Origin of the sequence: Gluconobacter sp. (genome assembly GCF_047723935.1) — a bacterium.
Lineage (GTDB): Bacteria > Pseudomonadota > Alphaproteobacteria > Acetobacterales > Acetobacteraceae > Gluconobacter.
The window spans coordinates 362,614-471,642 of record NZ_JBDOBO010000001.1; the positions used below are offsets into that span (position 1 = coordinate 362,614).

Here is a 109,029-nt window from a genome sequence, read left to right on the forward strand (position 1 = left end):
ATGACGAACGACGACCTCCCATCGAGAGGCCTGCGTGTAAAGCGCGACAATGGCATTCGCCATATCCTGCGGAAGATCCGCAACAGCCAACTCTCTCAACTGCGGCCCAAAGCCAAAACCTTCAGCCGCAACGGATGTCATGACACACGGCACGCCATGAGACAGGCTGGTCAGCACTTTTCCTTTCGTCCCTGCTCCATACCGAAGCGGGGCAACCGTCACCCTGAGTGTTTTCAACACGCCTGTCAGATCCGGCACATGCCCAAGCACAACCAGACGTGCATCGTTTTGCGCCTGTTCTATCAGCCAATCCGGTGAACCTGCTCCCACAATCAGGAACTTGCACTCAGGTACTTTGGCAGACAGATCCGGCCAGACATGATCCAAGAAATAGCGCACCGCATCTTCATTCGGCCGATGTCCAAAATTGCCGATAAAGCCGATATTCTTGCGGTCCTCCCAGCGCCCTCCTTCGGCGGATGGTCTGGGAAAGGCCAGATGCACCACATGCGCCTCTGGAAGTTCCTGCCTCAAAAGATCCTTCTCATAGCTGGACACCACAAGTGTCGCATCAGCCCGGCGGATAACCCCGAGTTCATTATCCCGCGTGACTCCAGCAGCTTTGAGCGCAGCAGCATCGCCTGACAGGCGGGCTGCCCGCTCCTCCCGCAAGAAATGCAGATCACACGTGTAGAAAATCGTGCGGGCAGCGGGGAACGCGGCGCGGAGCCGATCATATGCCGCACCTCCACAGCAAACCCGGCATGGGATGCAAGCATCAATATCCGGTCCGATCTGCCGCAGGGCGTCGTCAACCCCGTCCCACCCGGGGGACACTGCGTCATGTCCAGGTGTCAGGCACCTAACCCCCAGGGATCGATAGACCGCAGCAGCACTTGCATCCCGCTGCTCTGAAGACAGAAAATATTCTCCCAGCGCCAGAAAGCTGACCCTGCATCCCAGCCGAAGCAGAGAGTGGATCATCGCATCCAGATCCATCGAGCCAGAATCATGGAGAGGCCTTGGAAAATTGCAGTCCACAATCAGGACTGATCTTTCTGACGAATGCCCCACGCTACGGCGAAACACTCTGGAGATCGCTTTGGCCCAACGAAATTTCTCTAACACTTCTCAGGCCTTTTTCCGTTCCTGCCCGCGCGGGTCAGCACTTAAAAACGCAACTTTTTGACATGACAGGCTTTTAGCCCTGAACTGACACACAGAACAGAAGGACATGCCCGCATGACCAAGACCCGTAAATCCACATTCGCTCGCCTGATGCTGGTCTCTGCCCTGCTCACAGGGACGGCAGTGTCCCTGTCCGCCTGCAACACGACGCGCGGCGCAGGCCAGGATGTCAGTGCTGTTGGCCATGCAACGTCCCATGCGGCAACCAGCGCACAGCAGGGTATTGCCAATGCGACGGGTGCTTCCACCCACTGATCAGCCTTTTCTTCAGGCTCGATAAGAAAGACCCGCTCCCTCACAGGAGCGGGTCTTTTTCGTTTCAGACCAGTTCCATTGTCCGAACATCAATCATTCCAAGATCTGTGATCTTGAGATGCGGAATAACAGGAAGAGGCAGGAAAGCCAGTTGCAGAAACGGCTCTTCCAGAGAAACACCCATGTCCTTCGCGGCCTTCCGCAACACGATCAGTTCGTCACGAACCTGCTCGAACGGGGCATCACTCATCAGACCAGCCACAGGTAGCTTCAATTCTGCCAGCACCTTGCCATCCTGAACGGCAACAAATCCGCCGCCCGTCGCTTCCAGCCGGTTCACAGCAGTCGCCATATCCGCATCGTTGGTACCCACAACGCAGATGTTATGGCTGTCATGCCCGACAGATGACGCCAGTGCTCCGTGCTTCAGGCCAAACCCTTTCACAAAACCCCTGCCGATATTGTCGTTATGGCCATGTCGCGCCACGACACAGACCTTGCCCACATCATTCGGTACATCTGGCAGAACCTGCCCGTTCTCTTCCGGCAACGTGAGCCGCAGGTATTCTGTAATGATCTGCCCCGGAATGATCCCCATCACCGGGCGATCTGTTCCGCTGCCCCGTATCTCCATATCTGACGCGATAACCGCACCCGGAAGCTTCACGCTGCCCAGCCCCACTGGCGGAATAATCTCCCGTTCAGCAAACAGAGCCTCCGTGACCAAACGCCCGGCAGAAATAACATCCGACACCAGACAGGCCTCCAGATTATCCAGAAGCACAACATCCGCACGCTTGCCGGGAGCAATCTGACCGCGGTCCCGCAAACCAAAGGCATTGGCAGCCGAAAGTGAGGCTGCACGATATGCTGCCAGCGGCTCAACCCCCAGTTCGATCGCACGGCGGATTAGAAAGTCCAGATGTCCTTCATGAGCAATTTCAAGCGGATTACGGTCGTCTGTGCAGAAAGCAAAGAATGGCGACGTTGCAACATTCAGCAGCGGAACCAGAGCTTCCAAATCCTTGCAGACGGAGCCTTCCCGGATCAGCACGGTCATGCCCTTGCGGACTTTTTCCAGTGCTTCTTCCGCTGCGGTTGCTTCATGGTCCGTCGAAATGCCCGCGGCCAGATAGCCATTCAATGCCTTGCCGCGCATCAGCGGCGCATGACCATCAATATGTCCGTCGGCAAAGGCAGCCAGCTTGTCCAGACACCCCGGATCGCCGTTCAGAACACCCGGGATATTCATGAATTCTGCCAGCCCGATCACCTTGGGATGGTCCCGGTAGGCCACAAGATCAGCTGCATCCAGTGTGGCCCCGGATGTTTCCATAGGTGTTGCAGGAACGCAGCTCGACAGATTGACCCGCAGATCCATGACCGTCCGCTCAGCGGCCGCCAGGAAATAGTCGAAGGCTGATCGCCCAAGGACATTGGCCATCTCATGGGGATCACAGATGGCGGTCGTCACGCCATGCGGCAGCACGCAGCGATCGAACTCAAAAGGCGTGACCAAAGAGGACTCAACGTGAAGGTGCGTGTCGATGAAACCGGGGACAGCAATCCGCCCACGTCCATCAATCTCCTGCTTGCCTTCGTAGGTGCCGTAAGTCCCCACGATCCGGTCCCCGCAGATCGCAATATCCGTTGGGACCATTTCGCCGGTGACGAGGTCCAGAAGACGGACGTTGCGAACTACCAGATCCGCTGGTTCCCGTCCCTGCCCCTGAGCCACCCGGCGCTGGATTGCGTTCTGCATGCCTGAAACCTCCGAATGTCAGCAATGACCACTTATAGCGCGCAGAGGCCCCCGCACTCAAAAGAAGCTTTCACGCCACTTTTTGTTGCGGAAATATCACGATTATTTATGTCTTAATGTTTCACATCCCAAACTGTTGAAGAGTGTGACAAAGCGTGGTTTTTCCCTCCTCGCTTATTTCACTATCCGAGAAAGACCATCTTTCTGATGCGCCTTGCACGCCTTCTATCAACGTCCGCCCTCATGGCCCTGGGGGCCGCTCCTGCACTGGCGGCACCATCTTCCTCCAGTCCGGATCATAAGCCAGCCCGTCATCAGGCTGCGGCTCCATCCATGATGGGCAATACGGCACCGACAGATGAAGTGCATGAAGAGCACGTCTCCGTCAGCGGGCGTCGCAAGTACTTTGATGGTGTAACACGCCGTGACGTCGGTGGCGGTCTGATGCAGAAGCAGGACGCGGCGAAATCCGTCTCAAGTATCTCCCGCGACTTCATTGAAAAGCAGGCACCAGGTCAGGATCCGATGCAGCTCATTGCGCTGCTGCCCGGCGCCAACGTCTCTTCTTCAGATCCTGCCGGACTGACCGGAAGCCACATGAGCTCCCGTGGCCTCGACCAGACGCAGATGGGCTTTACGCTTGAAGGCTTCCCGATCAACGACGTCGGCTCCTTCCAGACGTACTCCCAGGAAATCGTGGATTCCGAAAACCTCCAGAAGGTGAATCTGGCGCAGGGTTCTGCCGATCTGGACAGCCCCCACCTCAGCGCCGCAGGCGGCGTGGTCGACATGTACATGATTGACCCGAAGATGAAGGCGGGCGGAGCGTTCGACGTTTCTTACGGCTCTTATGATTACACCCGCGGCTTCCTGCGCCTCGACACAGGCAAGATTGGCCACACGAACCTACGTGCGTATTTCTCCGGTTCCTATGCAACCGAAGACGCGATCCACAGTGAAGCAACGAACCGCAAGCTGCACGCGGAAGGCAAGATCGTGAACGACTGGGGCGACGGAAACCGCGTCTCTCTCGCGATCGTGGGTAACCGCCTCTACAACTACCTGAACCGCTCCGTGAACATGGCGTCGTGGGACGAATACGGACTGGGCGTGAAGGACAAGTACGTATCGTCCTGCTCGGCTGGTGCGACCTGTACCCGACCGAACGGCACGACATTCAAGAACACGTCCGGCGCGACGATCTCAAACACCGTCTATAACGGCGTGTACAAGGACCCGACGGGCAAGAGCACGAAGAGCGACGCGGACTACTACAAGTTCCACCAGAACCCGTTCACCAACATCTATGTCAGCGCGCCATCCACCTTCAAGCTGACGGATCACCTGACGCTAACGGAAACGCCTTACTTCTGGTACGGCAGCGGTAGCGGCGGCGGCGCATATGCAGTCCCCACCAGCTATGGTGCCACGTCCATGAGCGGGAGCCTTGAAGGCAAAACCGTTGCCAAGGGTACGCTGCTCTATGAACCGTCCATCACAACGACGTATCGTCCTGGCGCTGTCACCAAGCTGACGCTGACGACAGGCGTGAACCGTCTGATGGTTGGTTACTGGTTCGAATATTCCAAGCAGATCCAGAGCGGCCCTGCCACAGGTATTGGTGCCGACGGTACGCCGTGGAGCGTCTGGGGACAGGCTGCGAATTACGTCTTTGATAATGGCGCAACGTATCAGTATCGCTCAAACCTCACACAGACCCGCGTGCACACGATGTTCATCGGTGACAGCCTGTCCCTGCTGAACAACAAGCTCACGATCGAAGGCGGCCTGAAATACGCCATCGTCACCCGTGACGCACACAACATGCTGCCCAACACATCCACGGGCCCTTACATCAAGAAAACCTATTACGAGCCACTGCCAACGGCGTCGATCCGGTATCAGATCAACCCTGAGAACCAGATCTTCATCTCAGGCGCGACCAACTTCCGGATGCCTACGAACTTCTCCCTGTTCGACGCAGGCGCCTATTACAAGGGCAGCGGCTACGCGACACATGGCATCACCAACCTGAACCCGGAAATCTCGATTTCGGAAGAAGCAGGCTGGCGCTACACCGGATCGACCGTCATGGCCTCGATCACCTACTTCCACTACGACTTCACAAACCGCTTCTTCTCCCAGAGCCAGTGCATGGATGATGCCTGCTCCAACTATTTCAGCAACAACATCAATGCTGGTGGACAGACTTCAAATGGTGTGGATGCAGAAATCGGCACACGTCCGATCTTCTACCACCTGCGTCCTTATGTTTCGTTCGAGTATGTCGATGCGCGCACGACCAGCAACCTGAAGGGCGGCAGCAGCAGCTCTGTCGATTATCTCCCAACCAAGGGGAAGTTCGCGCCTGAAACACCCAAGTATCAGGTCGGCTTCAACCTGGATTACGATGACGGCAGCCTGTTCGGTGCTTACAACGTGAAATACGTTGCCAAGCAGTATTCCACATTCATGAACGACGAGGCTGTTCCGTCCTATGTCCGCATGAATTTGACGGTTGGATATCGCTTCCACAATGTCGGCTTCCTGCAGAGCCCGAACATCAAGCTCAACATCTCCAACATCGCCAACAAGCACTATCTGGGCTTCCCACTAGGCGTGCAGACGAACGCAACAGCAATGAAGGGTATCTTCGGCAACACGGTGAAGGGGACCGCCCCGACCTACGCCATTGCAGCACCCTTCGCAGCAACCGGCTCCATCAGCGCTGGTTTCTAAAACAGTATATTCTGAGGCTGATAACCCCGGCCTCAGACGCACGTAGAACCTGACAAACGACCCGGCTCATGGCAATCAGACAGCCATGAGCCCTTTCCCCACGCCGCCAGTCGTTGCCATCATTGGCGCAGGTCCCGCCGGACTGTTCGCCGCTGAGTATCTTTCCGCCCACGGATGTCATGTCGAAGTCTTTGAGCAGATGCCCAGCGTGGGACGGAAACTGCTCATGGCAGGCCGAAGTGGCCTCAACCTGACCCACTCTGAGCCACTCGACCTTTTCATAACACGCTATGGAACGGCCCAAGACTGGCTGACCCCAGCCTTGCTGAACTTCCCGCCAGACGCCCTGCGTCATTGGGCGGAAAACCTTGGACAGGAGTGCTTTAGTGGAAGTTCCGGGCGTGTTTTCCCCAAAAGTATGAAAGCCTCTCCTCTGCTTCGCGCGTGGCTCAGTCGACTTGCAGAACAAGGTGTTCAAATCAGGACACGCCATCGCTTCACAGGATGGGAGGGTTCACGACTGACCTTTGAAACCCCTGAAGGCCCCGTCACGTTTTCTGCGGATGCCACACTCATGGCCACAGGCGGGGCAAGCTGGTCCCGCCTCGGGTCAGACGGGCGCTGGGCCAGTCTGTTTCCTGCGGAAACATCCCCTTTCAAACCGTCAAACTGCGGCTTTATCCCCAACTGGCCCGATGACGTCCTGCAACGCCATGACGGACAGATACTCCATTCCGTCGGACTGTCGTTTCAGGGGACGGAAACCCGTGGGGACGTCACCATTACGCCGCGCGGACTGGAAGGCTCTGCCCTTTATGCCCTCTCGGCCTCTCTCCGTGATGCCATTACCTCTACAGGCACCGCCACCCTGTCACTGGATCTCCGTCCCACTCTCTCCGAAGACGCCATTCTCAAACGCCTTCAGGCCCAGCGTCCCAGAGAGAGCCAGTCCAACCGGCTCCGCAAAGCTCTTTCTCTCGACAGCGCCTCCAGAGAACTCCTGCGACAGACAACACCAAAACAGGCGACACCTCTCCAGCTTGCTCAAGCCATGAAAGCCCTCCCCATCGCCCTGACCGGGACCGACACGCTCGACCGCGCCATCTCGACAGCAGGAGGATTACGCCAGGACGCGCTGGACGAAAATTTCATGCTAAAGACTCATCCCGGTGTTTTTGCAGCGGGCGAAATGCTGGATTGGGAAGCCCCGACGGGCGGTTATCTTCTGCAGGGATGTTTTTCCACCGGTCTTGCCGCCGCAAAGGGCGTCCTTGGGTGGCTAGAATCGTCAGTTTCGGGTATCCGCTGACCCCATGACATCCATCGTTCTCGGACAGGGCCGCGACGGCTCAGACACCTGCATTGATTTGCCGGAACTGCTGGCCACGCGCCTGCTGGTTCAGGGTAACTCCGGCTCAGGCAAATCCCACCTTCTGCGCCGACTGCTGGAACAGACCGCAACCCTCGTTCAACAGGTCATGATCGACCCGGAAGGCGACTTCGTCACCCTGGCAGACCGCTATGGCCATCTGGTCATTGACGTGGAAGACCAGTCCGAAGCCAGCCTGCGTGCAGCCGGTGAACGTGTCAGGGCGCATCGTGCATCTGTTGTGCTGAACCTTGAACAGGTGGAAGCCGAAATGCAGCTGCGTGCAGCCGGCGCATTCCTGAACGGTATGTTCGAAGCACCACGCGCCAACTGGTATCCGGCTCTGGTTGTGGTGGATGAAGCCCAGCTCTTCGCACCGGTTGCGGGCGGGGACACATCCGATGAAGCCCGCCGCCTCTCACTCGGTGCCATGACGAACCTCATGTGCCGTGGGCGTAAACGTGGTCTGGCCGGTGTCATCGCAACACAGCGTCTGGCCAAACTGGCCAAGAACGTCGCGGCAGAAGCCTCGAACTTCCTGATGGGCCGGACCTTCCTCGACATCGACATGGCCCGCGCCGCAGATCTTCTGGGCATGGAGCGTCGGGCCGCAGAATCTTTCCGTGATCTTGCCCGCGGGCAGTTCATGGCGCTCGGCCCAGCTCTGTCCCGTCGTCCGAAGCTGCTGACAATCGGCCCCGTTGAAACAGCCAGCCACAACACGGGACCAGTGCTCGTTCCTTTGCAGCCCATGGATGCCGAGGACCTGCGAGACATCATTCTCGAGCCCGTCCACGAATTTTCGCCCCGCCCCCGCCGCGAAACGCGTCCGCCGCCGCCGGATCTTCTCGCGCAGCTTGATGCCTATGGCGCAACGCGGGAAGCCGCCGAAGAACCTGCAGCAACGGCCGACATTACTGAAATTGATCCCGCGCAGATCTGGGACATGGTTGCTGGTGTCGCCTCTGAAGACGGCGCCGATTACAAGCCACTCGCCACCCTTTATCAGGACTTCCAGCTTCGAGCCCGTATTCAGGGTCTGTCACGGAACATCCTTGATCTGGGCCGCTTCCAGCGCATCCTCGCTACGATCCGCGCAGGTCTGGATCGGGAGCGTGCGGAGAGCGAGGACTGGCAGAAAGCCGAAGCTGTTGCAGCATCCCTGCCGGAAGACGTTCAGGGCGTTTTCCTGTTGCTGGCCCGTACAGCGCTCGATTCGGAAACCTGCCCGGATGACAGTGCTCTGGCTCGCGCCTATGGCACCCATTCCCTGGGACGCGCCCGCCGCCAACTGACATATCTCGAAGAAAGAGAAGTCATAGTGTTGCAGGAAACACCGTTCGGCCGCCGCGTTGCGATCGTCGGCTTAGGCTGGCAAACGGCGTCATAAATCTGTCACCCCAGCTTCACACTAGGTTCACACACCCCTCACGATATTGAGACTAGTTTCCGCCCGTTCCGATTCCGCTTCGTTACGGGAAAGCTATCCATGTCATCCAAATCCCAGCGCAACCGCGCGCTGCTCTTTCTTTTCTGTTCTCCGCTGGCAGTGAGCATGGCACTGCCTTCAGCCAAAGCGGCCACCGCGTCGACAAACAGCAAGAAACACACCGCAGCACACAAGGCCGCAGCCGTTTCCGGCGGATCGGAACAACTGGTCATCACCGCAAAGCGGACCCGTTCCGAGCAGACACTGGGCCGCGTTCAGATCCAGCGCATCATGCCGGGCATCAACCCCATCAAGGCGTTGCAGATCCTGCCAGGTGTCGTGTTCAACAACGCGGACCCCTGGGGCAACAACGAACAGAATTCATCGCTTTATGTGCATGGTTTTGCCAAGGAGCAACTCGGTTATACGCTTGATGGAATTCCCCTCGGCGATCAGGCCTACGGTAACTACAACGGCCTCTCCCCTCAGCGCGCATCCATCAGCGAAAACATCGGATCTGCCTCCATTGCCACCGGCGCAGGCGGTCTGGGCACGGCCTCCACGTCCAACCTCGGCGGTACACTTGAATTTACGACGCAGGATCCACTGCGCAAGCGCGGCGCCCAGATCGAGCAGGTCTTCGGGAGCTGGTCCACATTCCGCACCTTCGCGCGTCTCGACACGGGTGAATTCGGAAATGGCAACTCGGCCTATGTCTCATTCGCTCGTCAGGATGCACGCGCGTGGGATTTCGCTGGCCATCAGGGCGGCTATCAGGTCAATGCCAAGTTCGTTCACCACAGCGCCCATGATCACTTCTCAGCTTTCTTCGACTGGTCTCAAAAGGTTGAACCGAACGAAGACAGCGTGACCCTGCCGCAGGGCTACGGCACATATGTCCGTCCCTTCACGTATCCCAACTTCAATTACGCGAAGTCCTATATCAACTCAGCCGAATACAGGAATGCGGGCCTGAATTACCGCAACTATTACTCTGCAGCCCAGCGGGAAGATTTCCTGGCCTATGCAAAGTGGACGCACGATTTCAATGCGGACCTGCACTGGGATAATTCGATCTACTACCATCATGACTTAGGTGAAGGCGTCGTTGCAGGGCCAATCACGGCTGCCGGCCTTCCCACGCTGTTCGCAGCCTACTTCCCCGGGCAGGATCTCAGCACAGTTTTCGGCGGCTCCGGCTATGCGACCCGTACAACCGAATACTGGGACAACCGCGGCGGCCTGATCTCCACGTTGCGGTATCACCTTGGCAAGCATTCCATCGAAGTCGGTGGCTGGTATGAGCGCAACAACAATACACAAGCTCGTCGCTGGTACCCGCTGGATGCCAACAACCCGACCACACCATACGAACGCCAGCAGAACGCGCTGATCGACCAGTATACGAACAACTTCTACACCAACACGTTCGTGACCCATCTGCAGGACAACTGGCAGATTTCCAAAAACTTCTCGCTGGCAGCCGGCTTCAAGTCTGAGTTGGTTTACACGAACGGCACGCTGCCTGTTGCTGCAAAGGCGGGCTCGCTCTCTCCGTCCTACGCTGTCACCGCTCCGGGTGGCACCATTGCTGCGGAACGTCCGTTCCTGCCGTCCTTCGGTGCCGTCTGGAACATCACGCCGAATGAACAGTGGTTCGCCACCATTCAGGAAAACATGCGCTCCTTCCAGGACGCAGGCTACGGCAACGCCACACCTTGGGGCGCAACCAGCCAGGCTGCGTTCGAAGACTTCAAGAAGAATGGAAAGCCGGAAACATCATGGACGTATGAAACCGGTCTGCGTGAGCACCGCCAGATCCACCTCGGCCCGCTCACATCCATCGAAGGCCAGCTCTCCTACTACCACGTTCACTTCTCGAACCGCCTGCTGGCTGTTGCCACCACACAGACGCTGTCGTCCATCATCGGCTCCGCAACCACGCTGGCAAACGTCGGCTCTGTGACGACCGATGGTATGGACTTCTCGTTCACATCCCATTTCGGCGAGCATTTCTCGCTCTACAACGGCCTGTCCTATAACAAATCCACCTACAACGATAACTACAGCACCGGCACGACAACCGTGCGGACTGCCGGAAAGAACGTTGTGGGTATGCCTGCCTGGTCTGAGAAGTTCGTCTTCAGCACCAATTGGGGCAATGCTTATGGCCAGTTCATCGGTGTTGTGACCGGCAAGCGTTATGCAACCTACACCAACGACATGTACGCGGCCCCGTTCGCGCAGTTCGACATGAACGCGGGCTACACATTCCATGGCATTCCGCACATTGCAGCCCTGCGTGCTCAGGGTAACATCACGAACCTGACCAACACCCGCGCCTGGTCCACCATCAACGCGACCCAAACGTCTGGTCAGTTCAGTGCCTTTCCGGTTGCCCCGCGCAGCTTCTTCCTGACACTGAACGCCACGCTGTAAGGACTGATCCATGCTGACGCGCCGTCGCACTCTGGGGCTGCTTTCCGCCGCTCTCCCTGCCCTTCACCTGAGCCGCTCCGCAAAGGCGGCTCCTTCCCTGGCTCCAAAGCCACTGGTGTTTGCCCACCGTGGCGCGTCGGCTCTCCGTCCTGAACACACACTCGCCGCCTATGCCAAAGCCATGCTGGACGGTGCTGATTTCATCGAGCCCGATCTCGTCATGACGAAAGACGGCCATCTGGTCGTCCGTCATGAAAGCAACATCGCCGATACAACAGATGTTTCCGATCACCCGGAATTTGCCAACCGGAAAAAGACCGTCACCATCGACGGCCAGAAACAGACCGGCTGGTTCACAACGGACTTCACGCTTGCGGAACTCAAAGCACTCCGTGCGCGTGAGCGTCTGGCGACCCTGCGCGTCCATAACACCCGCTACAACGACCGCTTCGAAATCCCGACCTTCGAAGAAGTCATTGAGGTTGTCGCCGCTCAGGCTGCCGCTACCGGCAAGACCTTTGGGCTGATCCCGGAACTCAAGCACTCCACACATTTTCACAGTCTTGGTCATGATCCGGAAGCGATCTTCCTCAAGACCATCGCGGCGCACGAATATACGCGTCAGGCCCCGCTCGAAATCCAGTCTTTCGAGACGTCTAACCTCGCCCGCATCCGGGAGCAGGCACTAGCCATCAACCCGCAGACACGGCTGATGCTTCTGATGGGTGAACGCAAACAAACCCCACCCGATCTCGCTGCAGCAGGAAAAACAACCACTTTCGGCGATCTGATGACGCTGGATGGTCTCAAAGACGTCCGCCGTTACGCAGACGTCATCGGTCCTTCTAACGCGGATCTCATTCCGCGCGATTCAAAGGGCGCATGGCTCGAGCCCAGTTCGCTCGTGGATGACGCTCACCGCGCAGGCCTTCTCGTTCATTCCTACACAGCGCGCCCGGAAAACTACTTTCTTCCCGCCCAGCTTCGAAATGACGCAGGGCCCGCAGCCCGGAACCCAGAAGGCATGATCGCAGAGGTTCGCCGCTATCTGGATATGGGGATCGATGGGTTCTTTACGGATGACCCTGCGCTTGGTCGACACCTTGTCGATACGGCCTTCTAAGTTTCCAGCCCTGACCAGTCTGTCAAAACGGTGCTCTGCCTCCAGATGTTTTCTCGAGCGCAAAGCACCGTTTTTTCATGAGCCAAGCCCCGAATGGCCCAGCCCTGTCTCTTTTCTGCGACCAGAACGGCTCAAAGGCGTTTCAGACAGATCAACATGATGAAGACAGGAGACGACATGTCCATTCGCTCCCTTCCCCTCTTTGTTCTGGTCTTTGCATATCCAGTGATGGCTTCTGCGGCGTGTACCAACGATGCGCTCCCTATCGCTTTACCCATCCAGAGAATGGACGAGCGGCTTCAGGATCTTGCGCATAAAACCGGGTGCTTCATGGAGGTTGACCCGTCACTCCTCCAGGATCTGAAAGCACCCGCGCTTTCGGGCAAGCTGACAGCACGGCAGGCCTTGACGAAGTCCCTGAAAGGGAGCCGACTCAGATACCGCTTCGTCAAGGATCATTGGCGGATCACATTGATGCGCGGAGCGGACGACCACCCAATCCATGACTCTTTCGTTCAACCTTGGTGACGCTATCAATCATCCCAGCTTGAAATGCTTGATAATCGCCTTGTTGAAGGCAGGGAGATCGTCGGGGCATCGTGAGAAAACGTAGGGACCGTCCGTCACAACGTCCACGTCCACCCAACTTGCGCCCGCATTCTCAAGATCGGTCTTGATCGCAGGCCATGATGTGATGGTGCGGCCTCGCAGTTCGTTGACTTCGATCAGGACCTGCGCTCCGTGACAGATCGCAGCGATCGGCTTGTTGGCCTTCACAAACTCCTTCACGAACGCCACGACATCGCGGTTCATCCGAAGGCTATCAGGGGATGCGAGCCCGCCCGGCAGCAGAAGAGCGTCAAAGTCGGAAGCTTTGGCATCCGCAATACCCAGATCAGCCTTGATCTTACGAGACGGGTAAATGTCCTTGTTAACCGCCTGAAACTCGCCAGCTTTCAACGAGATCACCGTAACGGTCGCGCCAGCTTTTTCCAGCGCTTCCTGTGGCGACGTCAGTTCGATTTCTTCCAGGCCATCCGTGGCGAGTGCTGCAACTTTAACCATGTTTCTGGTCCTTTCATGAAAAAAGGCAGCCCGATTGCGGACTGCCCTTCTGAACATCAGGCGTTGAGGTAAATCGTCTTGGTCTGCACATAGGCTTCCAACCCATGTTGACCGTCTTCTCCACCAAGGCCACTTTCCTTGTAACCATGGTGAAAGCCTTGCGGCGCTTCACCGCCCGGACGGTTCACGTAGACCTCCCCGAACTCCAGTTCGCGGGTCATACGCAGGATACGACCGAGATCCTTCGTAAAGAGGTAGGCTGATAGCCCATACCGGCAGTCATTGGCCCAGGCGAGCGCCTGATCGAAATCTGCCACCTTGATCAGAGACATGACAGGTCCAAACACCTCGTTATGAACAATGTCCATATCCTGTGAGACGTCCGTCAGCAGTGTAGGGGCGTAAAAATAGCCCTTATCATAGACACCGCCCGTTAAGCGTTTCCCGCCAGTTTCCAGCGTGGCGCCTTGGCGAACAGCCTTTTCGACAATTTCGTGAACCTTGTTGAGCTCGTCTTCGCTCACCTTGGGGCCCATGTGCGTTGAAGGGTCAGTCGGCAAACCCACTTTCAGAGCGTCGATCTTCTGACGAACCTTCTGCACAAAGTCGTCATAAACTGCTTCATGGATGTAGGTACGTTCATTGCAGGTGCAGACCTGCCCCGTGTTCATGAAGCGGGACTGCACAGCCGCTTCCGCAGCCTTCTCCAGATCAGCATCTTCCATCACCAGGAAAGGCGCCTTGCCACCAAGTTCCAGCCGAACTTCCTTCAGCGTCTCCGCTGCGGCGGCCATGATCTTTTTCCCGGCAGGCGTTGAGCCGGTCATGGTGATGAGCTTCACATCCGGATGCGCGACCAGCGGAACTCCGACTTCCGGCCCATCACCCGTGACGATATTAACGACACCTTTGGGAATGCCCACTTCCTCAACCAGCTTTGCCAGATGAAGCGACGCAAGCGGCGTCAGTTCGTGAGGCTTCACAACGATCGTATTGCCCGCCGCAATGGCCGGCCCAATCTTGCGAGCGCAAAGAGCCAAGGGGAAATTCCAGGCCGTAATGGCTCCAATCACGCCAAGAGGCACACGATCGATCAGAATTTTCTCATCCGGGGTACTCCCGGGAATGATTTCCCCCTGAAGACGCAGCGTGTTTTCAGCCGAAAACCGCAGCAGCCCGATTGCGAAATCAATTTCGACTTCAGCTTCCTTCAGGGGCTTACCCATTTCGGACGTAATAATCTGGGCCAGAACCTTCTTGTCCCGCTTCACCAGATCTTTCAGCGCATGGACATAATCAGCGCGCTCCGTCGCTGTCTTTCGGCTCCAGGCTGGAAATGCCGCCTTGGCTGCGGCTACTGCCTTATCCAGATCGGCTTCACCACCCCGAGCCGCCTGGCCGACCGTTTCTTTCGTGGCAGGATTTTCGACAGCAATCCATTCTCCCGTCTGCGGGGAAACCCATTCACCGTTAATGAAGAGATCGTATTTCTGAGCCATGAGTGCTCCTGTCTTTCAGGAAGCGCATCCTGCGCCGCTTTATTCCAGACGCATGAGACCGCTGCCGGTTCAATCGATGCCCCGACACTGGCAAGAGATACGGTTTATTAAAAGTGATGATAAATCAGCGTTTCATTCACTATTTATGAGTCTTCAGAGCCTGAACCTAGGCTATCCATGAACAGCCGGGCCAACACGCTCACTCGCGGCTCCCGCCAGACCGAATAGATATCACTGCCCTGAAGATCTGTGGGGTACTGCACAGCAATGCCTGTCTTTCGGACAGCCCCCAGAGTTGAAAGAACACTCTGCGGAATACACGAAATGCCCAGTCCCGCCTCTACGCAGGCCATAATGACATCATAAGACTCAACGGTATGGATAAGACCGCCGCCAAAGCCTTTTTGCTCCAGCCAAGCCTCAAAATACCGGCGATACAAACAGTCTGTATTGAACAGAAAGACTGTCTGGCCTGACTGAAGTGTCTGCTGTCCTTCGGACAAAATAAGTGCCAGACGCTCGCGAAAGGCAAATGCACTGCCCATCATGGGATGCTCGATTGGCCCATCCGTCAGAGCAAGATCAATCTCGCCATCAACCAGCATGCGCTCAAGCGTATCTGTCGGCCGGATCAGGATCCTGATTTCCACACCCGGTGCCGCCGCCAGAAACTGCGGGACTCGACTGGGTAAATATTCCTTCAGTGCGACGTCCAAGGCCCCGACAGTCAGTATCCCGCGAGGCACGCCTTCAGAAAAGAGATCTGTCAGGTGCCGTGCCTCTTCCACGACGGTTTTGGCCTGTTGGTGAAACAATCGTCCTTCCGGCGTCAGAAAGAGACGGTTCTTTTCCCGCGTAAACAGCTCCCGCCCCAGAAGCTGCTCCAGTTCCCGCAAGCGCGCCGTCACGTTGGACGCCACACAGTTCAGCTTCCGTGATGCTGCCACCACCGTTCCTGTCTCGACGACAGCACAGAACATTTCCAGCTGTGCAAGACGCAACGGATTCATGGACGATTTTTCCTCAGCAGCGGACTCTTATCCCCAGATTCATGGAACATCTCCGGGGACGTCCCTGTGGATGTTTTATGAAGAAGTGGGGATCACTCTGGAAAGGGCAGCTTTCCTGCGGAGTCGCACGATGAGCGTATCGAGAGCGGAAAGAAACCGGCTTCGATCCGCTTTTCCAAAGGATGGATTGTACGTATTCACCACCCCGGTTTCGCGCAGATCATGCATCAGATCCCGCATGGCCGAGACCATTCCTACGGACCGATCATCGATTTCTTCACCGTTGGGACGCAAAACGGCCGCCCCCTTTTCCAGACACCGCACGGCCAATGGTACGTCGTTCGTGACAACGATGTCTGCTGTGACAGCCTGCTCTGCAATCCAGTCATCCGCAACGTCTGGCCCTTCCGGCACGACCACGCGCTCAATCAGTGGCGACTGGGGGATATTGATCCACCGATTGGCAACAATCAGCGTCTGGAGGCCGTAACGGCCTGCCACACGGTAAATCTCGTCCTTTACAGGGCAGGCATCTGCATCAACCAACAGCCGCATGGAGTTCCTTCTGGTTTTCTTCATCACGAAACTGCTGGATCAGCTTCTCCAGCACAACATCGGGGTGATCTTCACCACAGACATGAATGACCGGCTCGTCGTCACCCGGCTCTTCAAATGTGGAAAGCTGGCTCGGCAGCAGACTTGGCGGCATGAAATGACCTTTCCGATGGGTCATACGATCAGCCAGAGTGTCACGAGCAACACGGATATGAATAAATTCAACGGGGAGATCGCGGCGTAGCTGTTCGCGATAAATGCGCTTCAAGGCGGAGCAGGTCAGGACAGCACCGTGACCCGCTTTTACTTCCCTGTTCAGCCAGTCATGGCAGAGTTCCAGCCACGGCTTGCGGTCTTCGTCCGTCAGCGGCTGACCTGAGCTCATCTTGTCAACGTTACTTTGGGGATGGAGGGCATCCCCTTCCTGAAAATGCCACCCCAGGCGGGTGGCAAGGCCGGTGGCGATCGTTGTCTTGCCTGTCCCGGAAACACCCATCACGACCAGAAAACGCGGCCGGACACCTATGGCCTTACTGACGTGCGCAGTCTCTATGGTTCCCATCGCTCCACTCCCTGTTCTGTCGCAACCAGAACTTCAGACGCCATGTTCAGGAACATGCCGTGTTCCACCACGCCCACGATCGCGTCTATTTGGCGCGCCAGATCTTCCGGGTCCTCGATCGGGCCGAACGTGCAGTCCAGGATCATGTTGCCATTGTCACTGACGAACAGGTTCCCATCACGGTCGGTCCGGGGCTTAACGCCCTTGGCACCGCAGGCTGACAACCGTTCTGCCGTGCATTCCCAACCAAAAGGAATCACTTCCACGGGAACAGGAGCACGCTCCCCAAGGTGATCAACTGGCTTGCTGCCATCAACAATCACCACAAATATCTTCGAAGCCTGAGCCACGATCTTTTCACGCAGAAGCGCCCCGCCAAGGCCCTTGATGAGGTGCAACGGCCCCCGCTGAACCTCATCTGCGCCATCAATGGCAATATCGAGCTGGCGATGAGCGGAAAAATCCGTTAGCGGAATACCCGCTTTTTTAGCCTTGCGGGCACTGTCTTCGGATGTCGGAATCCCGACAATGTGAAGGCCTTCTACCACGCGCTCACCGAGCCGCTCGATCATATAGGTGGCGGTGCTTCCCGTGCCGAGTCCAACCACCATGCCACTCTTGACCATATCGGCAGCACGACGAGCGGCAGTGCGCTTGTGCGCCTCCATATCCGAGCTCATGCGGCGTCTCCCGTTGCAGCACGATCTGCCAGAATGACGATCCGACCTTCACTGGTCACATTTGCAGACGGCAGAGTTTTGTCGCCCTCACGAAGACGCTGGAGCATTTCAACCTTGGATGCCCCCGTCACCAGAAAGACGACCAGCGCGCTGGAATGAATGGCAGGATACGTCAGCGTAATACGTTCATAGGGTGCGGTCTTCGGCGCTGCCGTTCCCACCCATGCCGTCTTTTCCTGAAGCACAGGCTCGCCCGGAAACAGGGAGGCCGTATGTCCATCCGTTCCCAGGCCAAGCATCACGAGATCAAACAGCGGGCGAGCCGGGTCCAGCTCGGTCGCGCCGTATGCAGTCTCAAGAGTTTTCTGATAGGCGCGCGCATCCGCCTCGACCGTCCCACCCGTCGGGATCGGATGAACATTCTCGGCAGGAACCGGAACACGACTAATCAGAACAGATTGACCAACTGTATGGTTGCTATCCGCATGACCTTCGGGAACATGGCGCTCATCCCCGTAGAAAATCTCAATACGATCCCACGGGATACGCTTGGCCAGTTCTGGCTCAGCCAACAGTTCGAACAATCGCTTTGGCGTCGAACCGCCAGACAAAGCCACACGGAACTTGCCGTCCGTCTTGGCCAAAACACCATCTACCAGAAGATCCGCCATTCGAAGGGCTACTGCTTCAGAACTCGGCAGTGTTTCCAATGTGGCGGTACGGATATCGGTCGTCATGTGTTTTTGACCCTTGGCAGAATGTAGCGCTCGACGGCTTTGGCCCAGCCATCACGCTCATTGGTGTCAGTGAGAACCTGGGCAGCGGCTCTCACGTCGTCCTCAGCCTGTCCCATGGCAATGCCCAACCCCGCGACGGCAAACATCGGCAGGTCGTTATGGGCATCACCCAGACAGGCCACTTCATCCGGCGCCACACCGTGAGCGAGGGCCAGCTCACGCACAGCTTCGCCCTTGTTGGCGAGCGCAGGCGTAATATCGAGCAGCATCTCGGAAGAACGGCGCACACTGGCTTCACCACGAAGCATAACAGCCAGTTCCGTCTCGACACGCTGAAGCAGATCGTAATTGTTGCTCACACCCATGACCTTACCGATCCCGTCAAATTCCTGACGCAGATCCGGCACTGTATGAGGTGTCAGCTCGGTGATGCGGCGCTCATGCTCAACAAACGGCGTCGCGGCGTCGCGCACCATCCAGTAGGACTGACGCAGCAGCCAGGTCTCGATCCCATGGACATGCAGCATGTCATGCACCACGGAGAGCACATCACGCGAAAGGACACGGCTTACTGTCGGTGTTCCATCTGGTGAAAAGATGATACCGCCGTTAAACCCCGCGTTCTGACCGCTCAAGCCGAGTTGTGAGATGTATTTTGTCATCGCAGCCGGAGGCCGCGCGCTTGCCAGACAGAGCGGAATACCGCGCTTCTGAAGCTCCTTTGCCATCGCCATCGTAGAGGGAGCAATTGTCTTTTCCGGTGTCAGGAGCGTTCCATCCATGTCGGACACAACCATCCGGATCGTCTCCGGAAGCGCTGGAAGTTCCGCGTGAATGGTATCTAGGTCAATGGACATACAAGCCCCTGTCGGTCGGCCATATTGAATGGGGGAGTGAGCATACTGTGCCCACTCCCCCTTGCCCATCCGTCAGAGGGGCTTATTTCTGCTCGACGTGACCGCCAAAGCCGAAACGCTGCGCCGAGAGAATCTTCTCGGCGAAGTTATTGCCCGACCGCGAACGGAAACGGGTAAACAGAGCCGCCGTCATCACTGGCGCCGGCACATTTTCTTCAATGGCGGCTTCGATCGTCCAGCGACCTTCACCAGAGTCAGCAACTTCACCCGAGAACTCGGACAGTTCGCCCGACTTCGCGAGCGCTTCCGCCGTCAGATCCAGCAGCCAGGACGACACGACACTGCCGCGACGCCAGACTTCGGCAATATCCGCCATGTTCAGGTCGAAGCGTTCACCTTCGGCCAGAACGGGCGAGTTCTTGCTCTTCATGATGTCAAAGCCTTCAGCGAAGGCCTGCATCATGCCGTACTCGATGCCGTTATGGATCATCTTCACAAAGTGGCCCGAACCGGACGGACCACAGTGCAGATAGCCCTGCTCGGCACGCGGATCCAGATTGGTCGCATCCCGATTCGGCGTGACGGGAACATCGCCCTTTCCAGGAGCCAGAGCCGCCAGAATTGGATCGATATAATCCGCAGCCTCTTTCGGCCCGCCATACATCATGCAGTAGCCACGTTCGAGGCCCCACACACCGCCGGACGTGCCAACGTCAACGTAGGAAATCCCCTTCGCTGCCAGTTCTTCCGCACGACGAACGTCATCCTTGTAGTAGCTGTTGCCACCATCAATAATGACATCTCCCTTGCCGAGAAGCGTGCCGAGCTGCTTCACGCAGGCTTCGGTAATCGCACCAGCCGGAAGCATGACCCAGACGACACGATGCGTGTCACCTTCAAGACCCTTTACAAGCGCCTCGACGCTGTCCACGCCTGTGGCGCGACCCTTCTCGGATCGCTCCACAGTCGCTGCCGTCACGGCAGCCGTGCGGTCATGCACAACAACATCATGTCCATGCCGGGTCAGACGGACGGCAATATTGCCGCCCATACGACCCAGACCAATGATACCGATCCGCATGTTTATGCTCCTGCCACCGCTTTATGGATTGCCGTGGCAAGGGTCTTCAGGCCCTCTTCCAACGGTCCATCGATATGCACCCGGAGGGCACGACGCCCACGGGCCGAGAGAACTTCGAAGTCACCACGTGCCTGTGCCGCCTTGACGACACCGAAGCTGAAACCATGTCCCGGAACCGGGACGTCAGCAGCATCAGCAGCAGTTACCTGAAGGAAAACACCACTGTCGGGGCCACCTTTGTATGCCTGGCCTGTCGAGTGAAGGAACCGCGGGCCGAACTCGGCTGCCGTGGCAACCTTCAGCACGTCGCGCAATTCCATCCGAACGTCCTGCGCCCAGTCCCGTGTTTCACGGTTGCGCTCGATATAGGCCAGAAGACCAACATAATCGCCCGCACCAACACGGCTGAAATGCTTCTTGAGAACGGAAACAGCGTCTCCTCCCCCAAGAACACCCGCATTCTTTTCATCTGCGTAGAAAGACAGCTTTCCGTCGATTGCGAACGGCTCTTCTGCTGGCAATGAACCAGTTTCAGCATAGGCGTTCGTCAGCTTGCGGGTTTCAACCTTGCTGAACTCGACATCCGGCTGATCAAACGGGTCAATGCCCAGAACCGCACCTGCAACAGCAGTTGCAAATTCAAAGACAAAGAAGGCCTGCCCGATCTCGTTTTTGTCTGCCAGACGCACCGTAATCACTGGAGCTCCAGCTTCACGCAGCGCCCCAAGACGACTGTCCGGAACGTCGTCGCCCAGCAGGATGTCCACGAAAACGCGGTCCTTGCCGTAGACTTCAGGCGTGCCGAGCACTTCCTCGTCAATCGGGATCAGACCTGTGCCCTTCTTCCCCGTGCTTTCCGCAATAAGCTGCTCAAGCCAGGCCCCGAAGGACGCAATGCCCTTGGACGCCAGAATCGTCACCTTGTCACGACCGAAGCACTTGGCAGAATGACCAAGGATCAGACCTAGCGTCACACCCGGGTTAACGTGTGCCGGTGCGCTTGGACCACAGCTCTCGACCATTAGATTGGTAATGGTCAGGAACTTGCGAACATCCAGACCGCTGACTGCGGCTGGCACCAGTCCAAAGTTTGACAGGACAGAGAACCGTCCACCAATTTTTGGATCACCGTAAAAAATGCGCCAGAAGCCGTTCTCTTCGGCGACCTTCTGCATGTGGGAGTCAGGGTCCGTGATGGCGATGAAATTATCGCCCGGAGCCTTGCCCAGAGCCTGACCGGCAACCGTCCAGAAATGCGCGAACAGAATGTTCGGCTCCAGCGTGCCGCCAGACTTGCTGGCCACGATGAAGAGGGTCTTCTTGAGATCAACGGCCTTCTCATAAGCCCGAACCTGCTGCGGGTCGGTGCTGTCGAGAACATGCAGCTTCGGCCAACCTTCCTGCTGACCGAAGGTTTCGGCCAGAACCTCTGGGCCAAGGCTCGAACCGCCCATACCCAGAAGCAGGATGTCAGAGAAACCACGACTGCGGACATCACGAGCCAGAAGCTCCAGCTCTTCAATGTGCCACAGACGATCCTGAACGATGGTCAGCCAGTTCAGCCAACCGGCTTCAGCACCATTCGTCCAGACAGAGGCGTCCTTCGCCCAAATGCGACGGACCAGACCTTCCTTGCTCCACGCCGTCTCGGATTCAGCAACATCGTCGCGGATATCCGAGGGAAGGTCAGCTGTGACGTGGAGCAACCGTTTTCCCAGCACAGACTCCCGCTTTTCAGCGACCGCACCGAGAAGAGTGTCGAAGGACTCAGAGAAGGAGGCACAGCCATCCTTCACCAGCTTCGCCGTGACACCAGCCAGATCCAGACCAAGGCGCTCGGCCTCAGCAAGAACGTGACGGGCTTCTTCAATGTTTTCCGTCAGGCTCTCACGGAGCTTGCCGTGATCGCGGAACGCATCGAACGTTGCTGGCGGAATGGTGTTGACCGTCTCAGGACCAATCAGCTCTTCGACGTACAGGACGTCAGAGTAAGCCTTGTCCTTCGTGCCGGTGCTGGCCCAGAGCAGACGCTGCGGGTTTGCACCCTTGGCAGCAAGTGCCTGCCAGCGCGGGCTCTTCTTGACGTCAAGGTAATACTGATAGGCGGCCTTGGCGTTTGCGATGGCAACCTTGCCACGCAGAGCCTTGAGCGCTTCTGCGTCCTTGTCACCAGCAGCGACGCGGCGGTCGATTTCGCCATCAATCTTTGCGTCAATACGGCTGACGAAGAAGGAAGCAACGCTGGAGATGTGGGAAATGTCTTCCCCACGGGCTGCGCGGGCTTCAAGACCGGAAATGTAAGCTTCCAGAACGGCCTTGTACGCATCCAGAGAGAACAGCAGCGTCACGTTGATGTTGATGCCGTCTGCAATCGCTTCGCGGATCGCACCCGTGCCTTCTTCCGTACCCGGAATCTTGACCATCAGGTTCTTGCGACCAACAGCCTTCCACAGGCGACGGGCTTCCGTGATGGTACCGTGCGCGTCGAAGGCCAGATACGGAGAGACTTCGAGGCTGACGTACCCGTCCAGACCCTTTGTCTTTTCGAACACCGGATAAAGGACACCGCAGGCAGCGCGGATGTCATCAATCGCGAGGTGCTCGTAAAGGTCTCCAGCAGAGAGACCTTCCCCTTCGAGAAGCTTGCGGATCTGGGGATCGTATTCCGTCCCCTTACCGATGGCCTTCTCGAAAATGGCCGGGTTGGAGGTCACCCCGCGAAGCCCGTCTTCCTCGACAAGCTTCTTGAGGCTGCCATCTTCCGTAAAACTGCGCTGAATAAAGTCTAGCCAGGGGGACTGGCCGTGCTTTTCCAGATCCCGCAGGACACTGCCCACTTTGTCTAGGCCGGTGTTAGAGATTGTGTCCGCCACAGGTTCTCTCCTTACTTGCTACGGGCAGCCTGACGCTTCGCGGCGCCATAAACTGCTTCCGGCGTAAAACCGAACTTGGTCAGAAGTGCAGAGGCAGGAGCCGATGCACCAAACGAATTCATGGCAATGATCGAGCCGCCAAGACCGACATAACGGTCCCAACCGAAGGCCGCAGCCTGCTCGACAGCCACGCGGCCGATCACGTCAGGCGGCAGAACGGAATCGCGGTATTCCTGGCTCTGCTCTTCAAACAGATCGAAACTCGGGATCGACACCACGCGGGCCTTCACACCTTCTGCCGTAAGCTTTTCATAAGCTTCGACAACCAGCGATACTTCAGAACCCGAAGCCATCAGAATCACATCCGGCTTACCTTCACAGGAGGCCAGAACGTACGCGCCCTTGGCCAGACCGGAAGCCGCTGCATACTTCGTGCGGTCAATGGTTGGCAGATTCTGGCGGCTTAGAGCCAGAACAGCAGGCTTGTGCGTCATCGGGATCAGCGTGCGCCATGCCTCTGCCACTTCGTTGGCGTCGGATGGGCGGATCGTCATGATGCCTGGGGTCGCGCGAAGTTGAGCAAGTTGCTCGATCGGCTGATGGGTCGGGCCATCTTCACCGACGCCGATGGAGTCATGCGTAAAGATATACGTGACCGGCAGTTCCATGATGGCCGACAGACGGATCGGAGCCTTCATGTAATCGGAGAAGATCAGGAAGCCAGAGCCATAGGCGCGGATGCCGGACAGCGCGATACCATTACAGATCGAACCCATCGCGTGTTCACGCACACCGAAGTGCAGGTTGCGGCCACCATAGGTGCCACCCCACTGCGGCGGCTGGAACGATCCACCACCCTTGATGTCTGTCTTCGTAGACGGCGTCAGGTCAGCAGACCCACCGATCATCCAGGGCAGGTTCTTAGCAACGGCATTCAGCACCTGGCCAGAGCTTGCACGGGATGCAACGCCCTTGGCATCAGCCTCGTAAACCGGGATGTCCTTGTCCCAGCCTTCTGGCAGACGGTGCTCGAAGATTGCTTCAAGCTCGGCGGCTTCCTTCGGATGCGCTTCCTTGTAAGCCGAGAACAGTTCGCGCCACTGAGCACTGGCCGCTGCACCACGCTTGCCGAGACCTTCGGCGAAATGTTCCTGGACACCATCCGGAACATAGAAATCACCGGCATTTTCCGGCCAGCCATAAGCTGCCTTCGCGCCCTTGATTTCATCTTTGCCCAGCGGTTCACCATGAGCAGAAGCTGTGCCGGCCTTCTTCGGCGCACCGTAACCAATGACCGTCTTCAGAACGATCATGCTCGGACGGTCCGTGACCTTCTTGGCTTCCTGAAGGGCCTTCAGGATTGCCTGAACGTCGTTACCGTCCGTCAGCGTCTGAACGTGCCACTTATAGGCCTCGAAGCGCTTGCCAACGTCTTCGGTCAGGGCAAGATCGGTCGAGCCTTCAATGGAGATCTGATTGGAATCGTAAACCCAGGTCAGGTTGCCGAGGCCCAGATGACCAGCCGTTGAAGCCGCTTCCGAAGCCACACCTTCCATCATGTCGCCATCGCCACAGAAAACCGTGACGTGATAGTCGAACAGCTTGAAGCCCGGGCGGTTGTACGTTTCAGCCAGCCACTTTTCAGCAATGGCCATACCCACGGAGTTGCCACAGCCCTGGCCCAGCGGGCCGGTCGTTGTTTCAACGCCTGACGTGAAACGATATTCCGGGTGGCCCGGCGTCCGGGAGCTCAGCTGGCGGAACTGCTTCAGGTCCTCGACAGTGAGAGCTGGCTGGTCCACGACCTTTCCATCCTGGATGTCCCGAACGCCTGTCAGGAACAGCGTCGAGTACAGGAGCATGGAGGCGTGTCCGACGGACAGGACGAACCGGTCACGGGCTGGCCATAGCGGATCGGCAGGATCGTAGTTCAGATCATGCTGCCAAAGCGCATACATGGCCGGGGCGAGAGCCATTGCGGTTCCGGGATGCCCGGAATTCGCACGCTCGACGGCGTCCATGGAAAGGGTGCGGATGGTATTGATACCGAGTTCAGGAAGCGTACTCATCGGTATGGGGTCTCCGGCTTGTGACGAGCGGGGGAAAGGTCAATGATGCCCCCGCACCTTCTGCAGCCACGGCATGACGCGATATCACGTCTGACGCAATGCTTGATGGGTAAACCATATTGTGAAACACGGTCTTGTGCTTGACGACAACCCGCCTCACTTCGATGGAACACGTTATTTCAACCCACCTTCGTGGCGCCCGGATAACGCTGTTTCAGGACGAACCCCTGCCCAGCGCTTCCGCAATATCCTGAAGTGGCAGCTCAGCCTGCGTCCCCGCTGGCCTGATGCCCTGCCCCCTCAGAAACCCCACACCCTGACTGCTCCCGCGCCCGGTGAATGTCTCGCAACGTTCATCGGCCATGCCACCGTTCTTCTTCAGTTCGGCCGACAGGGACGTGAACCATTACGCATCATCACGGACCCGGTGTTTTCAGAACGCTGCTCCCCGTTCCGGAGTTTCGGTCCACGACGCGTCCGGCCACCCGGCATCTGTTTTGAAGACCTGCCGCCGATCGATCTCATTCTGGTTTCACATTGCCATTACGACCACATGGACCTCCCGACCCTGCGCATTCTGGCGCGCAAGGGGGATCCGCTGTGCATTACGCTCCCTGGGAACCGCAAACATCTGGAAAAGGCTGGCCTACCCCGCATTGTCGAACTTGACTGGTGGGACAGCACGCAGGCGGAAGGTGCGCGCATTTCAGCAACCCCCGCCCTGCATGGCAGCGCACGCACTCCATTCGACCAGAACAAGGCACTCTGGGGTGGCTTCGTGATCGAAGCCCAGGACAAAACCGTGTTCTTCGCCGGAGATACAGCCTGGGGCCGTCATTTCGATGCGATCCACCGTCATTGGAAAATGATCGACCTCGCAATCCTGCCGATTGGTGCCTACGAGCCACGCAATTTTATGCGGCGGGTTCACATGAACCCCGAAGAGGCGGTTCTAGCGTTCGATACGCTCAAACCGGCGCAGGCGATCGCAATTCATTTTGGAACATTCCAGCTGACCGATGAGGCCATTCTGGAGCCAGCCGCACGCCTCAACCTGGCCTTTCAGGACCGCCCCCGTCTCTTTAAAGCGCTGGAAAACGGGGAAACCGTGCCTCTTTCGCCCCCTCCCGCAAGCCGCTAACCTAACGGCACTATAGTCCCCCTTGTGGAAACCGTCATGAACGCACAGACCGTCAACTTCACGCCTGAACAGATCACTGCCCTGTTCATTGACGCCGCCCGTGAGGGTGACACGGACCTCCTGACCCAGTTTCTGGATGCAGGAATGGTCATCGATACACCTGACAGTCGCGGCTATACGGCCCTCATCGTCTCGACCTACAACGGACATCTGGACGCCGCGCGCCTGCTACTCGCACGCGGGGCCAATACGGAATCCGTTGATCTGAAGGGCGCCACCGCCCTGTCTGGCGTCGCCTTCAAGGGCATGACAGACATTGCACAGGTCCTGATCGACAATGGGGCTCAGGTGGATCATGCCAACTTCTCCGGACGGACGCCGCTGATGTTCGCCATTATGTTCGGTCGCACGGACATGGCACGGCTTCTGCTTTCCGCAGGCGCCAATCCGGATCATCGGGACGTTGATGGCGTTTCTGCCCGTGACCTCGCAGAGCGACAGGGTGTGACTGGCTTTTTCGATCAGGAAACAGGCGCATGAGCCGCTTCTGGAACAAACGCGTCCACGCTCTGGACCCTTACGTCCCCGGCGAACAACCTAAACTAACCAACCTGCTGAAACTTAACACGAACGAGTCTCCCTACGGTCCCAGCCCACGGGTACTAGAGGCTATCCGAGAGACTGCAACGGACGACCTTCGCCTTTACCCGGACCCAACTGCAACGATCCTGTGTGAAACCATCGCGAAGCGCTTTGGTGTCACAACAGACCGGGTTTTCGTTGGAAATGGCTCTGATGAAGTCTTGGCTCACGCCTTCCGTGCCCTCTTTCACGATGACGCACCGCTCTACTTCTCGGACGTCACTTACGGCTTCTATCCGGTCTATTGCAGCCTGTTTGAACAGCCCTTCAAGCAGTTCCCGCTCAACGACGACTATGAGATCGACATCAACGCTTATGATGGCCCCTGCGGTGGCGTTGTCGTCGCGAACCCCAACGCCAATACGGGTCTGGCCCTCTCGCTTGAACAAATCGAGACGCTCGCTCTTCGTCACCCGGACCGGACGGTCATCATCGACGAAGCGTACGTGGATTTCGGTGCCGACTCGGCCATCGAACTGACGAAGCGTCATGACAACCTCCTGGTCGTTCAGACACTGTCAAAATCCTATGCTCTGGCTGGGCTGCGCGTCGGTTTCGCCATTGGCTCACCGGAACTGATTGAAGGACTGATCCGCGTCAAGGACAGCTTCAACTCCTATCCGCTTTCACGCCCGGCGCAGGCAGGGGCCATCGCTGCTATCAAGGATACGGACTGGCTGGAAGAGATTACAGCCCGAGTGATCGCCAGCCGGAAAACACTTGTCCCTGAACTGGAAAATCTCGGCTTCCAAGTCCTTCCATCCTGTGCCAACTTCATTCTCATGCGCCACCCGGCGCATCCGGCCGGATCGGTTGCGAGCGCCCTGCGCGAGCGTTCGATCCTGGTGCGGCATCTTTCAACCCCGCGTATCCAGAACTGGCTACGCGTCACGATCGGAACTGACGAGGCCTGCACACGCCTGATTGACGCCCTGCGGGCCATCATTCTCACAAACCGATCCTGAACCACAGTTGGGCGGACTAATCCGCCCTCACGATCATGACCTTTCAGAGGCTGCCCGGTGTGCATTCGCGCACCGTTCCGCATTCAGTGATGATGCGGAGGCCTCTGGCGTTTCGTGCTGAAAGACCAAGACCATGCGCGCATTCCACGGACAGATGTCCGACAATCAGCCTATCCGCCGTAACCAGGCAGAGAAGGAAAAGCAGCTTCGGGACCTCAAGGAAACACTTGCTTCCATGAAGTCTCACACATCCCCTGCTCTGAAAGAGAGCGTCCAGCGCCGTATCAAGGAACTGGAAACCGAACTCCGTGCCGCAGCCCGTGACAAGGCTACCCGCGCCGCCAACCCGAGCGCCCAACCGCAGGACCAGCAGCGTCAGCGCCGCGCGCCGCGCCGGAACACCATTCGCTCCATGTAAAATTGCGAACCGGGCAGCCTTACAGGCTTGCCCGGTTCCACGCCTCTCCCATGCATTGCAGACGAACCGGATGCATGCCGTCCGTTTCTGTCAGAACATAGAATGCTGAGTACTTTCCGGTAGGTTTGCCGGGCCTGCTTTTCAGCCAGTTAAAAACACTTCGATCTGCCGTCATCCCGCCCTGATCCTGCGGAAGAGGCTGGTTCCAGAGATCCAGAACCTCCGGAACTCTCGTCCGATCAATCATCAGACAATTCGGGTCTACAAACCCTCCAAAGGACTCGCGGAAGAGCCCCCCGCCCGGGCCCACAGATTCCCACTGATCTTCGCAGACCGGCTTTAACGTTTTGGGATGTACAAACCATCGACCTGACCAGGCCCAGTCCTTTTCCTCAATCGCTTCAAGAAGCGATGACAGATGATCCGGTGCCCACCAGTTGTCATCGTCCAGATAAGCCACCCGAGGCGCATTGGAGAGCTGGCTCAGGACACTCCGCAGCACGCCTCCATCACGTGCGCGGCCAAACCCTCCATGCCGCACAGACGTGGAATATCCCGGCCATAGCACGTCCACTGACCAGCCCTCCGGACGCGCCTGACAGGCACTCTCCAGCATCTCCCGCGCTCCATCTGGTGGCGTAGTATCCGCACCGATCATGATCTGCACGCGCAGGTCACCACTCTGGGCGAAGATCGACCGCAAAGCGTGAAATAATGAGGGCCTCAGCAAGCTGGGCATGACAACAGCGACATCAAAAGGCTGCTGGTCCGGCTGACCATCGTCAGCAAAAATATGAAGTCCAGGACGCATTCTGCAAGACTACGGCGTGCAGCACTCTCCGTCCATGCTGGTCAACCCGGCACTTAATCTCGTCCCTGCACAAAGAACCGCACTAGAGCGAAGGTCCACCCACTTCAGGCGCCACCAGGCATGCTCTTGCGCTTCGGTCGTGCAGCCCCCACGATGAAAACAGAATTCCACTGCGAAAGAGCAAGATGTGTCCGCTACTTCCCAATTTTCGCACGAGCAGCTTCTTGACCGCCTCGGCGAAGTCGCAGTTCGCGTCGGACTGAACATCAAGCCGGGGCAGCAGCTCCTCATTACGGCACCGCTGGATGCCGTTCCGCTGGTCCGGCGCGTTACCGAACACGCCTATAAGGCTGGAGCATCACTCGTCACAACGCTGTACGCCGACGATGAGACGACACTCGCCCGTTACGTCCATGCCTCTGATGCCGCCTTCGATACAGCCCCGACCTGGCTGGCTGACGGTATTGCCCGCGCCTTCCGTGAAGGGGCAGCGCGCATGGCCATTACTGGTGCCAACCCAACTCTTCTTGCAGGCCAGGATCCAGAGCGGATTTCACGCGCAAACCGCGCAAACTCAGCAGCCAACCGCCCGGCGATGGAAATCATTACCCAGTTCGCAGTGAACTGGAACATCATCGCCTGCGCCACCCCGGCATGGGCCGCACAGGTCTTCCCCGATCTGGCTCCGGAAGACGCACTGACAGCGCTGTGGAACGGCATTTTCAAAGCTTCGCGCGTGGATGTCCTAGACCCGGTAGCAGACTGGAAGGCCCACAACGCCCGCCTGCATGCCCGTGCAAAATTCATGAACGACACACGCTTTGACGCCCTGCACTTCACCGGTCCGGGCACTGATCTTACGGTTGGCCTTGCAGATGGCCATGCCTGGGCTGGCGGATCAGAAGAGGCACTGAACGGCATTGTCTGCAATCCAAACATCCCGACCGAAGAAATCTTCACAACACCGCACCGCTCCCGTGTGAACGGCACCGTCTGCAGTACCAAGCCGCTATTCCATCAGGGTACACTGATCGACGACATTTCCGTCCGTTTTGAAGATGGCCGCATTGTCGAAGCACACGCGAGCAAGGGTGAAAACGTTCTCCATCGTATTCTAGACACCGATGAAGGCGCATGCCGGATTGGCGAGGTGGCCCTTGTGCCCCACTCGTCGCCAATTTCCGCAAGCGAAATCCTCTATCGGAACACCTTGTTCGATGAAAACGCATCCAGCCACATTGCGCTGGGCCAAGCCTACACCAAGTGCATGGTCGACATTGAAGGTCTGACGCCGGAACAGCTTCTGGAGCGTGGCGTTAATGACTCCCTGATCCATATCGACTGGATGATTGGCTCGGATAAAATCGATCTCGATGGGATCAAAAACGGCAGCCGCACGCCTCTGATGCGTTCCGGCGAATGGGTAAACGCATGACTTTGAACATCAAAACGCTCACAGCGCTCGCTCTCTTCGCCAGCGCGGCTCTTCCTTTTTCTGCGCACGCACAGGGCTACCCAAGCCAGACCCAGGTTGATGGGCAGCAAGCCCAGCAGCCTGCGCAGGTTCCCCCGCAGTTCAAGGCCGACACAGAGCGCGCCATGCGCTACGCCCTGCCCGCAGACTTCATGCCACGTGCCACGAGCGCGATTGGGGAGCTTCAGGCCCGCAATATCCAGCCACCCAACTCTCAGGGGCTCGGCTTGCAGGCGATGATTAGCCAGGCAGGTCAGGTTCCCGGTTTTGCCGCTGTGCTCTCATCCCATGGCTTTACGCCGGAAAGCTTCATCACGGGCATGACGACCTTTGGCATGACGCTTGCCGTAAGCAACGGACAGGTTCCAGCAGGCATGCCGTCTCCCAACCCGAACAACGTTGCGCTGTTCAAAGCCCATCCGGATCAGGTCAACGCCCTGATGCAGGCCATGGGCAACCCTCCCCACTAATTTTTACGGGCGTGCCCTAACTTTGTGCAGGGCGCGCCTTCTTTTCCCAATCTCGCACTGATAAAAAACCGATATGTCTGTCGTGCTTGATCCTTCCACACTCCCTGCCGTCAACATTTTGGGGCTTGCCCAGTCTGGAGCGATTCTCCGTGCTGAACGAGAAACACCGCCCGATGGTGTTCCTGCATTCATCACAAGAGAAGGATGGGACGAACTTGTTGCCGCCCACGCCGCAGAAAATGAGACGCCGCACACTGTCGTGCTTCCGGCTCTCGAAAAAGCCGTAACGCGACTCTTGGCCCATGCCGCTCAGGCAGCGTCGGAAGAAGGCGGGACTGCTCCCGTCATCAGCCTTGAAAGCGATCTTTTCCCAAGCGACCGGACTTTGATTCTCGCCTTCGTCCGTGATGAAACGCACCCTGTTGCCTGCACACTTATTGGAACGGCAAACCAACTCGCAGGCGTTCTACGTTCAGCAACGTCAGTATAAGGCCCTCTGACGCAGCGCCAGTTCATCCAGAGCTGCCTGCTCCTTACGAAGAGTGAGATAATTCGTCTCGACACGCTGCTTTTCTTTAAGTTTCTCAACCGCTTTCAGGGCGGCCTGAGCCATCAGCAGAGCTGACCGAATACAATCCCGATCAAGTGCTGCCTCCCGACAAAGCTTCTGCGCGTCAGCGATCGCACGCTGGCCAACGGGCAACCAGCGGCTGAATGCTTCTACTGCATCGTCATCAGCCTGCGGATCTGACGCCAGCCCCTGCTCCTGAACCAGTTGTAGATGCGCCTTGCTCAACACGGCTTCAGCAGCAGTCTCGCGCGCTACTGCTTCGCCAAACGCCTTCTCAACAGCTTCCAGTTCATGGCGCCTCAGGCGCTTGAGCGTATCCAATGGCATCTGCTTCATTTTACCTGCTCTCCTAGTGTTCAGGCTGCGGCATTCATGATGCCAGAAAGCTGTTCAAACGCTTCCGCACAGTTAGACCGTTCGCTCTTGCCTTGAGAAAGAAACTCTTCAAGCCTGGGCATAAGCCGCACAGCCTCATCGACGTCCGGCTCTGTTCCAACCTTGTACGCCCCCAGACGAATCATATCAGCCATCCGTTCATAGGTTGCCATGGTTGCCCGCGTCTGCTTCGTGAGCCTGTTTTCCTCAGCTGAATTACATCCCGGTACGGCACGTGACAGAGACCGAAGAACGTCAATCGCGGGGTAACGCCCCTGCTCACCGATCCGCCGATCCAACACAATATGTCCGTCGAGAATTCCACGAACGGCGTCTGCAACCGGCTCGTTATGATCGTCACCCTCCACAAGCACAGTGAACAGAGCGGTAATCATGCCTTCTCCCGGATAACCAGGCCCCGCGCGTTCCAGCAATCGCGGCAGTTCAGCAAAAACAGATGGAGGATAGCCACGCGTAGCAGGAGGTTCCCCAGCTGATAGACCGATCTCACGCAGGGCCATGCAATAGCGGGTCACACTATCCATCAGCAAAAGTACGGATTTACCCTGATCCCGAAAGTGTTCCGCAATCGCCACCCCTGCCACGGCAGCATCCCGACGCATCAACGGCGGGGCATCTGATGTGGCAATGACAACCACACTCCGCGCCAGCCCCTCAGCCCCCAGATCGTCTTCAATGAATTCACGAACTTCACGGCCGCGCTCACCGACCAGTGCAATGACCGCCACATCGCAGTTCGCACCGCGCGCCAGCATGGACAGCAAAGTGGATTTTCCGACACCAGACCCGGCAAACAATCCCAGCCTCTGACCACGCCGACAGGTTGTAAACGCATCAAGCGCCCGCACTCCCAAGTCTATGCGCTCTCCAAGCCGTGCCCGCGTTGCAGCGTTTGGAGGTGCCGCACTGACAGACTGTTGCTGGAATGCCGGCGCTAACGGCCCCTTCCCGTCGATCGGCATCCCGAGGGGGTCCACCACTCTTCCAAGCCAGCTTTCATTCACATCCAGACTGGCTGACTGACGCCCACTCAAAGAAATACGCGCTTCACACCCAGGCCCAATCCCTTCAAGGCTACCAAACGCCATGACCCTCGCGTGTGCATTATGAAATCCCACAACCTCAGACTGTATTGATGACCCAGAACGTGCCTTCACGTTAATTCTGTCACCAATAGAAACGAGTCCCTCCAGGCCGTGAATGGTCATGCACAACCCCGTCACATCCCGAACAACTCCAGTTGCACTATCAACGTGCACGGATGAAAGCTTTTCGAGAAGACTCTTCAATCCGCTTTTTTCGGCAACTTTCTGAGAGTTTTGGCGGTGTGACGTCATCAAACAACCATAAGGAGCGCGACCTTAACAAACCCTGAACAAGCGCTCCTCAATGACGTAATAATGAAATTTTTACGCTTTTTGATTTGTATCTATCGACAAACACAACCTTGGGTAGTAACCATTGCTTCACCAATCCGGGAGTTGAGAAACATGCGTATCCTTCTTGTCGATAGCGATCTTCAGGCCGCAGCCCATCTGTCTCAGACCCTTCGTACGGCTGCCTTCACCGTCGATCATACGTCCTCTGGCGAGGAAGCAATCGAGATGCTCCGGCATTACGATTATGATCTGATGGTGCTGGAACTGATGCTGAACGATATCGAAGGTTACGATGTGATCCGCCGCGTCCGCGCAGCCCGGATTACAACGCCTGTTCTCGTTCTCTCTGCCCTGCTCCGCCCCCAGGCCAAAATCCGTGCCTTCTCGATGGGTGCCGATGATTACATGACAAAGCCTTATGACTCAGGCGAGCTTGTTGCCCGCCTTCAGGCCGTCATGCGCCGCTCTCGCGGCTTTTCCGAACCTTGCCTGCGCATTGGCAATCTGGAACTGGATCTGAACGGGAAAAACGTCACTGTTGAGGGGAATGCCCTGCACCTGACGGGCAAGGAATATGCCATTCTGGAGCTTCTGGTTATTCGGAAAGGCTCTGTCCTGACCAAGGATGCTTTCCTGAATCATCTTTATGGCGGCATTGATGAGCCTGAGATGAAGATCATCGATGTCTTCATCTGCAAACTTCGCCGTAAGCTTCAGAAAGCAGGGGCCAGCAACCTCATCTCTACAGTCTGGGGACGTGGCTATATTCTGCGTGAAGAAACAGCGGCCGAGCCCCTGCCCGCCTCTGTCAGCCCAATGACCAGAGCCACATCTGAACTGACCGTCGCCTAAAACGTGCTCTTCAGGATTGGTACCAGTCTGGCCGGATCGTCACACCATGATTGACCGGCCCGTGACCAGTTCCATATCCCGGCGCATCTGAGAGCGCGAGCCGTAGATAGGCGTTAGCTCGACGTACCGCTGCTTCAAGATCCATACCCTGTGCAATGCCCGTCGCAATGGCACTGGCAAGCGTACAGCCTGTTCCATGAGTATGACGCGTATGAATCCGCGTTGCGCGGTGTACGTATTCATCACCATTGGGGAAGACGAGGAGATCCTCGAGATCCTCTCCCGTCATATGTCCCCCTTTGAGCAGAACGGCCGTAGCTCCCCGCTCTTGCAGGGTGTGGGCTGCCCGACGCATTCCTGCCAGATCATGAATGGCCTCACCCGTCATGACTTCTGCTTCGGGAATATTGGGAGTCACGACCAAGGCCCGCGGCAAAAGACGGCTCATCACAGCGTCTACGGCGTCATCAGCCAGAAGAGCTGATCCGCTGGTGGACACCATGACCGGGTCAAGCACCAACTGGAGATGCGTGTGGCTTTCCAGTTCGTCAGCAACGGCATGAACAATGTCCGCTGTCGCCAGCATTCCGGTTTTGCAGCAATCTGCACCCAGATCATCAAGAACGACCTGCATCTGCTGTCGAACAAACGCCGGGGAGACAGCCTCCACCCCAAAGACACCCAGCGTATTCTGTGCCGTCAGAGCTGTAAGGGCGCTCATTCCAAAGCCGCCTAGAGCGGTAATGGTCTTCAGGTCGGCCTGAATCCCGGCCCCGCCACCCGAATCACTTCCCGCAACTGTCAGAACCCGGCCACGCATACGTCAGGTCTCCGTAATTGCTCTGATCGCCTCACAAACATGATCCACGACCTGAAGAACCAAAGCATCGTCTTCTGCTTCCGCCATCACGCGAATCAGAGGCTCAGTGCCGCTGGCTCTCAGAACCAGACGACCGCGCCCGGCGAGACGTTCTTCCGCCCAGGCTTTGGCAGCAGCCAGTTCGGGACTGCTCAACGGATTAGCCCCTGAGTAGCGAACGTTTTTGAGAAGCTGCGGGAAAGGCTGGAAGACCTGACAGATCTCGCTGGCAGGCTTCTTGGTCTCTACCGAAACCGCCAGAACCTGAAGGGCGGCAATCAGTCCATCTCCGGTCGTAGCGTAATCGGACAGGACCATGTGCCCGGACTGCTCCCCGCCCAGGTTCCCACCATTCTCACGCATGCGCTCAACGACGTAGCGATCCCCGACTGCCGTCCGCTGAAGCTCCAGCCCATCTTCCGCAAGAGCCTTCTCCAGCCCCATATTGGACATGACTGTGGCCACAACCGTGTTGGTCCGCAGACGTCCATGCTGCTTCCAGAAGCGGGCGATCAACCCAAGAATCTGATCACCATCAACCAGATTGCCGTTCTCATCGGCGATCAGAACACGGTCGGCGTCTCCGTCCAGCGCAATGCCGAAGTCCGCGCCATGTTCCTTCACGGCAGCACAAAGCGTCTCTGGGTGGGTAGAGCCAACACCATCATTGATGTTCAGGCCATCCGGTGAGCAACCAATCTTGATAACTTCCGCACCCAGCTCCCAGAGAGCAGTTGGTGCCACGCGATATGCAGACCCATTTGCGCAATCGAGAACAATCTTCAAACCATCCAGACGCAGCCCCCGCGGGAAGGAAGCTTTGGCATTCTCAATGTATCGGCCAGCGGCATCGTTCAAACGAGAGGCACGCCCGATTTCTGCCGGTGAAGCCAAACGCTGAGACAGGTCTTGTCCCATCATGGCTTCAATCTCCCCTTCCACTTCATCGGAGAGCTTGAAACCGTCTGGGCCAAACAGCTTGATGCCATTGTCGGTGAAGGGATTGTGAGAGGCCGAGATCATGACACCGAGGTCTGCCCGCAAAGACCGCGTCAGCATGGCAATCGCTGGCGTCGGAAGCGGACCGACAAGGATCACATCCATACCGGCAGACAGAAAGCCAGCCACAAGCGCACATTCAATCATATACCCAGACAGGCGCGTGTCCTTGCCCAGCACAACAGTATGTCGACGGCTCTGACTGCGCATGAAATACAGGCCTGCGGCCTGTCCAAGCTTCTGGGAAACTTCCACCGTCATCGGAGCGGTGTTTGCGGTTCCCCTGATGCCGTCCGTCCCGAACAGAGCCCTCTTGCTGGCCATGGTTATGAAATCCTGCCTGTCTCGATAGATAAGAAAAAGGCGCGGCACCGGAGAGGAAATTCCCCTCCAATGACGCGCCTTGCGGTGCGGTTAACGGTTTGATTAGCCTGCCTGAGGAGCCGGATCAAACGCACCCGGACGCGTCGTCGGCACAGAGGCGCGGCGATTATCGGGCAGTTGCTCGTCATCGGACGGACGCTCGATCGCCTCTCCCCGCATGATCCGACCAACATCATCCCCAGTCAGCGTCTCGTACTCGAGCAGAGCCGCTGTCAGACGGTGCAGATCATCAATCCGCGTCAGAAGCAGATGATGCGCCTGCTGGTAAGCCGTATCAATCAGAGCCTTGATCTCTACGTCGATATCGCGCGCCGTCTGCTCAGACAGATTCTTGTTCTGTGTGACAGAGTGCCCCAGGAAGACTTCCTGTCCGTTATCGCCATAGGAAATCATGCCGAGCTTGTCGCTCATGCCCCATTCCGTGACCATTCGGCGAGCCAGATCGGTAGCGCTCTTGATATCACCAGACGCACCGGCACTGACTTCTTCCGGGCCAAAGATGATTTCTTCAGCAACACGGCCACCCATGGCAATCACCAGACGCGCCAGGCACCATTTCCGGCTGTAGGAAATGTTGTCTTTCTCAGGCAGCGTCATCACCAGACCCAGAGCGCGCCCACGCGGCACAATCGTGGCCTTGTGAATGGGGTCACTACCTGGCGTAAAGATCGCGCAGATGGCGTGACCGGCCTCATGATAAGCCGTCGAGCGCTTTTCGTCTTCGGTCATGACCATGGAGCGACGTTCTGCGCCCATCATGACCTTGTCCTTGGCCTCTTCGAACTGAGCCATTCCGACCGTGCGGCGTCCCTGACGGGCAGCCATCAGAGCAGCTTCGTTCACAAGGTTGGCCAGATCAGCACCAGAGAAGCCTGGCGTACCACGAGCAATCACTTTCGGGTCCACATCTGAAGACAGCGGTACTTTCTTCATGTGAACGCGCAGGATCTTTTCGCGACCAGCAACATCAGGGTTTGGCACAACGACCTGACGATCAAAACGCCCCGGACGCAGCAGAGCCGGATCCAGAACATCCGGACGGTTGGTTGCTGCAATCAGGATAACGCCCTCATTGCTCTCAAAACCATCCATCTCGACGAGCATCTGGTTGAGGGTCTGCTCGCGCTCATCATTGCCGCCACCAAGGCCGGCGCCACGATGGCGGCCAACGGCGTCAATTTCATCGATGAAGATGATGCACGGAGCAGCCTTCTTGCCCTGCTCGAACATGTCGCGCACACGGGATGCACCAACACCAACGAACATCTCCACGAAGTCCGAACCGGAAATCGTAAAGAACGGCACATTGGCTTCACCAGCAATCGCACGGGCCAGAAGCGTCTTACCCGTACCCGGAGGACCGACCAGCAGGGCACCCTTGGGGATCTTGCCGCCCAGACGCGTGAACTTCTGCGGGTCTTTCAGGAATTCGACGATTTCCTCGAGTTCAGCCTTGGCTTCATCGATACCTGCCACATCGTCAAATGTGACGCGGCCCGTCTTTTCCGTCAGCAGACGAGCCTTGGACTTGCCAAAACCCATCGCACGGCCACCACCGGCCTGCATCTGGCGAAACACCATGAAGCACAGGCCAACAAGCAGAAGAACGGGAAGATAATTTCCCACATACCGCAGGATGGAGTTCTCACCGCTATCCATTGGCTTGGCTGTCACTTCAACACCCGCGCCGGTCAGACGAGCCGGAAGGCCCGGATCCATCGGAGCATAGGTTTCGAAGGAGGTGCCGTTCGTCAGTGTTCCAGAAATATTCTGTTCCTGGATAACCACCGAGCGCACCTGGTGCTCGTCCACATCATGGACAAAATCGGAATAGGCGATCTGCTGGGCAGCATGCTGGCTTCCACCGGGCTGGAAGGCGGTCAGCACTGCCATTCCGACCATGATGATGACCACCCAGATCGCAACGTTACGGCCTAAATTGTTCATCTCGTTCTCTGTCGTCCTTCAGACTGTCCGTCAGATGCAGCGGGGCTTCATCATCTCAACAGGCCGACGTCATAGTCTGCGTTGACTTTATAACATAGGCGGTCCTGCCCATGATCCTACCCCATCAAGGGCAGGAAAACGCATTTCCACGCATTTTGGTACGCTTTTCACCCGTTTACGCCGTTTTCGCCGGTAACTGGAACCCCTCCAGCCCAGACGAATGGAACCGTTCCGGCCCTTTCCAGAAGATCTGGCAACCCTATAACACAGCCGTCGCGCCAGAGAGCGGGGAGCGCCTGTAACGCTTCGACAGGAATTCCCAATCGTCTGGCATCAAGACCCTGCGCCCCAGTTCCAAGAGCTCCAATAAGAGTTCCTTCAGGCACATCTGCTTGCAGGCACCGCCAGCGCCCATCCCAGAGAGGCTGCCCGACAGCACAGACTGAAGCCTCTACGGACCGCATTTCTCTGACAAAGATAACGCCGTCCCCAAACCGCCCTGCTATTCGCATGATCACACCCCCAAGTGAGCCCTGTCCCTGTTTTATGAGTGACAGGACTTTCTCACGCGATGGGCGATAACGACTGCCAGAAACCAATCGCACCAGAGCAGACACGCTGTCCTCGCAAATGCCGTCTTCTCTGAGGAAAACCCAGCCTGCGGAATGCCATACGGCCGCATGCGCCAGTAATTTGGCCAAAGCAACATCTCGCGCATCACGCGTCCGTGTAGCGTCCCTTTGCCAACTGCGTGCTTGCGTCCGCTCGCTCTCCGTCAGGTCCTGTCGCCATCGAACGCGTTCAAACTGGCGATTCTGATTAGAGGGATCTTCGACCCAATTTGCGCCAGCAGCCCGTAAAGTCGCTCTCAGCCGTTCCGGATGACAGGCCAACAGCGGCCGAACAATCCTGATCCGCCCGCGAATAGCGGTTTCGGCAATCCCAGCCAGCCCGGCTTCGCCGCTTCCCGCACCATACCGCATGGAGACGGTCTCATCCTGATCGTGCAGATGATGTGCAACCAGAAGGTCCAGACATCCGGCAGAGACACAGGCCCGTTCCAGAGCATCAAATCTCGCATCCCGGGCTCGCTCCTGAAGCCGCCCCTTCGGGAATGGCGCCAAGGTTAACACCCGCGCCTCCACTCCCATTCTCGCAAGCCTGTCAGCTGTAAGATGTGCCTCTGCCGCAGAATTCGGCCGCAAGGCGTGATCAACAACGAATGCGAGAATATGCGTTCGCCAGCGTCGTGCCAACCATGCGAGCGCCAGGGAATCTGCCCCTCCGGAAACCGCCAGCCCGACGGGGGCAGATGGCACATCAGGCAGCCAAGGCCCCACGCGATCCATCCAGACAGAGAATTCCTCCGCCTGAATGGGATTGTTCAGATCAATGACAGGCTGCACGCCCACGGAACGTTGCTGCTGCGGATTTCACGCGAGGCGTCGGCGTTGGGAACTCAGTCTTCAGCTTATCAAGCGCCTGACAGGCTGAATTCTTATCCCCCATAGCCAGGAGAGAAGCTGCAACGCCTAACAGGGAGTCCTGTGCCTTCGGCGTTTTCGGCGCTTTGTTGTAGGCGTCGTAATAGGCAACAGCAGACTCGCGATACTGCTTCTGACCGGCCAGAGACTGAGCCAGAAGGAATTGGGAATCCATCTTGCCGGAAGCGCTCTTGGCAGTCTTTATTGCAAAGCGCGCATTCGTCTCAGCATCTTCATACTTACCTGACTTCAAGGCCGCGTTCCCCAGCTTTAATGCATCAATAGCTGTCTTGGGAGCATCGTCAGAAGACGGAGACGCCGTTTCTGCTGCTTTCGGAGGTGTTGTCGAACTGCTGGCAGCAGCCGGGGCAGACGCGGCGGCGCCATTTCCACCATTCTGCGACGCAAACTGCATGTCTGAAATCTGCTTCGACAGATTAGCCTGCGTTTCCTTCTGTGCATTGCTTAGCTGATCCAGCTCCCCGCGCATCTGACGGTTCTGCTCTTCAAGGGCAGAAACACGCTCCAGAAGCTGTGCCGTCATGTTGCCATCGACTCCCGAGGTGGAAGAACCGCGCGACGACGAAGAGCTTGGAGGAGGCAGAGGCCCACTGTTCTGAATCTGGGAAAGCTGCTGACGGAGCGACGCAATTTCGTCCTGAAGAGCAATCGCCTCTCGGGAGGAAATACCCCCACCATCTGACGCGTCCTGAGCCATGACTGGCAGGACAGGACAAAGCACAGAAAGCGCCGTTCCGAGCATGACGGCACGGAGGGGACGGGACAGGGCCATGCAAGATCTCCTGAAACATTGTCAGCGCCCGGCCTGGGCGCCCTCTCGCAATGACCGGCGAGTTCGGTTGATGAACAGTCTTAAAACAGAAACGGCCGGGGGATAAACTCCCCCGGCCGTTCAAACTGTCAGTCCGTCAGACGGATGACCTGGGTTCAGCGAACCGAGGTGATCGCGTTACGGTTCTGAGCCCATGAGGCTTCATCGTCACCGTCAGCCGTCGGACGATCCTTGCCGTAGGAGATCGTCGTGATGCGGGAAGCGCTCACGCCCTTGGCAACAAGATAGTCACGAGCAGCATTCGCACGACGCTGGCCGAGAGCAATGTTGTATTCTTCGGTGCCGCGATCATCGCAGTTACCAGCGATCTGAACGCTGACCTGCGGATACTTCGCGAGCCATGCAACCTGCTTGTCCAGCGTTGCACGAGCTTCTTCAGAAAGCTGGGATACATTCAGCTCGTAGAAGATACGGTCGCCAACATTGGCAACCAGGTCAGCTTCGCTGCCCGGCGTCGGGCCGGCTTCCTGCGTGGCTGCGCCAGCGCCGGTGCTGTTGCCCGTATCGGTTTTGCCGTTGGAGCAGGCTGCGAGAACAAGCGCCAGACCAAGCGCACCAAACACCTTGAACTTCATGTGTCTCAACCCTGAGAACGGTTCCGTATCAGAAACCGAAATGCGGCATATTGCCGCGTTGTTCCGGACCACACACCCTTCCACTCAGGAACGCTCAAGAATCCTTAACGAACTCTCTGCGAACCACTGGAAAAGCACTGGCCACTAGCGCCCATACCCATGACTTAAATCCGGGGTCAAGCATCCTGTGAGGTGCTCCCCCCAAGCCAGAGAACGATTCTGTTTCGAAACCAGAAGATGCAACATAAATGTCACAGCAGTTAGACAGGAATGTGGCGGAATTCTGCCAATTGCTTTGCTGAATATTCTTTAATCGCTTTATCATCATGCAAGACTTGCGCATCAGCCAAGCGTAGCTTGCGTGGCACATTGTGCCCGACAACTGGGGCGCTAAAGTCAGTTTATAGAAGATGCGATGGAAAGCTGGACTCTGGCGTCGGAGGAAAACACCTCAAATCGACTCCACACGAAGCTCTTGCATGCCCATTCCAAAAGCAGAATTGGTCTTTAATGCCCTTACGGCCGAGCAATCGCTCCAGACCTTCTCGGGGGAATACTCCCCGCTGACCATCGCCAGCGAGGAGATAGAAACCTGCTCAGCCGTTCAGCGGAGACCAGGCCGGGTCAGACGCACCCGTTGCCGTACGGATCGGGCGCTCATTAAAGCCCGTGATGTCGATTGTACCGATGCCAGACGCAAATCCGGCACCACCGGCGCCCGAAGCGCTCTGACGGCAGAACGCAAGGACCCGGCCATTCGGGCAGAACGTCGGAGATTCAACTGTGAATCCCTGCGTCAGAATACGTTCACCTGTACCATCCGGGTTCATAACGCCAAGAGAGAAGCCGCCATGCCCAATGCGGGTAAAGGCAATCAGATCGCCACGAGGTGACCAGACCGGAGATCCATACTGGCCAGAGCCATAGGAAATCCGGCGTGCACCACCGCCCGATGCGCCCATGATGTAAAGCTGCGGGCTACCGCCACGATCGGAGTTGAACACGATCTGGCTGCCATCGGGGCTGAAGCACGGGCTGGTATCAATCGCACCACCAGAGCTGGTGATCTGATGCTTGCTGCGAGAAGCCAGATCCACAACAAAGATGTCAGATCCACCACCACGCGTTGCAGACAGAACAACGCGGCTTCCATCCGGAGAAAAGCGCGGCGCGAAGGAGATGCCGTCAAACTCACCCAGCATCTGCTGGCGGCCAGAGCCCAGATCAAACAGATACACGCGCGGACGGTTGTTCGCATACGACATGAACGCAACCTGATCGCGCGCCGGGTTGAAGCGTGGCGTCAGGGTCAGCCACTGGCCGCCTGTCAGCATGCGGGAATTGAACCCGTCCTGATCCATCAGCGCCAAACGGGTGATCTGATGACGGCGCGGCCCCGTACGGGCAATATAAGCGATACGGGTATCGAAGTACCCCTTTTCGCCCAGCATCCGCTCATAGATCACATCAGCAATAATATGAGCAATCCGACGCCAGTTGGATTGCGAGGCCGTGTAGGCCGTGCCCTGAAGCTGCTCGCCGGCTACAACGTTCCACAGACGCATCTCAACACGAACACTGCCCGAACCAACTGCACGTCCGGCAACAGCAGCGCGCGCGCCCTGAGCCTTGAGCGCACTGAAATCCGGCGTGCCACTGGGCGACACATCGCCTGTCATCACTTTGAACAGGCCAGTCCCAGCCAGATCGGAAGAAATGACACTGGAGATCTGTTCACCCATTCCGGCACCAAAGCTCGGAATGACAATGGGAATAGGCGCCTGGCGGGCCTGATCTACGGTAATTTCAGCTTCCCCAGCCCCACCGGCCGCAGTTCCTTGCGCAAAAGCGGAAAGCGGGGTTGCAAGAAAACCACCAGCCGCGGCTGTGGCACCGAGGATGGAACGGCGCGACAGCAGCGCGCTCAGAGCATCAGCTTCGGAATCGGAAATGAAGGTCATGATGATTCCTCTAGGGTTTACGGCCTGAAGACAAAACGCAGCTGATGCGTCTGGCCTAGCAGGTTGGAAGGAATGGGGAGATGGGCACAGGTCGGGCTCAGAACCGCATCCCGCGCACGCTCCGCCAGCACACGATAGGATGGGTCTGACGCCATCTTCGCTGCCGTATCCGGAGCATACTTCACAAGACGCGCCTCACCCGTTGCATCCACCGTCACAATCAGATGCGCGACAAAGCTCGCATAGTTCCGCGCTTCCGTGTCTTCGGTGTAGCAACGCCGCACGGAGCCACCGATCGCCTTCTGATCCGCCATGGACAGAGACTTGGTGATATCGCCATTCGGCACACCGCCGCCGTCCGGGGCTCCACCCTGTGGTGGATTGGCCTTCGCCTTGGGTGCATGCGTCTGCTTCTGGTCAGACCGGAAACTATCCAGTGTGGCCAGCAGGGAGTGACTGTCCGCCTGCGTATTCTTGGACGCATTCGGCTGGGTCAGATGCGAGAACTTAGGTGTATCCGGCAGTTTGTCAGCCTTCTGTGTCTGCGGGCTCGGGGGAGCCACCATTGCAGACTTAGACGGCGGAGACGGCTTCGGCGGAGACGCAGGAACAGGCTCAGGCGACGGCTCCGTAATTTTTGGCGGAAGCTTCGTCGGCGGCAGAGGCTGAGGCTTGGTCTCAGGCGTAGGCGGAACAGGCTGCGGCGGCGGTGGTGGCGGAGGCGGTTCTTCCGTCGGCGCCTTCAAAGGAGGCGTCGGAGACGGAGGAGCCTCGTTCTTCACGGGCGCAGGCGCAGGAGCCGGCTTGGGAGCCGGATGATCAGCCTTGATGGGATGGGTGGGAGGCCCTGCCTCCTCAAATTCCATCTGCACCGCCGGAGGCTCCGGCGGTTCAGGTGGTTTCTCGAACGGGATCCGCACAACCAGGTACAGGATCAGTGCCGCATGGACACCGACTGAACCCAGAAGCGCGTTGCGAAAGCGACGCCTGTCCGAACGACGTGGACGCACCACTGCGGTGTCCTCTTACTGGCCGCTCTGAGGCTGCTGAGCCAGCAGTGCCACATGCGTAAAGCCGCCAGACGTAATCTGTCCCATGACCTGCATCACGCGACCATAGTCGATATGTGCATCAGCCCGGACAAAGATCCGATGGTTCGGATCGTTCTGGGACTGGACCTTGAGCTGGTCCACAAGCTGCTCGGGTGTGATCGGGTCTTCCCCCAGGTACAGCGAACCATCGTTGCGCAGGGAAACCGTGATCGGCTTGGTGTCAGCATTGACCGGGCTGGCATCCGTCTTGGGCAGATCGACATTGACGCCACTGGTCATCATCGGCGCCGTCACCATGAAAATGATGAGCAGCACCAGCATGACGTCCACAAGCGGCGTAACGTTAATCTCAGACGCGGGGCGCCGACGACGGCCACCCATACGCCCACCTCCTCCAGCGGACATCCCCATGGATCAGGCCTTCCCGCTGGACGTCTCGTCCGCACGTTCTTCCGACTGACGGGAGAGAATGGCGGCAAATTCGGTCCCGAACGCATCCATGCGGTCCGCGAACTTGTCCAGCGAGTTGCTGATGACGTTATAGGCCACATAGGCTGGGATAGCGGTCACAAGACCGATCGCCGTTGCGAACAGAGCTTCGGAAATACCCGGAGCCACAACGGAGAGATTGGTGTTGTGCATGGCAGCGATTGAGCCGAACGCATGCATGATACCCCAGACCGTTCCGAACAGTCCGACGAACGGCGCAACCGGGCCAATCGTAGCAAGAAAAATCACGCGGCGACCCAGACGGTCGTTTTCGCGCGAAACGGTGATGTTGATGGCACGGTCGATACGGTCCCGCACGCCACCGCGCGCCAGATCAATTCCGACAATACGTGCCGAGCGACGCCATTCGCCCATGGCAGCGCCGAACACGGCAGCCATCGGGTGAGTCGGGCGTGCGCCATCAGATTCGTAAAGGTCGTCCAGCGAACCACCGGACCAGAAACGGTCTTCAAATTCCGTTGCTTCGCGATTGACACGACGCATCAGAAGGATTTTTTCCGCAATGATCGCCCACACGCCTGCACTGCACAGGACGAGCCCGACCATGACCAGCTTAACGACGATGGACGCGTGCAGGAACAGGTCCAGAGGCGAAAGACCGGCCGCACCGACCGCCCCAAGCGCACTCGAACTTACCTCATGATCCACTGTTCTCTCCTGTCCAGATCCTGTCCCTTACGGGTCAGGACTCTCCATTGCACTTCGTGAGGAAACAGGAAAGTGGGTCAGACCTCTCCAGCCTCGAGTTTTCGAACAGCATCACACCACCGAGGCGGAATTTTGGCAGGTTTCATGGCTTCGGCAGAAAGACACGCCAGCTCTACGTCAATGACGACGGCGGTTTCGTTGCCATTCGTGCTGTTTCGAACAGTTTGTTCAAGTTTCAACCGCGTTGGCGTCATTGCAACCAGCGCTGTCTCGATTTCCATTTCATCATCGAGTCGCAACGGCGCGCGATAACGCACCCCAACCTGCCGCACGACAAACGCCAGACCAAAATCGCGCAGAAGCTCCGTCACCGAAGCCCCTGCATCGCGCATGGCTTCACTGCGCGCACGTTCTGCAAAGCCGAGATAGCGGGCATGATAGACGATGCCACCTGCATCCGTGTCTTCGTAATAAACCCGGAAACGGATCTTATGCGTTGCCATCAGTTTCTCCGCTCATTGGCAGTAGCTCTTCAGCCTGCCGTGTCGTCGTCGAGCCCGGACAGAAGATCAACCTGGCTCGCTGGCGGGTTCAGGCCCAGATGTCTCCACCCAGCCTCACCCAACATGCGCCCCCGCGCTGTCCGCAGGATGAGCCCTTCCTGAATCAGATAAGGCTCGATGACGTCTTCCAGTGTGTCACGCGCCTCTGCCAGACCGGCAGCCAGCGTCTCAACACCCACAGGGCCACCATGGTGATGCTCTGCGATACGCTGAAGATAGCGGCGGTCCATCGCATCCAGACCGCGCTCATCAACTTCAAGACGGGAAAGTGCGGCATCAGCCGTCGCGCGATCAATGATCGGCTTCTTCGCGACAAGCGCAAAATCCCGAACACGACGCAGAAGACGGCCCGCAATACGGGGCGTGCCGCGAGAACGACGGGCAATTTCCTCTGCTCCGTCATCATTCAGATGAACCCCGAGCTTCGTGGCGCCGCGTGATACGATCGCCCGCAGCTCTTCCGGCGTGTAAAACACCAGTCGCAGAGGAATACCAAAACGATCCCGAAGAGGCGTTGCCAACAGACCTGCACGGGTTGTGGCGGCAACAAGCGTGAATGGCGCCAGATCAATCCGCACCGAACGTGCTGCCGGCCCTTCCCCGATAATCAGGTCGAGCTGGAAATCTTCCATCGCTGGATAGAGAATTTCCTCGATCGCCGGCTGAAGACGATGAATTTCATCGATGAACAGCACATCACGAGGCTGAAGATTCGTCAGGATTGCCGCAAGGTCTCCAGCGCGCTGAATCACTGGCCCAGACGTCGCCCGAAATCCAACGCCCAGTTCACGCGCTACAATCTGCGCCAGCGTGGTCTTGCCCAGACCTGGCGGTCCATGCAGCAACACATGATCCAGAGCATCTCCACGGGCCTTTGTTGCCTCGATGAAGATAGCCAGATTTTCACGGCTTGCTTTTTGCCCTGTAAAATCCGCGAGCGTTTCAGGCCGCAAGCCACCTTCGGCAATATCATCCGGCAGGCGTGCGGCGTCCGTTTCACGAAATTCGCTCATCGGGCGAGATCCTTCAGGCAAAGGCGGATTGCCAGATCAAGCGAGGCATTTTCGTTTTCGGCCAGAACACGACTGAGAACAGGCCAGGCCTCTGCCCGCCGAAAGCCGAGACCAGCCAGAGCCAGAAGCGCATCATTCTCGACGCTTGGCCCGGTCACCACGCCTGGCATCGGGGCGGAGGCGCCACCACCGGGCATCTTGGCGACTTTGTTGCGAAGTTCGCTCAGAATTCGATCGGCAAGACGAGGGCCGACACCTGCCGCCCGCGTCAGAGAGCCACGATCGCCGGCATTGATTGCCAAGAGAAGCTCACCGGGAGAGTTAGCCGAAAGGATGGCCAGCGCGACTTTGGCACCCACACCTTGCACGGTCGTCAACAGGCGGAACCACTCGCGTTCGTCCGTTGTCACGAACCCATACAGAAGGATCGCGTCTTCCCGAACGACGGTTTCAATCAGAAGACGCACAACTTCTGGAGGCTGCGGAACAGATGAGAGTGTGCGTGTTGACGCTGACACCACATAACCAACGCCATTGACGTCAACGATGCAGCGCTCTCCTTCGATCTGCCCGACAAGCCCTGTAAGCTGTCCAATCACGCCATCCGCCTTCCAGCCGTTACATAGGCCGCACTTGCACGATAATGGGCATGGCAGATCGCTACAGCCAGCGCGTCCGAAGCGTCGGCCTTGTAGATGGCGACGCCAGGCAGCAGCCGCTTCACCATCATCGTAACCTGTTCCTTCGTGGCAGACCCAGTTCCCACAACAGATTTCTTGACTGTCATAGCGCCATATTCCGCTACCGGGAGGCCTTCGTAAGCGGGCGTCAGAAGCGCCACACCGCGGGCATAACCGAGCTTGAGCGTGGAGGAGCCATTGCGGTTCACGTAAGTTTCCTCAACCGCTGCTTCGGCGGGAGCATACTCACGGATCAGGTTCTGGAGTTTCCCGTGCAGCTCACAGAGCCGCAGGGGAACCGATTCATGACCATCTGTCGCAATCACACCAGAGGCCACATGCTTCAGGCGGTTGCCATCCACATCAATAATTCCCCAGCCCATGAAACGCAGGCCGGGGTCTATTCCCATCAGACGGATCAAGCGGCGAGCGCCTGCGCCACATCGTCTGGAAGATCAAAGTTGGCGTAAACAGCCTGAATATCGTCGTTATCTTCCAGAACGTCGATCAGCTTCAGAACTGTCCGGGCCTTCTCTTCATCCAGAGAAATGCTGTTTTCCGGACGCCAGTCGAGCTTGGCGGACTGTGGCTCGCCGAAACGACTTTCAAGAGCGTCACGCACTGCGAAGAAGTTCTCCATCTCGCAGGTGATCTCGTGCCCTTCCTCGGTCAGCACGGCATTATCCGCACCAGCTTCGATGGCGGCTTCCAGCATCTCGTCTTCAGAGGCGGCATCGACCGGATACGTCACAACACCCAGACGCTGGAACATGAAGGACACGGAGTTCGATTCACCCAGCGAGCCGCCATGCTTGGAGAACGCTGCACGAACTTCACCGGCCGTCCGGTTCCGATTGTCGGTCAGACCTTCGACGATGATCGCCACGCCAGCCGGGCCGTAGCCTTCGTAGCGCACTTCCACATAGTCTTCGCCACCAGCAGCGCCAGATGCCTTCTTGATGGCACGCTCGACGTTGTCTTTCGGCATATTCGCTTCACGCGCTGCGGTAACAGCAGCACGCAGACGCGGGTTGGATGCCGGGTCAGGCAGACCGGACCGCGCTGCAACCGTGATTTCACGCAGGATCTTGGCGAACTGCTTGGCGCGCTTGGCATCCTGCGCACCTTTACGGTGCATGATGTTCTTAAACTGTGAATGACCGGCCATCGGTCGCTCCTTCCTCTACGGGTGTCAGAGGCTCAGACGAGCCTGCCATGACAGTGTTTGAACTTCTGGCCCGAGCCACACGGGCAAAGCGCATTGCGCGGCGTTTCTTCATACCACTGCTGAAGCGTCGCTGCATCCGGCTCGTTAACTGAACCCGCGGCCGCAGACTGTGCCTGCGGCGCGGCAAAGCTCACAACAGGCTCTGGTTGCGTCAATGCGGGCGCTGCTGGCGGCGCTTCGAAGCTTTCGTGGTGTGCAGAGCTATCGACCACCGGATACGGCGGCGGTTCACTCACAGCCTGGATACGGCACATCGTCTGCGTCACACGCAGGCGCATGTCATCCAGCATCGCCGTGAACATCTGGAAGGCTTCCTGCTTGTATTCGTTCAGCGGATCCCGCTGACCATATGCACGCAGGCCGATACCCTGGCGAAGCTGATCCAGCCCATGCAAATGCTCTTTCCAGACGGCATCGAACGTGGTGAGAACAACCTGCTTCTCGATCATGCGCATGAGATCCGGGCCCATATTGGCCGTCCGGGCAGCCTGAGCCTTCTGGGCTTCAGCTTCCACGCGCTCGATCACGCTGTCAGCGTCCATGCCGTCTTCCTTCGCCCAGTCAGCGATCGGAAGCTCAAGATTCAGGACGCGGGAAATTTCAGCCGTAAGCCCGGCCGTATCCCAAGCCTCGGCAAAGGATTTCTCAGGAATGTGGGCGTGAACCAGATCTTCAATGGTGTGCAGGCGCAGTTCCGCAATCACACCCGACAGATCTTCGGACGACATATATTCCTTGCGCTGGGAATACACTTCCTTGCGCTGGTCATTCATAACGTCGTCGTATTTCAGCGTGTTCTTGCGCATGTCGAAGTTACGGGCTTCAACACGCTTCTGAGCCTTCTCGACGGCCTTGTTCAGCCAGGGGTGAACAATCGCCTCCCCTTCCTTCAGGCCCATCTTCTGCATCATCGCGCCCATACGGTCGCCAGAGAAAATGCGGATCAGATCGTCTTCGAGGGACAGGAAGAAGCGGGAATTCCCCGGATCGCCCTGACGTCCCGAACGGCCACGCAACTGGTTATCAACACGACGGCTCTCATGACGCTCCGTCCCAATGACGTATAGGCCGCCGGATTCATGAACCGCGCCATGATTGGCTTCAACGGCTGCACGGATTTCTTCGGTGATGCGCGCACGCTCTGCGTCATCCTCGATCCCATCCGTGTAAGCATGGGTCAGCATCTCGATGTTGCCGCCCAGTTTGATATCCGTTCCACGACCCGCCATGTTCGTGGCAATCGTAATGGCACCCGGCGCACCAGCCTGTGCGATGATGCTAGCTTCTTTCTCATGATGACGCGCATTGAGCACGCTATGCTTGATGCCGCGCTGATCCAGAATGCTGGAAAGGTACTCGCTTCTTTCGATGGACGTCGTACCCACCAGAATTGGCTGCCCCTTGGCGCTCACTTCCTGGATCAGATCTGCAACGGCGTTATATTTTTCGCCCGCAGTCAGATAGACTTCATCGTCCGTATCAATCCGCTTGACGGCACGGTTCGTCGGAATTTCAACAACCGTCAGGTTATAGATTTCGGCGAACTCATCCGCTTCCGTCATAGCCGTACCCGTCATGCCGGAGAGCTTCGGATACAGGCGGAAGTAGTTCTGGAATGTGATGGATGCGAGCGTCTGGTTTTCCTGCTGGATCTCGACGTGCTCTTTCGCTTCCAGCGCCTGATGCAGGCCATCGGAATAACGACGGCCATCCATCATACGTCCGGTGAATTCATCAATGATGATCACCTTGCCGTCACGGACGATGTAATCAACGTCCCGCGTGAAGAGCGTATAAGCGCGAAGCGACTGCTGGACGTGGTGAACGACAGCCACGTTATGAATATCGTACAGGCCACCTTCCTGCAGAACACCGTCCTGGTTCAGGAGCTCTTCGATACGGTGTGAGCCAGCTTCCGTCAGCGTAACACTGCGCAGCTTTTCATCCTTATCGTAAGCTTCCGGCTCCAGCACCAGCTTGGCCACAACAGCATCCACCGTCCGATAAAGGTCGGAGCTGTCATCTGCCGGGCCAGAAATGATCAGGGGCGTCCTGGCTTCGTCGATCAGGATGCTATCCACCTCATCCACGATTGCGTGGTTGAACGGACGCTGCACCATATCGCCGAGCGAATATTTCATATTGTCGCGCAGATAATCGAACCCGAACTCGTTATTCGTTCCGTAAGTAATATCTGCTGCGTAAGCTTCACGACGTTCCTCATCCCCCAGATTCGGGATGATCACGCCGGTTGTCAGACCAAGGAAGCTGTAAAGAACAGACATTTCCTCGGCATCACGACGGGCCAGATAATCGTTCACCGTCACAACATGCACGCCCTTGCCGGACAGCGCGTTCAGGTAAACAGCCAGCGTTGCAACAAGGGTCTTGCCCTCACCGGTCCGCATTTCCGCAATGCGACCGTCATGCAGAACCATCGCACCGATCAGCTGCACGTCAAAATGACGCTTGCCCAGAACACGGCGAGAGGCCTCACGGCAGACGGCAAAAGCTTCAGGCAGCAGTTTATCAAGGGTTTCGCCATGGGCGACACGCTCCTTGAACTCTATAGTCTTGTGCTGAAGCTGCTCGTCACTGAGCCCCTGAACCGTGGGCTCCAGAGCGTTGATCTCCGGCACACGGCGCTGATACGCCTTGAGCGAACGATCATTGGCGGAGCCGAAAAGGGCGCGTGCGAGGCGTGCGAACATGCTGAACCTTGAGATGCCGAGCACCCGGCCGGAAAAGCTCTTTCCACCATCGGAAAGACCTCCCAAACCGGGCAATGACGATTTTCACGTCAGGTGGAGATAGGACCCGTGTGCCCATGGGTCAATGGAGAGGGACCAGAGAAGGCCCTCAAAATACCCATTTCCGCTACGTGACGGAATGGTAAGGGTGCGCGCACTTGCAGGGTTGAGCGGCCTTTGTCATGGTGCATTCCATTCGGTTTTTCTTATTCTTTATGGTCCGAGGTATTTTCATGCGGCTTTCCCGCTCCACTCTCGCCTGTGCAGCTCTTCTGGCTGGCACGTCGGTTTCGGCTCCCCTCGCATTTGCTGCTCCGGCCGCACCTGCTGCAACCGCTCCGGCCCCGGCTGCTGCACCTGCTCCGAACCCGGATATGGTGATTGCAACCGTTAACGGCGAAAAAATTACCTTGGGTGACGTTCAGCAGGCTGCTGGTAACCTGCCGCCGCAGGCTCGTCAGCTTCAGCCGTCCATGCTGATCCCGCTGCTGGTCAACCAGCTCGTCGATCAGAAGGCAATCCAGATTGCCGCTGGCAAGGAAGGCCTGACCAACAAGCCTGAAGTCAAGGAAGCCATGCAGAACGCCGCCAACAGCGCGCTGCAGAATGCTTATCTTGAAACCAAGGTTGGCCCGCAGATCACGGACGCTGCCCTGCACGACTACTACCAGACACATTACGCCAACCAGAAGCCAGAGCAGGAAGTCCACGCTCGCCACATCCTCGTGGAGACGGAAGCTCAGGCCAAGGACATCATCGCCCAGCTTAATAAGGGTGCTGATTTCGCCAAGCTTGCTGGCCAGCTCTCCAAGGACAAGGGCTCCGCTGGTGCCAATGGTGGCGATCTGGGCTGGTTCAAGAAGGGCGACATGCTGCCGGCTTTCTCTGAAGCCGCTTTCTCCATGAAGCCGAACACAATCTCCCAGACGCCGGTTCACACGCAGTACGGTTACCACGTGATCCAGGTTCTGGGCTCCCGCACAGCTCCGATCCCGAGCTTTGACCAGATCCATGACCAGGTCCGTCAGGAACTGATCCGCGAGAAGGTTCGCCAGATCGTTCAGCAGGCTGAATCCCAGGTGAAGGTTGTTCACTTCGACGCACAGGGCAAGCCGGTCACGGCCGCTCCGGCACCGGCTCCAGTCAAGAAGTAAGACTAAGACCATGGCAAAGCCGATCCCTGTCTCTCCGCTGGCCCGTCCTCTTCCGGACCTTTCAACGGTTGCTGGTGTTCGGCTTTCCGCCGTCGCCGCGGGCGTCCGCTATCAGGGACGAACAGACCTGATGCTCGCGGAATTTGTCCCCGGCACGATTGTCGCAGGCGTTTACACCAAGAACGCCTGCCCTGGCGCACCCATCCTGTGGTGCCGTCAGGCTCAGACAACTCCCTATGCGCGCGCTCTTCTGGTCAATGCCGGAAACGCCAACGTCTTCACAGGACGGGCCGGCATTCAGGCCTGCGAGGACTGTGCAGACGCTGTGAGCAAACTGCTCGACTGCCCCCCGCAGGACGTTTTTCTCTCATCGACAGGCGTCATTGGAGAAAAACTTCCACAGGACAGAATTATTGCTGCCCTGCCCGCTGCCCAGGCTGGTCTCTCGGAAGATAACTGGGCACAGGCTGCCCGCGCCATCATGACGACGGATACCTTCCCCAAGGCCGCGCGTCGCGACGTGACGATTGGTGGCAAGCCGGTTCGCCTACAGGGTATTGCCAAGGGTTCTGGAATGGTCGCCCCTGACATGGCCACGATGCTGGCTTATGTCGCGACGGACGCGAAGCTTCCCCAGAATGTTCTCCAGTCCCTTCTGGCCTCCGGCTGCGCGCAGAGTTTCAACTCCATCACAGTCGATTCGGACACCTCCACGTCAGACACCCTGATGCTGTTCGCAACCGGCCTGGCCGATAATCCGGCCATTGATGACGTCAACGATCCCGCTCTCGCCGAATTTACCCTCGCCCTGAATGACCTGCTTCTGGAGCTTGCCCTGCTGGTTGTCCGGGACGGTGAAGGGGCGACGAAGCAGATCCGCGTTGAAGTCACCGGTGCAGATTCCAATCTTTCCGCACATCGCATTGCGCTCTCGATTGCCAACTCGCCACTGGTCAAAACGGCCATCGCTGGTGAGGACGCAAACTGGGGCCGCGTCGTGATGGCTGTAGGCAAGAGTGGTGAACCCGCAGACCGTGACCTTCTGTCCGTCGCCATCGGCGGAACCTGGATCGCGCGCGATGGCGGCGTTGTCGAGAACTACGATGAAGCCCCGGTCGTCGCACACATGAAGGGCCAGGACATCGAAATTACAGTCGATATGGGGCTTGATGATGGACAGGCCCGCGTGTGGACGTGTGACCTGACCCATGGCTACATCGACATCAATGGTTCTTACCGCAGCTAGAGCGATCAACACGAGAGCGGGAGCGGGGGTTGTGCAGCCCTCCGCCTCCCGTTAGCACAGGTATCGCTCCAATTGGCGGGCGCTTGGTATGAGGAAACTGTCCATGTCTGCTGCAACTCGTGTCGTTGTTCTCGGTGGCGGTGTCGGAGGTCTTGAGGCTGCTACGGCCCTTGGTCGCCGAAACAACATAGCCGTGACACTCGTTGACCGCAGTCCGGTCCATTACTGGAAGCCTTCCCTGCATGAATTTGCAGCAGGCACGATGCAGCACGACGGCAACTGTATTCCTTTCGCGGAAACGGCTGGAAAATTCGGTTTCAGCTTTGTCCAGAGCCTACCTACCGCTGTTAACCGTACCGCCCAGACGGTCACGCTCGAAAACGGCAGCACCCTCCCCTACGATTATCTGGTTGTCGCTCTGGGTTCCCGCGCCAATGACTTCGGCATTCCGGGTATCGTCGATCACTGTCGCTTCATTGATAACCTCAATGATGCCGACACGCTGTACTCCGAATTTCGCAAGGCCCTTCAGGCAGCCCGCGCAACTGGTCAGAAGCTGAGCCTCGGCATTGTTGGTGGTGGTGCCACAGGTGTTCAGCTCGCCGCCGAGCTTTGCAAAGCCATTGATGAAGCGCCCGGCCTTGGCCCATCAGTCCGCAAGACAGGCCTTGATGCTGTTCTGATCGAAACCGGGCCGCGCATTCTGCCAGCATTCCCGGAAGCCGTTTCCACAGCGGCAGCCAGCCAGCTCGAAAAGCTCGGCATCTCTGTTCGCACCGGCGCCATGGTTGTCGGCGCGGACGAGCATGGTTTCAATCTCAAGTCCGGCGAACAGATTCCTGCGACGCTCCGAATCTGGGCTGCTGGTGTCCGTGCCTCTGATGCCACCAGCCTGTTCGATGGCCTAGAACGTGGCCGCGCAGGCCAGCTTGGCGTGACGCAGACGCTTCAGACAACTGAAGACGCCAAGATCTTCGCGATTGGCGACTGCGCCCGCATCGACGCCGCGCCAGTGGCCCCCACTGCTCAGGCTGCCCGCCAGCAGGGCCAGTATGTTGGGCGTGTCCTGCCGCAGATCATTGCCGGCCAGACACCTGCACCATTCGTTTACAATGATCGCGGCGCTGTTGTGGCATTGGGTGATTATAACGGCTGGGGCATGCTGGATGCCAACCGCAGCTTTGGTGGGGGGCTGCTGTCTGGCCTGTTTGCACGCCTCATTCACGAAGGGCTGTACCGCCAGCATCAGGCTGGTATCGTGGGTCTGGTAAAGACGGCTTGCACGACGGCGAAAGAGCATCTTTCTCCCGTGAAGCCAGACCTCGGCGCCTGAAATCGCCCGACAGATGTGACCGTCGGGCCTTGTCATCACCAAGTGAGCAGACATGACCGACGCACTTCTGCCTTCCACGTTCGATCAGACCATGCAACGGGTCGAAACGATCCTGTCTGACAAGGGCTTCAAGTTCCTTCAGGCGGACACCATGCGTCCGCTTCTGGAGCATGAAGGCCTGACAGACTGGGACACTTTTGCCGCCAGTTGGAACAACCTCGGTCTTGATCTCTATATGGCCGATGGAGGCCGCTATCGGCGGCGGCGCTATGCGACGTTTGCGGTCAGTTCCTCAAACATCACGCGCAAACCGAATCAGCCCCATTATCAAAGCCGGGATCACAACCTGCTTAATGGTGGCATCGAACGCTGGTTCGGGCCCATTGAAGACACGATCGCCACTCATCCGGCCATGCTGGCAGCCATTCGGACAATTGGTCGATTCGCAGATGCCCTGACACCCTCCGAATCACGGCCCGAAACGTGGCATGCAGAGGTTCACCAGTTCCGCATTGAAGCGAACCCCAACAGTGAGGGGCGCCCTACCCCGGAAGGCATGCATCGCGATGGCGTAGACTGGGTGCTCGTTTTGATGATCGGCCGTCACAACGTCGAGCAGGGGGTAACGACAATCCACGATGACCAGAAAGATCTTCTGGGCTCATTCACCCTGACCAAGCCATTTGATGCTGCAATTGTGGACGATCATCGCGTTTATCATGGCGTGACAGCCGTCACACCACAGGCTGCAGACAAGCCTGCCTATCGTGATGTGCTGGTTATTACCCTTCGCCACGAATAAACCTGAAATCTCCAATGGATCGACAGGCTTAATTCCGTGTTAAGAATAACATCATGACGATCCAGCAGATTCTTTCCCGTATCCGGCTTCGCCATCTGGCGCTGCTTACAGTCTCAGCCCTCTCGGTCGCCGCAACGGTGAGCGCTGCGACAACGCATCACCGGACGCATCATACGCGTCGGGCTAACGCCGTGGGCACAGGGGCCGCACCGGTTATCCTGTCTGCCCATCCGGGCACGCAGCTTGATATTGATGCGCGCAAACTGAACACGGACGATCTGGAAGATGCCGCCAAGCATCACGATCACCCGGTCGTGCTCGTAGGCTCTGCCCCACTATCCGCAGGCAAGAATGATGAAGCCCTGTTCGTTCAGCTTCAGTCTGCCCGCCTCTGTGGGTCTGCTGGCTGCACCACATCCGTGTATCTGCGCCATAACGACAGCTGGAAGACGGTTCTGGATTCTGTGAACGGTGATATTTCCGTTCTCCCTACACGCCACAAAGGCATGCACGACCTTCTGGTCGGCAAGAATGACAAGTGGATCTGGGACGGCAACGAGTATCAAGACACCTTGAGCGCGCCACCAATGCCCAAGATGAACGGGCCGAACTGACAATTTTCAGGAAAGTCTGGAGCGGGTGAAGGGAATCGAACCCTCGTATGCAGCTTGGGAAGCTGCCGTTCTACCATTGAACTACACCCGCGACGTCGCTACTTATACCCCCCCCTTCGCGCCTCTGCAATCCATGCCGAAGGGGTGTTGACGCAAAACCACTCCTCGGCCCATAGTCCGCTCGTGAAATGGCCATAAAGACCGTTTCATCCTCGTGATTTGAGCGGCCGGCTTGCGGCGAGGATAAATAATTGCGCTAAAGAGGCCCTGCGGTTTTCCATCCAAGATTTCCCAGGACTTCCACGGCCCGCCACATGCTTTCCGCCTGTCTGGGTGGAAACCTTATGGAGGGACTGATTTATGTCTTCAGAAAACTGGCGTACTGCCACCCGTCTCCTGCACGACGCACCGAACCGCACTGAATTCGGTGAAACGTCCGAAGCCATTTTCCTGACATCCGGCTTTGTCTACGATAGCGCTGAACAGGCTGCGGCGACGTTTACGGGTGACGTTGAGCACTTCCAGTACTCCCGCTTCGGCAACCCCACTGTTGACACGCTTCAGGAGCGCCTAGCTCTGCTCGAAGGTGCGGAAGCCTGCATCGCGACTTCTACAGGCATGGGTGCCGTTTCTTCGGCTCTTCTGGCCCATGTAAAGACTGGGGAGCGCGTTGTCGCATCCCGCGCCATCTTTGGGTCCTGTTACTGGATCGTCACCAGTCTGCTGCCGCGCTACGGCATTGAGACGGAACTGGTCGATGGTGATGACTATGAGGCATGGGAGCGCGCGCTTTCCCGCCCGACAGCCGCGGTTCTGATTGAAAGCCCGTCCAACCCAATGCTGGACGTTCTCGATATCCAGCGCATTGCAGACCTTGCTCACAAGGCAGGCGCGCTGCTGCTGGTGGACAACGTGTTTGCTTCCCCCATTGGACAATCTCCCCTCAAGCTTGGTGCTGACGTCGTGCTGTATTCCTGCACGAAGCACATTGATGGTCAGGGCCGTGTTCTGGGTGGCGCTGTTCTGGGCAGCGACAAATGGATCAAGGAGACCCTCCAGCCCTTCACCCGCAACACGGGTAACGCGCTGTCTCCGTTCAATGCATGGGTGCTGCTGAAGGGGCTGGAAACTCTCAAGCTTCGGACCGAAGCCATGGCGCGCAATGCTGCAGATGTCGCAGATGCACTTGCTGGCCTGCCGGGCGTCGTGAATGTCCGCTATCCCGGCCGTAGCGATCATCCGCAGCATGAACTTGCTCAGAAGCAAATGAGCAACGGTGGATCTCTCGTCGCTTTCGAAGTCGAAAACGGTAAGGCCGGCGCTTTCGCATGCCTCAACGCCTTCGGCCTCATCGCAATTTCCAACAATTTGGGTGACGCCCGCAGCCTGGCCACGCATCCGGCAACCACGACGCATATGCGTGTTGGCGAAGATGAACGCGCACGTCTGGGCATCACCGACGGCGTGATTCGTCTTTCCGTTGGTCTGGAAGATGCAGCCGATCTGATTGCAGACGTCACCGCCGGTGCCGCTGCTGCTCACGCCGCAAAATAAGTTTTCCTGACAAAGGCGCGGGATGACATTAGAATGGCGTTATGCCTGACAAGTCATCCCAACCCCATCTCCTGGCTGATCCGGAAGCGGCAATGGCCGAAGCCATGGAAAACGCCCCCCGTTTTAGCCAGACTACGGACGACGTAACTGTTACCGTCCGCACGTTCTGGCTGGACGACCAGTCCCAGCCGGAAGACCACCGGTTTGCGTGGGCCTATCATATCTGCATCGAAAATGGCCGGGAGGACACCTTCCAACTGATTTCCCGCAGTTGGGAAATCGTGGATGGCCTCGGAAGAACCGAGCATGTCCACGGAGATGGCGTTGTCGGCGAACAGCCCATCATCGGTTCGAAAGATCAGTATGATTATACGTCGGGCGCCATGCTCACCACGCCAAGCGGTTTCATGCGCGGCACGTACCACATGCTCGAGCCCGTTTCAGGCCAGCGCTTTGACGTGCATATCCCCACGTTCAGCCTCGACAGCCCTCACGAAGCCGGGCTGCTGCACTAACTCCTGACGCCTACCCTTGACGTTGCGCGCCCGGCAGCCCATTCCTGCGCGCATGCGTATTGCTGCCCTTCTTCTCGCCGCCGGTCGTGGCCGGCGCTTTGCAACTGGCTCGCCCGAAGGTGAAAGCTCCAGCAAGCAATTCCGGATGCTCCGGGGGAAACCCGTCATCCGCCGTGCCGCCGAAGCTCTGCTTCCACACGTGGATATCCTGCTTCCCGTAGGAGATGATCCGCTGCTGGCTGACAGTCTGGCTGACCTGAATGTTCTGCCACCCGTATCAGGCGGTGCAGAGCGTCATGACAGTGTACGCAACGGACTGGAAACGCTCGCCAATCTGGCAGAGCCTCCGGATCTCGTGCTTGTCCATGACGGAGCACGCCCCTGCGTGCCGCCCGAGGTGGTTCAGAACGTCATTGAAGCACTGAAGGCCCATGCCGGTGTTATCCCTGCCGTTGCGGTCAGCGATACGATCAAGAAGGTGGAAAACGGTATCATTGTCGATACCGTCTCCCGTGAAGGCCTGTGGCGCGCACAGACCCCGCAGGGCTTTCACTTCCCGACCCTGCTCGAACTTCACCGAACCCAACGTGATGCCCGCACCGATGATGCCGCATTGCTAGAACATGCAGGCCATCCGGTCGCCATCGTTCAGGGCTCGGACAACAATATCAAACTGACAGTTGCGGAGGATCTGATGCGTCTTGAAGGTGTAATCGACGGTAACCTGCTGCCCCGCGTTGGGCTTGGCTATGACGTCCACGCATTCGAGGAAGGCCGCAAGCTGATCCTCTGCGGCATTGAAATTCCCCATACAAAGGGACTGGCCGGTCATTCAGACGCCGATGTCGGCATCCATACGCTCTGTGACGCCATTTATGGCGCGCTGGCTGAGGGCGACATTGGCCGTCATTTCCCGCCGACTGACAACGAGTGGAAGGATATGGATTCCGCCCGCTTCCTCATCCACGCTGGCGAACGTATCCGTGCCCGTGGCGGCTTCCTTGTCAACGCGGACATCACTCTGATCTGCGAACGCCCGAAAATCGGCCCTCATGCCAAGGCGATGCAGGACCGTCTGGCAGAGCTGCTACAGGTGAATGTCAGCCGTATCTCCGTGAAGGCCACCACGTCCGAGCGTCTCGGCTTCACAGGCCGCGAAGAAGGGATTGCAGCGACTGCTGCCGTCAGCATTATGGTGCCGGATAACGGAGACGCCTGAACGTCCAGGTTTACTTTTCAGGAAAATTCCAGAGCCCATTCCTCATAGCGGAGAGTGGGCTTTTTTTCTTGTCGCACTAACAAAAGCGACAGGCCTGACAGGTTCTCAGGCCCAATCAGCCGCGTCTCAACCGTGAATAGCGCAGACCACGACAATAATCGGCGTTGCAGCTAGCAGAAGCCATGCCCCCATGGAGCATTTTGCTACAAGACGTGTACCCATGTGACGCATGGGACGACTGACGGATACCGACATATCTTCCTCGACTCTGACATTGCAGGACAGAGCGGAAACTGCGCCATAACTCCCCTTGGAAGCCAGTCACTAATCATCTCGTTCTGTCACAGCGCCAGATGCGCCCCGATTATGGCAAGATCATGCCCTAAACCGGGAAATCAGGTGTTTCGGGACAACTTTAGAAACTGAACGGTTTCCGCCGTATCTTTTTCCCGAATTGCCATGATGCGAATTAGCTCATCGTCCTGTCCCCAGACCAGAAGCTGCTGCCGTTCATCAGCATTTGCGACAAAGGTCGCCTCTTCCATGCTGATGGCGCCATAAACCAGCGCCAGAGACAGCAGAAGACTTCCAAAACCCTGTGTCAGCACACCCAATGCCGCAAGTTCCGCTTCCCCTTGCTGAGACAGCAGACGCTCCAGCCCCGTCACGTAATCGCCAGACTGCGTTACAGGCATAAGTCCGTCTGTTACTTCCGGACGAATGCCCTGCGTCGCCAGCCAGGCAAAGACACGCTCAGCTGTCGAATCGGCTGGTCCTTTGCGATAGCAGAGCCCGTCATCCAGACCCAATCGCAAAAGCACTTCCCGCGCCTCAATCAGATCCGGGCGAATCCGCTCGATCATGGTTCCGGCAACGCGGGTCATGGAGAGCTGTTCAGGCGTAAAGGAGGCATCCTTTGGAATAGCCTCCCATTCTGCCGCAATCGCCTGCGCCAGAGACTGCGAGGCAACAGCCAGTACAGTTCCCTGAGGAAGCCGGATGGGCCGCCCGTCCAACTCAGGAGAGAATAACCCGTCGCGCTCCCCGACTGAAACGCTCTGCCAGAATCGTTTGCGGCTGCTCAATGGAGAACTCCCAGCGCGCGCAGAATGTCACCCGCTTTGTTATGATGATGAGACTGCTCGGACGGCGGCGGTCCAGCCTGCCCTTCGCGGGCAGCCGCAAGCGCGGCTGTGCATGGGTCAGCCGGGGCTTCGCCACCAATCGAAAGCTGGAATCGGCCACCGGCATCCCTGTCCTGCTTCGCCTGTGGCGCAGACAAGGTGCCCGTTACGATAACAGGGGTGGAAGCACCGGCACCTTCGAAGTCGATACTGGGCACGAGATGCAACTGGAGTTCCTGTGATCCCAGACGGACCTCACCATGCCCAGCCGTAGAGAACCGGCCGGACTGGAGGCCAATCGTGTCCAGCGTGGCTGTATCGTTAGCAAGCGCCATGTGCAGACCAATACAACGCAGCGGCCGCACTCCGCTTCCCAGAAGGGAATCCGCGCCTGACCCAGCAATGCGGCCTAGGATCTGGCTGTCGACTTTTCCGTCTACCATGGAGACGCCCAGATGCCCGTTCAAAGACTGCCGCAGATCCTCAGCCGTCTGGCCCTGACCTGACACTTCCCCCACAAGCTGGACTGGCCCCTGAAGCAGCAATGGCAGCCCCAGGCCCTCTTCCAGAAGACCGATCGGTAGTACCAAAGGCTGGAACGTCAAATGAGTTGTGACCGGCAGATGGGATGCATCCAGATCTGCCTGTCCCGATAGGGTCAGTCCCTGCCCTTGTCCGGAAATCGGCTCAAGGCGCAGATGACCGTCTGACAGGGTCAGGTGTGTGGCCAGGTTTGTGTAGTCATGTCCATAGAACACAACCCGGTCGAGCGTCAGATGAAGGTCAAGGTCCTGGGCTCGCAGACGCTTGACCCATGAAGGCACAGCCGCGTTTTCCACAACACCTGCGTCAGACACGGCGGGAACAGAAGACTGATCCTGCATCTGAACAGGCTGTGTCGCCGCTTTTTCTACGGTCCCCGTCGCTCCCGGAATGGTCGCAGGCGGAGCTTTCGCAGGCTGCTGAGCAGCTTTCGCATCCTTCAGCCAGACATCTCTCAGCGCATCGAGATCAAGCTGGGTTGCGTGCAGATGCCCGTTGAGGAGCGGCGTAGAGTTTTCATCAGTCAGAAGATGAAGGGCGCCATCAAAGTCTGCCTCGCGGCTCTTGAAAGCCATATCATCCAGCGTGGCTTCACTCAGCCCTTTGCTGCTGACCGTGCCCTGAAGCGAAACGTCATGCAAAAGAACGCGCGGCAGGTGAAGCGCTTTAGCCCCGCCCTGCACCACAAGATGACTCTTCTCGGCTCCTACAGTGCCGGACACCGTTACTCTGGCATCATCCTGAGCATTAATGGGCGGCGTCGCGCCTTCAACATTCAAGGCGGTGGACAGAGACAGCGGCATGGACCGCAGTTCAGCCTCGACAGGCACTTCCGTATGGAAATGATCACGTCTTGCGAGATCAACCTGTTCGAGGGTCCCGGCTTTACCAAGAATTCTCCAGCCCGTATCGCGCCACAGCACATCTGCCGCCACGGAAAGCGGCGCAGATGCTGCATCAGCATCAAGGTGGAGATTACTCACCGCTGTTCCACGAACCGTCAGACCCGCAACATGCAGATGAATGCGGCTGGGTGCCAGACTCGCCAGTAAGGCCCGCGCCTTCTCGGTCCAGGTCGCATTTGCCACCTGCCCGGCATCACCCTGCACCGTGATGTCTCCGCCAAGCCCACGCATGTCAGGCAAGCTGGCATGAGGAAACAGGCGATGAGCATCCTGCAGATTAGGCCATTCTCCCTGCGCAGTCAGAACGAGGCCGCGCAGATTCGATGCATCATGAATCTGACCGTCCACATTCAGCCAGTCACGCTTGGCATCCGTTCCAAGCGTCGAACCCAGGCTGAAAGTCCATGGCTTTGCGCCAGAGCGCAGAAGCGCCAGATCACCCACATGCCCCTGCACCGTGAAGGGGGTTCCGCCGTGGCTCCCCTGCAAATTGATCCAGGGGCTTTGGCTTCGCAGACCAGCCAGATCCATCGTGCCAATCTGGAAGCTACCGCTCATTTTCTGAGCCTGATCGCGCCAGTTCACTGTGCTGTTCGTCAGATGCAATGCATCCAGAGAAAGATCCCAGTGAGCCTGCACACGCTCACCAACATGCTGTCGAACCGGCAACGGGGCCTCTGCGCCACCTGCGTCTGAACGCGACGGCTGACTGAACGTCCAGTTGGCATTCCCGTCCGCATCGCGCTCCAGCGAGAGCGTGGCGCCATCCACTACGAAGTCCTGAAAGCGAACCTCGCGGTGAAGAAGCGCAAGAACAGAAAGACCCGCATGCACGGTCCTGGCCTGAAACACCGGAGCCTGGCCTGGGCGCTGCAACACCAGATTGCGCGCCTCAAAAGATGGCCATGGCAGGATCTGGATGGTGGAGCTTTTCACCACCATCGAAAGACCCGTCTCTTTTTTCAGAGCCTCGGCCACACGCTGGCGCAGCGCATCCTGATCAATCAGCTCATGTGCAGCAATGCTGACGCCCACGAAGGCAACGATGACCCCGATGAGCGCGCCAGTGAGTTTCCTCATTTTGCAGGCCCTCTGCTTCCCTTGATGCGCTTCGGCGCAGGTGTATCGCCCGGCACGAACCCAAGTGAACGGAACGTTTCACGCATATGCGGCGGCAGTGGTGCCGTCACGATCAGACGACCACCCGCCGGATGGGGAATATCCAGCTGACGGGCATGCAGATGCAGCTTGTCGATAAAGCCTTCCGGATGAGCCGTTTTCCCACCGTAGCGCGGATCACCCACAATCGGCGTGCCCAGAGACTCACAATGCACACGAAGCTGATGCGTCCGTCCCGTCAGCGGAGACAGGCCGAGCCAGGAGAACTTCTTTCCCGCAGCGTCGATCGTCTCGTATTCGCTCTTGGCAGAAACCGCATCTTCTTCACCGCGGGAAGCCGCCACGACAAGCGCAGCACCACCCGCACCGATTTTGGCCAGAGGCTGGTCAATAATGCCAGACGCCTGCGCCGGACGACCGACAACAATCGCCCAGTAGGTCTTGCCAACATCACGCCCACGGAATGCTGCTGCCAGCTTGGCAGCCACACCGGGCGTACGCGCGATCAGGAGAATACCGGACGTATCCCGGTCAATCCGGTGCACAAGGCGCGGACGGTCTTCGTCTTCCTTGCGCAGGCCGTCCAGCATCATGTCCACATGCTTGGTGATACCCGGGCCACCTTGCGTAGCCAGACCAGATGGCTTGTCCAGCACTAGAAGATGATCATCCTGATAGATCACCATCTTCTCGATTTCGCGCACCAGCATCGGATCTGGCGGCGGCAGCGGGGCCTGACGGGTCATGTCCGGCAGCGGCGGAATACGCACGCTCTGCCCAGGAGCAAGACGTGCGTTGCTCTGGACCCGGCCACCATCAACGCGGATCTGGCCTTTACGGCACAGCTTCTGGAGCGCGCCCTGAGTGAGATTAGGGTAGTGACGTCTGAACCAGCGGTCGAGGCGCAGATCGGCTTCGTCTTCGGTTACAATGCGGTTGGAAACTTTCATGGATCGCGGGATGCCCTTTTGGCGGCCCGTATGTCCAGAAGTTTTCTGATACGGCCCTCGTAACCCCGGTCTGTCGGCTGATAGAGCGAGACCCGCTCCATGCCCTCCGGGAAATAATTTTGTCCCGAAAATGCGTCTTCGGAATCATGGTCGTACTCGTAGCCCTTCCCGTAGCCAATGTCTTTCATCAACGTCGTCGGGGCATTGAGAATATGAGACGGCGGCATGCGGCTTCCGGTCTCACGGGCCAGCTTCCGTGCGGCCTTGTAAGCCATATATACGGCATTCGACTTGGGCGCCGTCGCCAGATGAACCACGACCTGCGCCAGCGCCAGTTCACCTTCCGGCGACCCCAGCCGCTCATAGGTCTGCCAGGCGGCTACGGCCATCGGTAGAGCGTTTGGGTCCGCCTGCCCGACGTCTTCCGCTGCAAACCGGGTCAGGCGACGGGCGATATACCGCGGATCTTCGCCACCTTCGAGCATCCGGGCGAACCAATACAGTCCTGCATCCGGATCGCTCCCCCGCAGGGATTTGTGCAGTGCAGAAATGAGATTGTAATGCTCTTCCCGGTCACGGTCATACAGAATGGCCCGTCGGGACAGGAGAGCCGCAAGATCTTTCGGGGTCAGTTCCCTGTCAGGGTCCAGAACAACCAGCTGCTCCACCATGTTCAACAGGTAGCGTCCGTCACCATCCGCCATTGCCCGAAGGCTGGCACGCGCTTCCCGATCCAGCGTCAGGCGATGGCCTACGTCTTTTTCCGCATGCGTCAGCAACGCTTCCAGACTGGCATCGTCCAACCGGTTCAGCACCAGAACCTGACACCGGGATAAAAGCGCGGCGTTCAGCGCAAAAGATGGATTCTCTGTCGTCGCCCCAACCAGCACAACCGTCCCGCGCTCGACATACGGCAGGAATCCATCCTGCTGCGCCCGGTTGAACCGATGGATTTCGTCCACGAAAAGCAACGTGCCACGACCTGTTACGTCCTGACGCCGATCTGCCTCTTCAAAGGCTTTGCGCAGTTCAGCAACACCAGAAAAAACAGCCGAAATCTGTGCATAATGAAGATTGGCTTTGCCTGCCAGCAGGCGCGCAATGGTCGTTTTGCCGCAGCCGGGACCGCCCCACAGGATGAGGCTGGACAACGTGCCCCGCGCAAGCATTCGCGTCAGAGTACCTTCTGGCCCCAGCAGATGATCCTGGCCGCGCACCTCTTCCAGTGTTTTCGGGCGCAGACGATCTGCAAGGGGCTGCGTCCGTGAAGGCGAACGAGCGGGTATTTTTGGCGCCTCAATAGGGCGGGGCGGTGAAGGCTGCCGAGCAGACTGCGTGTTCCCACGGGACGGCGGCTCGCGCCCCGCAGGTCCGGGATTTGTCCCGAACAGATCTGTCATGTCCGCCATGGCTGCCTCCTGATACGGGAACGATCATAGAACTCCCGTACATATTTCGGAACAGCTGTGACTTTAAGGAAGAGCGACTACTGGAGAATTTTCCGCAAAGCTCCAGGAAGAAGCATGGAAAGCGGATTGACGGTCAACTCAGGCTGACCAACAACACCCGTCACATCAAATGTCGCGGCCAATACACCGCCGCCCTTCTCTGGCGCCAGAATATGCCCGATCCCCGGCAGCTTCCCCGGCAGCGCGTTCAGGCCAAAGAGTGGCACAATAGTGCCATGCAGAGCCAACGCTGACGTATCCAGATCCACCGGCCCTTCTACAGTGGCGCCAAGAGCCTGATTACCAATTGTTCCATCGCGCAGGACGAGCTTTCGCCCTTCCAGAGCAATCTTTGTGGACACGTGGCTTACGCTAAAACGATCCGTGCGGCTTTGCGACCAGTGCAGCGGGGAAAGATCAGAAACGGCTGTCAGGGTAAAGGGCGGCTGAAGGAACTGGAACGGCCCGATTTCCAGTTGCCCCCGGAAAGGCGGAAGTCCCAGCCCAAGGCCCGACGTGCCAGCTTTCTCGCGCAGGAAATTCCCATCCAGATGTGCCGCGCCACCGCCGATCCGATCATATAAGCCCAGCCCTTTCAGCAGTGCTCCCAGATTGTCCACATCCAGAACGAAGGGCTGCCTCCGGCCTGTATCCGCCAGAACGGCTCTCACACGCGACGGGGCATCCAGTGCAAATCGTCCGGATGTCAGGCTGCCATTTCGCAGCTCGATATGCGACACGACGCCCCCAACCAGCCCTTTAGGACCAAAATAGACCCGCGGGGCGTGCAGATCGATGGACCACGCATCTCCGGCACTAGCGGTCTTGTCAGACGAGCTTCCAGCTTCACGCGTAGCAATCGCAGCCGCATCGCGAGATGCCTTGCGGGATTCCGGGTCAAAAAGCGGCGCAAGATCCAGCGGATCAGCATTCAGAATGATCTGAATGGGAGAAGATGGTTCCTTGGGCAAGGTGATCTGCGCATCACCCTCACTCCGGCCCAGACGAAAGCCTTCAATGATAATATCGTTGAGCCGCCCTCCCTGCGTCACACCACGGCCAGCGACAGAAAGTGTCTGGCCATGCGCCTGCAACCCATCCAGCGCCACCATGTCATGGCCCCGGAAGCCAATATGGGCAGACGCGACAGCTGCCTCACCTTCAGGCTTGGTCCAGACCGGAACAGTAATTCCGGCCTTCTCCATGTTCAGGGAAAGAGCAAGATCCGCAAGCGTATCGGCATGCTCTATGTAATGCGCTGAAAGCGTGGCATGGCCGGTAAACAAACCCGCTGGCACAAGATGCGACTTCACTGCAGACAGGGGATCCAGAAGCGCCGTTGCACGAATATCCTGCAACACACGTCCCGGCGCTCCCTGCTGGAAATTTTCATCCAGCGCGACATGGACAGGAATGCCCGACAACCGCCCATCCCCTGTCAGGTTCAGGCCGTTTTCCGTCGCTCCGAGTGTGCCGGACGCTCCATCAACAGGCCGCCCCATCAAGACATTGCCAAGATGCACGTTGGCAAACGAGGCTTTGGCCTGAACATGAATGTCACTGTTTTTGAGACGCGCCGTCAGCGGCAGCGTTAGCCGAGCCTGAGCATCAATAGTCCCGGAAGGCTCCGTGAACGGAAGCGGATGCCGTGACAGAAGATGCAGCCTGGGATGAGAGAGAATATCCCGAAAAGCCGCGACCGATCCCTGAAGATGGGTCTTGATATCCCCTGTCGTCGGGCCTTTCTCATACAGATTACCAATGCGCACCTGACCGTCAGGGATGCTGATGATTCCATCTGGCGTGGCCTGCTGACCATGCTCCAGATCAAGAACCAGCGTATCAAATCCATCAAACCCGAGACGTGCATCGATACCCGTCGCGGGCGGCACAGGCCGCAGCCAGTGCACGGTCAGGTCATGGCCCAGCAACTGGCCATCCATGCTGGTGGGGAGGATGTGCGACAGCCCATCGCTCGTATGAAGATGGGTTCGAACCATCAGGTCCCGGCCCTGCCCGCTGGTGATGTTAGCAGCGATCCATTTCCGCCCGCCCCTGATGATACCAGCAGGCCAAACGCTCCCGAGCGTCGCAAAATCAAACCCATCAAGACTGGCCGTCGCATCTCCATCCAGCACGTGAATATGCTGGAGATCATTGACGGTCAGATCAGCGGTCGCATGAAGGTGCGTCAGGGCATTATTGGTATCAGCAATCGTCAGCGAACAGTCAGGAACGGAAAGCCTTGCGGCCCCCTCTGTGCCAGGTTTTGCCATAACCAGATGAAGGGACGCCTTGCCGTCACGCAGATCAACGGGCAGCGCTTCTTTCTGCGCAACATGCCCGGCTCCAAGGGCAACCTGCATCTCAATGCTGGCTGGAAGCTCTCCCATGCCATGAGGCACGACATGAATATCCGCGCCAACGGTCAGCGGGACGTCCCATGCCGCCAGAGTTGGAGCGAACATATTCAACCCGGACGGTCTGAACGTCGTGGACGTCAGATGCCACTGGCCAGTGGTAGCGGAGGTCTGTCCGCCTTTTGCCGTCAGAAGCGTCTGGAATGATCCAACGCGCACGGAACTGCGCCACCAACCATTCCATAGGTAATCATGAGACGCAGCAGCGACTTTCAGCCGCTGCCCGTGTGCTTCAATCGGCCCCAATAGCAGTCGTTGTCCATTGGGAAGCCCCAGCAGCGTAATGCTGACGTTCTTAAGGTCCAGGGCCGCCAGTCTGTCCATCTGTGTCGGAACACCGCGGCCGCCGTGTTTCTGGGAGGGCAGATCCAGATCGACATCGCCATTCGGCTGACGACGCAGAACCAGCGTGACATCCTGCAGGCGCAATCTGCGCGGGGCGATGATGCCCTGCAGAAGCGGCGCAAGTGCCAGAACCGTATCGGCCTCACCGGCCTGTTCGGCAGGTGTACCATCCAGCCGGGCGACCGTCAGCCCGCGCGCTTCAAGCATCAGCCCCGCAGAAATACCGCCGGAGCTTGGTTGCCATTGAACACGCAGCCGGGACCACGAAAGGCGCCCGGCGGGATGCCCCGGCTTTTTGCCTGCGACGACAGACACCGGTTCAATGAGACGTGAAACTGCTGTGATATCGACTGGCCCATGTGCCAGCTTCCACAACAGGACAGCCGACAGCGCGCCGGCCACGGCGACGGGAGCGACAAAGGCAATGCAGGCCCACCGTGCAACATGCAGATGACGGGGCAAATGAAACGGGCCAGGTGTGTAAGGATCAGGCAGGGCCATGACTGGTTTGCCGGGAAGCCTCCGGCGTTCTCCCTGTCTGTGAAAGAGATGGCTGGAGAGGCTCTCAGGCCCCTGAGGTCAGGCTCCGGAACGCTTCTGCCACAAGGGCAGAGTGCTCAGCAGGCTTAACTTTGCGCCAGATGTGACGGATTACGCCGCTCCCATCCACCAGAAAGGAACTGCGCTCCATGCCCATGTAGGTGCGGCCATACATGGATTTCTCAACCCACGTACCATAGGCCTCAGCCACCACATGGTCTTCATCCGACGCCAACGGGAACGTCAGTGAGTACTTTGCAGCAAAGCGCTGGATTTTTGAGACGGCATCCGGGCTGACACCGATAATGGTGAGGCCTTCACTGTCAAAAGACGGCAGGTTCTCCTGAATGGAGCAGGCCTGCGTCGTACAGCCGGGCGTGTCAGCTTTCGGATAGAAATAAAGCAGATATGGCTTACCCTTCAGCGCATCGCTGCTGACGGTACCGCCGCCCGAGACGGGAAGCGAAAACGCAGGGGCCTGGTCGCCCACCTGAAGAGCATGATCTGTCATAGGCACCATGATTGCCTGACACCCTTCGCCCGATCAAGGCGGACGAAGGGTAAAAAGGGCTCAGTATTGCGGATAAACCACAACTGGCGGCGGCGGAGCATAAACGACCGGCGGCGGTGGCGCATAAACCACACGTGGCGGCGGGACATACACGACCGGCGGCGGTGGCGGACCATAAGAGTTGCTCAGCATGGCGCCACCAACGGCACCGATCGCCAGACCGCCTAGAATGCCACCAACGACGGCACCGGTATTTCCACGATGACCGCCACGATGCCAGCCCGGTCCCGGGCCATAATATCCACGCCCAGGGCCACCGTATCCGGGACCGCCATATCCGCCATGCCAATGAGCTTCAGCGGCGGGAACTACGGCATTCGGGGCAACTACTGCCGTGCCGATCAGCAGGGGCGCAGCCAGAAGGGCTGCACGGGTGATGCGACGCATGGCAAATCTCCTCATTACGTCAGACGGGGGATCAGAAGAGATCCTGCCCGCCCTGTGAGAAGAAATCTGCCACACGAAAATGGCAGGAAAAGGCAACAATCATGGCAAGATTTTCTCAAATTATGACTATTGCCCGCCGCTCTCAGTGCTTCGGGTCAATCCGGTGATAACCGGCTGGTGGATCAAAGAGTTCTGCTGACTGAGACACTCGATTTACCGAGGCAGCCTGTACCACAAGCCGCCCGCTCTGGGTCGCGCCGAGCAGCAGACCATCCGCCGTGTAACAGAAGTCTGTGGGCTTGTTGTCGGTGTCCGCAGCTTCCCAGATGACGCACGGCTCACCAGCAATTGTGGCCGGACCGACCTGTTTCCACGCCCCTGGCGCAGGTGTTCCCGGAGCGGAAAACGATTCGCCCGGGGCCTCGGTGACCGTGGCAGTTTTCAGAGCCGTATCCAGAACCATCAGACGATGAAGCCGGTAATCCGTCAGCATGACCGTTGAAGCCCCTTCCGGATCAACGCGCTGACGCCACATCTGCGAGTTCCAGCGCATCCGCTGGTGCAGATGCTGCCCTCCCGGCCCCACCATAACGTAATCGATATCCGCATCGTGCATCGGTGTGACAAAAGGGGCCGTCATGGTGTCAGCAGCGTTCGCTGCGCCGGCTACGAGAACAGCCAACGTAAAGGCGGCGGCCAGAGAAATACGCTTCATTCTTTCATGCCACCGTTTACTGGTCCGCTTGGCGGCTGATCAGGCGATGAGACCGTTCCGTCACCAGCCGAATCATTAGGAACAGATGGCTGGGTTGTATCCTGCGACGGCGCAATCTGCCCCGGAAAAAGCGCTGGCCCTGCGGGGCCTGACGTTTCCGCAGGGGTCCCTTCAGCCGCAATATGGCCCGGCGTCTGCACACTGGAATCGCCCGCAGCGCCACCTTCCGGCACAGGAGACGGCGTCTGAGTATTCGCCTGATTACTGACTCCCCCCTGACGGTGAGACGCTGTTCGGGGCGTGATTTCCTGGAAACCAGCCGGGGGCTGGAACGTCGCGGTAGGGAGATCCCCATAGGACAGGCTTACAGCGCGGATAGAGCCCGAGGCACCATCGGCATCCACACCATCCTCGGCGAGAATGACACCATCATCCGTCACGCAGGCCGAAGCTTTGCCATGGGCTGTCTGGATATCCCAATGATCACAGACGGCCCCGGCAATCGTCTCTTTACCGCCCTTGGTGTACTTCATGCCCAGATCCAGCATGAACGGATTATGCAGTCCGTGCTGGGGACGAATATGTGCGTACAGTTTGCGCGGCACCATCACGAGCGTCACGACCTGCCCCGGCCGGTCCAGAATCGTGATGCCTTGCCCATCTGCTGAGTCGATCCGCAGCAGATCACCCGACCCTGAGAAATAGACCTTCACATCGCCGCCCTGAGAGGCCGGAGCAGACAGGTGATATGTCACGGTCGCATCACGCGCGGGCGCCAGTCTCGGATGGTCATCAGCGAGAGCCGATCCGCCACTGCCTGCGAGAAGCAGGCCAATGAGAAGAGCAGACTGATGCCGCCGGAGGAATGAAATCATCAGGATTCTCCTGGATGTGGGCGCAGAGACGCGATGTCCTCGCGCAGGGCGTGCAGACTGAAATCATCCGGCCAGATGGTACGGACAGTCAAAGCCTGGTTCAGCAGCGCCAGATAATCTGCCGCCGGGATACCGATGCCCCCAAGCGTTGTCAGATGGGGAGTGGTATATTGCGTATCCAGAAGGCGATACCCTCCCTTTCGCAATCCTGCAACGAGATGGACCAATGCAATCTTGGAAACATCGCGCTGGCGGGAAAACATGCTCTCCCCGAAAAATGCTCCGCCGAGGGCAACGCCATACAGCCCCCCTACCAAGGCGCCTTCGTCCCAGACTTCGATCGAATGTGCAAAACCACGCTGATGCAGAGCGCCATAGAGGTCACAGATTTTCGGGCTGATCCACGTCTCCTCCCGGCCCGGCGCAGGGTCTGCACATGCGAGCATGACGTCCCCAAAAGCCCGATCTGACGTAACCTGAACCTTGCCAGACCGGATTGTGCGCATCAGCTTCCGGGGAACAATCATTGCGTCGAGCGGAAGTACTCCCCGCTCTTCCGGAAAATACCAGCTGAGCTCGTCACTGTCCCGATCAGGGGCCATCGGGAAAATCCCCGAGGCGTAAGCATCCAGCAGGATTTCAGGCGTAATGTCAGACATCCGGTTCCTGCTTCTCATCGCGCATAGGGGAATATTCACCTTTCTGTACCCGGATGTGGTACATGGTACTTCAATCTCAATGGAGTACCGCATTGCCTATAGCGTTTGTTTATCTGATTTGTCTGATTCCGCTGGGGCTTGCACGTTTCCTGCTCCCTGAAGCTGACGGCCTGCTGATGGCACTCGTCAAAATCTGTTTTGCAGGAATTGTGTTCTGGGGCCTGCTGGACTTCTGGCGCCTTCGCCCCAAGCGAAGCTGATCGTCAGATCAGTCCGCCCAGAACCAGAAACAGCCCGATCATCGACACACCCCAGATCAAACTGCGGATGCTCCCCAGACCCAGGGCATAAGCTGGAATATAAGCCAGTCGCCCTAGGAAGTAGAGGCCTGCTCCCCAGGTCACCAGACTTCCGTCCCGACCGGCCACATGGGCCACAAGGACTGCCCCGATAAAGATCGGGAGCGTCTCCTGAAAATTTGCCTGTGCCCGCCGCATTCTGGCGGCAACGCCTGTGTATCGCGGGGCTTCGCCATCCCGGTTACTCGTAGCCCACTGCACACCATCCTGCCTGCGGCAGGCCGCTGACGTCAGAAACAGCTGCACGACAGCCAGAACCAGTGTGAAACTCAGCCAGACAAGACTGCTCGGCATCATATTTCCAGCTTTCGTTCAACGTCCTGAAAAATCAGGAAAAGGTTTCCGATGCGGCACCTGAGCGGATGTCCATGGCAGCTTCGTGAACAGCGCGACCATGAGTACGCTCCAGACGACGGATCGTGAAATGCGCCCGCGCAAGTGCGCGATAATGGGCGAGGAAGGCAGCGTTAAGCGAGGCACCACACAGCGCACCCGCAACAGGAACCATCTGCAACGCGAACTTCCGCGACAGGCCAATTCCATAATGAGAGGCCACTTCGGAAATCAGCATCACAACCGGACGTCCACGCAGCAAGGCGCGCGCAGAGAAGAATCCGAGCTCCCCATCTTCCTCTTCCTGACGGGCAGGGAAAGTTTTGAGTGCAAACACTTCAAGGCACGCGCGACGTGTTCCCTCATCACGCAGGTCTTCACCCTCTTCACGGGCAATCCGCGCGATTTCCCGCATGATCGTCAGGGTTGTGAACCCGACGTCAGGGGCCAGTCCGAAAATTCCACCAAAGCCACCGACGGCGCCCGACACGGCAACAGCAGCCTGTCCGGCATTCTCACGCCACGGTTCACGAACGAGCGGGACGTCATTCTTGATGCCGACAATCGCGATATTGAAGGCACGTTCAATCGCGATTTCAGCCGTCTTCTGAATTTTCTGCTGCACTGTGGGCGCAAGGCCGAGGCCTTTCATCCCGAGTCGCGCTGCCTGCCCGACGGCTCCTCCCATCAGATCCGCCAGACGGACAAGGACACCGCGCCCCTGTTCGACGCGTTCCAGAACGGACTGAAGCTGGGCCAACGAGTCCCCGTCCAGCGCCAGTGATGCAAATTCGCTACTCGGAAGCTGCGAGCCATTCTCTACGGTCATGACGATCAAAACTCCTGTTCGTAAGACCTGAAACCGTTTACCCGATAGCAGGTTTCATATCGCATCACGAAAGCCCCCTGCTTGACGGGTGCCCCGGCCGGGTGTGGAGAAGGACATATTATGAAAACATTTTCCCGCTGGATCCTGTCTGCCCCGCTGGTAGCCAGCCTCCTTGTGACAGCAGCCGCACCGGCCCTGTCCGCTCCACATCATGCCCATCGTAGCCATAGTACGGCCGATCTGCCACAGATCCCGCCCTCAACAGCGCATCAGCTGAACAACCCGCCAGAGAAAAACCTGACGCCCGCCCAGCAGGTTGCACTGCCAGACGGTGGAGCTCCTCCGCCGCCGCACGGCTATGTTGCCGTGGAAGACTCCGAGGAAAGACTCGCAAATTTCAGCGGCGAAGTGCGAACGCATCTTCCTGTCGGAATGCCGGGCACCAATGCTGAGCAGAAAACCAATGGCACAAACAACCTGCCATCCCACTTCAGCATTTTCGGTATGCCAGTGAAGTTCAACGCCCCTGTTACGGCGCCCTATCACAGCGAAGATCTTCCCCTCACCTACGCTGGGCACCCGTCCAACGGGCAGACCAATGTTCTCGTCAACGGGGATGCGTCAGACATTCACTGACCGGGAGCGGGTCCGTCAGGCGCGGACCCACCCGCCGATTTTCGTCAAATGCCGGAACTCCTGTTCCGTCACCGGGGCGACAGAAAGACGGGACTGCCTGAGAAGAGCCATCTCTTCCAGAGCCGGATCTGCCTTGATCTGAGCCAGGGTTACCGGAGTCGTGAAAGCACCAATCGCCTTCACATCCACGCAAACCCAGCGCGGATCGTCCGCAGTCGGGTCCGGATAAGCTTCTTTCACGACCCTGACGACGCCAACGATCTGCTTTTCACTCACCGAATGATAGAAAAACGCCAGGTCATCCGTCTTCATGGCCGCAAGATTGTTCCGCGCCTGATAGTTGCGAACGCCGGTCCATGGTTCGATGTCATTACGAACCTGTTCATTCCACGAAAAGGCTTCAGGTTCGGATTTTATCAGCCAGTACGCCACGTCTTTCTCCTGCGGAAAGTTCCCATTTCGCGCTCATTTCCGTGAAACGTGATAACAGTCATAGGAACAATGGGACAATGCGCCCCTTCCGAATGCGTGGGGTTCGGACTATTTCAAGTAGAAATATTTCTCCGAGTTGAGAGTTCCCGTGCGCCCTACGCCCAACCTGCTCCATCGTTATGCCAATCCGGGGCAATTCCTGCGTCTGGCCCGTGCGCTTCAGCCGTGGCTATCCACAGGTGCGATCATCTTCCTGACCGTCGGCATTGTCTGGGGTCTCTTTTTCGCCCCCGCTGACTGGCAACAGGGCGAGACGGTCCGGATCATGTATGTGCATGTCCCAATGGCCTGGCTTGCCTCCTCCTGCTACCTCGGTCTCGCAGTCTGCGGGCTTCTCTCCCTCGTGTGGCGGCATCCGCTGGCGGATCTCGCCGCCATCGAAATTGGCCCGGTCGGGGCCTGCGCAGCCGCTCTTTGCCTCATTACAGGCTCCCTCTGGGGACAGCCGATGTGGGGCACCTGGTGGGTATGGGACGCGCGCCTGACCTCCGTTCTGGTGCTGTTTTTCCTGTACCTGGGGCACATCGCCCTGATCCGGGCCTTTGATGAACCCGCCCGGGGACAACGCGCTGCTGCCATTCTGGCACTGGCCGGCGCCATCGATCTGCCGATCATCAAGTTCAGCGTCCAATGGTGGAATACGCTGCATCAGCCGGACAGCATCACGCTGACTGGTGCACCGACCATGTCCATGACGATGCTCTGGCCGCTCCTCATCACGACCATCGGCTTCACTCTTGGTGTCGCCGCTGTCATTTTCGCCCGGCTGAGTGCCGCAATCCACGAGAGCCGCGCGCGTCAGCTGATGGCACGCTCCAGGCTCAACCGTCCGGACAGGTCCGCAGCATGATGCACCTTCCCAATCACTGGCCCTATATCGCCGCAGCTTATGGTCTCACCATCGGCTGCTCGCTGGTTCTCGGTATCGGCGCGGCTTTGCGTCTGCGCCGTGCCAAAGCCCGGCTGGCGGCTGTCGAAAGCCAGCTCCGCCACCGTGAAAGCTCTGCATCATGACCCGCAAGACACGTCGCCTGTGGATTGTCATCGCCTGCCTCGCCTGCATCAGTTCCGCGGCAGCCCTTACGCTGAGGGCCTTCTCGTCCAACATCGTGTTCTTTATGGCCCCGTCTCAGGTCAAGGCGCACCCCCCGGCGCCCGATCGCACGATCCGCTTGGGCGGAATGGTCGTTGCGGGCTCACTGCACCGCATCACGGAAAACGATGCCCCGGTAAACTCCTTCAACGTGACGGATGGTCAGGCTTCAGTCGAAGTTCACTATACCGGCATCCTTCCTGACCTTTTCCGCGAAGGCCAGAGCGTGGTGGCACTCGGTACGGTGCAGAAAGATGGTGGTTTCACGGCCAGTGAAGTGCTTGCCAAGCATGACGAAACTTACATGCCCAAGGAAGTGGCCGAAGAACTGAAGCGTACCGGCAAGTGGGATCCACGCTTTGGTAAAGCCCCTGACGCGGCAAGCTGGGACACCATGACAGCCAAGAAAACCGGAGGCTGAACGCCATAATGTTTGGACCAGAACAGGGCCATTTTGCCCTGGCCCTCGCCTGCGTTCTCGCACTCATTCAGTTTGTCGTTCCCCTCTGGGGGGCTCACAAGCGCAATGCCCGCCTTGTCGCCATGGCGCCATTTCTCGCGGTTTCACAGCTTTTCGCTCTGGCCATCTCTTTCTTCAGCCTGATCATGTGCGCCGTTCGGGATGATTTCTCTGTCCAGAATGTTGCGGCAAACTCCGCTGCCTCCAAACCGCTGCTGTATAAAATCACGGGTGTGTGGGGAAACCATGAAGGGTCGGTTCTGCTCTGGACCCTGATCCTCGGCGTCTGCGGCGCAGCCGTATCGACATTTGGACGCAATCTCCCGGACATTCTCCGTGGCCGCGTTCTGGCCATTCTTGGCGGTGTTTCAGCCGGGTTCCAGCTGTTCTGCCTCCTGACCTCCGACCCATTCGACCGTGTTTTTCCGGCTCCCATGGATGGTCAGGGCATGAACCCGCTACTTCAGGACCCCGGCCTCGCCTTCCATCCGCCCATTCTCTACACGGGCTATGTTGGCTTTGCCGTCCCATTTGCGTTTGCCGTTGCCGCTTTGCTTGAAGGCCGAGTGGATGCCGCCTGGGGCCGCTGGGTTCGCCCTTGGGCCGTAGCGGCCTGGTGCTTCCTGACCTGCGGCATCGCACTCGGGTCCTGGTGGTCTTATTATGTGCTGGGTTGGGGCGGCTACTGGTTCTGGGACCCGGTTGAGAACGCTTCGCTCATTCCGTGGCTGACCGGAACCGCGCTCGTTCATTCCGCCATCGTCGTAGAAAAGCGCGAGGGCCTGAAAATCTGGACGGTTCTGCTGGCTATTGCGACATTCTCATTCTCCTTGTCCGGCACATTCCTTGTCCGCTCAGGTATTCTGAATTCAGTCCATGCCTTCGCGAATGATCCGGCCCGTGGCGTGTTCATTCTGGCACTTCTGGCTTTGGTCATTGGCGGTTCGCTCGCTCTCTTTGCATGGCGCGCGCCGTCTTTGACATCTGGCGGCCTGTTCTCGCCCGTCTCGCGAGAAGGCTCGCTCGTTCTGAACAATATCCTGCTGTGCTCGATCTGTGCGGTCGTTGTGACAGGCACGATGTATCCGCCATTCATGCAGCTTCTGGCGGGGCGCACCATTTCAGTGGGCAAGCCATTCTTCGATGCGGCAACCATCCCACTCACAATTCCCCTCCTTTTGGCCATGGGCGTCGGAACAGCGCTGCCATGGAAGCGGGCGCAACTGGCACGGACATTCTCCCACCTATTTGTCGCGGCCATTTTCGCGGCCATCGGCCTGGTCCTGTGTTTCTGGAAGTTTTCTGGAGCATTGCCTATCGCCTGTGGCGCTCTGGCGATCTGGGTCATGGTGGCCTCCGTTACGGATGTTCTGCGCCGCATTGGCCTTGGTCATTCCAGCCGCAGTGACATGCTGGCGCGCGCCAAGAGCCTTCCCCGCTCAAGCTGGGGAGCAGCGCTGGCACATATCGGTGCTGGCATTACCGTGCTGGGTCTGTGTGGAATGTCTGGTGCCCAGCATGCGATCGTAGAGATCCACGTTGGCGAGACCCGCAGCCTTGCCGGTGACGACTGGACCCTTGTCAACGTTCATGACTATGCCGGGCCGAATTACCGCGCGATGCAGGCAGATATTGCCGTACGCCACAACGGCAAACTGATCACGATGCTGCATCCGGAAAAACGGGACTTCACCACACAGAACCAGACCACAACGGAAGTCGCGATCCATACGAACTTCATCACGGATCTTTATGGCGTCGTGGGAGACCGGCACGGAACGGGCGTCGATGCGACCTATGTGCTACGTCTGCACAAGAACCCGCTTGCCCCGTGGATGTGGCTGGGCGGGCTTGTTATGGCCATCGGCGGAGCGTTCTCGCTCTCGGATCGTCGTCTGCGCGTTGGCGCACCGAAGCGGTCTGCCGCACGGACCATGGCCAAAGCCTGAGGAGAGACACGCATGAATGCAACACGACGCGGCCTCCTGACGGCCCTTCCGATTGTTGGCGCTGGCGTTCTGGGCGTCGGGTTCTGGAAAATGCTGCAAGGAATGGAAAGCGGCGGCTTTGACCCGCGGGCCATCAAAAACCCGAATGTCGGCCGCCCTATTCCTGAATTCGCCATGCCAGGTCTGCCCGGGCTGGGTGACGGATTTACGGATAAGGAGCTGAAGGCTGAAACACGCCCGGTTCTGGTAAATTTCTTTGCGTCCTGGTGCATTCCCTGCGTTCAGGAAATGCCTGGCCTACGATCCATTTCCCGCAATATGCCCATCTGGGGCATCGCGTATGAAGACAAGCCGGAAAATGCGAGCGCCTTTGTTCAACGTGATGGCACGCCTTATGCCCGCGTGGCTTCTGACAGACATGGCCGCGTCGCGATCGACTGGGGTGTAACAGGCGTTCCCGAGAGCTTTCTTGTCGCCCCCGGCGGCCGGATTCTCTGGCATGGCAGTGCCGCTCTCGATCCGCAAATCTACGACGCGGAAATCCGGCCAAGGCTTGCAGGACTATGATGAAACGTCTGTCTGCCCTGCTGCTCGCTGTGACACTGGCTGGAGGCGGCATCGCTCTCGCTGTTGATGACCCGTCAGAAATGCTCCCCAACCCAGCGCAGGAAAAGCGTGCGGAAGCCATCGGTGCTCACCTCCGCTGCCTCGTCTGTCAGAATGAGAGCATCGAAGACAGCAGTGCACCGCTGGCCCGCGATTTACGCAAAGTTGTTCGCGAGCAGGTCGCGGCGGGGAAGTCTGACCAACAGATCATGGACTGGATGGGAGATCGCTATGGCGAATTCATCCGTCTGGCTCCCCAGTTTTCATGGTCCACAGCCCTGCTCTGGCTGATGCCTGCTCTGGCTCTGGTGGCCGGTCTTGTTATTGCGTGGCGTGCGACGAGGCGTCGCATCGTTACACCTGTGCCGCTCTCGGATGATGAGCGTGCACGCCTGGATGCCCTGTCGGGCCGGGAGTAAAGTCTTGTTCTGGTTGGGAATCCTGAGTGTTGCAGCTATCACGCTGCTACCGGCCCTTTATGGCCTCCGCCGCCTCCGCCGCCGCGTGGACGCGCGGGACTCTGCTTTGACGCTCTATCGCGGCCAGCTCGCTGAACTCGACCGGGACCGGGATCTGGGCCTCGTCAACGGAGACGAATACGGGGCAGCCCGCATCGAGATCCAGCGGAGGCTTCTGGCTGCCGACGAATCTTCCGTCACACCAGACCTGAAAGACGCAACGGCCCGTTCGAAACGCTTTCTCCCCGTTCTCGCCGTTGGTCTTGGCATCCCGGTTGCAGCATTTGCGCTGTATATCGTGAACGGGCACCCGTCCCTGCCGCCACAGCCTCTAAGCGCCCGTCAGGTCAAACCCGACGCCAAAGCCATGGTCATGATCCAGAAGCTTCAGGCGCAGGTCGCCACGATTCCAAAGGAAAATCCGACCTACGAGACAGGTCATGTCCTGCTGGGTCAGATCGAGGCGCGCGCTGGCCTGACCTCAGAAGCCATCGCTGACTGGAAGTCTGCTCTGGACATTCATTTCACTCCAGAGCTTGCAATCCAGCTCGCAGAACTCCAGACCCAGAAGGACGGGCACATTTCCGCGAGCAGTCTTGATCTGTATCGCCGTGCCCTGGCGGCCGCCCCGGCTGATGCGCAATGGCGCCTGGCTGTGGAAGCGCGGATCGCCGTCGGTGAACATGAGGAGAATCACGGCCAATGATGGAACCCCTTTCCACAGCCGTCACAATCTGTCCGGTCTGCCGGCAAAAAATCCGGTCGACCGCAGAGCACTGTCCGAACTGCGGTGCTGAACGTCATTTCGGGCCCCGGATGATCGAATCCGCCATCTGTGCCTTTGCAGGAATGGTTCTGCTTTCAGCCGTTTCGACCATGCTCCTCCCGATCTCCCTGTGGACGATCGTCTTTGCCGCCGCAGGTCTTTGCGCAGGTTTTCTGTTCTCCCACAATCGCTTCGGTGGGGATCGCTGGCTCGGCCGTTAAAGGCCGACATCTCAGTCAGCAGTTGTCTGTGCTTCAAGCGAAAGCGCCATCTGCTGATTGTCTGCGTCGACAATGCTGGGGAACGTTTTTCACGCGCCCAGCCTCATCTGCGTCCCTTCCCCTGTTTTCCCCCTGATCCTTCTGGGATAGTTTCCGCGCAGGCATGAACTCCGTCCTGCAGGAAAGCTCCAGACCGCATGAGCCGTATTGAAACCGATGGCATGGGCCAGATCGAAGTTGCTGATGATGTTCTGTGGGGCGCTCAGACACAGCGCTCCCTGAAATATTTCAGCATCGGCCGCGAACTGATGCCGCAGGAAATGATCGAGGCTTATGCGATCATGAAGCGTGCCTGCGCCTCGGCCAATGCAGCCAGTGGCCGCCTGTCCCAGGATCGCGCCGATCTGATTCATACCATCTGCGATGAGATCATGACCGGGCAGCATAACCGGATGTTCCCGCTCCATGTCTGGATGACGGGCTCTGGCACGCAGTTCAACATGAACGTCAATGAAGTCATCGCAAACCGGGCCAGCCAACTCACGGGTCAGCCGCTAGGTAGCAAAACACCGTTACACCCGAACGATCACGTCAACATGGCGCAGTCCACCAACTGCAACTTCCCCACGGCCATGCACATTGCGGCTGTTCTGGGTGTACATCGCCGCCTTATCCCTGCCCTCACCAGACTGCGGGATGCCATCGCTGCCAAGGCGGAAGAATGGAAGGATCTGGTCAAGGTCGGCCGCACGCATCTTCAGGATGCTGTCCCCATTACGCTTGGTCAGGAATGGCATGGCTACGCCGGGATGCTGACAGACAACATCGCACGCCTTGAAGCGGCCCGTGATGGCCTCCTCCCGTTGGCTCTCGGCGGAACGGCGCTCGGAACTGGTGTGAATACAGATCCCGGATTTGACACCCGTGCCTGTGGAGAAATCGCGCATCTGACGCAACTGGGCTTCACGGCTGGCGAAAACAAATTCGCCCTTCAGGGCGCACACGATGCGCTAGTTCACCTGTCGGGTTGCCTGCGGACTGCGGCGGGAAGCCTGTTCAAAATCGCCAATGACATCCGCCTGCTGGCCTGCGGCCCTCGTGCTGGTTTCGGCGAACTGCTGCTGCCAGAAAACGAGCCGGGCTCTTCCATCATGCCTGGCAAAATCAACCCGACACAGGCTGAAGCCCTGTCCATGCTCGCCCTTCAGGTCATGAGCAATGATGTGGCGGTTGGCTTGGGTGGCGCGTCCGGCATGATCGACATGAACGTGTACAAGCCGCTCATGATCCACAACATCATGCAGGGCATCACGCTTCTTCATGACGGGTCAGAGAACTTCCGTCAGCATCTTGTCGAAGGCATTCGCGCTAACGAAGACAAACTGAAGCAGGATCTGGACCGCTCTCTCGTGCTCGTTACGGCGCTTTCTCCCGCCATTGGATACGACAAGGCCGCACAGGTCGCCCATCATGCGATGGAAAAGAACCTGAGCCCGAAGGAAGCTGCTCTGGAACTGGGCTTCATGACAGCCCGTGACTATGATCGCGTTGCCGATCCGCGGCTGATGCTGTCTCCCAACATCAAGGCGCCTCAGGGCCAGTAACAAGACAATACCGGCCCCGCATGACGAAAACTTCATGCGGGGCAGGTGGCAGACGAGCATCCGTGCTGGTAGGGCAGAAACAACCCTGCAATTCTCATCGGAGATGACAGACAGATGATGTCCCGCCGCGCGCTGCTGCTTGCCCTGTCCCTTCTTTCACCCGTCTCTGCCTTTCCTGCCCTGGCGGCAGATGCCCCGAAGGACACGCCCAAAGCTGACGCAGCCAAGGCCTCAGACAGCTTTACCGGTGAAGCCGCTCTGCTTCCCACTGACTCGGTTACGAAGCATCATCTGAATGGCATCGCCTACACCGCGCATGCCGGCACCCTGACCCTCCGTGGCCCCGATGGGAAGCCGACGGCGCGCATGTTCTACGTGTCCTACACGAAGGACGGCGCAGCGGACGCCAAGCGTCCTGTCTCGTATTTCTTCAACGGTGGCCCCGGTGCCGCAACAGCCTATCTGAACCTTGGTGCCGCAGGCCCGGTCGCACTGACCATGCCTCCCAAGGACGCAACCGACGGCACTCACGCGAAGCTCGGTGACAATCCGGATAGCTGGCTTCCGTTCACGGACATGGTCTTCTTCGATGCCGTGGGCACGGGCTATTCCCGCCCGCTCGACACCGCCAAGGCTGGAGACCAGTTTTACGGTGTCAAGCAGGATGCCAGCACGTTTGCCAAGGCCATCCAGCTCTGGACAGCCAAGAACAGTCGCCAGTCCTCCCCGCATTATCTGGTGGGTGAAAGCTATGGTGGCATCCGCTCCATTCAGGTGGCAAATGCGCTTCAGATGGAACAGGGAATTCTGTTGAACGGCGTCGTGATGCTGTCGCCTGCCATCGAAATGCCGCTTCTGGACACGGACGAGAACCCTCTGTCTGCTGCCCTCATGATCCCCAGCCTGATTTCGGCTCATGAAAGCCCGAACGTCACCCAGGAATCGGCTGATGCAGCGTATGAATGGGCGATGGGCACTTATCTTCCCAAGGTTGCGGGCAAAATCCCCAGTGGCGAAGATGGAAGGACATTCTACGCCGAAGTCGCTCACCGTACGGGCCTTCCGGAAGATGTCGTAACGCGCCAGCATGGTGTTCCGGCGATCGGGTCGCATGACGTCATGTCCCAGAACGGTCGCCTTCACGGCCTGTATGACTTTACGCAGACGATTGCCGACCCTGCGGCAGATGGTCTGGACGAAAGCCCTGACCCAACGCTGTTCGGCTTTGGCCGGGCTTATGGCAACGCGTTCTCTGGTTACGCCGCCAACGACCTCGGTTTCCAGACTCCGCTGACCTATGACCTGCTTTCCTTCAAGGTCAATTCAAGCTGGAAATGGAGCGAAAACGGCCCCGCCCCTATCCATCAGATTCCGGTTCTGAACCGTCTTCTGGCGCTTGATCCCGGTCTGCGTGTGTTCGTTGCAAACGGGTACTACGATCTTGCCTGCCCGTTCGGCACAGCCCGCTGGATGAAGGACCATCTGACGGTCGGAGCAGACCGCGTTTCCCTGCATCTCTATCAGGGTGGCCACATGCTCTATACGCGCCCGGCCAGCCGTCATGCTCTATCTCTAGACGTCGCATCCTGGATGCAACAGGACGCAATCCAGCAGTAAGCCAAATTGACAACAGGGGGCCGAAAACCTTAAGGTTCACGATATATTCCTGTTGAATTGTCGTATTTTCACAGGGGTTTGCTTTTCGAGCAGCCCCTGCCTAGATGACAAGACCAAACACTTTCTGCATTTCCGCCAAGAGGGATTTTCAGACCTTGACCTTATCGTCGAAGATCTCTCTCCAGTCGGGGCAGCCCCTTTCAGATGCGCTGCTCACATCCTGTGATCGTGAGCAGATCCATCGCCCGGATGCGATCCAGCCCTACGGGCTTCTCCTGATTGCCAAGGCCGATACTCTTCAGATTATTGCCGGTGCAGGCGATCTGGAAGCGCGCCTCAATCCGAACTGGCTGGGCCAGAGCCTACCTGATCTTCTGAACATTCCAGCGGATGGACTGAAACAGTCAGGCGGCAAGGCCCTGAACAATACCCGGGTCTCCGGCCTGCAGGACGAGACATTCAATGCCCAGTTCCACGTCTCTGGCGAGCACCTTCTGGTAGAACTAGAGCCTCTGGACAGTCGTAATTTCCTGACGTGGGAAATCTTCAGCCAGATTGATGCCACGGCTGATCGTTTCGAGCGTTGCCCGGACATTGCTGCCGTGTGCCATCACGGCGCACAGGTCTTCGCGAAGCTGACCGAATTTGATCGCGTGCTTGTCTACCGCTTTCAGGAAGACGGCTCTGGCTGCGTGATGGGGGAAAAGCGCAATGAGGCTTTCCCATCCCTCATGAACCACCACTTTCCGGCCAGCGATATTCCCCGGCAGGCGCGTGCGCTTTATCTGCGCAACCGTATCTGTGTCATTCCAGACATTCATTACGAAGCTGCCCCTATTCGCCCTGTTGAGGCTGGCACCACAGGTATCGACCTGAGCGATGTGCAGCTTCGCAGCATCTCACCCGTCCATTTGCAGTATATGTCGAACATGGGGGTGGCGGCCTCAGCCTCGATCTCCCTGGTCGTGGACGGCATTTTGTGGGGCATGATCACCTGCCACAATGCGACACCGCGCATCCTTTCTGAGGACATCAGAGCCGCATGCCGGACGCTCGCTGGCGTCATGTCACGTCAGCTTCGAAACAAGGAAGAACTCATCACGTATCAGGAGCGTCTGCGCCTGAGAAATGCCATTGAGTTCGCGACATCCCATTTCGACCCTGCCGCGTCCGTAAAGGACAACCTGCAGCGATCCGTTACGGAGTTACGCAGTCTGTTTCCCTGCGATGGCTTTGCAGTCATTGATCAGAAGGAAATCAAAACGTCTGGCAAGGTTCCTGAACATTCGGATCTCCTGGCCATTCGTGACTGGCTCCGTCTGGGCAGCAACGGCGGGATTTTCTGTAGCTCGTGTCTGGGCAAAGACTACCCTCCCGCAGAAATGTGGCCCGAGGCTTCTGCCGGAATTCTGGCCATCACACTGCCTTTCCGAACCTCCCTGACGCTTGTCTGGAGCCGGGTCGAGATCGTTCAGGTCATCGAGTGGGCTGGCAATCCTCACAAGGGAGCGCCTGACCACGACGGGATTCTGCATCCTCGCAAATCTTTCGAGTCTTGGGAGCAGACCGTTCTGGGCCATTCCCATCGATGGACGACAGAACAGAAGCAGGCCGCCCGTCGTCTCCGCCGCAGCCTGATTGCCGATTATCAGACCCAGCAACTCCGCGAGTTGAATGCGACCCTGACGGCAACAGTTCAGGAACGTGAAAGCCTGATTCAACAGAAAGACTTCCTGATCCGTGAGGTAAACCATCGTGTGCAGAACTCACTGCAAATGGTGGCATCTTTCCTGAAGCTTCAGGCCCGGACGTCCACGAACGAAGAAACCACCGAAGCCCTGTCTGAAGCCCAGCACCGGATTGCGGCCATCGGGCTGGTTCATCGGCGTCTGTATCGTGGCGATCAGATGGGCATGGTTGATCTGAGCCGCTACCTTGAAGAGTTGATGGAAGAGCTCTGCTCTTCACTCGGCGAAGAATGGCAGGCGCAACTTCGCATGGTTCTGTCACCCGTCTCCATTTCGGCAGACCGCGCCATTAATGTCGGGCTGGTGCTGACGGAGCTGGTCATCAATGCCAGCAAATATGCCTACGGCGGCCAGGCCGGTCCGCTTTACCTCTCGCTTTCCGTCACTGGCGACCGTCTGACGCTGACTGTTTCCGATCAGGGCCGTCATGACATCAATCTGAACGGAAGCGGTTTCGGGACACGCATGATGAAGGCTGTCGTCGGCAGTCTTGGTGGCACCCTCACCTATACGCCGCTTTCCCCTGGCCTTGAGGCCATCATGGCTGTGCCGCTCGACATCAACGGACCTGCCTCAGCGCATGAAGACATTCCTGACGGTCTGTATTCCTGAAAGCATCTGTCTGAGCACAAAAAAAGCGCCTGCTCTCTCATGAGAGCAGGCGCTTTTTTTATGGTCGCAATAGAGCGAATATCACTCAGGAAACCAGATTGCCTTCTTTGTCCACGAGCGTGATCGGATAATCACCCGTGAAGCAGGCATCACAATAGCGACCGGCCCCATCTGCACGGCTTTCATGACCGAGCGCCCGATACAAGCCGTCAAAGCTGATGAACGCCAGACTATCGACCCCAATAACGGAAGCCATTTCTTCCATCGTATGCGTTGCTGCCATCAGCTTGCTCTCTTCGGGCGTATCAATGCCATAGAAGCAAGGGTGGCGCGTTGGCGGGGACGTAATGCGCATATGCACTTCCGTCGCACCGGCCGCGCGCACCATATCCACAATCTTGCGAGACGTCGTTCCACGTACAATCGAGTCATCAACCAGAACGACCCGACGTCCAGCTAGAACCGGACGATTGGCGGAGTGCTTCATCTTCACGCCAAGATTTCGGATCTGATCCGTTGGCTCAATGAATGTCCGGCCGACGTAATGATTGCGGATGATACCCAGCTCAAACGGGATACCGCTCTCAGCCGCATATCCGATAGCAGACGGAACGCCGGAGTCCGGCACTGGCACGACAACGTCTGCTTCGACTGCCGTCTCACGCGCCAGCTCCGCACCAATGCGCTTGCGGGCTTCGTAGACAGGCTGGCCTTCGAGCACTGAATCAGGCCGTGCAAAGTAGATGTATTCAAAAACGCAGAAGCGCCCACCCTGATCGCCAAACGGACGAAGGGATCGCAGCCCCTCAGAGTTTATCACCACGATTTCGCCGGGCTCGATATCCCGAACATATTCCGCTCCAATGATGTCGAGCGCACAGGTCTCACTGGAAAGAACCCAGCCACCATTCGAATCTTCGTAACCCGGCATCCGACCCAGAACCAGCGGACGAACGCCCAATGGATCACGCATGCCGATCAGGCCGTCATCGGGCGTCAGGGTAATGAGGGAATAAGCCCCCTTCACCTGCTTGACAGCATCAATGAACCGATCGAGCACTGTGGTGTACAGAGAGATGGCAATGAGGTGAATGAAGACTTCCGTATCCGTGGAAGAATGGAAGATACATCCGCGCTTTACCAACGCCTGCTTCAGGGTCGCGGAGTTGGTGAGGTTCCCGTTATGGGCGACTGCCAACCCACCGAACTCATAATCCGCATACAGCGGCTGCACATTCCGGACATGCGTTCCGCCTGTAGTGGCGTATCGGTTATGACCGATGGCGACACTTCCAGGCAGCGTTGCCATGACACGGCTGTCTCCGAAGACATCACCGACCAGCCCCAGACCTTTGTGCTGATGGAACCGTTCGTTATCGAAACTGACGATTCCGGCAGCTTCCTGACCACGATGCTGAAGTGCATGGAGTCCAAGAGCGGTCAGGGCAGACGCATCAGGCACGCCCCAGACGCCGAAAACGCCACATTCCTCGTAAGGACGGTTAAGAGTATCGGAGGCAGTCATGCAGTTCGGCCTTTCCGGACTGGGTTCACAACGACGCGTCATGACCGCTTGTGGGCGGCGATGCAAGATGTGGTTGCAATGAATGTGGCAGATAACCGGCAAGTCGGGATGCTCCGGCCTCAATATATGGCCCGGTGAAGCTTCCCTGCATCAGGTAGGAGGTCCAGGACCCGAAAAAAGACCCTGCCAGCAGATAAAGTGCGATCAGCATCACATATCCGCGCAGAATGCCGAAAATAGCGCCCAGTATGCGGTCTACGCCCCCAAAAAGAGTGCCCCTCACCGCTGCTCCTACACGCCCGGCGATCGTCGTCAGAGTTAGCAGAATGACGATGAACAGGACTGCCGCGCTTACGCTCTCCGCCAACCAGCTTTCATGCAGATACGGAGAAATCCACGGAACAAGGGCAGCGTGAAACCGATAGGTGAGAATGACGGCAGACGCCCAGGCAACAAGCCCAGATAGCTCGGTCGTAAAACCGCGCGTGAGTCCCCACAGAGCAGACAGACCAATAACGATCAGCACGCCGATATCCAGCCGGCTCAGATCATCCGGCGAAATATGAGACAGATCTGGAAGAGAGGGCATGGCTCAGGGCAGTTTGGTGGAACGGTAATGACCGCCTTTACGGGGACGGATGCCATTAGCACGAAGTTCTTCCGCCAGGCGGATTCTTTCGTTCAGTTCTACCCAGACCTGGTCAGCATCAACACCCCGCGCCTTCCACACCTTCTCAAGAAGGCCGACAAAAGCCGCACTTTCCCGAACCAGGCCCGCACGATCATTGACCATGACATGCAGCACGCAGCTTGAAGCCGAATTGCCCAGTCGGGTCGCCAGTTTCGTGACTTTGCGGGTTTTTCGGAATGGGCGAAGGTCTTCCTTAAGCGGCATCACTCTATGATGAGGGTGATGACCTATGGACGCAAGGCCATCACCCTCAATCATTCCGCGAAGGGCGTTATTCCGCGATCGTTTCTACTTCGTTTTCTGGAACGTAGAGTTTTGCCCCATGTTCCTGAAAGACCTCACTCATCTGCGCCATACCATCCTGACGTTCTGCCTCCCGGCGAATGTCATGGCTGATTTTCATGGAGCAGAACTTCGGACCACACATTGAGCAGAAATGAGCTGTCTTGTGCGCCTCTTTCGGAAGCGTTTCATCGTGGAAGCTGCGTGCCGTATCCGGATCCAGCGCCAGATTGAACTGATCTTCCCACCGGAACTCGAACCGTGCACGGGACAGCGCATCGTCTCGTAGCTGAGCCGCCGGATGTCCCTTCGCCAGATCTGCCGCATGGGCAGCAATCCGGTAGGTTATGACACCCGTTTTCACGTCTGAGCGGTCCGGCAGACCCAGATGTTCCTTCGGCGTCACGTAGCAGAGCATCGCCGTCCCGAACCAGCCAATCATGGCCGCCCCGATACCGGACGTAATGTGGTCATAACCCGGCGCAATGTCCGTCGTTAGCGGACCAAGCGTGTAGAACGGCGCTTCCCCACATTCCTTGAGCTGCTTGGTCATGTTGACCTTGATCTTGTGCATCGGCACATGACCCGGCCCTTCAATCATGACCTGACAGCCCTTTGCCCAGGCCACCTTCGTCAGTTCACCCAACGTCGTCAGTTCAGCAAACTGTGCCGCGTCATTCGCATCGGCAATCGACCCCGGACGCAGGCCATCCCCCAAGGAGAAGGTGATGTCATACCGGCGCATGATGTCGCAGATCTCTTCGAAGTGCTCGTAGAGGAAACTCTCGCGGTGATGCGCCAGACACCAGGACGCCATGATGGAGCCACCACGGGAGACAATGCCCGTCGTGCGCTTTGCAGTCAGCGGAATATGCTGAAGGCGGACACCAGCATGAATCGTGAAATAATCCACACCCTGCTCGGCCTGCTCGATCAGCGTGTCGCGGAAAATTTCCCACGTCAGCTTCTCAGGAACACCATTCACTTTTTCCAGCGCCTGATACAGCGGCACCGTGCCGATCGGCACTGGAGAGTTCCGCATAATCCAGTCACGGATGTTGTGGATATTCCGACCGGTGGAAAGATCCATCACCGTGTCCGCACCCCAGCGGATGGACCAGACCAGCTTCTCGACTTCTTCTGCGGCAGACGACGTCACCGCCGAATTGCCGATATTGGCGTTCACCTTCACAAGGAAGTTTCGGCCAATAATAACCGGCTCAAGTTCCGGATGGTTGATATTGGCGGGGATAACAGCCCGGCCCCGCGCAACTTCTTCCCGCACGAATTCAGGCGTAATGAAAGCTGGAATAGAGGCACCAAAATCCTCGCCATCGGCAAGGCGTTCTTCTGCTCCTTCAGCCATCTCAGCACGGCAGACGTTTTCGCGATGAGCAATATAGATCATCTCTTCCGTGATGATCCCTGCCCGCGCAAATTCATACTGGGTGACGAATTTCGCGCCCTCGCCGGAATAGACCTCATGCGCCGCAGGACAGGCCGGAACAGCCTGAGCTTCGCTGGCAAATCCATTGTCTTCCGGTTTGACCGCACGAGCGGGAACCTGCTGGAAGCCCCGCTTTGCAAGCCATTCCGCCCGCGGAGCAGACAAGCCCTTCTTCACGTCAATCGTGACAGACGTGTCTGTGTACGGACCAGACGTGTCATAAACTCTGACAGGCGCCTCATTGGCTGACGGATGCAGCGCAATTTCGCGATAGGGAACCAGGATATCCGGACGCCCCGGTGCTTCGGACCATTTCTTGCAGGACCCTTGGATCGGGCCTGTCGTCACGTGATCTACCGCTGGTTTCTGGTTCAGGTTTTGTGGAATATCACCCATGTTCGCCCCCTCTGAGGCAGAGGGAGTAACAACACGGAACACCGGCTATGCCAGTTTCGTTGTGTCTCAACACCATTCCCTCCGCCGGTTCTAACCGGATCAGGTTTCCCGGATGCAGAATGCACCCGGCAGGGTCGTCACACCGCAGACCTTGCAGTCTTTCAGTGACCTCTCAGCTTCTTCGGGCGAAGCTCCCCCTGGTAGGGGCCACACTCATCGCATCCGCTTCGCCCTGTCAATGCGTTTCACCGTGAAGTGAGGCCGATAAACAGCTATGACCCGCTTTATTTTACTCAGGAGGGCACGCCCTTGAACCTGTATGTTTTCTATCTCGGCGGGGCAGCGCCCGGCGCCAATATCGAAGTTCATGATGTTCAGTTTGCGATCGCGAACAAGCCGGAAGATGCCTATCCCTCTCTTGCGGAGCGCTGGTTTGGAGTACGAAACTCCCTGCACGTTGACGCCTATGGTGTCATTGCATGGGCTGATGGACATGCTGTTACACTCAGTCCTGAAAAGCCTGTAGGCGGCAAAACGCTCTATTTCATCAATATGGGTGGGTATGCGCCTGGCGAACTCAAGGAAGAGCACGCCTTCACGTTTCTTGTTGCTGCATCGCCAGAAGAGGCCAAGGCAAAAGCCAAAAAGACCTTATTACCGGGCTATGACCACCGCCACCGCGATAACTTCATGGAAGTAGATGATTGCCTGCCTCTGGAACAGATTGATGGGCTTTACATCCATCTGACCCCACAGAAAGACGGGCAACCTGTGACAGCGCTTTGGCAGGGCTACCGAAAGATCTGACGTCCTCCCACTTCATCTCACGGCAAGGGAGCCACTCATGCCAGACCCAATGTCGGTTTATCTGTTTTCTTACGGAACGCTCCAGCACCCCGAGGTTCAGCTCTCCTCATTTAGTCGCCTGCTACATGGCGAAGATGATGCGATAACGGGCTATCAGACGTCGATGATGGAAATCACGGACGCTGCTGTTATCAAGGCCAGCGGCAAACGCTTTCATCCTGTTATTCGCCCTAGTGACAATCCACAGGACGAAATCACGGGGCAAGTCTTCCGCATCACTGAAGCTGAGCTTCTCGCTGCGGACGCTTACGAAGTGTCCAGCTACAAAAGGGTGCAAGTTACACTGCGCTCAGGCAAGAATGCATGGGTCCACGTGCTCGCCTGACCAGTGCAGAATCAAAAAAGGCAGCCAGTGACCCGGCTGCCTTTTTCAGAATTCAGAGCGCTGTCCTACCTGACTTCAGGCCGCTTCAGAGCGCTTGAGCTGACGTTCACGCCAAAGCGTGGAGAGTGCTTCAACCAGTTCATCGATTGCTTCGTTCGTATGAAGCGGCGTCGGCGTCAGGCGCAGACGCTCCGTTCCGCGCGGGACGGTCGGGAAGTTGATTGGCTGGATGTAATGCCCGAAGCGGTTCAGCAATTCGTCGGACAGATCCCGGCAAAGTTCTGCCTCACCCACCATGACGGGGACGATATGGCTCGGATTGCCGACATGCGGAATGCCTGCCTTGTCCAGAGCGGCACGCAGATAGGCAACCGCACGCTGCTGCCCCTCACGCTCGACGCTGCTGCGCTTGAGATAACGGACGCTGGCCAGAGCACCCGCAGCAATCATCGGCGGCAGAGCCGTGGAGAAAATGAAACCTGAACCGAAAGAGCGCACGAAATCGCAAAGCGGTGCAGAGGCAGCAATGTAGCCCCCCACAACGCCGTATCCCTTGCCAAGCGTCCCTTCGATCACCGTCAGACGATGAGACAGGCCCAGCTTTTCAGCTACGCCTGCACCGTGATCGCCGTACATGCCCACGGCATGAACTTCATCAAGGTAAGTCATCGCGCCGTATTTGTCGGCCAGATCGCAGAAGGCTTCGATCGGCGCGATGTCGCCATCCATGGAATAGACGGACTCAAACGCAATGATCTTGGGAACGTCTGCTGGAAGTTCTTTCAGGCGACGCTCCAGATCTTCCACATCATTGTGACGGAAAATCTGCTTCTCAGCGCGGGAATGACGGATACCTTCAATCATGGACGCATGATTGAGTTCGTCAGACAGAACCACGCAATTGCGCAGACGGCCTGCAATCGTTCCCAGCGTCACCCAGTTGGACAGGTAACCTGAGTTGAAGAGCAGTGCACTTTCTTTGCCATGCAGGGACGCCAGTTCTTTTTCCAGTTCCACATGATAGTGGTTGGTGCCGGAAATGTTGCGTGTTCCGCCTGCACCAGCGCCCGTCTCATCAAGGGCGTTGTGCATCGCCTTGAGAACTTCCGGGTGCTGCCCCATGCCGAGATAATCGTTGGAACACCACACTGTGACGTCACGACCGAGCCCATGATGATAGGCTTTCGGGAAATTGCCGGACCGGCGCTCAAGTTCCGCAAAGTAACGGTAGCTGCCATCGGCGCGCAGACCGTCCAGGGCGGACTGGAACATCGCATCATAATTCATCGCGTTTTCTCCTGCGCGGCACTGTAATCCTGTGAAATCTTTCCGCCAAGTGCCTGCTCCAGATAGGCCAGCAGAACACGCAGCCGCGCAGGCATCTGCATCCGGGTGGCACCACACCCCACGACCATGAACCAGACCGACAGAACACTCCCCCGCCACTTCGGCAGAACCTCGACCACTCGCCCTGCATCCAGGTCCCTCCGCAGCATGAAATCTGGCAGAAGCGCTAGGCCTGAGCCATTTCGGAGCGCTGGCAAAAGCATGTCTCCACTATTGACCATCATCCGGTTTCGAAGTCGGACAGATGCCTGCTGGCCATTCTCATGTGTAAGGCGAAGAAGGTCCGGCAGATCGGAATTCGCGTAGAGCAACCCTGCATTGCCTGAAAGATCTTCCGGTTTTTCGATCGTCCCGAGTCTCTCCTTCATTTGTGGCGAACAGACCAGCCGCATCACGGACCGGCAAAGAAGATGAGCCCCTCCGTTGGTTACGGGAGCGAGATCTCCCGGCGTAATGCGGACGGCTGCTTCGAACCGGCCACTCAGTAGATCGACGGTCCGGTCATCCAGATCAATTTCCATGGAAATATCCGGATACCTGTCCATAAATTCCGGCAGAACAGGTCCAAGAATATCCAGCCCGAACCCCATGGGAGCCGCCAGGCGAATCGTTCCCCTTGGGCTGACCGAGCCTTCCCGCAGCTCTGCTTCCAATCCTTCACCATCGGCCAGCATCCGGCGTGCGCGTTCCAGACATGCCACTCCGGCGGATGTCAGGGAGAGGTGACGGGCACTTCGCTGGAAAAGGGTTGTTTTCAAGCGATGCTCCAGACGCGCAATCACCTTGGACACTGTAGGCGGAGACAGCCCAAGAGTTCGTGCTGCAGAGGCGAACGAGCCGCTTTCGGCGACACGGGCAAAAACAGCCCAGCCTTCCAGATCGGGGAGCATACAGCCTCTCTAAGATGCGCTTTATGGAAACTTTATATTTCCATCAATTCCGTTTTCTTTACGCCACATTGCGCCCATCTTGAAGGCTATAACCTTTACTGAGGAGCGACCAATGCTCGATATCAGACCCTTCTCCTCGCTTGGCCACGCCAACCATGGATGGCTGGACGCCCGGCATCATTTCTCTTTCGCTGGCTACACAGATCGGCACCGCATGCACTGGGGCCGTCTGCGCGTCTGGAACGATGATAAAATCGAAGGTGGGACAGGCTTCGGCGCTCATCCGCACAAGGACATGGAAATCATCACCTATGTTCGCACCGGAGCCATTTCTCACGAAGACAGCCTTGGCAACAAAGGCCGTACGGAAGCTGGCGATGTTCAGGTCATGTCTGCTGGCAGCGGTATCGTCCATGCCGAGTTCAACAAGGAGACGGAAGACACAACCCTGTTCCAGATCTGGATCATTCCCAATGAACCAGGCGGCACGCCAAGCTGGGGCACACGTCCATTCCCAAAAGATGCCCGCAATGGACGGTTCGTAACCCTTGCCTCCGGCTTTCCGGAAGATGATGCCCTGCCGATCCGGGCCAAGGGCCGCGTTCTGGGAGCAACCCTGAAAGCTGGCGAAACCCTGACCTTCGAAACCAGCCGGGAAAACTTCTCCTATCTCGTGCCGGCGACAGGAAGCCTGGAAATCGATGGGCGAACCGTTGCAACGCGGGACGGTGCAGCTCTGACCGATGTGGACAGTATCGTCATAACTGCGCTGGAAGATGCAGAAATCGTTCTGGTGGAAAGCGGCCCCCTCGACTGACTGGCCAAGGCGGGAACATCACGCAAAGGTGTTTCCGCCTCATGCTACACACGCTCGATTCAAACGTTGTTACTGTAGGGCCAAGTCCCCCCGGATGCGGCCAGTCTCTCTCTTGATGAGGAGTACGGGTCATGACAACCACGACCGAGACCAAAGGCCAAAAATCCACCTCCCTATTCGTCCGTTTTGGTGACTGGCTTAGCAATGCCAGCATGGACAGATCAGGGCTGACAGAAGTGACCATCCGACTGATGCGTGACGACTGTCATCTTGCGACCCGTGTGAGCGAAATTCACAATACGGAAAGCAACCCTCTCACCCCCAAGGAAGTCGAAACTCTCATGGGTGAGAAACACCTCAAATATATTGCGGATCAAACGGGGCAGTCCCTTGAGGCCATAGAGGATGCGCTGACAGGCGTTCTGCCCATGCTTGCCAATTTGCTTCGCGTAGATCCAGAACGCCTGTTCCAGTACCAGTGTAAGATATGAGAACCTGAACGGCAGCTATTGTCACCTATCGAAGATAGCTGCCGTTTTCTCATTAGAGGCCTTCAGCCGTACGGGTCATGCGCCGCCTCTTTGAACGACCCTCCACACTTGCAAAGCGCTCATTGATCTGAGCGGTCGTTTCAGCTCCAGCTAAAATGAGCCCGGACGCCTCGGAGCAACCGGTTTTCTGCACAAATTCCAGCTGCTTTGGCGTATCTACTCCTGTAGCACGAATGCACAAACCAAGCGCTTTGACGGCCTCAAGAGCGGCCCGATAGAACACAACTGCACCTTCATCGAGCTCTGGAACATCGCCCTGCGGATTCCAGGTTAAGCTGGACGCCGACAGAACAGCCAGATCAAACTGAACACCGTCTAATAGACCGCTAATGGCGCGCTCCCTCAGCAAAGTCAGGCTGGAGACTGAAGACCCAAAGCCGTTCGTGAAGATCTGAACGCCTCGATCACGAAGAGACGCCAGAGTGTAACAGACTTCGCGCTCCTCCTGAGCGATCCCGCTTTCCTGAAAAACCAGATCCAGACGCGAAATGGGAAACCCGCTCTGAGCCAGAACACAGTTCAAACGACTGTTGAACGCTGCATCCGGTGCCTGATCGTCTTCGAGTGAGACCATCAGACGCATACCATCCGGCCAGCCTGCCGCCTGCGTACAGGCAACCTGCAGAAGCTCCAGATCAAATTCTCTCCGCTGCTGCTCAAGCGGCTTGCGGCGACTTCGCCGGACGGTGCGGCGGGGGATAGCCAGCCAGAGCTGGCTCATGTCCACCTGCGCGCCAATCAGCTTTTCCATTCCCGCCCGGCTAGCCGCCATGCGAGGCAGCCATCGCAAAGGCGGCAGAGCACTTTTCTGGCGCGCTCGACGACTGCGCAGGGTCGTGGCAAACATCGTGGCGTTTGTCGGAGAAATGTTCGTGTCGGACCTCACAGGATCATCTCTTCGGTCTCTGGTCACAGTGCCAGTCACTTCGGGGCCAAAAGAGGCTGCATCCGCAAAACTGACATCCTGTCCTGCATCATCCAATTTCGAACATCTCCTGTTCCATCTGCGCGACAGAATGACGGGAGAAGGCTAATTTTCCCTTAACAACAGCCGTTTTTCGCTCACGTTCCCGTGGGGTTTCAACAAAATCGCCGAGGAACCAAGAGTCAAATTCTTCGTTCGCTCAATCAGGACAATTCTGCTACCGATTTTGCTCCAGCGGATTTTCCGTGCCACTTCCTTCAAGCGCGCAGGTTCAATCTGCCTGTCAGGACATTGTTGATGACGGATGCTCTCTCTCGCTCCGCCCCGAACACGTCTTCCCGCAACTCTCTCAAGGCTTTGCTACCTTTCTGGCAGGTGACGTTTGCGTCTTTCCTGGGATGGTTTCTGGACGCTTTTGACCAGACATCCCTGATGTTCACACTGCCGGACATCGCTCATGATTTCAGCTGCACCATCGGCACACTGGGGATGGTTCTGACAGCCCAATCCCTTGGACGCGCCATAGGCAATACAAGCTGGGGCTGGCTCGCGGACCGTTATGGCCGTCGTCTGGCCTTTATGCTCGGCGTAGTCTGGTTCGGTGTCTTTTCTGCCATGACGGGCCTGTCCCACAGTCTTCTGATGCTGGGCATTGTCCAGTTCCTGTTCGGCATCGGTTTTGGTGGCGAATGGACGGCCTCTGCAGCCCTGCTGATGGAAAGCGTTCCCGCCTGGACACGCCCGATGGCGTCTGCACTCATGATGTCAGGTTATGAAGTCGGATATTTTGCAGCAGCCGGAGCGCAGGCTCTGATCCTGCCGCATTATGGCTGGCGTGTGCTGTTCTTTATCGGACTGGCGCCTGCTCTCCTTGCGATTTTCATTCGCCTCGGGGTCAAGGAAAGCCCGGTCTGGCTGCGGAACCGGGCAGACCGCGCGGCCGGTCAGGCCAAAACGCCGACACAGCCTCTTCCCAAGGTAAAATTCCGCCTGAACGGAGCGGCCATACAGGCAATTGCCTTCATGGCGTTTCTGGAATTTCAGAAAGCGGCCATTTACACATTTTACCCCACGATCCTGCGTGGCAGCCATCACCTGACACCGCAGGATATCTTCATTCCCATTACCCTCTACTGCATCGGATCCTTCGCTGGAAAAATCCTGTGTGGCTGGCTGGCAGAACGATGGGGTGACCTGAAGGTCATGCTCGGGGCGATTGCGATTGTCGTTCTGACAATCTGGCCGTTCCTAAGCGCTCCGTCCTGGAGCATGCTGCTGACGGCAGCCTTCGTTATGGGTGCTGCTGCGTCTGGTATCTTCGCCCTCGTGCCGCATTATCTGGCGAAATGCTTTCCTTCCGAGACACGTAGCTTCGGAATGGGGCTGGGTTATGCTCTAGGGTCTATCGGGCAGGGTATTGCCGGATGGCTGATTCCGGGAATTGGCCGGACACCGATCACGCTCCCGCTCACTGCGGAAGCCTTCGTGGTCGGGTCCAGTGCTGTCACAGCCGGTATCGCCCTGCTTCAGCCGAAGCACCTTCCGGGCGAAACCATGGAAGGCGACGAAGAAGCAGCCTCTTAAAGAGAGGCTGCCAGCCACTCGGCGGTACGGATTCCATCTATGCCGGCGGACAGGATACCGCCGGCGTATCCTGCCCCTTCTCCCGCAGGGAAAAGCCCACGCAATGTTGGGCTCTGGCCATCACGGTCTCGCTGAAGCCGGATCGGGGAAGATGTACGCGTTTCCACTCCGGTCATGACAGCATCATCCATCGAGAAGCCCTTCAGCTTGCGTTCAAAACGCGGCAAGGCCTCACGAATGGCGTCCGAAACAAAATCCGGCAGACAGAGTGTCAGATCAGTTGGTGTCACACCCGGCTGGTAGGACGGCACGACGTCACCCAGCGTTGTGGAAGGGCGACCGGCCAGAAAATCCCCGACGCGCTGGGCAGGAGCACGGTAATCACCACCACCGGCCACAAATGCTGCCTTTTCCCATTTCCGCTGAAGTTCGACACCCGCCAGAACATCGTTCGGAAAGTCCTTTTCCGGCGTCACTTCAACGACAATTCCACTATTCGCATTCCGTTCGGCACGGGAATACTGGCTCATGCCATTGGTCACGACCTGCCCGATTTCAGACGTCGCCGCTACGACCTGTCCGCCCGGGCACATGCAGAACGAATACACAGCCCGGCCATTCGACGCGTGATGAACCAGCTTGTAATCAGCGGCCCCCAGCAGATCGTTCCCAGCGTATGAGCCGAAACGGGCTGTATCAATGACAGACTGGGGATGTTCGATCCGTACACCGATAGAGAACGGCTTGGCATCCATGGCGACATTCGCATCGCGGAGCATTTCGAACGTGTCGCGTGCAGAATGCCCAACGGCCAGGATAACGCGCTCGGCAGGCAGGGTCTCTCCCGTTGAGAGGCGCAGGCCTCGCAGACGGCGTTCTGTTCCCTCACCTTCCATGTCAAAGCCATCGACGCGCGTCTCAAACCGGTACTCGCCGCCGAGACGTTCGATTTCCTCACGGATGAACATCACCATCGTGACCAGTCGGAAGGTCCCGATATGAGGCTTGGAGACGTACAGGATCTCTTCCGGCGCACCGGCCCGAACAAACTCTTCAATGACACGTCGGCCCAGATTGCGGGGGTCGGACACGCCAGAGTAGAGCTTGCCGTCAGAGAACGTCCCGGCTCCGCCTTCGCCAAACTGGACATTGCTCTCGGGCGTCAGGACGGATTTCCGCCAAAGGGCAAACGTATCAACCGTTCGGGCGCGAACCTCTTTGCCACGCTCGATGATGATAGGCTTGAGACCGGCCTGCGCGAGCGTCAGCGCCGCCATGATCCCGCAAGGGCCTGCCCCGATAACCACGGGGCGCGGCATCCCTTCGGGCAAGGTGGCTTTGGGAATATGATAGGTTGTGTCAGGCGCAGAGCGAACATGCTGGTCCGCTTCGTGAGCCGCAAGGACAGACGCCTCGTCCGTCACGTCACAGTCGATGCTGTACACCAGAACGATGTGGCCGCGCTTTCGGGCATCGTATCCGCGTCGGGCGATCTTGAAACTTTTCAGGGCCTCAGACGGGATATTGAGGCGCGTCAGCACCGCCTCCCGGAGCGCCTCTTCAGAGTGCTCCAGCGGCAGGCGCAGTTCTGTCAGGCGAATCATGCGTCGTGCTTTTCTTTGTGCTGGGCGGCGTCAGGCTGCGGATCGGCGTGATGCGTATCCGGAGAACCTTCCATGATGCGATCCATGACGGCCATCAGAACACCGGACACAACGAAGGCCAGATGAATCCCGACGCTCCATTCCAGAGCGCGCGTGGAGGTGTCATCCACACGAATGAAATCAGCCAGAACATGGATGGCAGACATGGCGACGATGGACGCCATGAGCTTGATCTTGATATCCCCGAACGTCACGTGACCAATCCATGACGGATAGTCCTCGTGCTGACGGATATCGAGACGGGAAACAAAGTTCTCGTAGCCCGAGAACATGACGATCAGCAGCAGGTTCGCCAGCAGGACCAGATCGATCAGATCCAGCACACCAACGAAAACGTCATCGAAATCCAGGCCTGTTGCCTTGAGAACAAGACCCAGAAGCTGCTGGAAGAACTTGAAGGCCACCAGCAGCAGCCCGATGGTCAGGCCGAAATAAAGCGGTGCGGCAATCCAGCGGGTTGCGAAAAAGGCACGTTCCATGACGTGTTCTGCGCGTCGCGAGGACAAGGGATTGCTGCCAGGTTTCTGGCCCTGTGGGGAAGAAGGAGTCGTCATGGTCCTTCTGTACGATTTTGCGAGCCTTTCCGCCAATGCCTCTTTGCTGCGCCGTATCGATTATCCAACCCGACGCAAGGCAACAGTCTGACCAACGGCGGAACTGGAACCTGACGGCACGCGTCGTTCCCGGTCCAGATAGCGAAGGCAACTGACACGCAGAAACGACGCCATATTTGGCAGTTCACCACGCAGTTCGAGGATTTCGTCCGAAAGCTTGGTGATAAGTTGATTGACGGTCATGCCATCTGCCGCCGCGATTTCCGTCAGGATGTCCCAGAACATGTTTTCCAGCCGGATCGTCGTTACGACCCCATGAATCCGCAGCGACCGCGTGCGGCTTTCATAGAAGATCGGATCGGCACGGACATAGAGTTCACACATATGGGTTCTCCCGACGGAACAAAGGCTCAGGCTTCGATTTTGGTTCCCAGAACCTTCAAGAACTGACCAATCCATGCCGGATGTGCTGGCCAGGCCGGCGCTGTTACGAGCTTGCCGTCTGTCACAGCACCATCAATTGCAATGGTCTGATAGTCAGCCCCTGCAAGGATCATTTCAGCACGACAGGCCGGATAAGCGGAGACCTTGCGGCCTGAAATGACATTCGCTGCGGCAAGAAGCTGCGGGCCATGGCAGACAGCGGCAATCGGTTTGTCAGCCGTGACAAAAGCGCGGATCAGGTCCAGCACGCTCTCATCGGTGCTGAGCTGCTCCGGGGCACGGCCGCCGGGAATGACCAGTGCGTCATAGTCTTCCGCTTTTGCACCTGCATAAGTAGCGTTCAGCGTAAAGTTATGACCGCGCTTTTCAGTGTAAGTCTGATAGCCTTCGAAGTCGTGGATGGCCGTCGCCACCTGCTCTCCAGCCTTCTTGCCCGGTGACACCACATCAACCTTGTGTCCCACCATCAGCAGCATCTGAAATGGCACCATGATTTCGTAATCTTCAACGAAATCACCTGCGAGCATGAGAATACGTTTACTGGCCATTGGATCATCCTGACGATCAAGGTTCACAACACTGCTCCCTTCTTACCGTATCCGGGAAGCGCGTGGGTAATAGGTGGTGACGACATTCCGCTCTGTCACCATGGCCTCCCACTTGCCTGAATAGGAGAGCTCACGCAGAACTATTATTCCGTTCCGTCATGGCACCCTGGTGCCGTCAGAAGGCCCTGTTCCGTCATGAAGAATGCTGCCGCGATTGAGGTGCATGATCTCCGCAAGACATATCAGGTCCGTGATGGCGGCAGCTGGCGTGGCAAAACGCGCGAAATCACGGCTCTGGACGGCATTTCTTTCACCGTCCCCGCAGGCGAGATTGCCGGTTTCATCGGGCCGAACGGCGCTGGGAAATCTACTGCCATCAAAATACTGGCGGGTATTCTGCGCCCGACCTCCGGGACCGTCCGCGTTGGCAACCTGATCCCTTGGGAAAACCGGATCGCACATGTCGCGCGTATCGGCGTGGTGTTTGGCCAGCGCACGCAGCTCTGGTGGGATCTTTCCGTTGGAGAAGGACTGGCGCTTCTCCGGGATATTTACAGCGTGGAGCCAGCGAGGTTCCTTCGCAACCGGGAGCGTCTGGCAGATGCGCTGGATCTGCACGGCATCATGGATCAGTCCGTCCGGCAGTTGTCTCTCGGCCAACGCATGCGGGCAGAAATCGCCGCTGCCCTGATCCATGATCCGGATGTGATCATTCTGGATGAACCCACCATCGGGCTGGATGCCCCGTCCAAGCTGGCGGTACGTGCTTTTGTGAGGGATCTGCGACGCGAGCGCGGCACAACGGTGCTTCTGACCACGCATGACATGCATGATATCGAAGCCCTGGCAGACCGGGTCATCGTCATCGGTCACGGTCGCATTCTTGCGGATAGCCCGTTTGAAGCCCTTCAGGCGACCACCCTCTCGGAACGTATTCTGGAAGCAGATTTTACCGGGCCGCTGCCAGACCTGCTTCTGCCAGATGGCGCAACAGAAACAGCGCGTGGCTCTCGCAGTGTGACGATCACGTTTGATCCGCAACGCCTGCCCGCGCCTGTGCTTGTGGCGCATCTTTCGACACTGCCGGGCTTGGGTGATCTGCGGATCGGGCGCCCGGCGATTGAAGAAATTATTACACGCTTCTACGCGGACCACGCATCGTGACCATCAAACCCTATGTGACGTCTTTCGTCCTGCAATGGAAAATTGGTCTGCGATATCGTCTTGCAGTACTGGCGGGGCTTGTGGCGCAGATGTGGTTCGGCGCGATTTCCCTCATGGCCTATGCCGCGGTTTACCATCATGCCCCCGGCGTAGATGCCCCCATGACGCTGCGTCAGGCCATGACTTACACCTGGATCCAGCAATCCCTCTTCACCCTGCTTCCTCTTGGCTGCCTCCCCGCTATTGGTGAAGCGGCCAAGAGCGGAGCAATTGTCTATGACCTGTTGCGCCCCGTCGATCTGTGGAACTGGTGGCTCTCGGCTTCGCTTGCCCGTCTTCTTGGCAACGCCATCCCGCGCGCAGTTCTTCTTGCCGCTGTTGCAGGGCCGCTCGCTGCCCTCGTTGGGCTGAATGGCTGGAGCCTCGCCCCGCCCGCCTCATTATGGGCCGCAATGCTGGCTCTGTGCTCCTTCATCCTCGGTGCTTTCATCTCTGCAAGCATCGTGATGTGGTGGAATATCGTAACGGCCCGAACATTATCGCCTCTCGGAACGTATGCTGTCGGCACACCCTTGGCTGTTCTGCTCTCAGGAATGCTCCTGCCGCTGCCGCTTTATCCCGATTGGGCGCGTGAGTTGCTCCTGTTCCAGCCTTTTGCCGGAATTTCTGACATTCCCATTCGGCTCTACCTGGGCATGGCCATCCCGGGCGGCGTTCTGACCGCCTTGGGCATTCAATGTTTCTGGCTGGCCGCACTCACCCTTGTGGGGCGTTTCTGGATGCATCGCACCATCTCCCGGATGGAGGTTCAGGGCGCATGAATGCATTTTCCCTCTACCGACGGATGGCAGCAGCCTCGATCAAGGCACAACTGCGGTATCCCGGGACATTCGCACTTCAGCTCATTGGAAATTTCGTCACCACCCTGCTGAGCTTCTTCGGAATCTGGAGCCTGTTCCAGCGGTTTGGCAGCATCGCGGGCTGGGATATTGGCGCCGTGGCCGTTCTATACGGACTGGTAAACGTGTCTTTCGCGATTGCCGAAACCCTTGGCCGCGGCTTTGAAGTTTTTGGCGGCGAGTACGTCAAGACAGGCTCATTCGACCGGCTTCTTCTTCGTCCACGCTCGACACTGGTCCTGCTTCTTGGCCACGAACTGCGACTTCGCCCGATCGGCCGCTTTCTTCAGGGGGCATTCGTTATGGGAGCAGGTTTCTGGCTCTCGCCACATGTCTCATGGGCGACAGTTTGGCTTTTGCCCTGGGCAGTGACGGGTGGGGCCGCCATGTTTCTGGGCGTTCTGATCGGACAGGCCGCCCTGTGTTTCGTAACGGTCGAAGGGCTGGAGGTTGTAAACGTCCTGACCTATGGCGGCGTGGAAGCAGGACAATACCCGCTTACCATGTTCGCGCGCTGGCTCCGCCGCTTCCTGACATGGGCGCTCCCGCTATCAGCCGTCTGCTACTACCCTGCTCTCGCCATGCTGAACCATCCTGACCCTTTGGGTATGCCCATCTGGTTCGGCCTGCTCTCGCCGGGAATGGGCTTTACGTTCCTTGGCCTGATGGTTCTGTGCTGGCAGAGAGGCGTAGCCGGATATGTTTCAAGCGGAAGCTGAGGCTATTTGGCCGGATAGCCCCATTTGTTGATCCGGTAGTCCGTGTCGAAGCACATCATGATCAGCAACGGGATGGTTCCGATCACTGTAAAGTATAGTAGCACCCACCAGCCTGAGCGTCCGGTGTCGTGCAACCGTCGGACTGACACGCTGAGATCCACCACGAACAGATAGAGCCACGCAAAAAAAGCTGCGATACCCAGTAACGCGACAATGCCGCCGCCTCCATGCCTGAGGTCACTGGAAATCATGGAAATGACGATGGAACACAGGATCCCGAAAATCCTGAAATACCAGTATTCCTTCCGGCGGGAGCGGCCCTGAAAATCCGTTGCCCGGCGCAGGCAGGCCCTGACCGCATCCGTAAAAGACATGTCCGCAGCAGGCAAAGACGTAAACTGCCCGAACTGAATATCCAGAAACACATTGTTGGCCATTGTGCCCCAAGGCTCGAAATCCACCCGCTGCCCCTTCATGGGCGCCAGAGTGTCCCGCCAGTTCATTTTCGAAAATGCATACCGAACGTCCTGATCATTCAGGATCACGCCTTCGCCCGTCTGAACATCAAATCCGAGAACGGTGCCTTTCATGGACACTCTCCCTGCAAGTCCCCCTCTGCTGACATTGCAGGGTTAGGCCTCCTCTTTGTTACGGAATATAACCGGCGCGTCCAGCCACGGCATGGGAAAACCACCCCCCTACCCGCATCAACCCCGACAATTCTGCAAGAGCCAGATCATCGCTTGGGTTGATGGAACGAGATGCTGTATGAAGAAGGACATCAGCCACAGATTTGCCCGGACATGACATCAGATCACAACCCTACGTGCGCACACGGCCATGACCACACCGATCATGACCATTCTCATGCGGATGGGCACGACCATGCCTCTCATGATCACCAGGATCATGACCATGAGGGCTGTGACGGGCATGATCACGGGTTTGGTTTCGGGCGTCCACATACGCATGCACCGGCGAATTTCGGCCGTGCGTTCGCTATCGGGATCATCCTGAACACGGTTTATGTCGTTGCCGAAGCCCTCTGGGGCGTCTGGGCACACTCCCTGTCCCTTCTGGCAGACGCAGGACACAACCTGTCGGACATTCTGGGCCTTGGCGCAGCATGGCTGGCCGAAAGTCTGGCCCGTCGTGCCCCTACCACACGCTTCACCTATGGCCTGCGCCGTTCCACCATTCTTGCGGCCTTCGTGAATGCGACAGTCCTGCTCCTGGTGACAGGCGGGATCATCTGGGAATCCATCGTTCGGCTTTTCGCCAACGCGCCTGTTGAGGGAACAGTCGTCAGTTGGGTGGCGCTCGTCGGAATTGCGGTCAACGCATTTACCGCCCTCCTTTTCATGAAGGGGGCCTCGAACGACCTCAATATTCGCGGTGCGTTCATGCATATGGCGTCTGATGCCATGATGGCCTTTGCCGTTGTGATTGCAGGGCTCCTGATCACATGGACCGGATTTCAGATCATTGACCCGATCGTCAGCCTGATTGTCTCTGTGTCCATCATTGTCGCAACATGGTCCCTGCTTAAAGGGTCGGTGTCCCTATCCCTTGATGGCGTTCCTGCCGGGATTGTACCTGCTGACGTTCAGGCCGCCCTATTGGCCGTTCCCGGTGTGAGCGGGCTGCATCACCTGCACATCTGGCCCATGAGCACGACTGAAACCGCTCTGACTGTACATCTCATCCGGGATGAGGCCACATTGCAGAGCCCTGAGCAGATCATCACGCACGCCACAATCCTTCTGCGTGACAAGTTCAAAATTTCTCACCCCACCTTCCAGATCGAAAGTTCACCAGCATCCTGCGATCTGCAACAGGTCTGCTGCTGAAAGCTTCAATGATTTCAACGCGCATCAAGATTGCCTACGCTTCCATCGGGGTGAGCGTAGTGGTTCTGGCCATCAAGTACGCAGCATTCTGGGTGTCCGGCTCAGATGCCCTGCTGTCCGATGCGATTGAAACCATTCTGAATGTCATTGCGGCATTTGGTACCTTGTGGGCACTCTCCATTGCGGCTCTCCCCGCCGACGACAACCACCCTTATGGCCATGGCAAGGCAGAATACCTGTCCGCCGTCATTGAAGGCGTTCTGGTTGTTCTGACGGCACTCGGCATTCTGGTTGTTGCCGTGCATGACTGGATGCACCCCACGCCGGTCCATGCCCCGTTCCAGGGCGTTGCACTGAATGCGCTGGCCGGTGTCGTCAATCTGGTCTGGGCACGCGTCCTCATCGGGTTTGGCCGGAAGAATTCATCACAGGCTCTGCTGGCTGCGGGCGAGCATGTTCAGTCTGACGTCTGGGCGACTGTCGCCTTGGTCATTGGCGTTTCCCTGATTCCGGTCATCAAATGGGACCGTCTGGATGCAGTTCTGTCCGCGCTGGTCGCCCTGAACGTTCTGCGAGCCGGCTTCTCGATGATGAGCCTGTCCATGTCAGGCCTTATGGATGAAATTCCGGGCACAGAGGCGGTGGAAACCGTAAAGGCTGTCATTTCCTCAAGCGGAACAGGGGCTCTCGAAGCGCATGATCTGCGCCTGCGAAAGGTCGGGGTATTGCATTTCGTAGAATTCCACCTTGTGGTCCCGAGCGAAATGAGTGTGCATGACGCTCATGAAATCTGTGACCGGATCGAAGCGGGGCTGAGGGAAGAACTGGGCCGAGCTTCAATTCATATTCATGTCGAACCTGCTGACAAAGCCAAGCATTCCGGCATTCTGGTTCTCTCCTGAACGGTAAATTTTACTACCATTATCAGTTTCTTTGACCAGAAGTCTCCAATCTCAGACCACGCCTTACAGTAGAAACCAAACCATAAGGCTTTGACTGTAAAAGAGGCGGCCCTCCGAACATGCGTTTGCTGCGACAGTCTTTCCGGTTTCGGGTTGTACATGCCTCTGATTTTTCTACTTGATCGGTTCAGACTTCTTGACCCGGCGCGAAGAAGGCTGGCAGGACCGGACATGTAACGCGCGGAGTTTGTACCGGGCGTATCTTCCCTTGCCCGACACTCCTTCCTGGACGTCCTCCATTGGCCGATACTTTGCCCCCTTCTTCAGGCTCCGCTCCCAAGCCTCTTCCACCGGGGCATCTGTCCTCGCAGCACGCCCTGCGCCGTAAAGACCGTATTCATCATCTGAGACGTTCAGCCCGCGCCACCACAACCCAATGGCGACGCACTGTCATTTACTGGATTGGCGCCGTTCTGATTGGTGTTGTTGCCGTGCTTTTCGCACGCATGGGCGACGCAGCGGCTGACCTGAGAACACGAATTCTGGAATGGCACCCCTGGGCGATGCTGTTTGTCGCTCCAGCAGGGCTTGCCTTCATCACATGGATGACCCGAACCCTTTTCAAAGGCGCACAGGGGTCAGGCATTCCGCAAACAATCGCCACCCTGCACATCGAGAATTACACGATGGTGGACAGGGTTCTGGCGCTCAAGATTTCTGTTGGAAAGATTCTTCTGACCTGTCTGGGCCTGCTCTGCGGTGCTTCGATCGGGCGCGAAGGCCCGAGCGTTCAGGTCGGGGCATCCATCATGCATGCCTTTTCGCGTCTGCTGGGACAATCCAACATCGCTGCAAAGCGCAGCATGATCCTTGCTGGTGGCGCCGCTGGTATGGCCGCAGCATTCAATACGCCACTGGCCGGCATCGTCTTTGCGATCGAGGAACTCTCACATTCCTTCGAACAGCGTACATCCGGACGGACACTGACCGTCGTTGTCGTTTCCGGTGTGACGGCAATCGCGCTGTTGGGAAACTACACCTATTTCGGCCATGCAGACGTTGATATCCCTGTTGGCACAGCGTGGATCGCGGTGCTGACCTGCGGCATCCTCGGCGGACTGGCAGGCGGAACGTTTGCAGCACTGGTCATCAAGGCATCGCGGGGCCTTCCTGGCCCCGTCGGACGTTTTGCCGGAAAACGCCCCATCGCGTTTGCTGCCGCTTGTGGGCTCGTACTGGCTATCATTGGCCTGATCTCCAAAGGAACAACCTATGGAACGGGCTATGCACAGGCTCGCGCTATCTTTTCAGGAACAGAGCACTATCCAGCCTCTTTCTTTGTCCTGAAATATCTCGCGATGCTGGTGTCCTATTGCTCAGGCATTCCGGGCGGCATGTTTGCACCATCCCTGGCGATTGGTGCTGCTATTGGAGGCTGGGTTGAGCAGTTTCTGCCCCACACTACACCCGGCGCAGTCGTACTGCTGGGCACAGTCGCCTATTTCTGCGGCGTCGCGCAATCGCCCCTCACAGCGACCATCATCGTCATGGAGATGTGTGACAATCAGCAGGTCACGCTTGCGCTGCTGGCCACATCCTTTCTGGCGTTTGGCGTTTCTCGCATGGTGTGTCCTCGCCCACTGTACACCGCGCTGGCTGACAGATTCATGGAAGCCAACGAACATGCCCTGCGACCGCCCAGACCTGAGGCGCCAGAATCGAACACAGAAAGCACCGACAATAAAAAAGCGCTCTAAGGAGCGCTTTTTTATTAAGAAACGTCGCCTGAGATTCTTTTCGTTAATAAGTAATTAATCCAGATTCAAACTCTTCCAATATGCCTCGATATCTCTATCGAGAGATCACTTCATTTTACTGCGTGATAACGGCTAGATTACCC

Annotated in this window: 105 protein-coding genes, 1 tRNA gene and 2 riboswitches (1 of these 108 only partly in view); of the genes, 47 read left to right on the plus strand and 59 right to left on the minus strand. The window is 57.8% G+C overall.

Annotated features, from left to right (window positions below; genetic code table 11):
- Positions 1–984: the 5' portion of a glycosyltransferase gene (locus ABF979_RS01670; RefSeq protein ID WP_415557468.1), read on the minus strand. It extends 90 nt beyond the left edge of the window; the window shows 984 of its 1,074 coding nt (coding positions 1–984); the start codon lies at positions 982–984; the stop codon falls past the left edge of the window.
- Between the two features lie 258 nt (positions 985–1,242).
- Between ABF979_RS01670 and ABF979_RS01675 the strand changes: the two genes are divergently transcribed.
- On the plus strand, positions 1,243–1,443 hold the full coding sequence (locus ABF979_RS01675) for an entericidin A/B family lipoprotein (protein WP_046899903.1): 201 nt from the start codon (positions 1,243–1,245) through the stop codon (positions 1,441–1,443).
- A gap of 64 nt (positions 1,444–1,507) precedes the next feature.
- On the opposite strand, the gene ade is transcribed toward ABF979_RS01675, so the two are convergent.
- Positions 1,508–3,205, minus strand: coding sequence for an adenine deaminase (ade, locus tag ABF979_RS01680; protein WP_415557469.1), 1,698 nt, complete (start codon positions 3,203–3,205; stop codon positions 1,508–1,510).
- 207 nt (positions 3,206–3,412) lie between these two features.
- Here ade and ABF979_RS01685 point away from each other — a divergent pair, with 207 nt between their 5' ends.
- From ABF979_RS01685 to ABF979_RS01710, 6 genes are all read left to right on the plus strand, one after another.
- The gene (locus ABF979_RS01685) at positions 3,413–5,944 is read left to right on the plus strand and encodes a TonB-dependent receptor (protein WP_415557470.1); all 2,532 of its coding nucleotides are present in this window, start codon (positions 3,413–3,415) and stop codon (positions 5,942–5,944) included.
- An 85-nt stretch (positions 5,945–6,029) separates the two neighbouring features.
- On the plus strand, positions 6,030–7,253 hold the full coding sequence (locus ABF979_RS01690; protein ID WP_415557471.1) for a TIGR03862 family flavoprotein: 1,224 nt from the start codon (positions 6,030–6,032) through the stop codon (positions 7,251–7,253).
- A 4-nt stretch (positions 7,254–7,257) separates the two neighbouring features.
- Entirely contained in the window at positions 7,258–8,703 is a 1,446-nt protein-coding gene (locus tag ABF979_RS01695) for an ATP-binding protein (RefSeq protein WP_202206433.1), read from the plus strand.
- 99 nt (positions 8,704–8,802) lie between these two features.
- Entirely contained in the window at positions 8,803–11,181 is a 2,379-nt protein-coding gene (locus ABF979_RS01700; RefSeq protein WP_415557472.1) for a TonB-dependent receptor, read from the plus strand.
- Positions 11,182–11,191: 10 nt separating this feature from the next.
- On the plus strand, positions 11,192–12,304 hold the full coding sequence (locus ABF979_RS01705) for a glycerophosphodiester phosphodiesterase family protein (RefSeq protein ID WP_415557473.1): 1,113 nt from the start codon (positions 11,192–11,194) through the stop codon (positions 12,302–12,304).
- A 177-nt stretch (positions 12,305–12,481) separates the two neighbouring features.
- On the plus strand, positions 12,482–12,832 hold the full coding sequence (locus ABF979_RS01710) for an STN domain-containing protein (RefSeq protein ID WP_415557474.1): 351 nt from the start codon (positions 12,482–12,484) through the stop codon (positions 12,830–12,832).
- Positions 12,833–12,841: 9 nt separating this feature from the next.
- Here ABF979_RS01710 and ABF979_RS01715 read toward each other — a convergent pair whose 3' ends face one another.
- The 11 genes from ABF979_RS01715 to tkt form a co-directional block, all read right to left on the minus strand.
- Positions 12,842–13,369, minus strand: a complete 528-nt coding sequence (locus ABF979_RS01715; RefSeq protein ID WP_202206430.1) for a type 1 glutamine amidotransferase domain-containing protein — start codon at positions 13,367–13,369, stop codon at positions 12,842–12,844.
- Between the two features lie 56 nt (positions 13,370–13,425).
- Positions 13,426–14,868 (minus strand): aldehyde dehydrogenase, encoded by a 1,443-nt coding sequence (aldA, locus tag ABF979_RS01720; RefSeq protein WP_415557475.1) that lies wholly within the window; start codon positions 14,866–14,868, stop codon positions 13,426–13,428.
- Between the two features lie 143 nt (positions 14,869–15,011).
- A complete protein-coding gene (locus ABF979_RS01725; protein ID WP_415557476.1) occupies positions 15,012–15,878 on the minus strand; it encodes a LysR family transcriptional regulator in 867 nt (288 codons plus the stop codon).
- A 75-nt stretch (positions 15,879–15,953) separates the two neighbouring features.
- On the minus strand, positions 15,954–16,433 hold the full coding sequence (locus tag ABF979_RS01730) for a YaiI/YqxD family protein (RefSeq protein ID WP_415557477.1): 480 nt from the start codon (positions 16,431–16,433) through the stop codon (positions 15,954–15,956).
- The gene (locus ABF979_RS01735) at positions 16,417–16,995 is read right to left on the minus strand and encodes a gluconokinase (RefSeq protein WP_415557478.1); all 579 of its coding nucleotides are present in this window, start codon (positions 16,993–16,995) and stop codon (positions 16,417–16,419) included. Before ABF979_RS01735 ends, ABF979_RS01730 begins: the two co-directional genes overlap by 17 nt.
- On the minus strand, positions 16,983–17,675 hold the full coding sequence (rpiA, locus tag ABF979_RS01740; RefSeq protein WP_215768420.1) for a ribose-5-phosphate isomerase RpiA: 693 nt from the start codon (positions 17,673–17,675) through the stop codon (positions 16,983–16,985). Before rpiA ends, ABF979_RS01735 begins: the two co-directional genes overlap by 13 nt.
- On the minus strand, positions 17,672–18,412 hold the full coding sequence (gene pgl / locus ABF979_RS01745) for a 6-phosphogluconolactonase (protein WP_415557479.1): 741 nt from the start codon (positions 18,410–18,412) through the stop codon (positions 17,672–17,674). The genes rpiA and pgl overlap by 4 nt, the downstream gene beginning before the upstream one ends.
- Positions 18,409–19,269, minus strand: coding sequence for a Cof-type HAD-IIB family hydrolase (locus ABF979_RS01750; RefSeq protein ID WP_415557480.1), 861 nt, complete (start codon positions 19,267–19,269; stop codon positions 18,409–18,411). The genes pgl and ABF979_RS01750 overlap by 4 nt, the downstream gene beginning before the upstream one ends.
- Positions 19,270–19,351: 82 nt before the next feature.
- Positions 19,352–20,350, minus strand: coding sequence for a phosphogluconate dehydrogenase (NAD(+)-dependent, decarboxylating) (gene gnd, locus ABF979_RS01755; RefSeq protein WP_046899919.1), 999 nt, complete (start codon positions 20,348–20,350; stop codon positions 19,352–19,354).
- A gap of 2 nt (positions 20,351–20,352) precedes the next feature.
- Entirely contained in the window at positions 20,353–23,223 is a 2,871-nt protein-coding gene (locus ABF979_RS01760) for a bifunctional transaldolase/phosoglucose isomerase (RefSeq protein WP_415557481.1), read from the minus strand.
- 11 nt (positions 23,224–23,234) lie between these two features.
- The gene (gene tkt / locus ABF979_RS01765) at positions 23,235–25,292 is read right to left on the minus strand and encodes a transketolase (protein ID WP_086634411.1); all 2,058 of its coding nucleotides are present in this window, start codon (positions 25,290–25,292) and stop codon (positions 23,235–23,237) included.
- 121 nt (positions 25,293–25,413) lie between these two features.
- On the opposite strand from tkt, the gene ABF979_RS01770 reads away from it, so the two are divergent.
- From ABF979_RS01770 to ABF979_RS01785, 4 genes are all read left to right on the plus strand, one after another.
- The gene (locus tag ABF979_RS01770; protein WP_415557482.1) at positions 25,414–26,433 is read left to right on the plus strand and encodes an MBL fold metallo-hydrolase; all 1,020 of its coding nucleotides are present in this window, start codon (positions 25,414–25,416) and stop codon (positions 26,431–26,433) included.
- 36 nt (positions 26,434–26,469) lie between these two features.
- Entirely contained in the window at positions 26,470–26,973 is a 504-nt protein-coding gene (locus ABF979_RS01775) for an ankyrin repeat domain-containing protein (protein WP_415557483.1), read from the plus strand.
- Complete coding sequence (gene hisC / locus ABF979_RS01780) at positions 26,970–28,040, plus strand: histidinol-phosphate transaminase (protein WP_415557484.1); 1,071 nt, start codon at positions 26,970–26,972, stop codon at positions 28,038–28,040. The genes ABF979_RS01775 and hisC overlap by 4 nt, the downstream gene beginning before the upstream one ends.
- 133 nt (positions 28,041–28,173) lie before the next feature.
- Entirely contained in the window at positions 28,174–28,458 is a 285-nt protein-coding gene (locus tag ABF979_RS01785; protein WP_046899925.1) for a hypothetical protein, read from the plus strand.
- 19 nt (positions 28,459–28,477) lie between these two features.
- On the opposite strand, the gene ABF979_RS01790 is transcribed toward ABF979_RS01785, so the two are convergent.
- The gene (locus ABF979_RS01790; RefSeq protein ID WP_415557485.1) at positions 28,478–29,269 is read right to left on the minus strand and encodes a glycosyltransferase; all 792 of its coding nucleotides are present in this window, start codon (positions 29,267–29,269) and stop codon (positions 28,478–28,480) included.
- Positions 29,270–29,456: 187 nt separating this feature from the next.
- Between ABF979_RS01790 and ABF979_RS01795 the strand changes: the two genes are divergently transcribed.
- From ABF979_RS01795 to ABF979_RS01805, 3 genes are all read left to right on the plus strand, one after another.
- Complete coding sequence (locus ABF979_RS01795) at positions 29,457–30,704, plus strand: aminopeptidase (RefSeq protein ID WP_415557486.1); 1,248 nt, start codon at positions 29,457–29,459, stop codon at positions 30,702–30,704.
- A complete protein-coding gene (locus ABF979_RS01800) occupies positions 30,701–31,213 on the plus strand; it encodes a hypothetical protein (protein ID WP_052750021.1) in 513 nt (170 codons plus the stop codon). Before ABF979_RS01795 ends, ABF979_RS01800 begins: the two co-directional genes overlap by 4 nt.
- 73 nt (positions 31,214–31,286) lie before the next feature.
- On the plus strand, positions 31,287–31,703 hold the full coding sequence (locus tag ABF979_RS01805; RefSeq protein WP_415557487.1) for a hypothetical protein: 417 nt from the start codon (positions 31,287–31,289) through the stop codon (positions 31,701–31,703).
- Here the strand turns inward: ABF979_RS01805 and ABF979_RS01810 are convergent.
- Entirely contained in the window at positions 31,695–32,120 is a 426-nt protein-coding gene (locus ABF979_RS01810) for a flagellar FliJ family protein (RefSeq protein ID WP_215749037.1), read from the minus strand. The two genes, ABF979_RS01805 and ABF979_RS01810, sit on opposite strands and share 9 nt — an antisense overlap.
- 20 nt (positions 32,121–32,140) lie before the next feature.
- Entirely contained in the window at positions 32,141–33,517 is a 1,377-nt protein-coding gene (fliI, locus tag ABF979_RS01815; RefSeq protein WP_415557488.1) for a flagellar protein export ATPase FliI, read from the minus strand.
- Positions 33,518–33,670: 153 nt separating this feature from the next.
- Between fliI and ABF979_RS01820 the strand changes: the two genes are divergently transcribed.
- Positions 33,671–34,411 carry a response regulator transcription factor gene (locus tag ABF979_RS01820; protein ID WP_215749040.1) on the plus strand — a complete coding sequence of 247 codons (741 nt, stop codon included), beginning with the start codon at positions 33,671–33,673 and terminating at the stop codon, positions 34,409–34,411.
- 10 nt (positions 34,412–34,421) lie between these two features.
- Here the strand turns inward: ABF979_RS01820 and thiD are convergent, their stop codons facing one another.
- The 16 genes from thiD to secA all read right to left on the minus strand — a co-directional run bounded on the left by thiD (position 34,422) and on the right by secA (position 51,878).
- Complete coding sequence (thiD, locus tag ABF979_RS01825; protein ID WP_415557489.1) at positions 34,422–35,231, minus strand: bifunctional hydroxymethylpyrimidine kinase/phosphomethylpyrimidine kinase; 810 nt, start codon at positions 35,229–35,231, stop codon at positions 34,422–34,424.
- 3 nt (positions 35,232–35,234) lie between these two features.
- Positions 35,235–36,593: a phosphoglucosamine mutase gene (gene glmM, locus ABF979_RS01830; protein ID WP_215749043.1), complete on the minus strand. Its 1,359-nt coding sequence runs from the start codon at positions 36,591–36,593 to the stop codon at positions 35,235–35,237.
- Positions 36,594–36,695: 102 nt separating this feature from the next.
- On the minus strand, positions 36,696–38,600 hold the full coding sequence (gene ftsH / locus ABF979_RS01835; RefSeq protein WP_064273855.1) for an ATP-dependent zinc metalloprotease FtsH: 1,905 nt from the start codon (positions 38,598–38,600) through the stop codon (positions 36,696–36,698).
- Positions 38,601–38,767: 167 nt separating this feature from the next.
- Positions 38,768–40,012 (minus strand): tRNA lysidine(34) synthetase TilS, encoded by a 1,245-nt coding sequence (tilS, locus tag ABF979_RS01840; protein WP_415557490.1) that lies wholly within the window; start codon positions 40,010–40,012, stop codon positions 38,768–38,770.
- Complete coding sequence (locus ABF979_RS01845; protein WP_415557491.1) at positions 39,990–40,877, minus strand: tetratricopeptide repeat protein; 888 nt, start codon at positions 40,875–40,877, stop codon at positions 39,990–39,992. Before ABF979_RS01845 ends, tilS begins: the two co-directional genes overlap by 23 nt.
- A gap of 155 nt (positions 40,878–41,032) precedes the next feature.
- Entirely contained in the window at positions 41,033–41,512 is a 480-nt protein-coding gene (gene pal / locus ABF979_RS01850) for a peptidoglycan-associated lipoprotein Pal (protein WP_202206413.1), read from the minus strand.
- A gap of 596 nt (positions 41,513–42,108) precedes the next feature.
- Positions 42,109–43,473 carry a Tol-Pal system beta propeller repeat protein TolB gene (gene tolB, locus ABF979_RS01855; RefSeq protein WP_415557492.1) on the minus strand — a complete coding sequence of 455 codons (1,365 nt, stop codon included), beginning with the start codon at positions 43,471–43,473 and terminating at the stop codon, positions 42,109–42,111.
- 17 nt (positions 43,474–43,490) lie between these two features.
- Positions 43,491–44,486, minus strand: a complete 996-nt coding sequence (locus ABF979_RS01860; protein WP_046899936.1) for a hypothetical protein — start codon at positions 44,484–44,486, stop codon at positions 43,491–43,493.
- Between the two features lie 12 nt (positions 44,487–44,498).
- Entirely contained in the window at positions 44,499–44,936 is a 438-nt protein-coding gene (gene tolR, locus ABF979_RS01865) for a protein TolR (protein ID WP_046899937.1), read from the minus strand.
- A 3-nt stretch (positions 44,937–44,939) separates the two neighbouring features.
- Positions 44,940–45,683: a protein TolQ gene (gene tolQ / locus ABF979_RS01870; RefSeq protein WP_046899938.1), complete on the minus strand. Its 744-nt coding sequence runs from the start codon at positions 45,681–45,683 to the stop codon at positions 44,940–44,942.
- Between the two features lie 77 nt (positions 45,684–45,760).
- Positions 45,761–46,186, minus strand: a complete 426-nt coding sequence (gene ybgC, locus ABF979_RS01875; RefSeq protein ID WP_046899939.1) for a tol-pal system-associated acyl-CoA thioesterase — start codon at positions 46,184–46,186, stop codon at positions 45,761–45,763.
- A 29-nt stretch (positions 46,187–46,215) separates the two neighbouring features.
- On the minus strand, positions 46,216–47,259 hold the full coding sequence (gene ruvB / locus ABF979_RS01880; protein WP_046899940.1) for a Holliday junction branch migration DNA helicase RuvB: 1,044 nt from the start codon (positions 47,257–47,259) through the stop codon (positions 46,216–46,218).
- The gene (ruvA, locus tag ABF979_RS01885; protein ID WP_046899941.1) at positions 47,256–47,858 is read right to left on the minus strand and encodes a Holliday junction branch migration protein RuvA; all 603 of its coding nucleotides are present in this window, start codon (positions 47,856–47,858) and stop codon (positions 47,256–47,258) included. Before ruvA ends, ruvB begins: the two co-directional genes overlap by 4 nt.
- Positions 47,855–48,361 (minus strand): crossover junction endodeoxyribonuclease RuvC, encoded by a 507-nt coding sequence (gene ruvC / locus ABF979_RS01890; RefSeq protein ID WP_046899942.1) that lies wholly within the window; start codon positions 48,359–48,361, stop codon positions 47,855–47,857. The genes ruvA and ruvC overlap by 4 nt, the downstream gene beginning before the upstream one ends.
- Positions 48,358–49,107 (minus strand): YebC/PmpR family DNA-binding transcriptional regulator, encoded by a 750-nt coding sequence (locus tag ABF979_RS01895; protein WP_415557493.1) that lies wholly within the window; start codon positions 49,105–49,107, stop codon positions 48,358–48,360. Before ABF979_RS01895 ends, ruvC begins: the two co-directional genes overlap by 4 nt.
- 32 nt (positions 49,108–49,139) lie before the next feature.
- A complete protein-coding gene (gene secA / locus ABF979_RS01900; RefSeq protein WP_415557494.1) occupies positions 49,140–51,878 on the minus strand; it encodes a preprotein translocase subunit SecA in 2,739 nt (912 codons plus the stop codon).
- Between the two features lie 272 nt (positions 51,879–52,150).
- Between secA and ABF979_RS01905 the strand changes: the two genes are divergently transcribed.
- The 5 genes from ABF979_RS01905 to ABF979_RS01925 all read left to right on the plus strand — a co-directional run bounded on the left by ABF979_RS01905 (position 52,151) and on the right by ABF979_RS01925 (position 57,066).
- On the plus strand, positions 52,151–53,071 hold the full coding sequence (locus ABF979_RS01905) for a peptidylprolyl isomerase (RefSeq protein WP_099211107.1): 921 nt from the start codon (positions 52,151–52,153) through the stop codon (positions 53,069–53,071).
- A 10-nt stretch (positions 53,072–53,081) separates the two neighbouring features.
- The gene (gene argJ, locus ABF979_RS01910) at positions 53,082–54,317 is read left to right on the plus strand and encodes a bifunctional glutamate N-acetyltransferase/amino-acid acetyltransferase ArgJ (RefSeq protein ID WP_415557495.1); all 1,236 of its coding nucleotides are present in this window, start codon (positions 53,082–53,084) and stop codon (positions 54,315–54,317) included.
- A gap of 103 nt (positions 54,318–54,420) precedes the next feature.
- Positions 54,421–55,650, plus strand: a complete 1,230-nt coding sequence (locus tag ABF979_RS01915; RefSeq protein WP_415557496.1) for an NAD(P)/FAD-dependent oxidoreductase — start codon at positions 54,421–54,423, stop codon at positions 55,648–55,650.
- Between the two features lie 52 nt (positions 55,651–55,702).
- Positions 55,703–56,452: a 2OG-Fe dioxygenase family protein gene (locus ABF979_RS01920; protein ID WP_415557497.1), complete on the plus strand. Its 750-nt coding sequence runs from the start codon at positions 55,703–55,705 to the stop codon at positions 56,450–56,452.
- Positions 56,453–56,505: 53 nt separating this feature from the next.
- Entirely contained in the window at positions 56,506–57,066 is a 561-nt protein-coding gene (locus ABF979_RS01925) for a hypothetical protein (RefSeq protein WP_202206406.1), read from the plus strand.
- Between the two features lie 17 nt (positions 57,067–57,083).
- On the opposite strand, the gene ABF979_RS01930 is transcribed toward ABF979_RS01925, so the two are convergent.
- A tRNA-Gly gene (locus tag ABF979_RS01930) sits at positions 57,084–57,157 on the minus strand.
- Between the two features lie 110 nt (positions 57,158–57,267).
- A riboswitch (SAM riboswitch) is annotated at positions 57,268–57,347 on the plus strand.
- A 79-nt stretch (positions 57,348–57,426) separates the two neighbouring features.
- Here ABF979_RS01930 and metZ point away from each other — a divergent pair.
- Genes metZ through ABF979_RS01945 form a run of 3 tightly spaced genes read left to right on the plus strand, consistent with a single transcriptional unit; the run spans position 57,427 to position 60,354 of the window.
- Entirely contained in the window at positions 57,427–58,620 is a 1,194-nt protein-coding gene (gene metZ / locus ABF979_RS01935) for an O-succinylhomoserine sulfhydrylase (protein WP_415557498.1), read from the plus strand.
- A gap of 41 nt (positions 58,621–58,661) precedes the next feature.
- Positions 58,662–59,135, plus strand: coding sequence for a Co2+/Mg2+ efflux protein ApaG (apaG, locus tag ABF979_RS01940; protein WP_415557499.1), 474 nt, complete (start codon positions 58,662–58,664; stop codon positions 59,133–59,135).
- Between the two features lie 52 nt (positions 59,136–59,187).
- Positions 59,188–60,354 carry a bifunctional 2-C-methyl-D-erythritol 4-phosphate cytidylyltransferase/2-C-methyl-D-erythritol 2,4-cyclodiphosphate synthase gene (locus ABF979_RS01945; protein WP_415557544.1) on the plus strand — a complete coding sequence of 389 codons (1,167 nt, stop codon included), beginning with the start codon at positions 59,188–59,190 and terminating at the stop codon, positions 60,352–60,354.
- A 126-nt stretch (positions 60,355–60,480) separates the two neighbouring features.
- Here ABF979_RS01945 and ABF979_RS01950 read toward each other — a convergent pair whose 3' ends face one another.
- From ABF979_RS01950 to aat, 11 genes are all read right to left on the minus strand, one after another.
- Entirely contained in the window at positions 60,481–60,609 is a 129-nt protein-coding gene (locus ABF979_RS01950; protein WP_015072348.1) for a hypothetical protein, read from the minus strand.
- A gap of 140 nt (positions 60,610–60,749) precedes the next feature.
- Positions 60,750–61,439 carry an ATP12 family protein gene (locus ABF979_RS01955; RefSeq protein WP_415557500.1) on the minus strand — a complete coding sequence of 230 codons (690 nt, stop codon included), beginning with the start codon at positions 61,437–61,439 and terminating at the stop codon, positions 60,750–60,752.
- The gene (locus tag ABF979_RS01960) at positions 61,436–64,006 is read right to left on the minus strand and encodes an AsmA family protein (protein ID WP_415557501.1); all 2,571 of its coding nucleotides are present in this window, start codon (positions 64,004–64,006) and stop codon (positions 61,436–61,438) included. Before ABF979_RS01960 ends, ABF979_RS01955 begins: the two co-directional genes overlap by 4 nt.
- Positions 64,003–64,995, minus strand: a complete 993-nt coding sequence (locus ABF979_RS01965) for an RluA family pseudouridine synthase (protein ID WP_086634390.1) — start codon at positions 64,993–64,995, stop codon at positions 64,003–64,005. The genes ABF979_RS01960 and ABF979_RS01965 overlap by 4 nt, the downstream gene beginning before the upstream one ends.
- The gene (locus ABF979_RS01970) at positions 64,992–66,404 is read right to left on the minus strand and encodes a replication-associated recombination protein A (protein ID WP_415557502.1); all 1,413 of its coding nucleotides are present in this window, start codon (positions 66,402–66,404) and stop codon (positions 64,992–64,994) included. Before ABF979_RS01970 ends, ABF979_RS01965 begins: the two co-directional genes overlap by 4 nt.
- Before the next feature lie 77 nt (positions 66,405–66,481).
- The gene (locus tag ABF979_RS01975) at positions 66,482–69,709 is read right to left on the minus strand and encodes an AsmA-like C-terminal region-containing protein (RefSeq protein ID WP_415557503.1); all 3,228 of its coding nucleotides are present in this window, start codon (positions 69,707–69,709) and stop codon (positions 66,482–66,484) included.
- A 64-nt stretch (positions 69,710–69,773) separates the two neighbouring features.
- Positions 69,774–70,259: a thioredoxin-dependent thiol peroxidase gene (bcp, locus tag ABF979_RS01980; protein ID WP_215749436.1), complete on the minus strand. Its 486-nt coding sequence runs from the start codon at positions 70,257–70,259 to the stop codon at positions 69,774–69,776.
- Positions 70,260–70,319: 60 nt separating this feature from the next.
- Entirely contained in the window at positions 70,320–70,706 is a 387-nt protein-coding gene (locus tag ABF979_RS01985) for a hypothetical protein (protein WP_415557504.1), read from the minus strand.
- Between the two features lie 142 nt (positions 70,707–70,848).
- Positions 70,849–71,421 carry a hypothetical protein gene (locus ABF979_RS01990; protein WP_415557505.1) on the minus strand — a complete coding sequence of 191 codons (573 nt, stop codon included), beginning with the start codon at positions 71,419–71,421 and terminating at the stop codon, positions 70,849–70,851.
- Positions 71,418–72,296 carry a hypothetical protein gene (locus tag ABF979_RS01995; protein WP_415557506.1) on the minus strand — a complete coding sequence of 293 codons (879 nt, stop codon included), beginning with the start codon at positions 72,294–72,296 and terminating at the stop codon, positions 71,418–71,420. The genes ABF979_RS01990 and ABF979_RS01995 overlap by 4 nt, the downstream gene beginning before the upstream one ends.
- Entirely contained in the window at positions 72,296–72,955 is a 660-nt protein-coding gene (gene aat, locus ABF979_RS02000) for a leucyl/phenylalanyl-tRNA--protein transferase (protein ID WP_415557507.1), read from the minus strand. The genes ABF979_RS01995 and aat overlap by 1 nt, the downstream gene beginning before the upstream one ends.
- A gap of 62 nt (positions 72,956–73,017) precedes the next feature.
- Here aat and ABF979_RS02005 point away from each other — a divergent pair, with 62 nt between their 5' ends.
- A complete protein-coding gene (locus tag ABF979_RS02005; RefSeq protein WP_415557508.1) occupies positions 73,018–73,215 on the plus strand; it encodes a hypothetical protein in 198 nt (65 codons plus the stop codon).
- A gap of 3 nt (positions 73,216–73,218) precedes the next feature.
- Here the strand turns inward: ABF979_RS02005 and ABF979_RS02010 are convergent, their stop codons facing one another.
- Together ABF979_RS02010 and ABF979_RS02015 are read right to left on the minus strand one after the other, a co-directional pair.
- Positions 73,219–73,611 carry an MAPEG family protein gene (locus ABF979_RS02010; RefSeq protein WP_232309097.1) on the minus strand — a complete coding sequence of 131 codons (393 nt, stop codon included), beginning with the start codon at positions 73,609–73,611 and terminating at the stop codon, positions 73,219–73,221.
- Between the two features lie 31 nt (positions 73,612–73,642).
- Positions 73,643–74,476, minus strand: a complete 834-nt coding sequence (locus ABF979_RS02015; RefSeq protein ID WP_415557509.1) for an EcsC family protein — start codon at positions 74,474–74,476, stop codon at positions 73,643–73,645.
- Between the two features lie 120 nt (positions 74,477–74,596).
- Between ABF979_RS02015 and ABF979_RS02020 the strand changes: the two genes are divergently transcribed.
- A complete protein-coding gene (locus ABF979_RS02020) occupies positions 74,597–75,112 on the plus strand; it encodes a hypothetical protein (protein WP_202206396.1) in 516 nt (171 codons plus the stop codon).
- A gap of 15 nt (positions 75,113–75,127) precedes the next feature.
- On the opposite strand, the gene ABF979_RS02025 is transcribed toward ABF979_RS02020, so the two are convergent.
- A complete protein-coding gene (locus ABF979_RS02025; protein WP_415557510.1) occupies positions 75,128–75,544 on the minus strand; it encodes an EVE domain-containing protein in 417 nt (138 codons plus the stop codon).
- Positions 75,545–75,692: 148 nt separating this feature from the next.
- On the opposite strand from ABF979_RS02025, the gene ccmC reads away from it, so the two are divergent.
- From ccmC to ABF979_RS02080, 11 genes are all read left to right on the plus strand, one after another.
- A complete protein-coding gene (ccmC, locus tag ABF979_RS02030; protein WP_086634380.1) occupies positions 75,693–76,454 on the plus strand; it encodes a heme ABC transporter permease CcmC in 762 nt (253 codons plus the stop codon).
- A complete protein-coding gene (locus ABF979_RS02035; RefSeq protein WP_143412318.1) occupies positions 76,451–76,618 on the plus strand; it encodes a heme exporter protein CcmD in 168 nt (55 codons plus the stop codon). Before ccmC ends, ABF979_RS02035 begins: the two co-directional genes overlap by 4 nt.
- Positions 76,615–77,118, plus strand: a complete 504-nt coding sequence (gene ccmE / locus ABF979_RS02040) for a cytochrome c maturation protein CcmE (protein ID WP_415557511.1) — start codon at positions 76,615–76,617, stop codon at positions 77,116–77,118. The genes ABF979_RS02035 and ccmE overlap by 4 nt, the downstream gene beginning before the upstream one ends.
- Positions 77,119–77,126: 8 nt before the next feature.
- Positions 77,127–79,106 carry a heme lyase CcmF/NrfE family subunit gene (locus ABF979_RS02045; protein ID WP_415557512.1) on the plus strand — a complete coding sequence of 660 codons (1,980 nt, stop codon included), beginning with the start codon at positions 77,127–77,129 and terminating at the stop codon, positions 79,104–79,106.
- A gap of 12 nt (positions 79,107–79,118) precedes the next feature.
- Entirely contained in the window at positions 79,119–79,673 is a 555-nt protein-coding gene (locus ABF979_RS02050) for a DsbE family thiol:disulfide interchange protein (RefSeq protein WP_046899968.1), read from the plus strand.
- Positions 79,673–80,131 carry a cytochrome c-type biogenesis protein CcmH gene (locus ABF979_RS02055; protein ID WP_415557545.1) on the plus strand — a complete coding sequence of 153 codons (459 nt, stop codon included), beginning with the start codon at positions 79,673–79,675 and terminating at the stop codon, positions 80,129–80,131. The genes ABF979_RS02050 and ABF979_RS02055 overlap by 1 nt, the downstream gene beginning before the upstream one ends.
- Before the next feature lie 4 nt (positions 80,132–80,135).
- Positions 80,136–80,876: a c-type cytochrome biogenesis protein CcmI gene (ccmI, locus tag ABF979_RS02060; RefSeq protein WP_415557513.1), complete on the plus strand. Its 741-nt coding sequence runs from the start codon at positions 80,136–80,138 to the stop codon at positions 80,874–80,876.
- Complete coding sequence (locus ABF979_RS02065; RefSeq protein ID WP_046899971.1) at positions 80,873–81,157, plus strand: hypothetical protein; 285 nt, start codon at positions 80,873–80,875, stop codon at positions 81,155–81,157. The genes ccmI and ABF979_RS02065 overlap by 4 nt, the downstream gene beginning before the upstream one ends.
- 197 nt (positions 81,158–81,354) lie before the next feature.
- Positions 81,355–82,761: a class II fumarate hydratase gene (locus tag ABF979_RS02070; RefSeq protein ID WP_415557514.1), complete on the plus strand. Its 1,407-nt coding sequence runs from the start codon at positions 81,355–81,357 to the stop codon at positions 82,759–82,761.
- A 114-nt stretch (positions 82,762–82,875) separates the two neighbouring features.
- On the plus strand, positions 82,876–84,378 hold the full coding sequence (locus tag ABF979_RS02075) for a S10 family peptidase (protein WP_415557515.1): 1,503 nt from the start codon (positions 82,876–82,878) through the stop codon (positions 84,376–84,378).
- Between the two features lie 155 nt (positions 84,379–84,533).
- Entirely contained in the window at positions 84,534–86,738 is a 2,205-nt protein-coding gene (locus tag ABF979_RS02080) for a histidine kinase dimerization/phosphoacceptor domain -containing protein (protein WP_415557516.1), read from the plus strand.
- Between the two features lie 85 nt (positions 86,739–86,823).
- Here the strand turns inward: ABF979_RS02080 and purF are convergent, their stop codons facing one another.
- Genes purF through thiC form a run of 4 tightly spaced genes read right to left on the minus strand, consistent with a single transcriptional unit; the run spans position 86,824 to position 91,079 of the window.
- Positions 86,824–88,263, minus strand: coding sequence for an amidophosphoribosyltransferase (purF, locus tag ABF979_RS02085; protein WP_415557517.1), 1,440 nt, complete (start codon positions 88,261–88,263; stop codon positions 86,824–86,826).
- A gap of 25 nt (positions 88,264–88,288) precedes the next feature.
- Positions 88,289–88,852 (minus strand): CvpA family protein, encoded by a 564-nt coding sequence (locus tag ABF979_RS02090; RefSeq protein WP_202206388.1) that lies wholly within the window; start codon positions 88,850–88,852, stop codon positions 88,289–88,291.
- Positions 88,853–88,855: 3 nt separating this feature from the next.
- Positions 88,856–89,212 (minus strand): hypothetical protein, encoded by a 357-nt coding sequence (locus tag ABF979_RS02095; RefSeq protein ID WP_415557518.1) that lies wholly within the window; start codon positions 89,210–89,212, stop codon positions 88,856–88,858.
- Positions 89,213–89,225: 13 nt separating this feature from the next.
- Positions 89,226–91,079, minus strand: coding sequence for a phosphomethylpyrimidine synthase ThiC (thiC, locus tag ABF979_RS02100; RefSeq protein ID WP_237389820.1), 1,854 nt, complete (start codon positions 91,077–91,079; stop codon positions 89,226–89,228).
- A gap of 58 nt (positions 91,080–91,137) precedes the next feature.
- Positions 91,138–91,287: riboswitch (TPP riboswitch) on the minus strand.
- A 101-nt stretch (positions 91,288–91,388) separates the two neighbouring features.
- On the opposite strand from thiC, the gene ABF979_RS02105 reads away from it, so the two are divergent.
- Both ABF979_RS02105 and ABF979_RS02110 read left to right on the plus strand, forming a co-directional pair.
- A complete protein-coding gene (locus tag ABF979_RS02105) occupies positions 91,389–91,886 on the plus strand; it encodes a DUF1543 domain-containing protein (protein WP_415557519.1) in 498 nt (165 codons plus the stop codon).
- Between the two features lie 37 nt (positions 91,887–91,923).
- Positions 91,924–92,271, plus strand: a complete 348-nt coding sequence (locus ABF979_RS02110) for a gamma-glutamylcyclotransferase family protein (RefSeq protein WP_415557520.1) — start codon at positions 91,924–91,926, stop codon at positions 92,269–92,271.
- Between the two features lie 75 nt (positions 92,272–92,346).
- On the opposite strand, the gene hemA is transcribed toward ABF979_RS02110, so the two are convergent.
- Both hemA and ABF979_RS02120 read right to left on the minus strand, forming a co-directional pair.
- Positions 92,347–93,558, minus strand: a complete 1,212-nt coding sequence (gene hemA / locus ABF979_RS02115; RefSeq protein WP_415557521.1) for a 5-aminolevulinate synthase — start codon at positions 93,556–93,558, stop codon at positions 92,347–92,349.
- Positions 93,555–94,508: a LysR substrate-binding domain-containing protein gene (locus tag ABF979_RS02120; RefSeq protein ID WP_415557522.1), complete on the minus strand. Its 954-nt coding sequence runs from the start codon at positions 94,506–94,508 to the stop codon at positions 93,555–93,557. Before ABF979_RS02120 ends, hemA begins: the two co-directional genes overlap by 4 nt.
- Positions 94,509–94,620: 112 nt before the next feature.
- Here ABF979_RS02120 and ABF979_RS02125 point away from each other — a divergent pair, with 112 nt between their 5' ends.
- Together ABF979_RS02125 and ABF979_RS02130 are read left to right on the plus strand one after the other, a co-directional pair.
- Positions 94,621–95,325, plus strand: a complete 705-nt coding sequence (locus ABF979_RS02125) for a pirin family protein (protein WP_415557523.1) — start codon at positions 94,621–94,623, stop codon at positions 95,323–95,325.
- Between the two features lie 131 nt (positions 95,326–95,456).
- A complete protein-coding gene (locus tag ABF979_RS02130; protein WP_215749086.1) occupies positions 95,457–95,816 on the plus strand; it encodes a YidB family protein in 360 nt (119 codons plus the stop codon).
- Positions 95,817–95,868: 52 nt separating this feature from the next.
- Here the strand turns inward: ABF979_RS02130 and ABF979_RS02135 are convergent, their stop codons facing one another.
- Positions 95,869–96,858: an EAL domain-containing protein gene (locus ABF979_RS02135; protein WP_415557524.1), complete on the minus strand. Its 990-nt coding sequence runs from the start codon at positions 96,856–96,858 to the stop codon at positions 95,869–95,871.
- A 240-nt stretch (positions 96,859–97,098) separates the two neighbouring features.
- On the opposite strand from ABF979_RS02135, the gene ABF979_RS02140 reads away from it, so the two are divergent.
- Positions 97,099–98,385, plus strand: a complete 1,287-nt coding sequence (locus tag ABF979_RS02140) for an MFS transporter (RefSeq protein WP_415557525.1) — start codon at positions 97,099–97,101, stop codon at positions 98,383–98,385.
- On the opposite strand, the gene ABF979_RS02145 is transcribed toward ABF979_RS02140, so the two are convergent.
- From ABF979_RS02145 to ABF979_RS02160, 4 genes are read right to left on the minus strand one after another with little or no spacing between them, the layout of a single operon-like run.
- The gene (locus tag ABF979_RS02145) at positions 98,382–99,989 is read right to left on the minus strand and encodes an NAD(P)/FAD-dependent oxidoreductase (RefSeq protein ID WP_415557526.1); all 1,608 of its coding nucleotides are present in this window, start codon (positions 99,987–99,989) and stop codon (positions 98,382–98,384) included. The genes ABF979_RS02140 and ABF979_RS02145 overlap by 4 nt on opposite strands.
- The gene (locus tag ABF979_RS02150) at positions 99,986–100,603 is read right to left on the minus strand and encodes a TIGR00645 family protein (RefSeq protein ID WP_064273814.1); all 618 of its coding nucleotides are present in this window, start codon (positions 100,601–100,603) and stop codon (positions 99,986–99,988) included. The genes ABF979_RS02145 and ABF979_RS02150 overlap by 4 nt, the downstream gene beginning before the upstream one ends.
- 60 nt (positions 100,604–100,663) lie before the next feature.
- Positions 100,664–100,987, minus strand: coding sequence for a ribbon-helix-helix domain-containing protein (locus ABF979_RS02155; protein WP_211495949.1), 324 nt, complete (start codon positions 100,985–100,987; stop codon positions 100,664–100,666).
- Between the two features lie 26 nt (positions 100,988–101,013).
- On the minus strand, positions 101,014–101,595 hold the full coding sequence (locus ABF979_RS02160) for a DJ-1/PfpI family protein (RefSeq protein WP_415557546.1): 582 nt from the start codon (positions 101,593–101,595) through the stop codon (positions 101,014–101,016).
- A 195-nt stretch (positions 101,596–101,790) separates the two neighbouring features.
- Here ABF979_RS02160 and ABF979_RS02165 point away from each other — a divergent pair, with 195 nt between their 5' ends.
- Genes ABF979_RS02165 through ABF979_RS02175 form a run of 3 tightly spaced genes read left to right on the plus strand, consistent with a single transcriptional unit; the run spans position 101,791 to position 104,377 of the window.
- A complete protein-coding gene (locus ABF979_RS02165) occupies positions 101,791–102,759 on the plus strand; it encodes an ATP-binding cassette domain-containing protein (protein ID WP_211509352.1) in 969 nt (322 codons plus the stop codon).
- Complete coding sequence (locus ABF979_RS02170) at positions 102,756–103,580, plus strand: ABC transporter permease (protein ID WP_415557527.1); 825 nt, start codon at positions 102,756–102,758, stop codon at positions 103,578–103,580. Before ABF979_RS02165 ends, ABF979_RS02170 begins: the two co-directional genes overlap by 4 nt.
- On the plus strand, positions 103,577–104,377 hold the full coding sequence (locus ABF979_RS02175) for an ABC transporter permease (RefSeq protein ID WP_202206376.1): 801 nt from the start codon (positions 103,577–103,579) through the stop codon (positions 104,375–104,377). The genes ABF979_RS02170 and ABF979_RS02175 overlap by 4 nt, the downstream gene beginning before the upstream one ends.
- Before the next feature lie 2 nt (positions 104,378–104,379).
- Here ABF979_RS02175 and ABF979_RS02180 read toward each other — a convergent pair whose 3' ends face one another.
- Positions 104,380–104,967, minus strand: a complete 588-nt coding sequence (locus ABF979_RS02180; RefSeq protein WP_046899992.1) for a DUF805 domain-containing protein — start codon at positions 104,965–104,967, stop codon at positions 104,380–104,382.
- Between the two features lie 213 nt (positions 104,968–105,180).
- Between ABF979_RS02180 and ABF979_RS02185 the strand changes: the two genes are divergently transcribed.
- The 3 genes from ABF979_RS02185 to ABF979_RS02195 all read left to right on the plus strand — a co-directional run bounded on the left by ABF979_RS02185 (position 105,181) and on the right by ABF979_RS02195 (position 108,886).
- Complete coding sequence (locus ABF979_RS02185; RefSeq protein WP_415557528.1) at positions 105,181–106,227, plus strand: cation diffusion facilitator family transporter; 1,047 nt, start codon at positions 105,181–105,183, stop codon at positions 106,225–106,227.
- An 8-nt stretch (positions 106,228–106,235) separates the two neighbouring features.
- Positions 106,236–107,129 (plus strand): cation diffusion facilitator family transporter, encoded by an 894-nt coding sequence (locus ABF979_RS02190; RefSeq protein ID WP_415557529.1) that lies wholly within the window; start codon positions 106,236–106,238, stop codon positions 107,127–107,129.
- Between the two features lie 299 nt (positions 107,130–107,428).
- The gene (locus ABF979_RS02195) at positions 107,429–108,886 is read left to right on the plus strand and encodes a chloride channel protein (protein ID WP_415557530.1); all 1,458 of its coding nucleotides are present in this window, start codon (positions 107,429–107,431) and stop codon (positions 108,884–108,886) included.
- Positions 108,887–109,029: the final 143 nt, after the last annotated feature.

Excerpts from the sequence above, each read along its gene's own strand:
- ABF979_RS01675 (WP_046899903.1), top strand. The coding sequence starts at position 1,243 with ATGACCAAGACCCGTAAATCCACATTCGCTCGCCTGATGCTGGTCTCT.
- ade (WP_415557469.1), bottom strand. The coding sequence starts at position 3,205 with ATGCAGAACGCAATCCAGCGCCGGGTGGCTCAGGGGCAGGGACGGGAA.
- ABF979_RS01685 (WP_415557470.1), top strand. The coding sequence starts at position 3,413 with ATGCGCCTTGCACGCCTTCTATCAACGTCCGCCCTCATGGCCCTGGGG.
- ABF979_RS01690 (WP_415557471.1), top strand. The coding sequence starts at position 6,030 with ATGAGCCCTTTCCCCACGCCGCCAGTCGTTGCCATCATTGGCGCAGGT.
- ABF979_RS01695 (WP_202206433.1), top strand. The coding sequence starts at position 7,258 with ATGACATCCATCGTTCTCGGACAGGGCCGCGACGGCTCAGACACCTGC.
- ABF979_RS01700 (WP_415557472.1), top strand. The coding sequence starts at position 8,803 with ATGTCATCCAAATCCCAGCGCAACCGCGCGCTGCTCTTTCTTTTCTGT.
- ABF979_RS01705 (WP_415557473.1), top strand. The coding sequence starts at position 11,192 with ATGCTGACGCGCCGTCGCACTCTGGGGCTGCTTTCCGCCGCTCTCCCT.
- ABF979_RS01710 (WP_415557474.1), top strand. The coding sequence starts at position 12,482 with ATGTCCATTCGCTCCCTTCCCCTCTTTGTTCTGGTCTTTGCATATCCA.
- ABF979_RS01715 (WP_202206430.1), bottom strand. The coding sequence starts at position 13,369 with ATGGTTAAAGTTGCAGCACTCGCCACGGATGGCCTGGAAGAAATCGAA.
- aldA (WP_415557475.1), bottom strand. The coding sequence starts at position 14,868 with ATGGCTCAGAAATACGATCTCTTCATTAACGGTGAATGGGTTTCCCCG.
- ABF979_RS01725 (WP_415557476.1), bottom strand. The coding sequence starts at position 15,878 with ATGAATCCGTTGCGTCTTGCACAGCTGGAAATGTTCTGTGCTGTCGTC.
- ABF979_RS01730 (WP_415557477.1), bottom strand. The coding sequence starts at position 16,433 with ATGCGGCTGTTGGTTGATGCAGATGCCTGCCCTGTAAAGGACGAGATT.
- ABF979_RS01735 (WP_415557478.1), bottom strand. The coding sequence starts at position 16,995 with ATGGGAACCATAGAGACTGCGCACGTCAGTAAGGCCATAGGTGTCCGG.
- rpiA (WP_215768420.1), bottom strand. The coding sequence starts at position 17,675 with ATGAGCTCGGATATGGAGGCGCACAAGCGCACTGCCGCTCGTCGTGCT.
- pgl (WP_415557479.1), bottom strand. The coding sequence starts at position 18,412 with ATGACGACCGATATCCGTACCGCCACATTGGAAACACTGCCGAGTTCT.
- ABF979_RS01750 (WP_415557480.1), bottom strand. The coding sequence starts at position 19,269 with ATGTCCATTGACCTAGATACCATTCACGCGGAACTTCCAGCGCTTCCG.
- gnd (WP_046899919.1), bottom strand. The coding sequence starts at position 20,350 with ATGCGGATCGGTATCATTGGTCTGGGTCGTATGGGCGGCAATATTGCC.
- tkt (WP_086634411.1), bottom strand. The coding sequence starts at position 25,292 with ATGAGTACGCTTCCTGAACTCGGTATCAATACCATCCGCACCCTTTCC.
- ABF979_RS01775 (WP_415557483.1), top strand. The coding sequence starts at position 26,470 with ATGAACGCACAGACCGTCAACTTCACGCCTGAACAGATCACTGCCCTG.
- hisC (WP_415557484.1), top strand. The coding sequence starts at position 26,970 with ATGAGCCGCTTCTGGAACAAACGCGTCCACGCTCTGGACCCTTACGTC.
- ABF979_RS01785 (WP_046899925.1), top strand. The coding sequence starts at position 28,174 with ATGCGCGCATTCCACGGACAGATGTCCGACAATCAGCCTATCCGCCGT.
- ABF979_RS01790 (WP_415557485.1), bottom strand. The coding sequence starts at position 29,269 with ATGCGTCCTGGACTTCATATTTTTGCTGACGATGGTCAGCCGGACCAG.
- ABF979_RS01800 (WP_052750021.1), top strand. The coding sequence starts at position 30,701 with ATGACTTTGAACATCAAAACGCTCACAGCGCTCGCTCTCTTCGCCAGC.
- ABF979_RS01805 (WP_415557487.1), top strand. The coding sequence starts at position 31,287 with ATGTCTGTCGTGCTTGATCCTTCCACACTCCCTGCCGTCAACATTTTG.
- ABF979_RS01810 (WP_215749037.1), bottom strand. The coding sequence starts at position 32,120 with ATGAAGCAGATGCCATTGGATACGCTCAAGCGCCTGAGGCGCCATGAA.
- fliI (WP_415557488.1), bottom strand. The coding sequence starts at position 33,517 with ATGACGTCACACCGCCAAAACTCTCAGAAAGTTGCCGAAAAAAGCGGA.
- ABF979_RS01820 (WP_215749040.1), top strand. The coding sequence starts at position 33,671 with ATGCGTATCCTTCTTGTCGATAGCGATCTTCAGGCCGCAGCCCATCTG.
- thiD (WP_415557489.1), bottom strand. The coding sequence starts at position 35,231 with ATGCGTGGCCGGGTTCTGACAGTTGCGGGAAGTGATTCGGGTGGCGGG.
- glmM (WP_215749043.1), bottom strand. The coding sequence starts at position 36,593 with ATGGCCAGCAAGAGGGCTCTGTTCGGGACGGACGGCATCAGGGGAACC.
- ftsH (WP_064273855.1), bottom strand. The coding sequence starts at position 38,600 with ATGAACAATTTAGGCCGTAACGTTGCGATCTGGGTGGTCATCATCATG.
- ABF979_RS01845 (WP_415557491.1), bottom strand. The coding sequence starts at position 40,877 with ATGGCCCTGTCCCGTCCCCTCCGTGCCGTCATGCTCGGAACGGCGCTT.
- pal (WP_202206413.1), bottom strand. The coding sequence starts at position 41,512 with ATGAAGTTCAAGGTGTTTGGTGCGCTTGGTCTGGCGCTTGTTCTCGCA.
- tolB (WP_415557492.1), bottom strand. The coding sequence starts at position 43,473 with ATGACCTTCATTTCCGATTCCGAAGCTGATGCTCTGAGCGCGCTGCTG.
- tolR (WP_046899937.1), bottom strand. The coding sequence starts at position 44,936 with ATGGGGATGTCCGCTGGAGGAGGTGGGCGTATGGGTGGCCGTCGTCGG.
- ybgC (WP_046899939.1), bottom strand. The coding sequence starts at position 46,186 with ATGGCAACGCATAAGATCCGTTTCCGGGTTTATTACGAAGACACGGAT.
- ruvB (WP_046899940.1), bottom strand. The coding sequence starts at position 47,259 with ATGAGCGAATTTCGTGAAACGGACGCCGCACGCCTGCCGGATGATATT.
- ABF979_RS01895 (WP_415557493.1), bottom strand. The coding sequence starts at position 49,107 with ATGGCCGGTCATTCACAGTTTAAGAACATCATGCACCGTAAAGGTGCG.
- secA (WP_415557494.1), bottom strand. The coding sequence starts at position 51,878 with ATGTTCGCACGCCTCGCACGCGCCCTTTTCGGCTCCGCCAATGATCGT.
- ABF979_RS01905 (WP_099211107.1), top strand. The coding sequence starts at position 52,151 with ATGCGGCTTTCCCGCTCCACTCTCGCCTGTGCAGCTCTTCTGGCTGGC.
- argJ (WP_415557495.1), top strand. The coding sequence starts at position 53,082 with ATGGCAAAGCCGATCCCTGTCTCTCCGCTGGCCCGTCCTCTTCCGGAC.
- ABF979_RS01915 (WP_415557496.1), top strand. The coding sequence starts at position 54,421 with ATGTCTGCTGCAACTCGTGTCGTTGTTCTCGGTGGCGGTGTCGGAGGT.
- ABF979_RS01920 (WP_415557497.1), top strand. The coding sequence starts at position 55,703 with ATGACCGACGCACTTCTGCCTTCCACGTTCGATCAGACCATGCAACGG.
- ABF979_RS01925 (WP_202206406.1), top strand. The coding sequence starts at position 56,506 with ATGACGATCCAGCAGATTCTTTCCCGTATCCGGCTTCGCCATCTGGCG.
- metZ (WP_415557498.1), top strand. The coding sequence starts at position 57,427 with ATGTCTTCAGAAAACTGGCGTACTGCCACCCGTCTCCTGCACGACGCA.
- apaG (WP_415557499.1), top strand. The coding sequence starts at position 58,662 with ATGCCTGACAAGTCATCCCAACCCCATCTCCTGGCTGATCCGGAAGCG.
- ABF979_RS01945 (WP_415557544.1), top strand. The coding sequence starts at position 59,188 with ATGCGTATTGCTGCCCTTCTTCTCGCCGCCGGTCGTGGCCGGCGCTTT.
- ABF979_RS01950 (WP_015072348.1), bottom strand. The coding sequence starts at position 60,609 with ATGTCGGTATCCGTCAGTCGTCCCATGCGTCACATGGGTACACGTCTT.
- ABF979_RS01960 (WP_415557501.1), bottom strand. The coding sequence starts at position 64,006 with ATGAGGAAACTCACTGGCGCGCTCATCGGGGTCATCGTTGCCTTCGTG.
- ABF979_RS01965 (WP_086634390.1), bottom strand. The coding sequence starts at position 64,995 with ATGAAAGTTTCCAACCGCATTGTAACCGAAGACGAAGCCGATCTGCGC.
- ABF979_RS01970 (WP_415557502.1), bottom strand. The coding sequence starts at position 66,404 with ATGGCGGACATGACAGATCTGTTCGGGACAAATCCCGGACCTGCGGGG.
- ABF979_RS01975 (WP_415557503.1), bottom strand. The coding sequence starts at position 69,709 with ATGGCCCTGCCTGATCCTTACACACCTGGCCCGTTTCATTTGCCCCGT.
- bcp (WP_215749436.1), bottom strand. The coding sequence starts at position 70,259 with ATGACAGATCATGCTCTTCAGGTGGGCGACCAGGCCCCTGCGTTTTCG.
- ABF979_RS01985 (WP_415557504.1), bottom strand. The coding sequence starts at position 70,706 with ATGCGTCGCATCACCCGTGCAGCCCTTCTGGCTGCGCCCCTGCTGATC.
- ABF979_RS01990 (WP_415557505.1), bottom strand. The coding sequence starts at position 71,421 with ATGAAGCGTATTTCTCTGGCCGCCGCCTTTACGTTGGCTGTTCTCGTA.
- ABF979_RS01995 (WP_415557506.1), bottom strand. The coding sequence starts at position 72,296 with ATGATTTCATTCCTCCGGCGGCATCAGTCTGCTCTTCTCATTGGCCTG.
- aat (WP_415557507.1), bottom strand. The coding sequence starts at position 72,955 with ATGTCTGACATTACGCCTGAAATCCTGCTGGATGCTTACGCCTCGGGG.
- ABF979_RS02005 (WP_415557508.1), top strand. The coding sequence starts at position 73,018 with ATGGTACTTCAATCTCAATGGAGTACCGCATTGCCTATAGCGTTTGTT.
- ABF979_RS02010 (WP_232309097.1), bottom strand. The coding sequence starts at position 73,611 with ATGATGCCGAGCAGTCTTGTCTGGCTGAGTTTCACACTGGTTCTGGCT.
- ABF979_RS02015 (WP_415557509.1), bottom strand. The coding sequence starts at position 74,476 with ATGACCGTAGAGAATGGCTCGCAGCTTCCGAGTAGCGAATTTGCATCA.
- ABF979_RS02020 (WP_202206396.1), top strand. The coding sequence starts at position 74,597 with ATGAAAACATTTTCCCGCTGGATCCTGTCTGCCCCGCTGGTAGCCAGC.
- ABF979_RS02035 (WP_143412318.1), top strand. The coding sequence starts at position 76,451 with ATGATGCACCTTCCCAATCACTGGCCCTATATCGCCGCAGCTTATGGT.
- ccmE (WP_415557511.1), top strand. The coding sequence starts at position 76,615 with ATGACCCGCAAGACACGTCGCCTGTGGATTGTCATCGCCTGCCTCGCC.
- ABF979_RS02045 (WP_415557512.1), top strand. The coding sequence starts at position 77,127 with ATGTTTGGACCAGAACAGGGCCATTTTGCCCTGGCCCTCGCCTGCGTT.
- ABF979_RS02050 (WP_046899968.1), top strand. The coding sequence starts at position 79,119 with ATGAATGCAACACGACGCGGCCTCCTGACGGCCCTTCCGATTGTTGGC.
- ABF979_RS02055 (WP_415557545.1), top strand. The coding sequence starts at position 79,673 with ATGAAACGTCTGTCTGCCCTGCTGCTCGCTGTGACACTGGCTGGAGGC.
- ABF979_RS02065 (WP_046899971.1), top strand. The coding sequence starts at position 80,873 with ATGATGGAACCCCTTTCCACAGCCGTCACAATCTGTCCGGTCTGCCGG.
- ABF979_RS02070 (WP_415557514.1), top strand. The coding sequence starts at position 81,355 with ATGAGCCGTATTGAAACCGATGGCATGGGCCAGATCGAAGTTGCTGAT.
- ABF979_RS02075 (WP_415557515.1), top strand. The coding sequence starts at position 82,876 with ATGATGTCCCGCCGCGCGCTGCTGCTTGCCCTGTCCCTTCTTTCACCC.
- purF (WP_415557517.1), bottom strand. The coding sequence starts at position 88,263 with ATGACTGCCTCCGATACTCTTAACCGTCCTTACGAGGAATGTGGCGTT.
- ABF979_RS02090 (WP_202206388.1), bottom strand. The coding sequence starts at position 88,852 with ATGCCCTCTCTTCCAGATCTGTCTCATATTTCGCCGGATGATCTGAGC.
- ABF979_RS02095 (WP_415557518.1), bottom strand. The coding sequence starts at position 89,212 with ATGATTGAGGGTGATGGCCTTGCGTCCATAGGTCATCACCCTCATCAT.
- thiC (WP_237389820.1), bottom strand. The coding sequence starts at position 91,079 with ATGGGTGATATTCCACAAAACCTGAACCAGAAACCAGCGGTAGATCAC.
- ABF979_RS02110 (WP_415557520.1), top strand. The coding sequence starts at position 91,924 with ATGCCAGACCCAATGTCGGTTTATCTGTTTTCTTACGGAACGCTCCAG.
- hemA (WP_415557521.1), bottom strand. The coding sequence starts at position 93,558 with ATGAATTATGATGCGATGTTCCAGTCCGCCCTGGACGGTCTGCGCGCC.
- ABF979_RS02120 (WP_415557522.1), bottom strand. The coding sequence starts at position 94,508 with ATGCTCCCCGATCTGGAAGGCTGGGCTGTTTTTGCCCGTGTCGCCGAA.
- ABF979_RS02125 (WP_415557523.1), top strand. The coding sequence starts at position 94,621 with ATGCTCGATATCAGACCCTTCTCCTCGCTTGGCCACGCCAACCATGGA.
- ABF979_RS02130 (WP_215749086.1), top strand. The coding sequence starts at position 95,457 with ATGACAACCACGACCGAGACCAAAGGCCAAAAATCCACCTCCCTATTC.
- ABF979_RS02140 (WP_415557525.1), top strand. The coding sequence starts at position 97,099 with ATGACGGATGCTCTCTCTCGCTCCGCCCCGAACACGTCTTCCCGCAAC.
- ABF979_RS02145 (WP_415557526.1), bottom strand. The coding sequence starts at position 99,989 with ATGATTCGCCTGACAGAACTGCGCCTGCCGCTGGAGCACTCTGAAGAG.
- ABF979_RS02150 (WP_064273814.1), bottom strand. The coding sequence starts at position 100,603 with ATGACGACTCCTTCTTCCCCACAGGGCCAGAAACCTGGCAGCAATCCC.
- ABF979_RS02155 (WP_211495949.1), bottom strand. The coding sequence starts at position 100,987 with ATGTGTGAACTCTATGTCCGTGCCGATCCGATCTTCTATGAAAGCCGC.
- ABF979_RS02160 (WP_415557546.1), bottom strand. The coding sequence starts at position 101,595 with ATGGCCAGTAAACGTATTCTCATGCTCGCAGGTGATTTCGTTGAAGAT.
- ABF979_RS02165 (WP_211509352.1), top strand. The coding sequence starts at position 101,791 with ATGAAGAATGCTGCCGCGATTGAGGTGCATGATCTCCGCAAGACATAT.
- ABF979_RS02175 (WP_202206376.1), top strand. The coding sequence starts at position 103,577 with ATGAATGCATTTTCCCTCTACCGACGGATGGCAGCAGCCTCGATCAAG.
- ABF979_RS02180 (WP_046899992.1), bottom strand. The coding sequence starts at position 104,967 with ATGAAAGGCACCGTTCTCGGATTTGATGTTCAGACGGGCGAAGGCGTG.
- ABF979_RS02185 (WP_415557528.1), top strand. The coding sequence starts at position 105,181 with ATGACATCAGATCACAACCCTACGTGCGCACACGGCCATGACCACACC.
- ABF979_RS02190 (WP_415557529.1), top strand. The coding sequence starts at position 106,236 with ATGATTTCAACGCGCATCAAGATTGCCTACGCTTCCATCGGGGTGAGC.